Genomic DNA, 112,894 nt, shown 5'->3' with positions numbered 1-112,894 from the left:
CAGCGCCACCGGGCTTTTTGCCCATGCAGGCCAGCGCATTTGCCTTTGGAACCTCTGTAGGCCCGGTAAGCGTCAGCGCCACCGGGCTTTTTGCCGGGTGGCACTACGTTTACCCGGCCTACATTGTGCCTACGGCCTGTACGGCAGTGAACCGTGGCTAAAGGCATGAGCAAATCAGGCAAGATTTCTAAGCTGCCTGCCCGGCAGTGAACAAAACACGCTGGCGCGTGTCGGTGTCGCCGTATTTCTAAGCTGCCTGCCCGGCAGTGAACTGAAGCAATCTACATCTATCCCTTTGTCTGATAAACCAATACCTCAAAAACTCCCTCCAACCCCTTTTTTATTCCCCTTCAGCCTAACCATATAAAATCAACAACTTATGCACCATCAGGAAAAAAGGGTCTGCAAACCCGCTTCCTCCCGCCCCAACCTCAGCCCGCTGGCGGCGCGTCGCGCAGAAAAACCATCTGGACTTAAAGAATACTGAGCAGGCAATACAGCGACTTTCTTCTAAGCTTGTAAGCGATATCACAAAAAGGAGACGGACAACCATGAAACAAACTGTGGCTGCATACATAGCGAAAACCCTTGAGCAGGCTGGCGTAAAGCGTATCTGGGGCGTCACTGGCGATTCTCTGAACGGACTCAGCGATAGCCTTAACAAGATGAAAACTATTGAGTGGATGCCCACCCGCCATGAAGAAGTCGCCGCCTTTGCCGCCGGTGCCGAAGCGCAGCTTACGGGTGAACTCGCCGTCTGTGCAGGTTCCTGCGGACCGGGAAACCTGCACCTCATCAACGGTCTGTTCGACTGTCACCGCAACCATGTTCCGGTGCTGGCGATTGCGGCTCACATTCCGTCATCTGAAATCGGTAGCGGCTATTTTCAGGAGACGCATCCGCAGGAGCTGTTCCGTGAATGCAGCCACTATTGCGAGCTGGTCTCATCGCCGGAGCAGATCCCACAGGTGCTGGCGATAGCCATGCGTAAGGCGATCCTGAATCGCGGGGTTTCGGTGGTTGTGCTGCCGGGGGACGTGGCGCTGAAGGCCGCACCTGAAACCGCCACCACCCACTGGTACTCTGCGCCCCAGCCAACCATTACCCCTGCCGATGAAGAGCTGAAAAAGCTGGCGCAGCTGCTGCGATACTCCAGCAATATCGCCCTGATGTGCGGCAGCGGCTGCGCCGGCGCGCATAAAGAGCTGGTGGAATTTGCCGGTAAGCTGAAGGCGCCAGTTGTGCACGCCCTGCGCGGGAAAGAGCACGTTGAATACGATAACCCGTACGATGTCGGCATGACCGGGCTGATCGGTTTTTCCAGCGGCTTCCACACCATGATGAACGCCGACACGCTGATCCTGCTCGGCACCCAGTTCCCGTACCGCGCGTTCTACCCGACGGATGCCAAAATTATCCAGATCGACATTAATCCCGGCAGCATCGGCGCGCACAGCAAGGTGGATATGGCGCTTATCGGCGATATCAAATCCACCCTCGCCGCCCTGCTGCCGCTACTGGAAGAAAAAACGGACCGCAAATTCCTCGATAAAGCCCTGAGCGATTATCGCGATGCGCGCAAGGGGCTGGACGATCTCGCCAAACCGAGCGAAAAAGCGATCCACCCGCAGTATCTGGCGCAGCAGATCAGCCACTTCGCCGACGACGATGCCATCTTCACCTGCGACGTAGGAACGCCCACCGTCTGGGCCGCGCGCTATCTGAAAATGAACGGCAAACGTCGCCTGCTTGGGTCGTTCAACCATGGATCAATGGCCAACGCCATGCCGCAGGCGCTGGGCGCAAAGGCGACGGCACCGGAACGTCAGGTGGTGGCGATGTGCGGCGACGGCGGGTTCAGTATGCTGATGGGGGATTTCCTGTCGGTGGCGCAGATGAAGCTTCCGCTGAAAATCGTGGTCTTTAACAACAGCGTTCTGGGCTTCGTGGCGATGGAGATGAAGGCCGGAGGCTACCTCACGGACGGCACCGAACTGCACGACACCAACTTCGCCCGCATCGCCGAAGCCTGCGGTATCACCGGTATCCGGGTGGAGAAAGCCTCAGAGGTGGACGACGCCCTGCAACGCGCCTTCGCCATCGACGGCCCGGTGCTGGTGGATGTGGTGGTCGCCAAAGAAGAGCTGGCGATCCCGCCTCAAATCAAGCTGGAACAGGCCAAAGGTTTTAGCCTCTACATGCTGCGCGCCATCATCAGCGGGCGCGGTGACGAAGTGATCGAACTGGCAAAAACCAACTGGCTCAGGTAAAACATTTCACAAGACCTCTTAAATTAAAGGGATGTGAAATGATTGATTTACGTAGTGATACCGTTACCCGTCCGGGCCGCGCCATGCTCGAAGAGATGATGGCCGCCCCGGTCGGGGACGACGTCTACGGCGATGACCCGACGGTCAACGAACTCCAGCGCTATGCGGCAGAGCTGAGCGGTAAAGAGGCTGCCCTGTTCCTGCCCACCGGCACGCAGGCTAACCTGGTGGCGCTGCTCAGCCACTGCGAGCGCGGCGAAGAGTATATCGTCGGCCAGGGGGCGCATAACTACCTGTACGAAGCCGGCGGTGCGGCGGTGCTTGGCAGCATCCAGCCGCAGCCGATCGATGCCGCGCCGGACGGTACGCTGCCGCTGGACAAAGTCGCGGCCAAAATCAAAGCCGACGATATTCACTTCGCCCGCACTAAACTGCTGAGCCTCGAAAACACCCATAACGGTAAAGTCCTGCCGCGCGAATACCTGAAAGCGGCATGGGACTTTACCCGCGAGCGTAAGCTCGGCCTGCACGTTGACGGCGCACGTATCTTCAACGCCGTGGTGGAGTACGGCTGCGAGCTGAAAGCGATCACCCAATATTGCGACTCGTTCACCATTTGCCTCTCTAAAGGGCTGGGTACGCCGGTAGGTTCTCTGCTGGTTGGCAGCGCGGACTACATCAGGCGCGCCAACCGCTGGCGCAAAATGACCGGCGGCGGGATGCGTCAGGCGGGTATTCTGGCGGCTGCCGGACTGTACGCCCTGAAAAATAACGTGTCACGCCTGAAAGACGATCACGACAATGCGGCGTGGATGGCAGCGCAGCTGCGTGAAATCGGCGCTGATGTCATGCGTCACGACACTAACATGCTGTTTGTCCGCGTCGGCGATGAGCATGCTGCCGCGCTGGGCGACTTTATGAAAGCCCGAGGCGTGCTGATTAACGCCTCCCCGGTCGTACGGCTGGTGATGCACCTTGACGTTAACCGCGAGCAGCTGACCGAGGTGGTGAAACACTGGCAGGCGTTTTTACAGCGTTAAGGAGCATACCGTGCCGCAACGTATTCTGGTGCTCGGCGCCAGCGGGTATATCGGTCAGCATCTGACCACTGCGTTAAGCCAGCAGGGGCACCAGGTGCTGGCAGCGGCACGCAACACGGAACGTCTGCAAAAGCTACATTTGCCTGGCGTGACGTGTCACAACGTTGACCTTAGCTGGCCGAAAGCGCTTCCTGCGCTGCTGGAAGGGGTCGATACGCTTTACTACCTTGTCCACAGCATGGGCGAAGGCGGCGATTTTATCGCCCACGAGCGTCAGGTGGCGATGAACGTTCGTGATGCGCTGCTGCAAACGCCGGTGAAGCAGGTGATTTTTTTAAGCTCGCTCCAGGCGCCTGAGCACGAGCAGTCAGACCATCTGCGCGCCCGACAGCTGACGGCAGAAATGCTGCGGAGCGCCCGTATCCCCGTTACCGAACTGCGGGCAGGGATCATCGTCGGCGCGGGTTCCGCCGCGTTCGAAGTGATGCGCGATATGGTCTACAACCTGCCTGTGCTGACGCCGCCGCGCTGGGTACGCTCGCGCACCACGCCCATTGCGCTGGAGAATTTACTCCATTATCTGGTGGCATTGCTGGCTCACCCGGCGGAGCAGCATCGCGTGCTGGAGGCGGCAGGTCCGGAAGTGCTGAGCTATCAGGCGCAGTTCGAACATTTTATGCGGGTGAGTGGCCGCCACCGCTGGCTGATCCCCATCCCCTTCCCGACCCGCTGGATATCGGTGTGGTTTTTGAATGTGATCACCTCCGTGCCGCCGACGACCGCCAAAGCGCTTATCCAGGGGTTGAAGCACGATCTGCTGGCGGACGATCGCGCGCTGCGCGCCTTAATTCCCCAGGAACTCATCCGCTTTGACGACGCGGTGCGCAACACGCTGAAAGAGGAAGAGAAGCTGGTGAACTCCAGCGACTGGGGTTATGACGCGCAGGCGTTTGCCCGCTGGCGGCCCGAGTACGGCTATTATCCGAAACAGGCGGGCTGTACGGTAAAAACCACGGCCAGCCTGGCAGCGCTGTGGGAAGTTGTGAACCAGATCGGCGGCAAAGAGCGCTATTTCTTCGGCAATATTCTGTGGCAAACGCGCGGCGCGCTGGATCTGCTGGTCGGTCACCGGCTGGCAAAAGGCCGCCCTGCCCATCCCTGGCTGAAGGTGGGCGATACCGTCGACAGCTGGAAAGTGATTATTGTTGAGCCGGAAAAACAGCTGGCGCTGCTGTTTGGCATGAAGGCGCCGGGGCTGGGGCGGCTCTGCTTCACCCTCAAGGACAACGGCGACCATCGTGAACTGGACGTTCGGGCATGGTGGCATCCGCACGGAATGCCGGGTCTGTTTTACTGGTTGCTGATGATCCCGGCACACCTGTTTATCTTCCGCGGAATGGCGAAACGGATTGCGCAACTGGCAGAAGAAAAGCGGGAAAATAACTAAATAAAACTCTTAATCTTTCACCTTTCCCATTGCAACACATCGTAATTCACGAAAGAATGCGCACGAAATTCTTTTCAACACAGTGGATTGTTATGAAGGTACTGGTTACCGGGGCGACCAGCGGCTTAGGCCGAAATGCGGTCGAGTTTCTGCGCAACAAAGGCATCAGCGTGAGGGCCACCGGTCGCAACGAGGCGATGGGTAAGCTCCTGCAAAAAATGGGCGCTGAATTTGTCCATGCCGATCTGACGGAGCTGGTCTCCTCTCAGGCCAAGGTGATGCTCGCCGGTATCGATACGCTGTGGCACTGCTCCAGTTTTACCTCTCCGTGGGGTACCCAGGAAGCCTTTGATCTCGCCAACGTGCGCGCCACGCGTCGTCTGGGCGAATGGGCCGTCGCCTGGGGCGTGCGTAACTTTATTCATATCTCCTCCCCGTCGCTCTATTTCGACTATCACCACCATCGTGATATTCAGGAAGATTTCCGCCCGGCGCGCTTCGCCTGTGAGTTTGCCCGCAGTAAAGCGGCGGGCGAAGAGGTGATCGACCTGCTGGCCCAGTCAAACCCGCACACCCGCTTTACCGTGCTGCGTCCGCAGAGCCTGTTTGGGCCGCACGACAAAGTCTTTATCCCGCGACTGGCCCAGATGATGCACCACTACGGCAGCGTGCTGTTACCGCGCGGCGGCGATGCGCTGGTGGACATGACCTATTACGAAAATGCCGTTCACGCCATGTGGCTGGCGAGCCAGCCGGAATGCGATAAGCTGGTGTCGGGCCGCGCGTACAACATCACCAACGGCGAACCCTGTACCTTGCGCAGCATTGTGCAAAGGCTGATTGACGAGTTAAAGATCGACTGCCGGATCCGTTCCGTTCCCTACCCGATGCTGGACATGATCGCCCGCAGCATGGAACGCTTTGGCAGTAAATCGGCGAAAGAGCCTGCGCTGACGCATTACGGTGTGTCGAAGCTCAACTTTGATTTTACGCTGGATATTTCGCGGGCGGAGAACGAGCTGGGATATAAACCGATTGTATCGCTGGATGAAGGGATAGTGCGTACGGCGGCGTGGTTACGGGATCACGGGAAACTTCATCGTTAGCCTTTTGCCCGGTGGCGGCTGCGCCTTACCGGGCCTACAACTGCACCGTACTGTCCCCTCGCCCCCCTGGGGAGAGGGTTAGGGTGAGGGGAAAGAGCAGACACTAAAACGGCAACCCTGGGGGTTGCCGTTTGCTGTTTATAATGCCGTCCAGGCTTCAGCCCATGCCAGACCTGCGCCAGGTTCATAGTACGTCGGCGCATTGTTACACCAGCCGCTGTACGGGAACGGTTTGCACTGGAACAGTTTACCGTGGTTGTTCACGATATCACCGGCGTTGTACTTGCTGTTCGCGCTCCATGCCGGGTAAGACGTATCTTCTCCGGATGGCGTTGCCGCTTTCGCTTTCACGTTCAGCAGGTAAGACGTGGTGCTGCTCAGTTCGCCATCGCTGACGGTCAGGCTCACTTCATACTGCTGCGCCGTCGCAGACTCTGGCGCTGTAAAGGTCACAACCGCTTTGTCCTGACCGGTAACAGTCTGACCATCCTGGGAACGCCAGGTATACGTCAGCGTGTTACCATCTGGATCGGTAGAGCCTTCGGCGCTCAGAGAAACCTGCGCACCCGCTTCCACTGCACCGATCGGACCGGCAATCTGCGCAACCGGCGCGTGGTTCACCACAACCGGCGTTTCATCCGGCGTTGGGGTTGGTGCCGGCGTTTCATCGTCGGATGGCGTCGGTGTTGGCGTGACCGGCGTTTCGTCCGGGGTCTCGGAAGAACCCTCGTCGTTAACAATTTTCACGTTAAAGAAGTGCTGCACGCACTTGCTGTAGTCACCGTCTTTAAATGCGCTGAACGGGGTCTGGTAACCCACCAGCTGGCAAGAGTAGGTTTTGCCGTCCGGAGTATCCGCGCTCCATCCCCAGTCCTGTTCCCAGTAAATCTTCAGGGCGCCTGCGCCACCTTCGTCGAACTGCTTCATGTTGGCGCAACCCAACACTTCGTTCGCCGGAACAGGCACTTTCAGGTAGTTCGCGAACTCTTTGTAGTACTTGATACGGTTTTGAGACTGCGCAATTTCAGTCGGGCCGCCGCACTCAACGCCGCCGTTGATGATTTGGGTGGTCACACCAAAGCCCGGAACCAGACCGTTGGCTTTATCGTGATCGTTCGGCTGCCATGTACCGTCGATCACCTGCAACATGCTTGGTTTTGGCGGCTGCGGATAGGCGAAGAAGAAGATCGCACTCGCCAGGTTCAGCCAGGTGTCCGCCACCAGCTCAGGTTTGTCGAGCAGCGTACGCACGTCGCCGTACATCGCTTCAGAGAATGGACCGTAGTTGTAATTGTAGGACAACTGTTTCGCACCACGACCGAAGTAGCTCAGGAAATCGCCGTCTTTATCTTTACCGCAAGGCCAGGTCTGCCCCTGCCAGACGTCCGGGTTACATTCGCCGTTATAACCGCCCTTCTGCCCTTCGCTCCAGCCCATTTCACGTACGTGGACCAGCGCCTGACGCCATTCGGCTTCCGGACGCCAGCTTTCGTGGCCGCCGGTCTCCTGGGCAAAGTGGGCAAACATGGTGGCCAGCTCTTTGCGGCAGATGGCGTCGCTGTCACGACCGTCATTGTAGGTCTTACACAGCGCCGGGAATTTACCCACGGCTTTCAGGAAGTTGCTGTAGGTATAGGCCTGCGCGCGCAGCGGGAAGAGATATTCCCAGTCGCTGGCTTTCACAATCCCTTCAACGCGCTTAACGTTGTCCGGGTTCGCCGCCCGGCCTGGCTCAATCAGTTCGACCTGCGCGTTATCCAGCGTCTGGATGGTTTCTTTAACCGAAGCCATCAGCGGGAAGTCCGTCAGTTCCTTCTCTTTCTTCGCCAGATCGCTGGCTTTGATGGTGTACGGCTCACTGCTGGTCTCCTTCAGGTTAGCAGCCTGAGCCATGAGTGGCGCCACGCAGGCTCCCGCAATGAGTACACTCAGTAACGTCCTTTTGTTCATTTCAGTTTTCCTGTTCGTTTAAAATTAAATGTTAAAATCCCGGCTTAGGTATTACTCCGTTAATACATAAACCACATTCAGCTGTTTTCACTTTTCGAAGAACACCTTCAGGAATTCTTCAAAAATAAAAAACGTTAATAACGTGCTGCTAATTTCAGTTGCTGATATTTGGCCCAGACCTTATGGGCATATTTCATCCTCTGCGGATAATTTTCTTTTTTCAGTCCGGCGTTATACGCGCCAACGGCTTCCCAGTTATAGCCATACACCCTGATCATCCCGGCAAGGATAGAAGCCCCGACCATGATCGAGGTACACGGCTCCGTGATTAACCGGTATTCGTCGATTCCTCTGCTTTCCAGCGCGGTAAAATGCGAACTGTTGATTTGCATCAGCCCGACATCCCGCGTGCCATCGCGGTTTTGCCCAACCGCATACGGGTTCATTCCGGATTCCACATTCGCTATCGCGTACAGTAAATAAGGGTCGACATGATAATAATGCGCCGCTTTATTCCAACAGTTTGCCAGAGCGCTTTGGCTTATTATCAATAACAACAAAATCAACTTTTTCATTTTTACCTGCTGACAGTTTCGGTTATTTCTCCTTACCAACATCCTGTAAAATGAATTTTGAATCACTCCCCCTCTAAAAGGGGGAGTCATTAATGGGTTAGATTATTTGCAGTCTGTTGATGCGCCTTCTTTTACCCATACGTCGCTGTTGGCTGGATTATCACCACGGGTCCACCATTTCGCACGGTAAACGTTTCCTTCATAGGTGGTGGTGTCGCCGCCGTTGTAGACCAGGTCAGAACGCCAGTTCATCTTCACGTTGCTTACCAGCTCCCATGCATCCACACCGAAGCCAGGCTGATTGCCCTGAGTCCAGTACTTCGCTTTCCACACCAGATGGTCGAAGCTTACGGTATCGCCACCGTTGTAGATTTTGCTGGATTCCCACGCCGCATATTTGCTGGCGTTAGCATCCACAGGTGCATCGCAGCTCCCTTTGTCAGACGGTGGAGTCACATCATCAGCCGGAGGGGTAACGTCATCCGCCGGGTTAGTGTCTTCGTCATCTGGCACAGGTGCAGGCGCCGCTTTCGGATTCACGGTGACCTGGACGTTAGACTGCACGCTGGTCTTACCGTCGCTCACCACCACGCTCAGGGTGTAGGTAGACGTCGAGCTCACTTCCGGCGCAGTGATGTTCACGTTCGCGGAGTCAGTCCCGGTAGCGTGCATATCTGCTGGTACACTCCAGGCGTAGGTCAACGCATCTCCGTCTGGATCCGCGGCCTGGGCATGCAGCGCATAGGTTTCACCTGATTCAAGCGTGATCGCTTCCATTGGGTTTAAAACCGGTGCCTGGTTAGCTTTCGGCGCCTTGTTCACCACCTGGACATCAATCGCGTTGCTCAGGCCTTTTGCATCGGTCACCGTCAGGCGGAACACCATGGTCTGGGCGGACGTCGCGGCGGCAACGTTAAAGGTCGCTTTCGCTTTGGTGCTATTGGTGATGGTGACCGACGGACCAGAGACCTGAGTCCATTTGTAGGTAATCGCATCGCCATCAGGATCGCTTGAAGCAGAGCCATCGAGCGTGACGGTTATCGGGCCAGACACGTTCTGGTCGGCAGAGGACGCGATTGGCGCGTGGTTGGTGACCACCGGATCAACCGGCGTAGCGTCGCCGCCCAGCAGGCTTTCGTTCATCGCGTTCAGGATGTCACCGGTGTCAGAGTCGATAGACCATGCGAACAGGCCACCCAGTTTATTCGCCAGAACATACTTACCTTTCGCCGTAGTTGAACGCGCATCTTCATACGTGATCAGGTCGCCGGTAGTTTTGTTGAAGACGTAAGGGGCTTCCGCATCAGCGTCGTAGCCGTATTCCCAGCCTGGTTTGCCTTTGTATTCGTTAACGATCTGACGATAGTCAACCACGCCGGGTTCCCAGGTCCCTTTCACCATACCTGTAGCGGTGCCGGTGAATGGATTGTTGCCGGTGTAGCCATGCACGCCGGTCCAGCCGCGGCCATACATGCCCGCACCCACCACGATCTTGCCTGGTTGTACGCCCTGGGAAAGCAGCGCGTTAACGCCATTTTCAGTGGTGTAGTCAGTGTCCGGACGCCATGCTGGCGCGCGCAGCGCCGCCTGGTGGCCGAGAACGGTGTTGCTCCAGCCGCCGTAGAAGTCATAGCTCATCAGGAAGATGTGGTCGAGGTACTGCTGAGCGGCAGTGTAATCCACGTCTTCGATCTTATCGCGGCCTGCACCGATGGCGCTGGTCAGTTCATAGGTACGGCCCGTCTGTGCAGACAGCTCGTTCAGCATGGTGCGCAGGTCGTGCATCAGCGCGGTATAGGTCGCTTTATCCTGCTGCGGATTGCCCAGGTTTTCGCTCACACCGCCGCCGCCAGGGAATTCCCAGTCGATATCCACGCCGTCAAAGAATTTCCAGGTCTGGAGGAACTCTTTCACAGAAGAGACAAAGCGTGCGCGGATAGCCGGGTCACCCATGTGGAAGAAGGGATCGGAGAGCGTCCAGCCGCCGATAGATGGCAGCACTTTCAGGTCCGGATGCGCTTTTTTCAGCGCCATCAGCTGGCCAAAGTTACCTTTATACGGGTCGTCCCAGCCGGAGACGCCAGCCTGTGGTTTTTGCAGCGCAGCCCATGGGTCGTGGATCGCCACGGTATAGTCAGGTCGGCCCTTACAGTCGTTCTGGAGCACGCGGAAGCTGTTGCCGCCTTCAATGGTTTTCAGGCCGTCGTTGATGCCGTCACCGCCACAGATTGGAATGAAGCCGTACAGAATGTGGTTGAGGTTTGCCGCAGGGATCTTATCAACCGGGAAGTTACGGTCATAAACGCCCCACTCCGGGAAGTAGGCCGCAACCACTTTATCGGTATGCTTCGCAAACGCTTTGTTATTCTCTTTGAGAGACGTATTCAGCGGCAGCAGGTGGCTACCGTCGGTGTCTGCCACAATAATCAGCTTGCTGGCGCTTTTCGCACAGCCGCTGGCGTTACAGACTTCAACCTGCTCCTGATAACGCCCGCCTTTTTTCACTTTAAATGTTGCAGAGCCCGTCGCGCCGGCTGCGCCGGTCCATACGGTCTGTCCGTCCAGCAGAACTTTCGCAGAAGTTGGCGCATCACCACTCCAGACGTTCCACTCAACTTTTACATCCACGCCATCGTTATGCACTTTGACAAGATTGTTATAATCCTGGGCAGCCTGATCCACTTCCACCAGGGCAAATTTGTCATTGCCATAGCCGATCGTCGGTGCACCTGGCGCTGCTGCAAATGCGGAGCTGGTTGCCGCCGCAATAAAGAGCGCCAGATATTTTGGCTTCATAAATTTCATTTTTATTTCCTGATAAATTTATTCGTAACGTAATAACCCATGTCTTCCGTGAGATCATGGATGCGTTTCGCGTAATGCGTATTTAACCAACGTGAGTGTCGTGAACAAGAAAAATTGTTGCTGCGTTGTATTCCTCCATTAAAAGATACAAGCCCAAATTCCTTGTAGCTTATATCTCTTACGATACACTGAGCGTAAAGGGTCGTCCTTCCCTTCCTCCATCAAAAAGATTTATAAAAAATCTTGACCTGTATATTTAAAATGTGAAAGCAAATTGCTGGCTCATAAACACCCCTATTCCAGCAAAGGCGAGATAAGGACCAAAAGAAATAGTGAGGTTATTTTTATTTAAATTATTTACGGCGAAATAACCGACAATACCGCTTAACGCTGCCGCCAGTTCAATGGAGGGCAACGCCTGCCAGCCGCACCAGGCGCCCAGCGCCGCCAGTAGCTTAAAATCCCCGTAACCCAGACCTTCTCGTCCCGTGATCAGACGAAAAGCCCAGTAGAGCAGCCAGAGCGACAGATAGCCCGCCACTGCGCCGAACAGCGCATCGCGTAGCGGCAACGTGTGGTCAAACGCATGGAGCACTAACCCCGCCCACAGCAGCGGCTGGGTCAGGCAGTCCGGAAGCAGCTGATGCTGCCAGTCGATCATGGCCAGCGGCAGTAAAAAAGCCGCCAGTAACCACAAAGAGAACAGCGCCTGAACGTCCGGCATGCACCAGGCCGTGATGCCAAAAAGCAAGGCGGAGATCAGTTCGACCAGAAAGAGTCGCAGCGGGATCGCGCTGCCGCACTGGTGGCAGCGTCCCCGTAATAACAGCCAGCTGAGCAGCGGGATGTTTTCCCACGCGGCAAGTGCGTGCTGGCACACCGGACAGTGCGAGGCCGGAAAGAGCAGATTGCCACTCCCCTCCTCATCCATCACCATCCCCGGTACGCGCTCGGCGACAACGCCAAGAAAACTGCCCACAATGCCGCCCAGGATCGCACTCATTATCGGGAACCCTACCGGAAAGGCGTCCCGCATCAGCGAAAAGGTATTCATGCGTTTTTTGACCAGGTGAGCTGCACCTGCGCTTTCACGTCGCTGAGGTGGTCCACCGGCGTGAGGTTTATTTTTTGCAGTCTCACGCCGGAGGTCTGATTAATTTCACGCAGCCAGCTTCTTAATTCATACACATTCACCCGATTCAACACGAACGATAAAGTTTGCCCCTCCTGGCGCATATCCGTCAGTGAAAGGTTAATCTCATGGGCGCTATTCTCGACCACCGTACGCGGATTATTCGTTTTGACTATCTGGACCTGAAGATGATTTTTATCAATTTCACTGCGCATCCAGTTAAGGGTCTCTTTTTGTCTTTTAAGCGTCGATTTACTATTTTGAATCATATTATCCAGGGGGATCACTCCTGTGTAATACACCGCTGCCCCCACAATAGCAACGGCACATATTTTTAAAATAATTTTTTCCCGGGTGCTGTAATTCTGATAGCGTGACTTCAGCTGCGCGATTCGCTCTTTCATTTATGTTTCCCTGCGATCATGGCGGTATACGGTTCGGTTGTTGAAACAGGCTGTAAGGTAAAATCAAAATTCTCACTGGTCTGGTTAACAAACGCCTGCAACGAGGGCTGGTTTTGCGCGCTGACGCTCAGCGTCAGGGTGTTTTGCTGCGCATCGTATTCCAGCAGCTCGATCTCCATCGCAGGGACTGACTGCCGGGCTTTCTCCAGCTCATCAAGCTGAAGAAAGAATCCCTTGCTCTGTTTTTTCAGGCTTTGACCAAAGTGATATTTGATATTGGTCTGCTGGCGCATGCTGGGGAAATGGTGCTGATAAACCTGGACGATCTCCTCCTGCACCCGATTTTCCTGCTGCACAAGCATCCAGGCCATTGCAATGCGTGGCCCCAGCAGCAGAGCAACAGACAGCACGCCCGCCGCCACCATCGCGGCTTTCATACTTTTCGCCGCCCGCCCATTACCGGCCTTAAGGCTGAATTCACCGTGAAGCAGGTTAACGCGGCAGGTTTGCCACTGCGGCTGGATCAGCGCCAGCGGATGCTGCCAGGCATGCTGCACGTCAACGTGCACCTTCGCAGGCGCATCGCCGTAACACCACACTTCCCCGACCCCGGCTTTCTGCATTAACAGCGGCAACAGGGTTGCCTCCATTTCACCCGCCACATGGGGCGATAAACGCAGCCAGTAGCTATCATCCTGTGCGACCAGCGTGCTGCCCCCTGTCGTCACGGGCAGCAGCCAGGCATCAGGCAGGGCCTGAATCACGTTTAATCCGGCCTCCTGACAGCGGGTTAATGCCGCGCGCAGGCGGTCGGCGTCAATGGCCACGGCGTCGACGTCGGCCCCTTTTTTGTGGAGTACCGTCCAGTGGAGGTTGTCCACGTCGCCAATCAGCGTCTCTTCCGCCATCCACGAGAAGGCCATCGCCTGAGAAGCCACCTTTTTCGGCAGCGTAAAATGGCGGAAAATCATGTCGCTGGCGGGCAACAGGAGACAAACGCGCGTAGCCAGGGGGTGTTCGGCCAGCATCTCCAGGCTGTCGACCACCTCGACGCGCTCGCTGCCGGACTCACACCACATTATTTTTCCGCCCTCGCGGCTGTCGGGACGAACAAAAAGTACCTGTTTCATAACGTTCTGCTTTGCTTATTCAATCATTCGGTAACGACGCTGCCACGTCACGATCTCACCGGCTTCGTTATTCACCTGAAGCTGGCTGACCACGCGAAGCGTTAATTCATCGGTATTGCCGGTGTAATTCACGCGGAAGTACCGGCTGTTTATAGAAAATTGATCCGCCACCTGCGGGAGATCGTCTTTTAACTGCGGGAAGGCCTGCTCCAGCGCTTTGCTGAACGCTTCCATATTTTCCCAGCCCGATTCCGGACGCGCATCCAGCAGGCGAACGGCGTCATCCCGCGTCAGTTTTCCGGGGAACATGGCCGCCAGCACGGCGGCCTGTTCCGGTTGCAGGGTGTTGACATCGACCTTGCTGGCAGCGTCCGGCAGCGCGCATAACAGCTTGCTCACCTTCGGATACGCCGTAACAGGGAACGCCGGCAGCAGTTTGATTTCCGCGATGCTGCGCATCATCTGATTTGCCGGTTGCCGCGCGGGCACGACGCCAGCCCACGCATCGCTTTCGGCCCCCTCCTTCGCCGTGGTGCTGTCACCATCGAGATAATCCACCAGCTGGAAATAGACCGCCTCCGCCGTGCCCGGGCTGAGGCCGCTTTCCGTCAGAAGTTGTTCAACAATCCGCGCTTTACGCGGTGTTTCCGCCACCGCGGGAGCGCTTTGCCCCTGGGGTGCGATGTCGGCGGCCAACAGGTTATTGACGTTAAAGCAGTCCTGCGCATCTTCCACCTGGCTCACGACCGTATAGTCTTCACCCTGCGTCTCCAGCGGCTGATGCCAGTCGCCGTCCAGGGCCAGCGGCTTGCTCTCGCCGCTGGCGTCGGTCTGTAACCGGTCCTTCACCACTTTTTCCTGGGTCTGCATCGCCCAGCGCAGCTGCTGCTGGCTTACCTGATAATGCGTTTTCTGCAAATTACGGCAGAACTGCTGGCTGATTTTGGCGGCCAGCGCCGACATCATCACCAGCAAAATCAGCACCACCAGCAGGGCGACGCCCTGTTGTTGACGGATCCGTTTCATGGTCTGGTCTCCGGCGAAGGCGCTGGCGCAGGGGCTGCGTCCGGGGTCGGCGCAGGCGCGTCGGCGGCTTTCTCTGGCGCTGCGGCAGCGGCCACCTCCGGCATATCACCCGGTGTAGTGAACACCCAGCGCCAGGTATCCCCGCTTTCCATCGTCAACGTAACCTCCACGCCGTCCGGCAGATGGGCGGCGTCGTGCCAGGCGGTCAGCCAGCCCTGACGATAAAACCGCCACTGCAATGATTTTACGCCGCTGACAATCGGCACCTCGTCAGGCTTAACGTCCGCCGGGCCGTCAATGACCGGCCAGACGTCGCGATACAAACGCCCCTCTTCCAGCCGCCAGCGCACGCGCTCCAGCTGGACCGTTCCGCTCACGCCATTCAGGGTGGTCAGTTCAAGAGCATCGCCCTCCTGACGAAACAGCTCCGGCTCATTACGCGGGGCGCGCGCCTGAAGCTGGAAAAAATCACGCTCCATCAGACTCCAGGCGCGCTGAAGCTGGTTGAGCTTTGCGGCGCTGGCATCGGTGGCCGAGCTGGTACGCATCGCGCCGTCCAGAATTTGCCAGGCCAGGGTGCTGATCACCGCGAAGATAGTCAGCGCAATCATGATCTCCAGCAGGGTAAATCCGCGCTGGCGTCGCGTTTTCTTCACTTGCTCTCTCCCGGCGGAATGATGCGCAGGGAGATAACCGGCTGGCTCTCATCGCTTTCCGCATATACGCGTAGGGTATTCGCCCAGACGTTGTCGGCGGTTTTCACCCGCTGCTTACGCCAGTTCCAGCTGCGCCCGCCCATGATTTCCGTCCCCTGCTGTTCAGCATCCGGGAAGTCGGTTCGGGTGAGCTGTGCTTCCGCCAGCTGATTTTCCGCCACCCAACTGGCCTGCAAGGTATCGGCCAGGCCATGGGTAAAACGCACGTTCAGGGAGACCGAGTTCATCAGTGCCAGCGCGGCGGTGGAGAAAATCACCAGAGCGACCATCACCTCCAGCAGCGTCATCCCCTTTTGCTTTTTGTTGCCGTTAGCCATCGTTTTCTACCGATACCGGCGCCGCACCGTGCGACACCACGCGGAAATGGTGCTGTTTGTCGTAACTTTGCAGCGTCAGCGTAAAGCGGCTGATTTCACCGTCCGGTAGAAAGATCACCTGCGGCTCGGACGCCACCGTCGCGGCCAGGCGCTGCGGCGAAAGCGACACGTGCATCTCTTCCGGAAAATCACCTTTGGTGGTAATACGTCCGGCAGATAATGGCATCCAGTGCCGCTCGCCATTTTTATCGGCGATCGTCACCAGCTGATATTTATCGGTGGCGATCACCAGCCCGACAATATTTCCGTCCATCACCGCACGGTCTGAACCATAATCAACGAGCGCTTTTAATTGCTGGCCAAATATATCCGCGCCGCTGCGCGAAGGAATGGTGGACACCACCATCATGGCGCAGCTGGCAAATATCACCAGCGCCAGAATAATTTCCAGCAACGTAAAGCCGCGTTGATTTTTCATTATTTCTCTTTCTTATCGAGAGACCAGTTGGTAATGTCATCGGCGGTATTGGCTTCGCCGTCCGGACCGGCTGAGAAGACGTCCACCGCGCCGTGTTCACCCGGGCTCACCAGAAGATAATCATTGCCCCAGGGGTCCTGCGGCAGGCGACGGATATAGCCGTCCGTGCGGTAGCCGTTCGGGATTGGCGCGATTTCAGGTTTGGTCACCAGCGCCTGCAAACCCTGCTCTGTGGTCGGGTAGCGGTGGTTATCCAGCTTGTACATATCCAGCGAGCCTTCGAGCGCGACAATATCGCTGGTTGCTTTTTGCGTATCGGCTTTTTCCTTATTGCCCATTAAATTTGGCACCACCATACTCGCCAGTACGCCGAGAATAACAATGACCACCATTAATTCGAGCAATGTAAAGCCCGCCTGGCGAGCCAGGTTTTTACGTTTTAAAGCCATGATTTAACCTACCATATTATTAAGTTGCAGAAGCGGTTGTAATATTGACAGCACGATGAATAAAACAATCGTCGCCATGGATACCACCAGCGCCGGTTCAAAGACCGACAGCGTTAATGTAATTCGATGTTGTAAGGCCGATTCCTGATTTTCCGCCGCGCGATCCATTAAATTACCTAATTCTCCGCTCTCTTCACCGGAGGCAATCATATACAGCATGGTGGGCGGGAATAATTTCGCCTGTTCCAGCGCCGCATACAGCGACGCCCCCTGGCGCACGGTGTCGGCGGCCTGCTCCAGCACCTGCCGGGCATAGCGGTTTTCAATACCGTCCATCGCGATATACATTCCCTCCAGCAGCGGCACGCTACTGGCCTGCAAAATGCTCAGGGTACGGATATAGCGGGCACTGTTGATGGCGCAGACCAGCTTTTTAATCGGCGAGCCGTTCACCAGCCAGCTGTGCCAGCGAAAACGGTTTTTGGCATTCCTCAGCCAGGTTTTGAAGCCGATAAAGCCGCCCCCCAGAATGCCCACAATATAAATGCCCCAGGCTTGCAGGAAATCACTTACCGCAATCAGCGTCCGGGTGGTGATCGGCAGCTGCTGCTTCATGTGGGTAAACTGCTCGATCACCTGCGGCACCACCGCCACCAGCAGGATGCTGATGACCGCGATGGCGACCACGGTGAGGGTTATCGGGTAGACCATTGCCTGCGTCAGCTTGCTTTTCATCTTCTGGCGCTGCTCGTTGTACTCCGCCAGCTTTTCCAGCACGTCGCCCAGGTGACCGGTTTTCTCCCCGGCCATCACCAGCGTGCAGTAAAGCTTGTCGAAGGTGCGCGGAAACTGGCTGAAGGCATCGAACAGGGTGTGGCCTTCCACCACCTTCTCGCGGATCTCCACCACCATCGCCGCCAGCTTTTTGTCTTCCGTCTGCTTCGAGATCGCTTTCAGCGCGCTCTCCAGCGGCAGCGCGGCGTTGACCAGCGTCGAAAGCTGACGGGTAAACATCGACAGCACCGGAGTAGAGAGCTTCACCCCGGTTTTCGCTTTCCCGCCAGCCGCCGTTTCGCGGGTTTCGGTGATGCTGACGGGCATCAGCTTTTGCTCGCGAAGCCACTGGCGAACCTGCTTCTGCCCCTCGGTCTGTAACGTCCCGCGCTGTGTTTTCCCCGCGGCATCCGTTGCCGTCCAGGCGTAGAAAGCCATTACGCATCCCCCCCACGTTCGGCGGTGACGCGCATGACCTCTTCCAGAGACGTCACGCCGCCGATCACCTTCAGCAGCCCGTTTTCACGCAGGCTGTAGGCATGCTTAAAAAGCTGCGTTTCGAGGGACATTTCGTCCTTATCTTCATGGATGGCGCGACGCATGGCGCTGTCCACCACCAGGAATTCATGGATACCGGCGCGGCCCTGATAGCCGCTCTGACGGCAGTGTTCGCACCCCACCGCGCGGTAAATCGCGTCTGGCGGCGCGGCCATAAAGCTGAACAGCGCTTTTTCATTGGCGTCCAGCGGACTGGTGGTCCGGCAGTGCGTACACAGCCGACGCACCAGACGCTGGGCAATGACACCGAGCAGAGATGAACCGATTAAGAAGGACTCCAGCCCCATATCCCGCAGACGGGTTATCGCCCCTGCGGCACTGTTGGTGTGCAGCGTCGACATCACCAGGTGACCGGTCAGCGACGCCTGCACCGCAATCTGGGCGGTCTCACCGTCGCGAATTTCCCCGATCATCACCACGTCCGGGTCCTGACGCAGAATGGCGCGCAGCCCGCGGGCAAAGGTCATGTCCACGCGCGGGTTAACCTGCGTCTGCCCCACCCCTTCCAGCTCGTACTCAATCGGATCTTCCACGGTCAGAATGTTGCGTTCGTGGCCGTTCAGCGCCGAAAGAATGGCGTACAGCGTGGTACTTTTACCGGAACCCGTCGGGCCGGTAACGAGGATGATCCCGTGCGGGCGGTCGATCAGCCCTTTCAGCTTCTCCAGCTCTTCATCAATCAGCCCCAGCTTGTTGATGTCGGGCTTGAGATTGCTTTTATCGAGCAGGCGCATCACCACGCGCTCGCCGTACTGGGACGGAATGGTCGAGACGCGCACGTCGATGGCCTTGCGACCGATGCGCAGGGAGATACGGCCATCCTGCGGGAGGCGTTTCTCGGCGATGTCGAGTTTCGACATCACCTTGATACGCGACACCAGCAGCGGGGCGAGCTTACGCGCCGGTTGCAGCACCGGGCGCAGCACGCCGTCAACGCGAAAGCGTATGCTCAGGGTGCGCTCGAAGGTTTCGATATGAATATCCGACGCGCCGTCCTTCACCGCCTCGCCGAGAATGGCGTTGATCAGGCGGATCACCGGCGAGTTTTCATCGTTATCGAGCAGATCTTCGTTATCCGGAATCTCCTCGGTTAACGCCATCAGATCGATATCCGCGTCCATGTCGTCCACCAGCTGCTGCGACACGCCGCTGCTCTGCTGCCAGATTTTGGCCAGCATCTCGTCAAACGCTTCCGGCGCCAGGGTAACCGGGACAAACGCGCATCCCAGCACCCGGCGCACCTCCAGCAGCGCTAACGCCGGGGTGTCCTCACGGATATAGACGTCATTGTTGTAAAGCAGAACGCCGTTTTCTTTTGCGTAGTTGCTGCTACACAGGGTTTTAGTCAGTTCGTCCACGTTTCCCCTCCGCCTTACTCTTTAAACGGATTGCGTGCCGCGTGGGTTTTCACGGGTGCAGTGCTGGCGGCAGGAAACGCTGGCAGTACGGCGTTGTCGCTCGGCTCGACAATACCGAGCTTTTTCTCTTCCACGCGCTGCATCTGGCGCACCCGGATCTGATCATATTTCTCTTTCGAGGCTGCGCTGTAGTTGTCGTCGTCACGCAGGACGGTGGTATGAATAAACACCATCAGGTTGCGTTTGGAAGTATCCTGCGAGGTGTAGCGGAACAGCTGCCCGACCAGCGGGATATCGCCGAGCAGCGGCACTTTGGAGACCGACTGTTTGGTCACATTTTCCATCAGGCCGCCGAGCACCACCGTCTGGCCACTGTGGACCATCACTTCGTTATTGATCGTGCGCGTGTTGAAGGTTGGGCCGAGGCTGGAATCTTCCGTTGCGCTGTTGTCGACGCTGGATACTTCCTGCTCAATCTTCAGGTGGATCATGTCGCCATCGTTGATTTGCGGCACAATCTTCAGCTTGGTCCCCACGGTTTTACGCTCAACCGAGTTAAAGACGTTGTCGCCGCTGGTGGTTTGCGAACCGGAAAGCACCGGCACATCCTGACCGACGTTGAACGACGCTTCTTTATTATCCAGCGTGACCACGCTTGGCGTGGAGAGGATGTCGTTTTTACCGTCGGTGGAGAGCGCGGTCACCAGCGCACCGAAATCACCGTTAAAGAAGCCGGTCGCAAGGCCCGTGAAGCTCGCCCCTTTCATGGTGCCATTTTTAATCTGGCTGATTGGCAGGCCGGTAGCGCCAAACTGCACGCCGCCGTGCTTGCTGGTCCACTGCACGCCAAGATCCAGGCCGTTGCCGTCCTGCACTTCGGCAATGATCGCTTCCACCAGCACCTGCGGACGGCGAATATCCAGCTTGTCGATCACCTTCTCCAGGGAGTTCATCACGTTAGGCTGCGCGGTGATCACCAGGGAGTTGGTCGACTCGTCGGCGGTAATATTCAGGTCGGTTGAGGCGCTCGCGGTTTTCGCTTTGGCCGCGCCCGGCTTGTCTTTCAGCTGCTCGCCAATCCCCGTCAGCACCGGTACCACTTTGGTGGCGCTGGCATATTTGAGGTAGAAGACGCGGGTGTTCCCCTCGTTATTCTGCTCGCGATCCAGCTGATGGATAAGGGAACGGGTACGCGCCCGCGCATCTTCCGAGCCGCTGATCACCAGACTATTGGTTTCGTCATCCGCCACCACCTTGGTCGCCAGCTGCGGCGCGTTCTGCCCTTTCTGCTCTTCGTTGTTGAGGTTGTTCAACATATCCGAAAGCTCTTTGGCAGAGGCAAAGCGTAGCGGGACGATTTCGCGGCGCTGAATACCGTCTTTATCGACGCGCTGCACCAGATCCACCAGTCGATTCACCACCGAGGCTTTACCGGTTAACAGCAGGACGTTGGACGGCTCAAAGTGGACCACATTCCCGATGCCGGTGGCATCGTTGAGCTGGCGCAGCAGCGGGGCCAGCTCGCGAACGGGTACGTTTTCCATGCGCACCACGCGGGTGATAATCTCGTCACCTTTGCCCGGGTTTTTGCTGTCTGCCAGCGGCGCACCGGCGGTACGCGCTACGCTTGAGCGCACCACTTTGACCATTCCGTTGTCCATCGGGATCACCGACAGGCCGTAGAGATCCAGCACGCTCAGGAAGAACTGGTAATACTCATCCTCCGTCAGCACGTTGTAGGTTCTGACCGAGACGGTTCCCTGGACGGACGGATCGACCAGAATAGTTTTGTTGAGATTGCGACCTACCGTATCGATAAACTCGCGAATATCAGTATTTTTAAAACTTGCGCTAAAGTTAGCTGCAAGCAGCGAACTGGAATATAACGACAATGCGGTCAGTGCCACGCACGCCCAGGGAAATTTTTTCATGTCTGCACACTTATTAATTGTTTAGAACATTAACCCGAATATTTTCAAGGTGAGCGTGACGTCGTACGATGACCTCCGCTTCTTTCATTTTCGACCAGTTGGCAATAATGCTTTTCGCTTTTGCTTCATCGGTCATATCGACAGAGTTAACCTGAATCGCCACATCGCCTTTTTCCAGACCTGACTGACTGTAAAAGGCGGAGGCATTCCTTGGGTTTATCCAGTAGCCTTCCAGCCGGCCTTTTTCAATGATGGGTTTTAACACCAGATAATCATCAAGATGCACACTCTCTGCGCCAGCATCTTTCGTCGTTTTTGTAACCGGGCCGCTCTCCACGCCCCCCTTAAAATAGTCCGGTTTATTTAACGCCAGTACCTGCGTAGCACCTTCATAATTAACCACCACATTATCTTTGTTTATTTCCTGAATAAATGCGTCGTTAAACCCGGCGAGCGGTTCACCCTCGCGGTAGCTTCGCTGGCCGCCCGGGGTTTTGATGACAGCGAAGGAGAGCCAGGCGTCATCACTGCGCACAATGCCTTCAATCTCCGCCGCCAGCGGGGGTTTTGCCGCAGCCGATAAGTTCTCCTGACGGACGGCAGCCGTAAAAAGCGTGAAGGGTTTGTCTTCGCGCGGTTTTTTCAGCGGCTGTAGGTCAGAATTAGCAAACTTATTCGTAACTTTTTTATAATCTTTAAAGGTGAGATAGCCTTGCTGGCCGCAAAAAATGAGCAGCAAAAACGTAATACAAGGCGTTATCCACCGTGACAGAAATGAGAACCTCATTTTTTATCCGGCCTATAGCAAAGCAAAAATAAGCAGCGTCATACTGCGCCAATATGGAGGAAAATAGTAATAAGCTGCTGCAAACGCGACCACTGACTTCGCCACCAACTTTCATAAAGAAAAATATTGACCGTATAAATTCCAGATGTTAGGCGCAGCCGGCTGGATATTTTTACTCTGTCTGCAAATTGACCGCTCAGGGGCATTACCTTACTTTCTGCTGCTGTTGCTATTCCTAATCAGAGACGGTAAGTCGTTATGTATCAGAGCCACTTTAATTTTAACAATCCGCCATTCAGGACAATCACTCGTTTATCCGGTGATTTTCTGGTGCCTTATCATCAGGACGTGTTCAACCTGCTGAAAGAGAAAACCCAGCTGGCGGGAATTATCGGGCTTTTTTGCGACGACGCTCCGCTTCTGGGTCAGTTCATCGACGCGCTTAAAGCCAGCAACCATACCGTTCTTGCCATCAACGCGTTTCCCAAACTGAGTGCCAGTAGCCTGCTGTACAAACTCAACCCGGGAACGAAAGCGATTAAAGATCGCATGCAGGCGGTGGATGCCGTCCTGCGCCAGTGGCAGGAGGGGAAAGCGAAATCCAGAGTAGTGACGATCGCCCATTCCGAAGCCATGAAGGAGAGCTGCCGTGAAGTCCTGGGAACGCTGCTTACGCGCGCCCAGGAGCTGAACTTCCGGCTAGCCGTGGTACTGACGGGCACTGCGGATCAGGAGATCCTGCTAAAGCAACCTGAACTGCGCGAATATACGCACACGCATCATGCCCTGCGCCCCCTGACCTGCCGTGAATACCTGAGCTATGTTCAGGCCCAGTGCGAAGAACACGGCTGCGAAAACTCGCCGTTGCCGCCTGCCCGCGTGCGCAAAATGCACACGCTAACCAAAGGCAACTTCAGCAAACTGAACGCGCTGGCGCACCTGTCAATGCTCGCCGCCTGGACGGAACGCGTGGCCCAGGTCAGCCCACGTCATTTACGTCTTGCGGCGGGAGAGATCCTGCCCGCCCAAAAACACGGTAAGCGCCTGGCGACCGTGGGGCTGTTTGCGTCCGTGCTGTTTGCCGCCTGCGGCTGGTATTTGACCTCATCGATCGGCGCACGCCTGCCGATCCAGCTGCCGGTGCCCGTCAGCTGGAAACAGCAATCGCTAAAAATCGAAGCGCCCGTAGTGCCGGTTATCGACAACGAAATAGTTAATCAGCCGGATGCGATGCATCAGTTGTATCTCATGTGGGGGTATGACGCCTCGGCCGAAGATGCGCTGTGCCAGAACGCCGCCAAAGTAAACCTGATGTGTAAACAGGGGAACGCGTCGCCGGAGACGCTGGCGCAGGAAGGGTATCCGTGGGTCAGTGAACTGAAAACCAGCGGCCATCTTAACTATGCGGTGGTCGCCAGGGTCGGGGACACGTCCATTGACCTGTTAATGAATAACCGGACCTGGCAGGTGAGCCGCAGCTGGTTTAACCTGCACGCGACCGGCAACTTCACCCAGCTGCACCGCCTGACACCGGAAGGTAAAGACGCGATCGGCGCGGCCAGCGACAGCAAAGATATGGCCTGGCTGGATCAGCAATTAAGCCTGGCGCTGAGCCAGCCCGAAACACATGCCCGGATCTGGACCACAGAGATGATGAAACGCACCCGCGAATTCCAGCAAAAAATGCATCTGCACGTGGATGGTATCCCCGGGGAAGATACGCTGATGCAGCTGATGCGCGTGACCAACAGCACGCCGGGCGTACTGATTCAGGCCACCCGCACCACCCCGGACGCGAAAATGCAGGAGAAGAAAGCCTAATGTCGACCATCTGTCTTGCGGCCCAGCGCAGCTATACAACCGGGGAAGCGGTCTGGTTTTCGTACCGTCTCCCCAGCCTGAAAAACGTATTCGGCAAAACAGCGTTATGGCTGGTCGGGCTTTGCGTCATGCTGGTTGTCGGCCTGTATATGCACGTCTACTGGAACCTGCACCACCCGGCGCCTGAACCGGTCAACGCCAGCGTTGCGAAACCGGAAACGCAGCTTTCGGATATGCATTACGTGTACGTGAGTAAACCGTTCCCGCATCCGCAGCCTAAAGCTGCGCCAGTGCCAGTTGATGTTCCATCGATGCAGGATCTGCCGATCAACAGTGATGACGGCGACTGGCAGCAGGCGCCCGACGGCGCGGTGCCACACGACGCCTCGCGGGATACCTTACCCGGGACCGAAGCGCATGAGCACGATAACGCTCCCGCCAGCACGGGCAGTGAAGAGTCATCATTAACAGAATTATTTAAGCAGGCGCTAAAAGAGCAGGAGCAGGATTATTCTCAAGGAAAAATTCCCGCGCCGCCGGTTGACGAAACGCAGGATAATTCACAAGCCAGTGTAAAAAACAGTGGAAATAGCCGTTCTCCTTTCAGTGAAAAAGGAGACGGCGGGAGCAGGTATTAATATTTTTCAGGCAGTGCGGTAAGGTTAAGCAGTCGACCTTTTTCCACCACAATATATTGACCCTTTTTCAGATCGGAGAGGATTTTAATAATAGTGCTACGTGCCAGGTTAGTGTATTCCTGAATGTAATCATAAACGTTAATATCACGCTGTTGTTGAACAATCAGGTCGTTAATCTCATATAAAAATTCGCGGACAACGGAATACGCACTGCGGGCAACCAGAACATCATCACGTTTGCTCAGCATGCAGATGTACCAGGAAAGGACTTTGGTCAGTTCTGGCCACAGATTTTTTTCGGTCATCAGCTGGGCGAAGACCTCTTTCTTGATCGAGCGAACAACCGTATTCGTCCGAACAAGGCCGTACATATGGGTGGCGTTGTAATACATTGACGACAGGCCGAAAATGCATTGCCCGGTGACGGTGAACATGCACAGTTCGTCAGATTCACGTCGAAATTCGACTTCACCGCTGACGATAATATGAATATAGCCGGAATCAGAGGTGGAAATTTTCTGCCATTTTTTTAACGTTCTTTCTTCAACGCCTGAGGTTGCAGAAATGATCTTTTCCATTTCATGTTGCGGACGTAATTTTTTTCCATAGATGCTTAACATTGTTATACCCGATTTAAGATGTGATTTTTAAAAAGAATGGCCACGGTGTTGTTACCGAGCCATAAATATTTTTCCTGATGAAAACGTCAAGAATAAACAAAAAAAGAGTGAAGCTTTTTATTAATTCGCCAAATTACTTAGCGCGCTATGTGTCCATCTTAAATCCGGATAATTTTAAGTCAATTAACTAAAAATGAAATGAGTTTGTACTTAGGATTAATCTGATAGGAACTTACGAAAATATACTCATTCGGGGGTAGTCCGAAGGTTTACCCCTGCCCGTATTTCTCTAAAAGTGCTTCGGCAATCGCCATGGTTTCCACATCCGCTACGCCATTCCATAACTGCGGACGGAAATGCATCTGGAAAACCATGATGATGCGTTTTTGCTGTTCGGGCGTACTGTTTTCTGGCACCTCGTAACCGTAGCGCGCCAGCAAATCGAGCAGTGCTGCGGTATCAACCTGCTGATAATGCGGTCGCCCGTTGATATAAAAATTCACGCGCCCCGGATCGGGCCAGGCTCCGATACCCTGCTGCGCCAGTTCGCGCCACGGAAACAGCGGGCCAGGATCGTCTTTACGCTGCGGGGCGATATCCGAGTGTGCCACCACGTTCTGCGGTTTAATGTCGTAGCGGGCGATGATATCTCTGGCAAGCGGGATCAGCGCCGCAATTTGCCCCGGTTCGAAGGGGGTAAAGGTTTTCACGCCATCGGTTTTCCGCCAGCCGCGGTTTTCCAGCTCAATGCCGACGGAGGTATCATTTATGCGGTTGGTGCCACGCCAGAAGCTGATGCCCGCATGCCAGGCCAGTTCGCTCTCCGGGACCAGCTGCCAGATACGCGGTTTGCCCTGCGGAGCTGGCGGCTTTGCGGGGATGAGATAGTGAGAGCTGACGTTTTTATCGGTCAGGGTCGCAAGCGAGGTGTCGAAATCATCGGCGGTGTAGTGAATAACCAGCACCTTTATACGCGGGTAGGCCGCCTGCGCCTGATGGCGCGTATCCAGCTCGTACGCGCCTTTATCAACAATGCCCTCTTCCGAGGCGCATCCTGCCAGCAACATCGCCAGCAGGAGGGTTGAGAGCGAACGCTTCATCGACGGGTCTTCACCGCCGTGCCGCTTACGCTCACCATCAGCATGCTGGCATCTTTCCCGACCGTTTCGTAGTCGATATCAATGCCCACCACCGCATCCGCGCCCAGCGCTTTGGCCTGCTCGCCCAGCTCCTTAAAAGCAATCTCGCGCGCCTTACGCAGCTCTTTCTCGTACGCGCCGGAACGACCCCCGACGATATCCCGAATGCCGGCAAAGAAATCGCGGAAAATGTTTGCGCCGAGAATCGCCTCACCGGTGACCACGCCGCAGTACTCGGTAATCGGTTGACCTTCCAGGGTTGGCGTTGTTGAAAATTGCATACTTTCTCTCCTTCTTTAGCGTTCAATGCGTTAGCGACAGCATTATCGGTTCGTTACGCTATGATTGAAAGGATAGTTAATAAATAAGGAAATCAACATGCGCTACTCTGCTTTAACGCTTTTAGTGCCATGCGCGCTGGTGCTCAGCGCCTGCACAACGCCGGTCACGCCAGCCTTTAAGGATATCGGAACCCGCAGCGGCCCTTGTATTGAGGGTGGCCCGGATGCCGTGGCGCAACAATTTTATGATTACCGTATTCAGCATCGCGGTAATGACCTGACCGCCCTGCGCCCGTACCTGAGCGATAATCTGGCGAAACTGCTCACCGACGCTTCGCGCGATCCGCAGCACAACGCCCTGCTGTCATCCGATCCGTTCTCCAGCCGCGCCACGCTGCCGGACAGCGCCGACGTTGCCAGCGCGTCCACCATACCGAATACCGACGCACGCAATATTCCCCTGCGCGTGAAGCTCACCCAGGGGACGCAAACATGGCAGGATGAGGTGCTGATGATCCGTGAAGGCCAGTGCTGGGCAATAGACGATGTGCGCTACATTGGCGGCAGCGTTCATGCCCCGGCGGGCACCCTTCGCCAGTCGATTGAGAACCGCTAACGCCTCCGTTAAATAAACGTTAACCCCGTAAAATGTCCGGCATTTCCTGCGGAATGCCGACATTTATACTCGCCCCCCATTCCCGTCGCTATTTTGTGCTATGTTTAAGAGTAAATACGGGTTATATTTAACTTTTAACGCAGAAATATTGCATAACTATTCTGTCAACGGTACTATCTGCGGCCTCAATTGCTATAGATTGCCTGGATGAGTAAAGACTGCCCCGATGAGTATTAAACTAAACGGCATTAACTGCTTCTACGGCGCACACCAGGCGCTGTTCGACATTACGCTGAGTTGCCCGGAGGGCGAAACGCTGGTTTTGCTCGGCCCAAGCGGCGCGGGAAAAAGCTCCCTTCTGCGTGTTCTTAATCTGCTTGAAATGCCCCGTTCGGGGACGCTGGCCATCGCCGGTAACCATTTTGACTTCGCGAAAACCCCGTCTGATAAAGCGATTCGTGAACTGCGTCAAAACGTGGGCATGGTTTTCCAGCAATACAATCTCTGGCCGCATCTGACGGTGGTGCAAAACCTGATTGAAGCCCCGTGCCGCGTGCTTGGCTTAAGCAAAGACCAGGCGATGGCGCGTGCGGAAAAGCTGCTGGAACGTCTGCGTCTGAAACCGTACAGCGACCGGTATCCTTTACATCTTTCTGGTGGTCAGCAACAGCGTGTGGCGATCGCCCGTGCGCTGATGATGGAGCCTGCGGTGCTGCTGTTTGACGAGCCGACCGCGGCGCTGGACCCGGAAATTACCGCCCAGATCGTGAGCATCATTCGTGAGCTGGCGGAAACTAACATTACCCAGGTCATCGTGACCCACGAGGTGGAAGTGGCGCGCAAAACCGCCAGCCGCGTGGTCTATATGGAAAACGGGTATATCGTTGAGCAGGGTGACGCGAGCTGCTTCACTAACCCGCAAACCGATGCCTTCAAAAACTACTTATCACACTAATGTGTTAGGGAAATTATAATGAAAAAAGTATTGATTGCCGCGCTGCTTGCTAGCGTCAGCCTTTCCGCTACCGCAGCCCAGACCATCCGTTTCGCCACTGAAGCGTCCTACCCTCCGTTTGAATCCATTGATGCGAACAACAAGATTGTTGGCTTCGACGTGGACCTGGCAAACGCCCTGTGTAAAGAAATCGACGCGACCTGTACCTTCAGCAACCAGGCGTTCGACAGCCTGATCCCAAGCCTGAAGTTCCGCCGTATCGACGCCGTAATGGCCGGAATGGACATCACTCCGGAGCGTGAAAAGCAGGTTCTGTTCACCACCCCTTACTATGACAACTCGGCCCTGTTCATCGGTCAGAAAGGTAAATACGCCTCCGTTGACCTGCTGAAAGGCAAGAAAGTCGGCGTGCAGAACGGCACCACGCACCAGAAATTCATCATGGATAAGCATCCGGAAATCACCACCGTGCCGTATGACAGCTACCAGAATGCGAAGCTGGACCTGCAAAACGGTCGTATCGATGCGGTGTTCGGGGACACGGCTGTCGTGACCGAATGGCTGAAAGCGAACGACAAGCTGGCCGCCGTGGGTGACAAGGTGACCGATAAAGACTACTTCGGTACAGGTCTGGGTATTGCCGTACGTCAGGGCAATACCGAGTTGCAGCAGAAATTCAACGCTGCGCTGGAAAAAGTGAAGAAAGACGGCACTTACGAAACCATCTACAAAAAATGGTTCCAGAAGTAATTCCTGATGAATGAAATTTTTCCTTTAGCAAGCGCCGCCGGGATGACCGTCGGCCTTGCCGTTTGTGCACTGATTATCGGCCTCGTACTGGCGATGTTCTTTGCGGTGTGGGAGTCCGTTAAGTGGCGCCCTGTCGCATGGCTCGGTTCAGCGCTGGTGACTGTGCTGCGTGGACTGCCGGAAATTCTGGTGGTCCTGTTTATCTATTTCGGCTCCTCACAGCTGCTGTTAACGCTGTCGGACGGCTTCACGATTAATCTCGGCTTTGCGCAGATCCCGGTGCAGATGCAGATTGAGAACTTCGACGTCAGCCCGTTCCTGTGCGGCGTGATTGCGCTCTCCCTGCTCTATTCGGCCTATGCGTCACAAACGCTGCGCGGCGCGCTGAAAGCGGTACCGCAGGGTCAATGGGAATCCGGCCAGGCGCTGGGTCTGTCGAAAGCGGCGATCTTCTTCCGCCTGGTGATGCCGCAGATGTGGCGTCATGCCCTGCCAGGGCTGGGTAACCAGTGGCTGGTACTGCTGAAAGATACCGCGCTGGTGAGCCTGATCAGCGTGAACGATTTGATGTTGCAAACCAAAAGTATCGCCACCCGTACGCAGGAGCCGTTTACCTGGTACATCGTCGCGGCGGCTATCTACCTGGTGATCACGTTGCTGAGCCAGTACGTTCTGAAGCGTATTGATCTGCGCGCAACGCGTTTTGAACGGAGACCAGGCTGATGCTGGATTATTTACCCGAACTGATGAAAGGGCTGCACACCAGCCTGACGCTGACCGTCGCGTCTATCATCGTGGCGCTGATCCTGGCGCTGATCTTCACCATCGTCCTGACGCTGAAAACGCCGGTGCTGGTGTGGATTGTACGTGGCTACATTACGCTCTTCACCGGAACGCCGCTGCTGGTGCAGATCTTCCTGATTTACTACGGCCCGGGCCAGTTCCCGTCGTTACAGGAATATCCGGTTATCTGGCATCTGCTCTCTGAGCCATGGCTCTGCGCCCTGATTGCCCTCTCCCTGAACAGCGCGGCCTATACCACGCAGCTGTTCTACGGCGCCATTCGCGCGATCCCGGAAGGCCAGTGGCAGTCCTGCGGGGCGCTGGGCATGAGCAAGAAGGATACGCTGGCGATCCTGCTGCCTTATGCCTTTAAGCGCGCCCTCTCTTCCTATTCCAACGAAGTCGTGCTGGTGTTCAAAAGTACCTCTCTGGCCTACACCATCACCCTGATGGAAGTGATGGGCCACGGGCAGCTGCTGTACGGACGCACCTACGACGTGATGGTGTTCGGTGCGGCGGGTCTGGTCTATCTGGTGGTCAACGGTCTGCTGACCCTGATGATGCGTCTTATCGAGCGTAAGGCGCTGGCGTTTGAGCGCAGAAATTAATCGACTTAATGCATAAAGCTGTTTTCGTAGTGCGGGTAACCTGATGGGTTACCCGCATTTTTTTATGCATTAAATAATATTTAATCATATTTATTGCATATAAATTCATTGAGTGGCATTGTACATCCATGCCGCAGACACGGCGCATAATGACAAGATTGACAGACGGGAGCATTACAATGAAAAAGTTAGTTCTGGCCGCATTACTCGCAACCTTCGCCGCTGGCGCATCCGCCGCCGATAAAATCAATTTCGGCGTTTCTGCCACCTATCCGCCGTTTGAATCGCTGGATGCCAGCAACCAGATCGTCGGCTTCGACATCGACCTGGCGAAAGCGCTGTGCAAGCAGATGCAGGCCGACTGCACCTTTACTAACCACGCATTTGACAGCCTGATCCCGTCCCTGAAATTTAAAAAGTACGACGCGGTGATCTCCGGCATGGACATCACGCCAGAGCGCAGCAAGCAGGTCGCGTTCACCGACCCGTACTACGCGAACTCTGCGGTGGTGATTGCGAAGAAAGGGGCTTATAAATCTTTCGACGAGCTGCAAGGCAAGCGCATCGGCATGGAGAACGGCACCACGCACCAGAAATACCTCCAGGACAAGCATCCTGAAGTGAAAACCGTGGCCTACGACAGCTACCAGAACGCCATTATCGACCTGAAAAATGGCCGTATTGATGGCGTATTTGGCGACACCGCGGTCGTGAATGAGTGGCTGAAAACCAACCCGCAGCTGGGTACAGCGACGGAGAAAGTGACCGATCCGCAGTATTTCGGCACTGGCCTCGGTATTGCCGTGCGTCCGGATAACAAGGCTCTGCTTGAGAAACTGAACGGCGCGCTGAAAGCGATCAAAGCTGACGGCACATACCAGAAAATCAGCGAGCAGTGGTTCCCGCAATAACCTTTTTTGCCGGGTGACCTGGCCTACGGGGGTGGTCTGTAGGCCGGGTAAGGCGAAGCCGCCACCCGGCAATTTCTTAAAGCGGCACAAAGAACCTGAACCGTGCCCCGCTCACGGACTCCATCAGCCTGATCCCCCCGCCGTGCAGCTCCAGCATTCTTTTCACGATTAACAGCCCTAACCCGCCCCGGTGCTCCCGCGAGGCCTGTGGATTTAACGCTGACGGACGCTGGAACAGATCGTCCCGTAATGCGGCATCAACACCCGTTCCGCTGTCGGCCACTTCAACCTGTAACCGGTCGTTCTCCTGCCACACCGCCAGACGAATGTCTCCACCTGCTGGGGTATGGCGTATCGCATTATCCAGCAGATTCGTCACCACCCGTTCAATCATGGAAACATCGGCCAACACCTGCGGCAGCGGACCCGGGACGTCAATGTGCAGATTTAACTCACGCGTGCGGGCAGCGAGTTCAAACTTTTGCGCCACGTCGGAAATCAGTTCAGCCATGGCAAAACGCTCGCGCTGGGGCTTGATGCCGCCGTGCTCAAGACGCGCCAGCTCGAACAGCTGCTGCGACAGATGGCGTACCTTTTGCCCCTGACGCAGCGCGGTAGCGAGGTACTGCTGATGCTCCTGCGGCGACAGCGTTGCGGATTTCAGCGACAGCGTTTCCAGATAACCCAGCAGCGACGTCAGCGGGGTGCGTAAGTCGTGCGAAATGTTGGCGATAAACTCCCGGCGCTGGCGGTCGCTGTCGGCCAGCCGATCCCACTGAGAGGTGATTTTGCGCGCCAGCTCGATAAAGGTATTGCGCAGGATCGCCACTTCATCCTGGCCGGCAGGCTCAAGCGGCTGGGCCGCCAGCTGCTTAATCGCGCTGATGCTGTCCTGCTCCAGCCCGGCCACGTCCAGCGTGAGCTCTTTAACCGGGCGCGTCACCCAGTACCAGAGCAGCAACCCCGCCAGCAGACCAAACAGCGCCACCAGCAGCATCGACCACAGCGCCGTACTCCAGAGCGCTTTGTGCCAGGCCATATCCGCCAGCGCGTTGGACTCCTCCCCCTGCAAAATAATGTACAGATACCCCTTCAGCTCACCGTCCTGCCGCAGCGGGGTGGCGCTGAAGACTTTCTTATTATGGCTTCGGGGATCGTCGCCAAACACCGGCATCACCGTCCCGCTGAGGAAATTCTGTATCGGCGCAAGGTCAATTTTTTGCCGCTGAATGTGCCCCGGCGGGGCGGCATCGGCCAGGATATCGCCATCTGGCGAGACAACATACAGCTCGACGCTCGGATTAAAGGTCATCAGCCGGTCGAACAGCGGTTTTAAGGCGCTGCGATCCACCCTGCCCTGCGCATCCAGAATCGCTTCCCGCTGCACAATCTGCTGCGCCAGCCCGCCGGAGAGCCGCTGCACCATCGCATTGCCGTACTGCATGCTACTGTAGAGCTGCACCGCACAGGCGACGGTGGCGCAGAGCAGCAGTAACGCCGTAAACAGCAGCGTCAGGCGCTGGCTCAGGCTAAAGCGACGCATCATGATTCTGCTCCGCAAATTTGTAGCCTTTGCCCCAGACGGTGCGAACGATCTCCGGCTCGGCGGCATCTTTCTCTATTTTAATGCGCAGGCGGTTAATGTGGGTATTGACGGTGTGTTCGTAGCCTTCGTGCTGATACCCCCATACCTGCTCCAGCAGTGCCAGCCGCGAAAAGACCTCTCCGGGATGGCGGGCAAAGAAATAGAGCAGTTCAAATTCGCGCGGGGTGAGATCGACGTGTTGGCCGTTAAGGCGCACGGTGCGCGCCAGCGGATCGATAGTCAGTCCGTGCGCCTGAATAATGCCGTCCGTCTGCGCCTGGCCCATCGCCTGCTGACGGCGAAACAGCGCCTTAATGCGGGCAATCAGCTCCTGCACCGAGAAAGGTTTTGCCAGATAATCATCCGCCCCTGTTTCCAGGCCAGTAATACGGTCAGTTTCACTGCTGCGGGCGCTAATGATGATAATGGGCAGGTAGCGGGTCATCTGGCGGATACGGCGGCAAATCTCCAGACCATCAACATTCGGCAGCATCAGATCGAGGATCACCGCGTCCCACGGCTGTGTTTCAAGACGCTGTAAGGCGTTGCCCCCGTCGGGCTCGTGGGTAATGGCGTAGCCTTCATCTTCCAGATTAAGACGCAGGAGTGCCGCGATATCGTGGTCGTCTTCTACCAGCAGGATCTGCTTCATGGGTAAGCCTTCAATCATTTGTTATGACGTAAGCTTACCTGATTTCGAGCGGGGGAAGAGTTCACATTTTGTTGAACATTGTGCGGGGTTTATGCCGGGTGGCGGCTTCGCCTTACCTGGCCTGCGCTTTGGTTAACAACGTCAACACTTCATAATGGGCGGTATGCGGGAACATATCGAAAAGCTGCACGCGTTCAATGCGGTAGCCCGGTAGATGAGCGATATCCTTCGCCATGGTCTGCGCGTTACAGCTGGAGTAGACAATGTACTCCGGCGCCATCTGGCTCAGGTAGTCGCAGAGCGCCTGGCCGATACCCCGGCGCGGCGGGTTCACCAGCACCAGCTCCGGCACGTTGCCCTGTCCGGTGGCGAACCGGGTCGAGTCCAGCGCCTGGAAGTGCAGATTCGTCAGCCCCAGCTCCGCGGCGGACTGCTTCGCGCAGGCAATCGCTTCGGCGGAGATCTCAATGCCGGTGAGCTGCATGTCTGGCGTGGCACAGTGCAGGCCAAAGCCGCCGACGCCGCAGAACAGATCCCACATGTGATGAACCTGTAACGCACGCACCCAGTCGCGCGCGGTGGCGTACAGCGCGCTGGCGACGGTGGGGTTAGTCTGAAAGAAGCTTTGCGGACGGATCCACAGCGGCACGCCGTTAAAGCTCTCCGCCAGCGCATGCTGTTCGGTGAAGAAAATCTCTTTCTCCCCTTCCATGATCGCCATATGCACCGGCTGAATATTCGCGGTGATAACCTTGAGCTGCGGAAGCTGTTCCTGCAACCCCGGAAGCGCCGCGCGCAGCTGCTCCAGCTTGTTTTCCGAACGCAGCACAAAGCGCAGCATCATCCCGCCGTCGATCTGGCTTTCGGTCAGCAAAAGGTATTTCAGCTCGCCGCGCCTGCGGGCAACGTTATAGGGCGTTAACCCCGCCCGGGCGATAAACGGTTTCAGCGCGCTAAACACCGGCTCAAACGAGGCGGGATATAGCGGGCAGTCGGTTAAATCTTCCGGGGTGCCGTCGCGGTGCAGCATCCCCAGCAGCGGCTTTTCAACGCTGCCGCTGACCACCATTTTGGCTTTATTGCGAAAGCCCTGTTCCGGGCCACTGACGGGTGCGCACCACTCGCCCACCGCATGTGCTGTCAGCAGCTGTTGCAGGTCGGCCATTTTGGCGGTGAGTTGTTGAGAGACCGGCTGTTCTATCCACTGACAGGAGCGGCAGCGTCCGGCGTCATAGAGTGCGCACTGCATATGAAAACCTTAAGAAACACGAGGGCTGCGATTATACACATTATTGCAGGCGGAAGAACCGCCGACTGGAAGCCGGGAGATAAAGCAGGCAGAGCACCAGCATATCCGGCAGTTTTTGCATCACCAGTGAATGGAAAATCTCGCGTCGCGACTCACCGGGTATGCTGAACAGCTCCGGATAGCCATAGCCCAGCGAGGCGGCCCACAGGTAGCCTGCGGCGGTGATCTGCGTAAGCAGATACACCCAGCGCGCCCAGTTACGTCCTTTCACCAGCGAGAACGCACAGTAGATCTCAATAAACACCAGCATCAGGCTGCTGAGAAACACCAGCGTCAGATTCCACGTCTGCGCGCTGCGGTGAATAAATTCCCCCATTCCGCGCGGACCCAGCGTGTTCATTATCATCAGCACATCCAGGCAGCGGATCATAATAATGGCGAGCGCCGCCACCTGCACCAGTGCAGGGACGTTCGGACGAGCGTGCGAATGACGTGTTTTTTGTAAGAATCCCAATGTTTTTACTTCCCTGAAAAACAGTGCCGCGTCATACGCGGCACATCACTGGAAATAGTAATTCCTTCAGCCGCGTCTTGCACGCTGGATATCGCGCACACGCTGTTTTTCCGCGCGCGCCATCAAATACCAGGCGATAAATCCGACAATTCCGACCACGCCAAGGATGATGGACGCCAGGGCGTTGATCTCCGGATTCACCCCCATCCGCACGCTGGAGAAGACCAGCATCGGCAGCGTCGTCGCGCCCGGTCCCGACACAAAGCTGGCGATAACCAGATCGTCGAGCGAGAGCGTGAACGCCAGCAGCCAGCCGGAGATCACCGCCGGCATAATCATCGGCAGCGTGATGATGAAAAAGACCTTCAGCGGCGTTGCGCCGAGATCCATCGCCGCCTCTTCAATGGAGCGATCCAGCTCGCGCAGCCGCGAGGAGATCACCACCGCCACATACGCCGTACAGAAGGTGACATGTGCCAGCCAGATGGTGAGCATCCCGCGATCCGCTGGCCAGCCGATGGCGTGCGCCAGCGCGACAAACAGCAGCAGTAGCGACAGGCCGGTGATGACGTCCGGCATAACCAGCGGGGCGGTGATCATAAACGCGAAACCATTCGCCCCGCGGAAACGGCCAAAGCGCACCATCACCAGCGCGGCGATAGTGCCCAGCACGCAGGCCATCGTCGCCGCCAGCGCCGCAATGGTCAGGCTCAGCCCCACCGCGCTCATCATCGCATCATCGTGGAACAGCTCGCTGTACCAGCGCGTGGACCAGCCCGCCCAGACGGTGACCAGCTTAGAGCTGTTGAACGAGTAGATCACCAGCATCAGCATTGGCGCATACAGGAAGGTAAAGCCGATAATCAGGATCGCAATTCGCCACGGGGAGCGTACTACCGGTAAGTTGTTCATCCGTGGTCTCCCATCTGTTTCTGCTGATGTTTGTGGAACCACATGATCGGCACGATCAGCAGCAGTAACATGACGATCGCCACCGCCGAGGCCACCGGCCAGTCGCGGTTATTGAAGAACTCCTGCCACAGCACGCGGCCAATCATGATGCTGTCCGGGCCGCCGAGCAGCTCCGGGATCACAAACTCCCCGACCGCCGGGATAAACACCAGCATCGATCCGGCGATGATCCCGCCTTTGGTGAGCGGCACAATGACGCTGAAGAAAGTCTTCAACGGGCGTGCGCCGAGATCCAGCGAGGCTTCCACCAGCGAGTAATCGATTCGCGTCAGCGCCGTATAGATTGGCAGCACCATAAACGGCAGATAGGCATAGACAATCCCGATATACACCGCAAGGTTGGTGTGCAGGATCGTCAGCGGCTGGTCGATGACCCCAAGCCACAGCAGGAAGTTATTCAGTATGCCGTTATTCTTCAGGATCCCCATCCACGCGTACACGCGGATCAGGAACGACGTCCACGACGGTAAAATGACCAACAGCAGTAAAATATTTCGCGTCGACGGCTTGCTGTGCGCCACTGCCCACGCCAGCGGGTAGCCCATCAACAAGCAGCAAATCGTAGAAATAGCCGCAACCTGTAACGACTGCAAATAGGCTTCGAAATAGAGCGGATCGTCGGTCAGTTGCAGGAAATTACCGAGGTTTAAGGTCAGCGTCAGCTGCCCGTCGGCCCACTCCCACAGATCGGTATACGGTGGGATCGCCCGCGCCATCTCCGCCAGGCTGATCTTAAAGACGATCAGGAACGGCAGCAGAAACAGCAGGATCAGCCAGATATAGGGCATGGCGATGACCAGCTTGCGGCCATGCGCCATCTGCATGCGCGCCAGCCAGAGCGCGAAACCGCCCGGTTTTTTGACGCGGGCTGGAGGTTCAAGTGTGCTCATGACCGCTCCTTATACCGTCAGGACTACGCAACTGTCCGCATCCCAGCAGAGGCTCACTTCGTCGCCCCAGGTTGGCTGCCCCTTGCGATACCGGTGTTCGTTCTGTAACTGGGCGCTGAGCATCTGGCCGCTTTTCAGGCGCACATGGTAAATCGACAGATCGCCGAGATAGGCAATGTGCACCACTTCGCCCACGGCAAAGTTATAGCCATCGGCGGGCGGCTCATCGCAAAGCATGATTTTTTCCGGGCGCAGGGCAACGTAAACCGGCACGTTGTCCACCACGGAGTTATCAGAATCAACCTTCAGCGGGTGCACCAGCCCCGGCGATTCAATCACCAGACCGTCGTCCTGGCGTTCCTTCAGTAGCCCTTCGAAGACGTTTACCGAGCCGATGAACTCCGCGCTGTAGCGGGTTGTCGGGTGTTCATAGATCTCTTCCGGCTCGCCGATCTGCACGAACTTACCGCGATTCATGATCGCAATGCGCCCGGCCATGGTCATCGCCTCTTCCTGGTCATGAGTCACCATCACGCAGGTCACCCCCACGCGCTCGAGGATATCCACCACTTCCAGCTGCATCCGGTCGCGCAGCTTTTTATCCAGCGCGCCCATCGGCTCGTCGAGCAGTAATAATTTTGGACGCTTCGCCAGACTTCTTGCCAGCGCCACGCGCTGACGCTGGCCGCCGGAAAGCTGATGCGGCTTACGCTTCGCAAACTCCTGCATATGCACCAGGCTCAGCATCTCTGCCACGCGCGCGGTGATTTCGGCTTTCGGCAGTTTGTCCTGCTTCAGGCCGAAGGCGATGTTCTGCTCAACGGTCATGTGCGGGAACAGGGCATAGGACTGGAACATCATGTTTATGGGCCGCTGGTACGGCGGCACGCTGGAGAGGTCTACCCCATCCAGCACGATCTGCCCGGCGGTAGGCTGTTCAAAGCCTGCCAGCATACGCAGCAGTGTGGATTTGCCGCAGCCAGATGCACCGAGCAAAGCAAAAATTTCACCTTTGTAGATCGTCAGGCTGACATCGTCCACGGCATGCTGGCCGTCGAAGGATTTGGTGAGGTTACGAATTTCAAGAAGCGGGGTCAGCGCTTTACGGACTTTCGCCTGCGGGCGGGGGATCGCGTCATTCACGGGGTGTTCTCCGGCATAGATCAACACTGGTGCAAACGCACCGTCAGGGTGCGCATCGCCGGGCGGCGCTAACGCTTGCCCGGCCTACGGGATTTGTCGGCCCGGTAAGCGACAGCGCTACCGGGCAACGATATCAAACGCCGTTACTTACCGCTTTTCACCTTGGTCCACGCGCGGGTACGCACACGGTCAATTTTCGGTTCCTGCACTTTCAGGGTGAAGAGCTTGGCAAACACATCGGCTGGCGGATAGATCGCCGGATTATTGCGGATTTCTTCGCTCACCAGCGGCACGGAGGCCTTGTTACCGTTGGCGTAGTAGACATGGTCGCTGATGTGGGCAATCACCTCCGGACGCATCAGGTAGTTGAGGAACTGATACGCTTCCTCTTTATTTTTCGCATCAGCCGGCATCGCGAAGACGTCGAAGAACGCCAGCGCCCCCTCCTTCGGAATGAAGTAGGAAACATTCACACCGTTTTTGGCCTCTTTCGCGCGGTTCGCCGCCTGCCAGACATCGCCCGCCCAGCCGATGGCCACGCAGATATCCCCGTTAGCCAGGTCGTTGATGTACTGAGAGGAGTGGAAGTAGCGAATATTCGGACGCAGCTTCAGTAGCAGGTCGGTCGCCGGACCGGTGTAGTCGTCGGCCTTGCTGCTGTTTGGATCTTTGCCTAGATAGTTAAGCACGGTGGCGAAAATCTCTTCCGGCGCATCGAGGAAAGAGACGCCGCAGCTTTTCAGCTTCTCGAGGTTTTCCGGCTTCAGCACCACGTCCCAGCTGTCCAGCTTGACGTCCGGGCCCAGCGCCGCTTTGACTTTATCCACGTTATAGCCAATACCGGTGGTCGCCCACAGGTAAGGCATCGCGTATTTATTCTCCGGATCGTGCTTCGCCACCAGCTTCAGCACGTCCGGATCGAGGTTTTTCCAGTTCGGTAATTTGCTCTTGTCCAGCGGCTGGAAGACACCGGCGGTCAGCTGACGCTCCAGGAAGCTTGCCGACGGCACCACCAGATCGAAACCGGTGCTGCCCGCCATCAGTTTGCCTTCCAGCACTTCGTTGGAATCGAATACGTCGTAGACAACCTTAATGCCGGTCTCTTTTTCAAAATTCGCGACGGTGTCCGGCGCAATATAGTCAGACCAGTTAAGACGTGCAGCGTTTTTTGTTCCGCAGCGAGCGTGCCGGCAGAGACGGCCATCAGAGCACCCGCAACCAGACCCGATAACCATTTTTTATTCAAGGCGATCATATTGTTATTCCTTCTGAAAGTTCGTTAACAAACGAACCAAAACTGTGCAGCCTGAAGATATGCAATAATCATGCATAGTTTGTCGCTCTGCCCGAAATAAAATACCCCCCTCTTCCCGGCAGGTTCCGCTCGCTTTTTTAAGCACCGCAAGAATAACTGTAGCCCGTGTCTCCGGCTATAGCCCAGACGAAAAAACGCCTTTTATCAATTTTTTATGCAGATTATGTCTACGTGATAAGCCGAAACGGCCGGAGAGGAGGTGAAAAACTCTTTAAAGAAAGGTTAAAAGCAGCAGAAAAAATGGTGTTATGCAGCCGCTCTGGCAGCGACTGCGCAAAAGTCAGACAGGCTTAGTGGAGAAAATTGGGAGATGCATCATTATTCTCGGCATCATCTTCCGCGCTATACAGCAGGTGATGTGCGTTGGCTTCCATCATTACCATGGAAATTTGCTCTTCGCTCAGGCGCATAAACCAGGCGAACTGCTTGAAGGAGAGCCCCGCGCCGGAGAATAAAGACTGGCAAACCACCAGCTTTGGCAGATTATCATCCTGTATGTCGAGAAACGCTTTCACCGTCAAAGAACTGGCGTTGATCGCTGACAGATCAGACGCCAGCGCCAGCAGCGCAGAAGGCTTTACTTCAGCCAGCGCCGAGAACAGGATCACGTCGTTGATCAAATCGATTTTGGCATCGAAAATGCCATCGAAATTTTGCATGTGAGGCAGATGCAGCGCCTGGCAGGAGTCGCATTCGAAGAAAGTAATACCGGCATCATCGAGCCATTGACGTAACGTATCCAGTGTAGGTACGACCTGTAAATCCATCGCTGTGCAGCCTCTTAAATAAAAACGTTGTCCAGATTACGCAAAAAGTGCGCGCCGATCCATTTAACCGCCCGTTTTCAGGCAAAATCCCGGCGTCGCATGGCGTTCAATCCATGCGATCATTTTACCTGCAATATCGACGCCTGTGGTTTTTTCCACCCCTTCCAGCCCCGGCGAGGCGTTGACTTCCATCACCAGCGGCCCGCGCCCGGCACGCAGCAGATCGACCCCCGCCACGTCCAGGCCCAGCGTCTGCGCTGCTTTCACAGCAATCTCGCGCTCGCGCTCGCTAATAAGGGCCACCCGCGCGATACCGCCGCGGTGTAGGTTAGAGCGGAAGTCGCCCTCTTTTGCCTGCCGCTCTATGGCGGCCACCACCTCATCGCCCACCACAAAGCAGCGGATGTCGCACCCGTTGGCCTCTTTAATATACTCCTGCACCAGAATATGGGCATTCAGACCGCGAAACGCGTCGATCACGCTTTCCGCCGCCTGACGCGTCTCCGCCAGTACCACCCCAATACCCTGCGTACCTTCCACCAGCTTAATAACCAGCGGCGCACCGCCCACCATGTCGATTAAATCGCTGGTGTCGTCCGGGGAGTGGGCAATCCCGGTGACGGGCAGATCGATCCCCTGGCGCGCCAGCAGTTGCAGCGAGCGCAGCTTATCGCGGGCGCGGGAGATCGCCACGGACTCGTTGAGCGGATAGCTTCCCAGCATTTCAAACTGGCGCAGCGCAGCCGTGCCGTAATAGGTTATCTGGGAGCCAATGCGGGGGATCACCGCATCAAAATGCGGGAGTTTGCGGCCTTTGTAATGAATCGACGACGCCGCAGGGTCGATGTTCATATAGCAGGACATCGGATCGAGGATTTCAATCTGATGTCCGCGTTTCGCCGCCGCTTCTCGCAGGCGTTTACATGAATAGAGCGTTCCATCCCGGGACAATATGGCAATTTTCACCCTGCACCTCTCTAAAGACATGGTAAAAGCCTGCCTATCATACACGAGGCGCAGGAGGAATGGACTACCGCGTTGCCCAGCCCTGTTTGTGCAGGTAATCAAGAATGAACGGGCGGTTCTCCTTGATGATGGTGCGACGAATATGGTCGCTCCAGGTGTCGCGGCGGTTGTTGCTGTCGCGCGTCAGATAGTAGTTCGCCAGCTCTTCATCGTATTGATGCAGAACGTCCTGGTCGACCGGCTGGTAGTGGTTTTCATGCACCAGCATCGCAGCAGGAATGCGCGGCTTCAGATCCGGGTTATCTGCCGGCCAGCCGAGGCACAGACCAAACAGCGGCAGCACGTGTTTCGGCAGCTTCAGCAGTTCCGTCACGCTTTCGATGTTGTTACGCAGCCCGCCAATATAGACGCCGCCAAGCCCCAGCGATTCCGCCGCCGTGAACGCGTTTTGCGCCATCAGCGCCGTATCCACCACGCCCAGCAGCAGCTGTTCCGCCAGCCCCAGCTCGGCCTCGGGGCAGATTTGCAGATGACGGTTAAAATCGGCGCAGAACACCCAGAACTCAGCCGCCTGGGCAACGTGCTTTTGTCCGCCCGTCAGCGTTACCAGCTGCTCACGCATCGCCGGATCGGTGATGCGGATAATGGAGCTGCACTGCAAAAAGCTGGAGCTGGAGGTGCCTCTTGCGCTGTCGATGATCGCTTCCCGCTGCGCCTGGGTAATCGGCTCATCGGTGAAATGGCGAATGGAACGGTGGGAACGAAGCAGGTCAATGGTTGGCGTCATTTTGTCTCTCTTTGTGTTGCGTAAAACGTATGGCAGCCAGTATAGGCAATGATCCACCTGATGTAATTGGCGAAACATAGCCTGACTGTATCAAAGTGACAGGTGAAACCTTCTTTCCATGACGGCAGGTTATCGTGCACTATAGGCGCCATTCGCCGTCAGGCTTGTTTTTTGAGGAGAGAGAAATGTTTGCAGTAATTTTTGGTCGTCCAGGATGCCCTTACTGTGTACGCGCGAAAGAGCTGGCAGAGAAACTGACTGAAGAACGTGATGATTTCAACTTCCGTTACGTGGATATCCACGCGGAAGGCATCACTAAAGCCGATCTGGAAAAAACCGTGGGTAAACCGGTTGAAACCGTGCCGCAGATCTTCCTCGATCAGAAACACATCGGCGGCTGCACCGATTTTGAGGCCTACGCCAAAGAACACCTGGGCCTGTTTGCGGCTCAGTAATGCGAAGACGCCCTCACCCTGAGGGCGTTTTTATTTACGGTGCTTCCGCTGTTGCAGCAGGCTGCGCGTAAATAAGAAACAGAGCGCGCCCAGCGCACACCAGAAAACGCCACTCAGTAGCCACGCCACTTCCTGCCAGACGCTTCTCGACGAGAGAAACAGCACGCGCATCAGAAGCAGGCAGAGCGGGGCCGCAAGCATTGCCCCAATAAGCGGCATCACCACCTCGCCTTTACGCGAGAGAAAACCAGCGACTACCCCCGGCAGGATGAAGAACAACAGGCCCAGCTCGGGATGACCGGACGCTCTGAAGGCGCCTTTCACGTTAAAAGCGAGCGACATGCAAACGACCGTAAACAGCAAAAAACAGCTGATTACGCCAGCCCAGTTTCGTTTAAAGTTCAAACTATCCTCCTGACTTATCTCTATCAAATACAAAAATCGTCCGGTGGACGCCCAGTCAGATAAAGCAATGCGGCAATCCTTGCCAAAGCACGCACAGAAGTCGTGCGATAATAGGTGGCTGTCGGTAGCTATTACGATTAAACTAACCGACTGCTAGTGTTTAGGGTATTTATCAGGAAGCAGGGAGATGCAAAGTGATTCCCTGACTCTGAAAACAGTAGCCCAAATAGTCCTTTCATTCAACAACTTACTGGTAAACAAGAAGTTAGCCTCCGTGAATATAAACGTCGCAGACTTGTTAAATGGGAATTACATCCTGTTATTATTTGTGGTACTGGCGCTGGGCCTTTGTCTGGGTAAATTACGCCTGGGTTCAGTTCAACTTGGTAATTCCATTGGCGTTTTAGTCGTCTCCCTGTTATTAGGTCAACAACATTTCAGTATTAACACGGACGCGCTTAACTTAGGTTTCATGCTGTTTATTTTTTGCGTAGGCGTGGAAGCCGGTCCGAACTTTTTTTCCATTTTCTTCCGAGACGGCAAAAATTACCTGATGCTGGCGCTGGTGATGGTCGGCAGCGCCCTGCTGATTGCGTTAGGGCTGGGCAAACTGTTTGGCTGGGACATCGGCTTAACGGCCGGTATGCTGGCAGGCTCGATGACCTCCACGCCGGTGCTTGTTGGCGCGGGGGATACGCTTCGTCATTCTGGCATGGCAGGCACGCAGCTTTCCTCCGCGCTGGACAACCTGAGTCTGGGCTATGCCCTGACCTATCTGATTGGTCTGGTGAGCCTGATTGTTGGCGCGCGCTATCTGCCAAAACTTCAGCATCAGGATCTCCAGACCAGCGCCCAGACCATCGCCCGCGAGCGCGGCCTGGACACGGACTCCAAACGTAAAGTTTACCTGCCGGTGATCCGCGCCTACCGCGTCGGGCCGGAGCTGGTTGCCTGGACCGACGGGAAAAACCTGCGCGAGCTGGGGATCTACCGTCAGACCGGCTGCTACATCGAACGTATCCGTCGTAACGGCATTCTTGCAAACCCGGACGGTGACGCGGTGCTCCAGATGGGCGATGACATCGCCCTTGTTGGCTACCCGGACGCCCACGCGCGTCTCGATCCGAGCTTCCGCAACGGGAAAGAGGTGTTTGACCGCGACCTGCTGGACATGCGTATCGTCACCGAAGAGATTGTGGTGAAAAACCACAACGCCGTGGGCCGCCGTCTGGCACAGCTGAAGCTGACCGACCACGGTTGTTTCCTCAACCGCGTGATCCGCAGCCAGATTGAAATGCCTATCGACGATAACGTGGTGCTCAATAAAGGCGATGTGTTGCAGGTCAGCGGCGATGCCCGACGGGTTAAAACCGTTGCCGACCGTATCGGCTTTATCTCGATCCACAGCCAGGTGACGGACCTGTTAGCCTTCTGCGCCTTCTTCATTGTCGGCCTGATGATCGGGATGATAACCTTCCAGTTCAGCAACTTTAGCTTCGGCATTGGTAACGCAGCCGGTCTGCTGTTCGCCGGGATCATGCTGGGCTTCCTGCGAGCGAACCATCCCACCTTCGGCTATATCCCTCAGGGGGCGCTGAACATGGTGAAAGAGTTCGGTCTGATGGTCTTTATGGCGGGTGTCGGCTTAAGCGCCGGGAGCGGCATTGGCAACGGCCTGGGCGCGGTCGGCTGGCAAATGTTGGTTTCCGGACTTATCGTCAGCCTGGTACCGGTGGTGATCTGTTTCCTGTTCGGTGCCTACGTGCTGCGCATGAACCGTGCCCTGCTCTTCGGCGCGATGATGGGCGCGCGCACCTGCGCACCGGCGATGGAGATCATCAGCGACACTGCGCGCAGCAATATCCCGGCGCTGGGCTATGCAGGCACGTACGCAATCGCCAACGTGCTGCTGACGCTGGCGGGTACGCTGATCATCATTATCTGGCCAGGACTCGGATAAATCTCAAGTTTGCGTGTGGCTGAAAAAATTTTCGTTACGCGCAGAACTTTTTACGCAGGGTGCAGTCATAACTAGTGCCACTGCTTTTCTTTGATGTCCCCAATTTGTGGAGCCCATCAACCCCGCCGTTTTGGTTCAAGGTTGATGGGTTTTTTGTTGCCTGAAACTTGCTCATTTTGCCATTTTCGCTTTCTCCTCGCTCTGCAAACATATATGATTTAACACATATGAATGTACGCAGGATCATCCGATGCTTCACCCCGTTCAGCTCTTCAAAACCCTCTCCGACGAAACGCGCCTCTCCATCGTCATGCTTCTGCGTGAAGCGGGCGAGCTGTGCGTCTGCGATCTCTGCTCCGCTACCAACGAGCCGCAGCCGAAAGTCTCCCGCCACATGGCCTTACTGCGCGAGGCCGGGCTGGCCATCGACCGTCGCGAGGGTAAGTGGATCTACTACCGTCTCTCTCCCAACATGCCTGCATGGGCGGCAACCGTTATCGACACCAGCTGGAACTGCCTGCGGGAAGAGACGCGTATGAAGCTGAAAAACCGACTTCCGGGCTCGTGCTGACCAAAACATATTCACAATAACAGATATAATGGAGTAAAAGATGTTTCTGGCAGGAGGGATTTTTTTATTCACACTGGTGCTGGTCATCTGGCAACCCAGAGGGCTCAGCATCGGCTGGAGCGCTACCATTGGCGCCGCGCTGGCGCTGATGAGCGGCGTTATCCACATTAACGATATCCCTGTGGTGTGGAATATCGTCTGGAATGCGACGGCAACGTTTATCGCGGTTATCGTTATCAGCCTGCTGCTGGATGAGTCCGGCTTTTTCGAGTGGGCCGCGCTGCACGTTGCCCGCTGGGGAAACGGTCGCGGGCGATTGCTGTTTACCTGGATCGTGCTGCTGGGCGCAGCCGTGGCGGCGCTGTTTGCCAATGACGGCGCGGCGCTGATCCTCACCCCTATCGTCATCGCTATGCTGCTGGCGCTGGGGTTCAGCAAGCAGGCTACGCTGGCGTTCGTGATGGCGGCGGGATTTATCGCCGATACCGCCAGCCTGCCGCTGATTGTCTCCAACCTGGTCAACATTGTGTCGGCGGACTTCTTTAAGCTGGGCTTCAGCGAATACGCCTCGGTGATGATCCCGGTTGATATCGCTGCGATTGCCGCAACGCTGGTGATGCTGCATCTGTTCTTCCGAAAAGAAATTCCCCCCGAATATGACCAGGCAAAACTCCGCGAGCCCGCACGGGCCATTCACGACCTGCCAACGTTCAGAACGGGCTGGATCGTGCTGCTGCTACTGCTTGTCGGTTTCTTTGTGCTTGAACCTCTGGGTATCCCGGTCAGCGCTATCGCAACAACTGGCGCGCTGATTTTGTTTGCCGTTGCTAAACGCGGGCACGCCATTAACACCGGAAAAGTGCTGCGCGGCGCGCCGTGGCAAATTGTTATCTTCTCGCTGGGGATGTATCTGGTGGTGTATGGCCTGCGCAACGCCGGGCTGACGGAGTCTCTTTCAGGCGTTCTTGATTACTTAGCCGGATACGGACTCTGGGTCACCACTCTGGGAACCGGATTTATCACCGCCTTCCTGTCATCCATAATGAACAATATGCCAACGGTGCTGATTGGCGCGCTCTCCATTGAGGGTAGTGCTGCAACAGGGTTAGTTAAAGAGGCGATGATTTACGCTAACGTGATTGGCTGCGATTTGGGGCCGAAAATTACCCCCATCGGAAGTCTGGCTACCCTGCTCTGGCTTCATGTGCTGGCACAGAAAAACATGACTATTACCTGGGGCTACTATTTCAGGACGGGCGTCATAATGACGCTGCCAGTTCTCTTTGTGACGCTCGCCGCGCTGGCGCTACGTCTCTCCTTCACACTGTAATGAGTAACGGATATGAGCCATATCATCCTCTACCACAACCCGGCCTGCGGCACGTCGCGCAATACGCTGGAGATGATCCGCAACAGCGGTACGGAACCAGAGATTGTCCTCTATCTGGAAAACCCGCCGTCACGCGATCAACTGACCAGGCTGATTGCAGACATGGGGATTTCCGTGTGCGATCTGCTGCGCAAAAACGTCGAGCCTTATGAGCAACTGGGCCTTGCCGGGGGAAATTTCACCGATGACCAGCTTATCGATTTCATGCTGCAATACCCCATCCTGATTAACCGTCCGATTGTGGTGACACCGCTGGGCACCCGTCTGTGCCGTCCTTCTGAAGTCGTTCTCGACATCCTTCCGGACGCGCAAAAAGGGGCATTTACAAAGGAAGATGGCGAAGTCGTCGTTGACGCCAGCGGGAAAAAAATCTCCCGACAGTAAGCGTAGCCGGGGCGAGTGCTATCAGACGGTATCCTCGCCTGCAATCCGCCCCACCATCACCCGGATCTCCTCCCGGGTTAACGGCGACCGATCGGTCACAAAATGCAGCGTCATCCCCTCGATAAACGCATCCAGCGCGCGGGCGGTGGCCGGATCAAACCACTGCTCCAGCGTAGCCTGGCTCATCTTCATCCAGTCCTGCATCACCGTTTTCAGCGCGGCGCTGCGGTGCATAAACGCGTATAACTGATACATCAGCGCCATATTGTGTGGCGTGGTCACGGCTGAACTGTGGATCAGCGTGGTAATCGCCTCGCACGCCCCGTAACCCCCGCGAAGAAATCCCGGTACTGCTGAGACATCTGCTGCGTAAACCACGTGAATGCCTCCTCCAGAAGCGACTCCATCCCGTCGAAATAGTAGGTCATCGACCCCAGCGGCACACCTGCGCAGGTGGCAATTTTGCGGTGCGTGACGGCATGAATACCGTGCTCAACAATGGTGTCCAGCGTCGCCTGGAGTATCTTCTCGCGGCGGTTAGGGTCGTTCGGTGGTCTGCTCATAAAATCCTCATCCGGTTTATGTACAAATGTACACAAAGTTGCTAGTGTTGTCGCTATTGTTGTACTTCTGGTGCTGATCCCAATGACGCTAACTTCTCCTCGCAAAGCCCTGCATCTGCGCATGTGGGCGCTATTTATGTTCTTCTTCATCCCCGGGCTGCTGATGGCTTCCTGGGCAACGCGCACCCCGGCAATCCGCGATACGCTATCCGTTTCGACGGCGGAGATGGGGATCGTGCTGTTTGGCCTGTCGATTGGCTCGATGAGCGGCATCCTCTGCTCGGCCTGGCTGGTGAAACGCTTTGGCACGCGCGCGGTGATCCGCACCACCATGTGCTGCGCAGTGGTAGGTATGCTCGGTCTGAGCGTGGCGCTGTGGTTCGCCTCGCCGCTGATGTTTGCCCTTGGCCTGATGGTATTTGGCGGCAGCTTTGGTGCGGCGGAAGTGGCCATTAACGTCGAGGGGGCCTCCGTTGAACAGGCGATGAACAAAACGGTGCTGCCGATGATGCATGGCTTTTACAGCCTCGGCACGCTGGCGGGTGCGGGCGTGGGGATGGCGCTGACGGCGCTGGGCATTGCGGCCAATGTGCACATTTTACTCGCGGCGCTCGTCTGTATTATCCCGATCCTCACCGGCATCAGGGCTATTCCCGCTGGCACAGGACAAAATTCCTCGGACGAACAGAAGTCTGCGGCAAAAGGGTTGCCCTTCTATCGCGATTTCCAGCTGATGCTGATTGGCGTGGTGGTACTGGCGATGGCGTTTGCTGAAGGCTCCGCCAACGACTGGCTACCGTTGCTGATGGTGGACGGGCACGGATTTAGCCCCACCTCCGGCTCGCTGATTTACGCCGGGTTTACGCTCGGCATGACCGTCGGACGCTTTACCGGGGGCTGGTTTATCGACCGTTACAGCCGCGTGGCTGTCGTCCGTGCCAGCGCCCTGCTGGGTGGGCTGGGCATCGCGATGATTATCTTTGTGGATGTGGACTGGATTGCCGGCGTGTCGGTGATCCTGTGGGGACTGGGCGCCTCCCTTGGCTTCCCGCTGACCATTTCCGCTGCCAGCGATACCGGCCCCGACGCGCCGACGCGCGTGAGCGTCGTGGCGACCACGGGCTACCTCGCTTTCCTGGTGGGCCCGCCGCTGCTTGGATTCCTCGGTGAGCACTACGGGTTACGCAGCGCGATGCTGGTGGTATTAGGGTTAGTCATTATTGCCGCCCTGGTGGCGCGAGCGGTGGCAAAACCGGAAGCAGAAACAACGTCAATGGAGAAGGGATATGAGCGTTAAACTGATTGCAGTCGACATGGATGGCTCCTTCCTGAGCGATGCGAAAACCTATAACCGCGCGCGTTTTCTGGCGCAGTACGCGCGCATGAAAGCGCAAGGCATCCGTTTTGTGGTCGCCAGCGGAAACCAGTACTACCAGCTGATCTCATTTTTCCCGGAGATCGCCCATGAAATTGCCTTCGTCGCCGAAAACGGCGGCTGGGTGGTGGATGCGGGCGAAGACGTGTTTAACGGCGAACTGTCGAAAGAGCATTTTCTGACCGTCGCCACCCTGTTAAACGACGTGCCCGGCATTGAGATAATTGCCTGCGGAAAAAACAGCGCCTACACGCTGAAAACGTATAACGACCTCTTCAAAGAGATTGCTGCGAAATACTATCACCGCCTTGAAAGCGTCAGCAGCTTTGACAACCTCAACGATATTTTCTTCAAATTCGGGCTAAACGTCTCTGACGACGAAATTCCGCGCATTCAGGCGCTGCTGCATGAGAAGCTTGGCGACATCATGGTGCCGGTGACCACGGGACACGGTAGTATCGACCTGATTATCCCCGGCGTACACAAAGCTAACGGCCTGCGGATCCTGCAAGCGCGCTGGGGCATTGAGGACAGTGAAGTGGTGGCCTTTGGCGACAGCGGTAACGACGTGGAGATGTTGCGCCAGGCTGGGTTTGGCTTCGCGATGGCCAATGCCAGACCGCACATTAAGGCGGTGGCCCGCTATGAAGCACCGAACAATAATGACGAAGGGGTGCTGGACGTAATTGATAGGGTGCTGGACGGGGAGGCGCCGTTTAATTGATTCCGTGCGCTCTGGTGCCCTCACCCTAACCCTCTCCCACAGGGAGAGGGGACTGTCCCGAGCTCGCCCACGGGGGAGAGGGAATAAGAATTACGGTTGCAGGGCGTTTCCGACGCGTTTGTCTTTCAGGAATACCACCATCAGGGCAATCCACAGCACGCCGTTGGCGAGGTTAAACAGGCTGAACAGTCCGTTACCGCCGAAAGCATAGGCATGCTTGCTCACCTCAATACCGACGGTGAAAATCAGCATTTGCAGCATCCCCATCGCGGCAGACACCGTGCCTTTACTCATTTCACTGGCGAACAGCGTCAGGCGCACCAGGCCGGCATTCGCCACGCCAATACCAAACGCATAAACGCTCAGCCCCGCCGTCATCCACAGGTACGCATGGGACGAGACTACGGTCGCCACCGCCGCGATAATCAGCCCTGCCGCTATGGGCCAGCCACCCATAATAATCAGCGAACGCACGGTACGGCGCGACGTCAGACGCGCCAGCACCAGGTTACCGATAATCAGCGCGCCAAAAATCGGCACCTGTAACAGGCCATACTCATAGCTGCTAAGCTGTTCGCCGCTGATGATAATGACCGGCGACTGGGCAATCCACGCCAGCAGCGGTAGGCTGACAAAGCCCGTCGCCAGCGCGCCCGCGACAAAACGACCGTTTTGCAGCACCGCCTTATAGTCACGCCCCAGCTCTTTAAGCGAGAGCTTTTCGCCCAGGCGGGTGGCGGTCTCCGGCATCGCACGGTGCAGCCCAAAGAAAGAGATGGCCGCAAGCGCGGCAAAGAGGACGAACATCCCTTCCCACGGCGCAACGTGGACCCATGCGGCTCCCACCAGCGGCCCCAGAAGCGGCGCAATCAGCGCCACGTTCGCCATCAGCGCGGTTATTTTGATACATACCGCCTCCTCAAACGACTCCTGAATAGCGGCGTAGCCCACGGCGCCAATAAAGCACAGGCTCACGCCCTGAAGGAAACGCAGCAGCGTGAATTGCTCAATGTTCTGCGCCAGCAGCGTGGCGAGACAGGTGACGATAAACCACACCACGCCCGTCAGCATCACCGGGCGGCGGCCAATACGATCCGACAGCGGCCCTAAAAGCCACTGTAAAAACATGCCGCCCGCCAGATAGGCGGTCATGGATGTAGGTACCCACTCAATACCTGCGTTGTACTGCTCAACCACAGCCAGCATGCCTGGCTGGATCATGTCGTTGCCGATGTAGGTAGAGAATTCGTAAAGCACCAGACACAGAGGAAAAAGTAACGCCTGACGACCCAGACGATTACCGGAAGAAGAACGGTTTATCATGCAATCTCTTTAGTATGAAAAAATCGCGATGAGTGTAATGAATTGCCGCTGTCTGAGATAGCATAATCACGTGAAAACACAGAAATAAGGCACTTATCGTTGTTGTTTAAGGTTTCCTTAAGTTGCCCTCCCTATGATAGTGCTATTTCACGTTATTGACCGAAACTATGACACACGCCGTCAGCCCTTCAGAATTATCTAAGTTACCGACAAATAAGACAAAAAGCCTTTACCGTTTTTCTGCCCGCTTTTATGGTTATCAGCTTTTCGGGCTGATCGTCCTTGCGCTGCTTTTTACCTGGCTTTCGCGCGATGAATCGCTTGACCGATGGATAACCGGCTTCTGGTATGACGCGGCGACGCACCATTTCCCGCTACAGCAAAACCCGCTGCTGGATCTGCTGAACCATCGGCTGGCGAAATATGTGACCATTGCGCTGGCTGCCGCATCGCTGATTTACGGCGCTTACAAACGCAATGCCCGGCTGGTGACGGCCGCGCTTCTGATGGGGCTGGGGGCGCTGGTAGTTGGGGTGCTGAAAAGCATAAGCCACCACAGCTGTCCGTGGGATCTGGTGGAGTATGGCGGCAAAGCCGTCTCGTATCCCCTGTTCAGCGCCGTTCCGGCAGACAGCGGACCGGGACGCTGCTTTCCCGGCGGACACGCCTCAAGCGGGTTTATGGTGATGGGGTTGTTTTTTGCCTTCTGGCGTGAACGTCCGCGCCTGGCATGGTCCTTTGTCGCGTTAGGCGTTGTTATGGGGCTGCTGATGGGATTCGGCCAGGTCATGCGCGGCGCGCATTTTTTCTCTCACAACCTGTGGGCCGGGTGGTGGGTCTGGTTTTCCCAGGTGCTGGTTTACGGGCTGGTTTCCACCTGGTTTGCTAAAGAGTAACGAGATTATGTTAGAAAATCTGAACTACGAACTGTTTTACCTGCTCAACGCCACGCCAGCATCACCGGAATGGATGATCGATCTCGCCACCTTCATTGCGAAAGATGTGATCAGCATTGTACCGGCGATGGCGGTGATCCTCTGGTTATGGGGACCTCGTACACAGGTCACCGCCCAGCGCCATCTGGTGATCAAAATGGCGATGGCGATCGGCGTGAGCGTGCTGGCAAGCTACGTGCTGGGCCACGCCTTTCCGCACGATCGTCCGTTTGTCGATCGCGTCGGCTACAACTTCCTGCACCATGCGCCGGATGACTCGTTCCCGAGCGATCACGGCACGGTGATCTTCACCTTTGCGCTGGCCTTCCTGTTCTGGCATCGCCTGTGGTCTGGCATGGTGCTGATGGGGGTGGCGGTCGCCATCGCCTGGTCCCGCGTCTACCTGGGCGTGCACTGGCCGCTGGATATGGTCGGCGGTTTCCTGGTGGGGCTGATGGGCTGCGTCAGCGCAGCCATCCTGTGGAGCCTCTTTGGTCCGGCGCTTTATCGTGGATTATCACAGGCCTATCGCGTTCTGTTTGCCCTTCCGATCCGCAAAGGCTGGATACGTGACTAACCCCGGTCCGTCAGGTTACACTTGAGCCCCCGCCCTGCGGGGGCTCACTTTTTTAGCCCGAGGATCTATGGAAACACGTCGCGATGACCGCATTGCTCAGCTACTTCAGGCGCTGAAGCGCAGCGATAAGCTGCATCTTAAGGAAGCCGCTACCCTGCTTGGCGTGTCTGAAATGACCATTCGTCGCGATCTGAACAGCGACAGCGCCCCCGTTGTGCTGCTTGGCGGGTATATTGTTCTGGAGCCGCGTAGCGCCAGCCATTATCTGTTAAGCGATCAAAAAACACGCCTGGTGGAAGAGAAGCGCAAAGCCGCGCGGCTCGCCGCCTCGCTGGTGCAGCCGCATCAAACGCTGTTTTTTGACTGCGGTACGACAACCCCGTGGATCATCGAGGCCATCGACAGCACCGTTCCCTTTACCGCCGTCTGTTATTCGCTAAACACCTTCCTGGCCTTGCAGGAGAAACCGGCGTGCCGGGTGATTTTGTGCGGCGGCGAGTTTCATGCCAGCAACGCCATCTTCAAACCGCTGAATATTCAGGACACGCTGAGCAATGTATGTCCGGATATCGCCTTTTACTCTGCGGCGGGTGTGAATGTGAAACAGGGGGCAACCTGTTTTAATCTTGAAGAGTTACCGGTGAAACAGTGGGCGCTCAACGCCGCACAGCAGCATGTGCTGGTGGTTGATCACAGTAAATTTGGCAAGGTTCGTCCGGCAAGGATGGGGGAACTGTCGCGCTTTGACGCCATCGTCAGTGATTGCCGCCCGGATGACGAGCTGGTGTCGTATGCAAAGGCGCAGCAGGTGAAGTTGATGTATTGAGGTTGTGCCGGGTGGCGGCTTCGCCTTACCCGGCCTACAACGGCTCAAACGAAGGCCGGGTAAGCGCAGCGCCACCCGGCAAAAACCTAGCTAAACCAGCTGCCAAACCAGCCGTGGAACTTCATTAATACAAAGTCCCACATCCGGCTGAAGAAGCCGCCCTCTTCCACCGCTTCCATCACCACCAGCGGACGCTGCTCAATGGATTTGCCGTTAAGCTGGAAATCTATCGTCCCGACCACCTGGCCTTTTTTCAACGGCGCGGTCAGCTGTGGCTCGGTCAGGGTATAGCTGGCTTTCAGGTTTTTCAGCTGACCGCGTGGAATGGTGACGGAACCCGCTTCACCTGCCCCCAGGTTCACTTCACTTTTATCCCCAAACCAGACGCGCTGGCTGACGAAGGTGGCGTCCGGCTTAATCGGCGTGACGGTTTCAAAGAAGCGGAAACCCCAGGTCAGCAGTTTTTCGGATTCATTAAAACGAATGCGGTCGGTTTTCGTCCCCAGCACCACCGAGATCAGGCGCATGTCGCCCTGCGTCGCAGAAGCCACCAGGTTGTATCCGGCCCCGGCGGTCGTCCCCGTTTTCATGCCGTCCACGTTAACGTTACTGCTCCAGAGCAGACGATTACGGTTAGGCTGGCGGATATTGTTGAAGGTAAACTCTTTCTCTTTATGGATGGCGTACTCATCCGGCACGTCATGGATCAGCGCTTTGCCCAGCAGCGCCATATCGCGCGCGGTACTGAACTGACCGGGCGCATCCAGGCCGTGAACGGTTTTAAAGGTGGTGTTGGTCAGACCCAGTTTTTGCGCGTAGCCATTCATCAACCCAATGAATGAGTCCTGACTGCCTGCGACGTAATCGGCCAGCGCAATACAGGCATCATTTCCCGACTGAATAATGACCCCTTTATTCAGATCGGAAACGGAGACCTGATCGCCGGGCTTCAGGAACATGACGGACGAGCCGCGCAGCGCCGGGTTACCCGTCGCCCAGGCATCTTTGCCGACGGTGACCATGTCATCCAGCTTGATCTTGCCCGCTTTCAACGCCTGGCCCACAACATAGCTGGTCATAATTTTCGTCAGGCTCGCCGGGTCGAGTTTTTCGTCGGCGTTACCTTCCGCCAGCACTTTCCCGCTGGCGTAATCCATCAGGATCCAGGCGCGCGCATCGACAGGCGGCGCTTCGGGCGCCGTCTGTTCCGCCGCATGGAGCGTTGGGGCAAAAAGGAAAAGCAGCGCCGATCCTGCCGCCAGGCTGCGCAGAGAAGAAGTTTTTTGCGTCATAAATGCCACCCGAGTGTCCATTCTAAAAATCACGTCACAATCACCGTGTCGCAAGAAGCGATGAGTAATAGCGCACTACAGCGTTCAAAGAAACCTGTTCCAGGTAAAGTTTTTAAAGTTTATGCAATAACATTCAGATACGCTTTGATTGCGGCGTTTTTTTTAGCATCTGTTGCGTAATTGTTAGGTTTATCTCACCATGGCGAAAAGCTGACTCGGATTCACATCTCATCGGGAGTAAATATGATTACGCTGTGGGGCAGGAACAATTCGACTAACGTGAAGAAAGTGCTCTGGACGCTGGAGGAGCTGGATTTACCGTTCAACCAAATCATGGCTGGCATGGCGTTCGGGGTGAATAAAGACGCCGACTATCTGGCGATGAACCCAAACGGACTGGTGCCGTTGCTGCGCGATGACGAGACAGACGCCACGCTGTGGGAGTCCAACACCATCGTGCGTTATCTCGCCGCGCAGTACGGCCAGGGTCGGCTGTGGGTTGAAAATCCAGCCCGCCGCGCGCAGGGCGAAAAATGGATGGACTGGGCAAACCAGACGCTTTCCCCCACGCACCGGGTGATCCTGATGGGGCTTGTCCGCACGCCGGAAGCCGAACGTGATTATCCCGCCATTCATGCCGCCCAGGACGCCTGCGAATCCCTGTTCGCGATGATGGACGACGAACTGGCGAAGCACGCCTGGTTCTCCGGCGACACCTTCGGCGTGGGCGATATCGCCGTCGCCCCCTTCGTCTGGAACCTCACTAACATGGGTCTTAGCTGGAGCCCGCGCCCTCACCTGGAGCGCTGGATCCAGCAGCTTAGCGAGCGCCCGGCGTATCGCAACGTGGTGATGATCCCGGTGACCTGATTACGACCTGGACGGGCTGACTTTCAGCAGTTGCCCGTCCGTCTCGTCAGTCAGCACGTACAGATAGCCATCCGGCCCGACGCGCACATCGCGAATACGCTGATCTTTATCGCCCAGAATGCGTCCGTCCTCCGTCACGCTATTGCCCTTCACGCTCAGCACGATGACGTCTTTCTCCTTCAGCGCGCCGATAAACAGCTTGTTTTTCCACTGCGGGAAGACGTCGCTGTTGTAGAACGCCATGCCGCTGACGGCGGGCGATACTTTCCAGACAAACAGCGGCTTTTCGGTGCCCTCAACGTGCTCGCCTTTCGCTTCCGGGATTTTCAGGCCGCTGTAATTGATCCCGTGCGTCGCCAGGGGCCAGCCGTAGTTTTTGCCCTTCTCAGGAATGTTAATCTCATCCCCACCGCGTGGTCCGTGTTCGTTGAGCCACAGCGTGTCGCTCCACGGATTCATCGCCATCCCCTGCGGGTTGCGAATGCCATAGGACCAGATTTCAGGGCGCGCACCGGCGGTGTTCACAAACGGATTATCCGGCGGCACTTTTCCGTCCTCCGTCAGGCGCACCACCTTGCCCTGAAGCTTGTCCAGCTCCTGCGCCGTCGGGCGCTGGTTGTTTTCACCCAGGCCAATAAAGAGATAGCCTTTGCCGTCGAACACCAGCCGTCCGCCAAAGTGGTTGCCGGTAGAGAGCTTCGGCATCTGTCGGAACACCACCTGGAAGCCCTCAATGCGCGAAAGGTCATCGCTCAACCGCCCGTAGCCCACGGCGGTACCCGCTTTGCCATCATTACCTGCCTCGGCGAAGCTGAGCCAGACCCGCCGTGACTGTGCAAAATCCGGGGCCAGCGCGACGTCCAGCAGTCCGCCCTGGCCGCTCGCCCACACTTTCGGCACGCCGACAATCGGATCGGAGAGCCCTTTTCCTGCCTGCCAGTGCTTAAGCTGCCCGTCTTTGAGCGTGATGAGCAGCCCCTTGTTATCTGGCAAAAACGCCAGCGACCAGGGGTGATCCAGTTTTGTCTGTAGCACGTCGACCTTAACCGTCTCAGGCGCTGCAAGCAGTGAAAGCGGGAATAACAAGACTGGAAGGAAAATCAGCGAGGATCGAGGCATAACGCACTCCTTTATCGACATATGGCTTAAAGATTAGCCACTGTTCCCGGGTGCGTTACCACTTTTACAAAAGCTTAATCAGAAGGGGGAGTCGCCTCCCCCGGGTTCAGTGCCGGGCAAGCGTTTCCGGCTTGTTCAGACACATGATGCAAAGCGCGAGCGTGGTCAGGCAGTTTTCAAGCTTCTCCGCGTTAACGGCAATAAAATTCGGGCAGTCGTGACGTCCGTTCATCAAACAGACCCCGGCGATGGAGAGCACCTCGGCGGCGCGGCGCAGCGCCACTAATTCGCTTTCAGCGTAGTGCGCTTTCAGGATGGGTGCTTTTTCACGCATGAAATTGCAAAGTTCAAAGAAGTTATCACGCAGATTTTCGCTTTCGCTGACTGACATATACCCTTTCGCCTTGCGGAGTTGCAGATATGCGGCCAGGTCGATTCGGGCGTTGATCAGCTTGTTAAGCAGATCGCGTTTCAGTCTGTCAACGGACATGCTACTTCCTCCCCTGTCAGCCATGTTACCTTATTAAGGATAAGGTCATTTTTTGTACAATGTAATGCCTGAGATCAATAAACGATAACTGATTAACATTCTTTACAATGTTACAACGATTGCCCGCCTCAACTGCGCCATCAAGAGTGTATAAATCCCCCGCGATACGCTGTAAAATCCCGCCCTGATAACTCCATAATTGATGAATTTTTAACCTATGAGCAATGTTACGCACCCGCCGAAAATCGGCTTTGTCTCCCTCGGCTGCCCGAAGAACCTGGTGGACTCCGAACGCATCCTGACTGAACTTCGCACTGAAGGCTATGACGTGGTGCCAAGCTACGACAACGCCGACATGGTGATCGTCAACACCTGCGGGTTCATTGACAGCGCGGTCCAGGAGTCACTGGAAGCCATTGGTGAAGCCCTGACGGAAAACGGCAAAGTGATTGTCACCGGCTGCCTGGGCGCGAAGGTGGATCAGATCCGCGAAGTGCACCCGAAAGTGCTGGAGATCACCGGCCCGCACAGCTACGAGCAGGTGCTGGAACATGTTCATCACTACGTCCCCAAACCAAAGCACAACCCGTTCCTGAGCCTGGTGCCGGAACAGGGCGTGAAGCTGACGCCGCGCCACTACGCCTACCTGAAAATTTCCGAAGGCTGCAACCATCGCTGTACCTTCTGCATCATACCGTCGATGCGTGGCGATCTGGTGAGCCGTCCGATTGGCGAGGTGCTGGCAGAAGCCAAACGCCTGGCCGACGCGGGCGTGAAGGAGCTGCTGGTCATCTCCCAGGACACCTCCGCCTACGGTGTGGACGTCAAACACCGCTCCGGTTTCCACAACGGCGAGCCGGTGAAAACCAGCATGGTCGGCCTGTGCGAGCAGCTGGCTAAGCTCGGGATCTGGACGCGCCTGCACTACGTCTACCCTTATCCGCACGTTGACGATGTGATCCCGCTGATGGCGGAAGGCAAAATCCTGCCGTATCTGGATATCCCGCTACAGCACGCCAGCCCGCGCATTCTGAAGCTGATGAAACGTCCTGGCTCCGTGGATCGCCAACTGGCGCGCATCAAGCAGTGGCGTGAGATCTGCCCGGATCTGACCCTGCGCTCCACCTTTATTGTCGGCTTCCCGGGTGAAACCGAAGAAGATTTCCAGATGCTGCTCGACTTCCTGAAAGAGGCGCGTCTGGATCGCGTCGGCTGCTTCAAGTACAGCCCGGTTGAAGGCGCAACGGCCAACGAGCTGGCGGACCAGGTACCGGAAGAGGTAAAAGAGGAGCGCTGGAACCGCTTTATGCAGCTGCAACAGCAGATCTCTGCTGAACGCTTGCAGGAGAAAGTGGGCCGCGAAATTCTGGTGATTATCGACGAAGTGGACGAAGAAGGCGCGATTGGCCGCAGCATGGCGGATGCACCGGAAATCGATGGCGCGGTGTACCTGAACGGCGAAACACAGGTTAAGCCGGGTGATATTATTCGCGTGAAGGTTGAAAACGCGGATGAGTATGACCTGTGGGGTAGCCGGGTTTAAACACCCTGCTTCCCTTTTGTAGGCCGGGTAAGGCGTAGCCGCCACCCGGCACATTCCACAGCACTACCCTTTTATCCGCGGATCCAGCGCGTCGCGCAGCCCATCCCCCAGCAGGTTAAACGCCAGCACGGTCAGGAAAATCGCCAGGCTCGGGAAGATCGCCACGTGTGGCGCAATCACCATATCCGCCCGCGCCTCGTTCAGCATCGCGCCCCACTCCGGCGTCGGCGGCTGTGCCCCTAACCCCAGAAACGACAGGCTGGCCGCCGAGATAATCGACACGCCTATGCGCATGGTGAAATAGACCACGATAGACGAGACCGTTCCCGGCAGAATATGGCTGAACAGGATGGTGGCATCGCTGGCTCCCATGCTGCGCGCCGACTCGATAAAGGTCTGCTGCTTCAGCACCAGCGTGTTGCCACGTACCAGACGCGCGAAAGCGGGAATCGAGAATACCGCCACGGCGATAATGACGTTCGCCATGCCGCTGCCCATCACCGCCACCACGGCAATCGCCAGCAGAATACCGGGAAAGGCAAACAGCACGTCGCAGATACGCATGATGATGCGGTCCCACCAGCCTTCGTAGTACCCGGCCACCAGCCCCAGCACGGTGCCAATTGCTGCGCCCATCAGCACCGCGAAGACCCCGGCCGCCAGTGAGATCTGCGCCCCTACCAGCACGCGGCTGAATATATCGCGCCCGAGCGAGTCCACGCCAAACCAGCGCATCATCGACGGACCATCGTTCAGCCGGTCGTAGTCGAAGTAGTTTTCCGCATCAAACGGGGCTATCCAGGGGGCGATAATCGCCACCAGGATCAGCAGTAACACAAACAACCCGGCGACCATAGCGACGGGCTGACGACGGAATCGACGCCAGAACTCAACCCACGGGGTGCGAATATGGTCCGGCCTGATCCCCGGCATAGCGTTTAAAATGGCCTGGCGACGCCAGTTCAGTAATCGCATCTTACTTATACCTGATGGCCGGGTTAATGGCGGCGTAAAGCACATCCACCACTAAGTTGATAAGAATAAACTCCAGCGAGAAAAGCAGGACTTCAGCCTGAATAACCGGATAGTCACGCATATCGACCGAGTCGACCAGCAGGCGCCCCAGCCCCGGCCAGTTAAAGACCTTCTCAACCACGATAGAGCCCCCCAGCAGGAAGCCGAACTGTAGCCCCATCATCGTGACCACCGGGATCATCGCATTACGAAAACCATGCTTCAGAATGACCCATTTCTCACTCACCCCTTTTGCCCGCGCGGTGCGAATGTAATCTTCGCTCAGCACGTCGACAAACGAGGCGCGGGTAAACCGGGCCATAACCGCCGCAACGGCCGCGCCTAGCGTCATAGAGGGCAGAATGTAGTGCTTCCAGGTGTCGGCCCCGACGGTCGGCAACCAGCCCAGCTCGACGGAGAAAATCTGCATCAGCAGCATGCCCAGCGCAAACGCCGGGAAAGAGATGCCGGTGACCGCCAGCGCCATACCGAGCTTATCCGGCCAGCGGTTGCGCCAGACGGCGGCGACAATCCCCGCCCCCAGGCCAAAGACAACCGCCCAGCTCATACTGGCAATCGTTAACCAGAAGGTAGGCATAAAGCGGCTGGCAATCTCCTCCGACACCGGACGACGCGACACCATTGAGATGCCGAAATCGCCCTGAAGGACATTGCCAATGTAACGCAGAAATTGCCTGTACAGCGGTTGGTCAAGACCGAGCTGTTTACGCACCAGTTCAATAACCGTCGCATCCGCTTCCGGTCCGGCAATCAAACGCGCCGGATCGCCGGGCAGCATATGGACAAACAAAAACACCAGCACGGCCACAATCAGCAGCGTCGGGATAAGCCCCAGCAGGCGTTTACACACATAATTCAGCATGAGTTTTATTTCAAATCCGCGTCATCAAAGCTAAAGCCCGTATCCGGCATGATGTAAAAACCGGTCAGCGCTTTGTTGTGGGCTGAGACCAGTTTTTCCACCACCAGCGGCACCCACGGCGACTCTTTCCAGATAATGTCCTGCGCCTCTTTGTACAGGCGTGCTTTCTCTTCCGGTTTGGTGGTTTTTAGGGCATCGGCCAGATCTTTATCCACCTGCGGATTACTGTAGAACGCGGTATTGAACAGCGTTGGCGGCCAGTTCTGGGAAGCAAACAGCGGCGACAGGGACCAGTCCGCTTCTCCGGTTGAAGCCGTCCAGCCGGTGTAGAACATCCGCACTCCGCTCTCTTTCTGTCCTTTGCCTTCCACTTCCGCCGCTCGCTGTCCGGCATCCATCGCCGTAACCCTGGCTTTAATGCCCACCTGCGCCAGCTGCTGCTGGGTAAATTGCAGCACCTTCTGCGCGGTACTGTGGTTATGCGACGACCACAGCGTAGTGCTAAAGCCGTTCGGATAGCCCGCCTCTTTCAGCAGTTCCCGCGCTTTCGCCGGATCGTAAGGCCACGGCTGATAGCTTTGCGCGTACTCAATGGTTGGCGGCATCACGCCCGTCGCCGGGGTGGCGTAGCCGGCAAAGGCCACCTTCACCAGCGCCTGGCGGTTAATGGCGTAGTTGATGGCTTCACGCACCTTCGGGTTATCAAACGGTTTCTGCGTGACGTTCATGCTGATGTAGCGCTGCATAATCGACGGGCTGGCCACCAGTTCCAGCTTGCTGTTTTTCGCCAGCAGCGCCGCCTGTTCGTACGGGATCGGGAAGGCAAACTGCGCTTCGCCGGTTTGCAGCATTGCGGCGCGGGTGTTGTTGTCCACTACCGGCCGCCAGGTGATGGTATCCAGCTTCGGCAGCCCCTGCTGCCAGTATCCGGCGAATTTTTTCACCTTCACAAAATCGGTCTGGTTCCAGGTGAGCAGTTCGTACGGTCCGGTCCCCACCGGGTGGAAGCCAATCTCTTTGCCGTATTTTTTCAGGGCGGCGGGGGAAATCATCGCCGTCGCGGGATGCGCCAGGATATTGATGAACGCCGAGAACGGCTCTTTGAGGGTGATCTTCACCGTCGCCGGATCAACCACCTCGGTTTGGGCGATATTTTTATACAGGTTGTAGCGTTTAAGACCGTTTTCCGGATTGCTGGCACGATCCAGGTTGACCTTAACCGCCTCGGCGTTGAAGTCGGTGCCATCCTGGAACTTCACGCCGGTACGGAGCTTAACGGTATAGACCAGCCCGTCGTCCGACACGGTATAGCCTTCCGCCAGCACGTTTTTCAGCTTCATTTCGCGGTCCAGGCCGAACAGCCCCTGGTAGAAGGATTTTGCCACCGCCTGAGAAAGAGTGTCGTTGGCATCATACGGATCCAGGGTCGTGAAGTTAGACCCCACAGCCACCACCACATCTTTCGCCGCGAACGCGGGGGCGGCGGCCAGCGCAGCCGTCACGCTCGCGGCCAGCAGCCATTTACGAGCAACAAAAGGAACCATTGTGTTCTCCTGCCTGTTGTAAGTTATAACCGCGAGAATGCATTGCCCTGACGCGGTGGTGCGACAAAATGACCGGGTCCCACCTCACGCAGCGCCACGCGCTCCAGGGTTTCGCCCCGTTTACGAATATTGCTCGGCATTTCGTCCTGCAACAGCACGCGCTGGGCGTGACGATGCTCAGGATCGGCAACCGGTACGGCAGCCATCAGCTTGCGGGTGTACGGATGCTGCGGGTTTTCAAACACCGCCCGACGGGGGCCGATTTCAACAATTTGCCCCATGTACATCACTGCCACGCGATGGCTGATCCGCTCCACCACCGCCATATCGTGGGAGATAAACAGAAACGCAATGCCCAAATCCCGCTGTAAATCGAGCAGGAGATTGATGATTTGCGCGCGGATAGAGACATCCAGCGCTGACACGGACTCATCCGCAATCACCACTTTCGGATTGAGGGCCAATGCCCTCGCAATGCAGATACGCTGACGCTGACCGCCAGAAAATTCGTGCGGATAACGCCAGGCATGCTCCGGCTTCAGGCCCACGCGCTCCAGCAGCCATGCGACGCGGCGCTGCGCGGCTTCACCGTCGAGCAGGTTATGCACCCGCAGTGGCTCCATAATCGAGTACCCCACCGTATGGCGCGGATCGAGCGACGCATAAGGATCCTGGAATATAAACTGAATATCCCGGCGCACCGCCTGCAATTTACTGTTAGGGAGCGTGTCGATGCGCTCACCGTTGAAGGTGATGCTCCCCTCCTGCGACGCCACCAGCCTGAGCAGCGCCCGCCCGGTGGTGGATTTACCGCAGCCGGACTCCCCCACCAGCGCCAGCGTTTCGCCCGGCCAGAGATCAAAACTGACGTTTTCAACCGCATGCACTTCGCGCTTCACGCGATTGAGGATCCCGCTACGCAGCGGGAAACGGGTCACCAGGTCACGCACTTCGAGGATTGGCCTGCCGGGAACCACCGTATCCTGCTCGGTTTCGTCTTCCTGCTGGCCCTGTTCGGTCTGTGAGAACAGCGGAAAACGGCGCGGAAAATCACTGCCATTCATGGCCCCCAGACGCGGGACCGCCGCCAGCAGCGCTTTGGTATAAGGATGCACCGGCGCATGAAAGACCTGCTCCACCGTGCCGGTTTCCACGGCATTGCCCTGATGCATAACCAGCACCCGATCGGCAATATCCGCCACCACCCCCATATCGTGGGTGATGAAAATCACCCCCATCTCCATCTCCTGCTGCAATACCTTAATCAGTTGCAGGATCTGGGCCTGAATGGTGACATCCAGCGCCGTGGTGGGTTCGTCCGCAATGAGCACCGCCGGACGGCACGACAGCGCCATCGCAATCATCACCCGCTGGCGCATGCCGCCGGAAAGCTGATGCGGATAGCGGGACAAAATCGCGTGCGCCTCAGGGATACGCACCAGCTCCAGCATCCGTTTTGCTTCGTTGAGCGCCTCATCACCGCTCAGTCCCTGATGCAGGCGGATAGATTCGGCAATCTGCTCACCCACCGGAAAAACCGGGTTCAGGGAGGTCATCGGCTCCTGAAAAATCATCGCAATATCTGCCCCGCGCACCCCCTGCATCTGGGACGCACTCAGCTCGTTGAGATCGATAACCTGACGGTTGCGACGGCGCAACAGCATCCGCTCGCTGGTGACCTGCCCGCCCGTCTGCTCAAGCAGACGCATCAGCGCCAGCGCGGTAACGGATTTACCGGAACCTGATTCGCCAACAATCGCCAGCGTCTCGCCGCGCCTGAGCGAAAACGATAAATTCTGTACTGCGGGGATGAACTGCCGCTCTTCCTGAAACGCAATATTCAGTTGGTGGACAGCCAGCACTTCGCAGTTGTCCAGCTCTTCACGGTGCGGCACGCAATGCCCCCTTATTCACGATAAATGCCTGTGCTGGGCGCATCGCCGGCATACCCCCACGCCCGGTACATCCCTTCACTGTTGAACGGCAGAGCCACGTTGCCCTCCCGATCCACCGCAATTAAGCCGCCAATCCCGCCCAGCGCCGGCAGTTTCTCCATCACTACCCGCTCGCAGGCCTCACTCAGGCTTAATCCGCCGTAATCCATTAGCGCGGTAATGTCGTAGGCCGCCAGCGCGCGGATAAACACTTCGCCGGTGCCGGTGCATGACACCGCCGCGGTGGCGTTATTGGCGTAACACCCGGCCCCCGGCAGCGGGCTGTCGCCGACGCGACCGGGAAGTTTGTTGGTCATACCGCCTGTCGACGTCGCGGCGGCGAGGTTACCGGCTTTATCCAGCGCCACCGCGCCTACCGTGCCCATTTTGCTGCGTTCATCGAGCGGCGCGGCATGGTCCAGCTGCGTCATCCCCGCTGTACGGGCGTCCACCAGTTGCCGGTAACGCTCCTCGGTGGAGAAAAGATCGGGCGAGATCGTGTCCATCCCGTGCTCGACGGCAAATTTTTCCGCCCCCGCCCCGGCCAGCAGCACATGCGGGCTTTGTTCCATCACCAGACGCGCGGCCAGCACCGGATTACGCAGACGGCTGACGCCTGCTACCGCGCCCGCCTTCAGGGTGACGCCGTCCATCACGCAGGCATCCAGCTCGTGCGTTTCATCGCGCGTAAAGACCGAGCCAATACCGGCATTAAACAGCGGGCACTCCTCCAGCAGACGTACTGCTTCGGTCACCACGTCCAGCGCGCTGTCGCCCACTTCCAGCATCCGCTGGCCTGTTTCCACAATGGCGTTCAGCGCATCAATATAACGCTTCTCCTGCTCGGGACTGAGCTGTGCACGGGTGATTGCCCCGGCACCGCCATGAATTGCGATAACCGCTTTACTCATTTCGCATCACCCATCAGCCTGGCTGGCTGCTTTTTCTATAAATATCATTATCGTCGACGAATCTTCAGATGATTTTTGAATATAGAAAGACGCAACTGTGATGTAAAGCGTACACCCATCGGGTCATACAGTTAGCCGCACTTTTCTGCCATAATGAGCGCTTTCGTTGTTACTCCGCAGGAGCCCACCATGGATTTTACCGCCGGACTGATGCCGCTTGAGACGGCACTCTCGCAGATGCTTGACCGCATTACTCCACTGCACGACGTTGAGACACTGCCGCTTGTGCGCTGTTTTGGCCGTATTGCCGCGCGCGATATCGTCTCGCCGCTGAACGTGCCGGGGTTCGATAACGCGGCGATGGACGGCTATGCCGTACGTCTGGCGGATCTGCAAACGGGTCAGCCGCTGCCGGTGGCAGGTAAAGCGTTTGCCGGGCAGCCGTTCAACGGTGAGTGGCCAGCGGGCACCTGCGTGCGCATTATGACCGGCGCACCGGTGCCAAAGGGCTGTGAAGCCGTGGTGATGCAGGAAGAGACCGAACAAACGGACGAAGGCGTGCGCTTTACCGCCAGCGTCAAAGCGGGACAAAATATCCGCCACATCGGGGAAGACATTACCCTGGGCGCAACGGTCTTTGCCGCCGGGCAAAAGCTGACGGTCGCCGAACTGCCGGTGCTGGCATCGCTTGGCATCGCGGAGATTGACGTGGTCCGCAAAGTGCGCGTGGCGGTGTTCTCCACGGGAGACGAGCTACAGCTTCCGGGTCAGCCGCTGAACGAGGGGCAGATTTACGACACCAACCGTCTGGCGGTGCACCTGATGCTTGAGCAGCTGGGCTGTGAGGTGATTAACCTCGGTATCATTCCTGACGATCCGCAAAAACTGCGCGCGGCGTTTATCGACGCTGACGCCTCTGCCGACGTGGTGATCAGCTCCGGCGGCGTATCGGTTGGCGAAGCGGATTACACCAAAACCCTGCTTGAAGAGCTGGGCGAAATCGCCTTCTGGAAACTGGCGATTAAACCGGGCAAACCGTTCGCGTTTGGCAAACTTCCGCACAGCTGGTTCTGTGGCCTGCCGGGTAACCCGGTCTCTGCCGCGCTGACCTTCTACCAGCTGGTGATCCCGCTGCTGGCGAAGCTTTCAGGCAACAATGCCAGCCCGCTGCCGGAGCGTGTGCGCGTGCGGGCGGCAACGCGCCTCAAAAAATCACCGGGCCGTCTCGATTTCCAGCGCGGCATTCTGGCGCGCAACGCCGACGGCGAGCTGGAGGTGAGCACCACCGGGCATCAGGGTTCGCACATCTTTAGCTCCTTCAGTCAGGGGAACTGCTTTATCGTACTGGAGCGCGATCGCGGCCACGTTGAGGCGGGCGAATGGGTTGAAGTGGAACGCTTTAACCACCTGTTCGGAGGCTGACATGACGGTGGAACTGAGCGACCCGGAGATGATGCGCTATAACCGCCAGATCGTGCTGCGCGGGTTTGATTTCGAGGGCCAGGAAGCGCTCAAGGCGGCCAGCGTGCTGGTTGTGGGCCTGGGCGGGCTGGGCTGCGCGGCGGCGCAATACCTGGCTGCGGCGGGCGTCGGCAGCATGACGCTGCTGGATTTCGACACCGTGTCGGTGTCCAACCTGCAACGCCAGACGCTGCACAGCGACGCGACGGTCGGTCAGCCTAAAGTGGAATCAGCACGCACGGCGCTGGCGCGCATTAACCCCAACGTTCAGTTCACCCTGATTGACGCGATGCTGGATGACGACGCGCTGTTTGCGCAGATTGCACGGCATGACCTGGTGCTGGACTGCACCGATAACGTCGCCATTCGCAACCAGCTCAATGCGGGTTGCTTTGCCCATAAAACGCCGCTGATTTCCGGCGCGGCCATCCGCATGGAGGGGCAAATCACCGTCTTCACCTACGCTGAAGGAGAGCCCTGCTACCGCTGCCTGAGCCGTCTGTTTGGCGAGAATGCGCTGACCTGCGTCGAGGCGGGCGTGATGGCGCCACTGGTTGGCGTTATCGGTTCCTTGCAGGCGATGGAGGCGATCAAAGTGCTGGCACACTACGGCACGCCCGCAGCGGGTAAAATCGTGATGTATGACGCGATGACCTGCCAGTTCCGCGAGATGAAGCTGATGCGTAACCCGGGGTGTGAGGTGTGCAGCAAGTAAAAAAGTCGGGTGGCGGCTTCGCCTTACCCGACCTACAACGGCTCAAACGGCGCCACCCGGCAACAGCGATGCAAACGTAGGCCGGGTAAGCGTTAGCGCCACCCGGCAACCGCATCAGACAGACGTCCGCCCAAACGCCCCCTGCCAGTCCTGCTCAAACTTCACAATTGCCGCATCCACGGCCGGAGAGGTAATAAACTGCTGCGCCACGTCCAGCGGCAGCGTGATGGACTCGCACCCTGCCAGCAGGCAGTCCAGCGCCTGGCGCGGGGTTTTAAAGCTCGCCGCCAGCACTTTTGACTGCGGGGCATGCAGGGTCAGCAGCTGTTGCAGTTCAACCACCGTCTGGATCCCGTCCCCGCCCTGTGCGTCCACGCGATTTACATAAGGAGCCACATACTCAGCCCCCGCCAGTGCGGAGAGCATCCCCTGTGCTGCGCCATACACCGCCGTACCCAGCGTCGGGATCCCTTCTGCTTTCAGCATTTTGATCGCCGCCAGTCCTTCAGCGGTCACGGGCACTTTCACCACCAGGTCATTGATTATCGCGCGCAGCTTACGTGCGTCTTCCACCATTCCCTCGGCGGTCTTCGCCATCACCTGAGCGAACAGCCGGCCCTTGCCGCCCAGCGCGTCGTGCAGCGCGGGCAGCAGCTCTTCCAGAGGCGTTTTACCCGCCGCCACAATGCTTGGGTTAGTGGTCACGCCCGCCAGCGGGAAGATACGCGCCAGCTTTTTGACTGCCGCAACGTCAGATGTGTCGAGATAAAGTTCCATGATGTCACCCTCAAAATTAGCCTGCACTTACCCTATCACAGCAAAACCTGCTCAGGAATTGACCCATATCAAGATAACTTTCATTCGAAAGTAATTTAATCTTCATATGTAATTCGAGGGCAAGAAAATGATCTTCAATATACAGCGTTACTCCACCCACGACGGTCCCGGTATTCGAACCGTGGTATTCCTGAAAGGCTGCTCGCTGGGCTGTCGCTGGTGTCAGAACCCGGAAAGCCGCTCCCGCACGCGGGACGTCCTGTTTGATGCCCGCCTGTGCCTGGACGGCTGTGACCTGTGTCAGCAGGCCGCGCCGGGGTGTGTTGAACGCGCGCTGAACGGGCTGGTCATTCATCGTGAGAAGCTTAACGACGAGACGCTCACTGCCCTTACCGACTGTTGCCCGACCCAGGCGCTTACCGTCTGCGGTGAAGAGAAGCAGGTGGAGGAGATTATGGCCACCGTGCTGCGCGACAAGCCCTTCTACGACCGCAGCGGCGGCGGGATCACCCTCTCCGGCGGCGAGCCGTTCATGAACCCGGCGCTGGCACACGCCCTGTTTAAAGCCAGCCATGAACAAGGCATTCATACCGCCGTTGAAACCTGCCTTCACGTCCCCTGGCATTATATCGAGCCGTCACTGCCGTATGTCGATCTGTTCCTGGCGGACCTGAAGCATGTGGACAGTGACGTATTCAAACAGTGGACCGATGGCTCAGCCAGACGGATCCTGGACAACCTGAAGCGCCTGGCTGCCGCCGGGAAAAAAATCACCATTCGCGTGCCGCTGATCCAGGGCTTTAACGCCGATGAAGCGTCGGTTACCGCCATTACCAATTTCGCCGCCGACGAACTCGGCGTTCACGATATTCATTTTCTGCCGTATCACACGCTGGGCATGAACAAATACACCCTGCTCGGCCAACCCTACTCTGCCCCTGACAAACCGCTGGATAACCCTGCCCTGCTGGACTTCGCACAGCAGTATGCCTGCCAGAAAGGGTTAACCGCGACCTTACGAGGATAAACTTATGACCACCCTGAATCTCAACACCCTCAGCGAGCGCATCAAGGCGCACAAAACGGCGCTGGTACATATCGTTAAGCCGCCGGTCTGTACCGAGCGCGCGCAGCACTATACCGAAATGTATCAGCAGCATCTGGACAAGCCGATCCCGGTACGTCGCGCGCTGGCGCTGGCGCATCACCTGGCAAAACGCACCATCTGGATCAAACACGACGAGCTGATTATCGGTAACCAGGCAAGCGAAGTGCGCGCCGCGCCGATTTTCCCGGAATATACCGTCTCCTGGATTGAGAAAGAGATTGACGATCTGGCGGACCGTCCGGGCGCGGGCTTTGCGGTGAGCGAAGAGAACAAGCGCGTCCTGCATGCGATCTGCCCGTGGTGGCGCGGCCAGACGGTGCAGGATCGCTGCTACGGCATGTTTACCGACGAGCAGAAAGGCCTGCTGGAAACCGGCATCATCAAAGCGGAAGGCAACATGACCTCCGGTGACGCACACCTGGCGGTGAATTTCCCGCTGGTGCTGGAGAAAGGTCTCGACGGCCTGCGCGCGAAAGTGGCCGAGCGCCGGTCGCGCATCAACCTGACGGTGCTGGACGATCTGCACGGCGACCAGTTCCTGAAAGCCATTGATATCGTGCTGGAAGCCGTAAGCCTGCACATCAAACGCTTTGCCGACCTGGCGCGTGAAATGGCCGCGACAGAAACCCGCGACAGCCGCCGCGACGAGCTGCTGGCCATGGCGGAAAACTGCGACATCATCGCCCACCAACCGCCAAAAACCTTCTGGCAGGCGCTACAGCTGTGCTACTTCATTCAGCTGATCCTGCAAATTGAGTCCAACGGTCACTCCGTCTCCTTTGCCCGTATGGACCAGTACCTTTACCCGTACTACCGCCGCGACGTGGAGCTGGACCAGAGTCTGGATCGCGAGCACGCCATTGAGCTGCTGCACAGCTGCTGGCTGAAGCTGCTGGAAGTGAACAAAATCCGCTCCGGCTCGCACTCCAAAGCCTCTGCGGGCAGCCCGCTGTATCAGAACGTTACCATCGGCGGCCAGAAGCTGGTCAACGGTGAGCCGATGGACGCGGTCAACCCGCTCTCGTACGCGATTCTGGAGTCCTGCGGTCGCCTGCGCTCCACCCAACCGAACCTGAGCGTGCGTTACCATGCGGGAATGAGCAACGACTTCCTCGACGCCTGCGTGCAGGTGATCCGCTGCGGCTTCGGGATGCCGGCGTTTAACAACGATGAAATCGTCATCCCGGAATTTATCAAGCTCGGCGTGGAACGCGACGATGCCTATGACTATGCGGCGATTGGCTGCATCGAAACCGCCGTCGGCGGCAAGTGGGGCTATCGCTGCACCGGAATGAGCTTCATCAACTTCGCCCGCGTAATGCTGGCGGCGCTGGAAGGTGGTCGCGACGCCACCAGCGGCCAGGTGTTCCTGCCGCAGGAAAAAGCGCTTTCTGCCGGTAACTTCGGCAATTTCGATGAGGTCATGGCGGCGTGGGATAACCAGATCCGCTACTACACCCGCAAATCCATTGAGATCGAGTACGTGGTGGACACCATGCTGGAAGAGAACGTCCACGATATTCTCTGCTCGGCGCTGGTGGACGACTGTATCGAACGCGCGAAAAGCATTAAGCAGGGCGGCGCGAAGTATGACTGGGTTTCCGGCCTACAGGTGGGGATCGCCAACCTCGGCAACAGCCTGGCAGCGGTGAAGAAGCTGGTGTTTGACCAGGGCGTTATCGGTCAGCAACAGCTGGCGGCGGCGCTGGCGGATGACTTCGAGGGGCTGACCCACGAGCAGCTGCGCCAGCGCCTGATCAACGGCGCGCCGAAGTACGGCAACGACGACGACAGCGTGGACCTGCTGCTTACCCGTGCCTACGAAACCTACATTGAAGAGCTGAAGCAGTACCATAACCCACGCTACGGCCGCGGCCCGATTGGGGGTAACTACTATGCGGGCACGTCGTCTATCTCCGCAAACGTGCCGTTTGGCGCAGCAACCATGGCAACGCCGGACGGCCGTAAAGCCCACACCCCGCTGGCGGAAGGGGCAAGCCCGGCCTCCGGTACCGACCACCTCGGCCCGACGGCGGTGATTGGCTCCGTGGGTAAACTGCCGACGGAAGCGATTCTCGGCGGCGTGCTGCTAAACCAGAAGCTGAACCCGTCGACGCTGGAAAACGACAGCGATCGCCAGAAGCTGATGGTGCTGCTGCGCACCTTCTTCGAGGTGCATAAAGGCTGGCACATTCAGTACAACATCGTCTCGCGCGAAACGCTGCTGGAAGCGAAGAAACACCCGGATCAGTATCGTGACCTGGTGGTGCGCGTCGCGGGTTACTCGGCGTTCTTCACCGCCCTGTCGCCGGATGCGCAGGACGATATTATTGCCCGTACTGAGCATATGCTGTAACGGTTTATCCCCTCTCCCTTGAGGGAGAGGGTTAGGGTGAGGGGGAAATGCGCACGCTGATGCCCTCACCCCGGCCCTCTCCCACGGGGAGAGGGAGAAAACACTAAAAACGGCAACTTCGGTTGCCGTTTTGCTTTGACTTTCGAATGAAATTAAATTTGTGCTCCCCGTCACCTTGTTATTAGAATGTTTCAAACGCAGTGACCCAGGAGCACAGTATGACCGTAAAAGTTATCGTCACCGATATGGACGGAACTTTCCTTGATGATGCCAAGCAGTACGATCGTGACCGCTTCCAGGCACAGTTTGAGCAGCTTAAAGCCCGCGACATTGAATTTGTTGTCGCCAGCGGCAACCAGTATTACCAGCTCATCTCCTTCTTCCCGGAGCTGAAAGATCAGATCTCCTTCGTCGCGGAAAACGGCGCGCTGGTCTTCGATCACGGCGAACAGATTTTCCACGGCGAACTGACGCGTCATGAGTCGCAAATCGTCATTGGCGAGTTGCTGAAAGACAAAGGGCTGAACTTTGTGGCCTGCGGGCTGGAGAGCGCGTACGTCAGCGATAAAGCACCAGAAGCGTTCGTGAAGCTGATGTCGAAACACTACCATCGCTTAAAACCCATCAGCGATTACCGCGAAATTGACGACGTGCTGTTTAAATTCTCCCTGAACCTGCCGGACAGCGATATCCCGAATCTGGTTGATAAACTGCATGTCTCCCTGGACGGCATCATGAAGCCGGTCACCAGCGGCTTCGGTTTTGTCGATTTGATTATCCCCGGCCTGCACAAGGCCAACGGCATCAGCCGCCTGCTTAAACGCTGGAAAGTCTCACCTCAGGCGTGCGTCGGCATTGGCGACAGCGGCAACGATGCGGAAATGCTGAAGCTGGTGAAATACTCCTTTGCGATGGGCAACGCGGCGGACAGCATTAAAGAGGTCAGCCGTTACACTACCGACGATAACAACCATCAGGGCGCGCTGAATGTGATTCAGGCCGTGCTCGACGCGCACTCCCTGTTCGACGCCTGATCCCCCTACCTGCCGGAGCCTCGCTCCGGCCTCTCACTCTTTTCCCATCCTGTGGCACCCGTCAAGGTTTTAAACTTGCATTAACTTTTTTTTAACTTAAAGTATCACTTGTAGACACTTTTACTTTCGAATGAAAGATACGAGGCAGTTATGACCTTTACCAGCGAAACGTTGCCAGCGGACCATAAAGCGGCAATCCGTCAGATGAAACGTGAATTACGCGCGCAGATCGGCGACGTGCAGGCGATGTTCGACCGGCTCAGCGATAAAATCGCCACCCGCGTGGCGGAAATCAACGCTCTCAAAAACAAAGGCGAAACCGTCTGGCCAGTGATCCCTTTTGCCGACGTGAAAAACGGCACGATCACCGCCGAACAGCGCGAAGCCGTTAAACGTCGCGGCTGCGCGGTGATCAAAGGCCACTTCCCGCGCGAGCAGGCGCTGGCGTGGGATCAGTCGATGCTCGACTACCTCGATCTGAACAAATTTGACGAGGTGTACAAAGGACCCGGCGATAACTTCTTCGGCACCTTAACGGCCTCTCGTCCGGAGATTTATCCGATCTACTGGTCTCAGGCGCAAATGCAGGCGCGCCAGAGTGAAGAGATGGCGCAGGTACAGTCATTCCTGAACCGTTTATGGACATTTGAGAGCAACGGTAAACAGTGGTTCGACCCGGACGTGAGCGTGATTTATCCTGACCGCATCCGCCGCCGCCCGCCGGGAACCACCTCGAAAGGACTTGGCGCACACACCGATTCTGGCGCGCTGGAGCGCTGGCTGCTGCCCGCTTATCAGCAGGTCTTTGCCCGCGTGTTTGACGGCAACGTCGAGAAATACGATCCGTGGAATGCCGCGCATCGTACCGAAGTGGAAGAGTACACCGTCGATAACACCACCAAATGCTCGGTGTTCCGCACCTTCCAGGGCTGGACGGCGCTGTCGGACATGATCCCCGGACAGGGCTTGCTGCACGTGGTGCCGATCCCGGAGGCAATGGCCTATATTCTGCTGCGTCCGCTGCTGGACGACGTGCCGGAAGACGAGCTGTGCGGCGTGGCGCCGGGACGCGTGCTGCCGATTTCTGAGAAGTGGCATCCGCTGCTGATCGAAGCGTTAACCAGCATTCCGGCGCTGGAAGCCGGTGATTCCGTGTGGTGGCACTGCGATGTGATCCACTCCGTCGCGCCGGTGGAAAATCAGCAGGGCTGGGGCAACGTGATGTATATTCCTGCCGCGCCAATGTGCGAGAAGAATCTCGCCTATGCGAAAAAGGTCAAGGAAGCGCTGGAAACCGGCGCGTCACCGGGCGATTTCCCACGCGAGGATTATGAGAAAAGCTGGCAGGGCCGCTTTACCGTGGCCGATCTCAACATCCACGGCAGGCGCGCGCTGGGCATGGCTTAACCGTCGTATAGCCCTTCCCGCTCTACGGCGGTACGTCGTTTCCCCTGACGTATCCGCCGGACCGACTCCCGCACGGTCAGCGTGCCGTTTAGCAGCAATGTTCCTACCGGCGCATCCGGGCGCATCAGCCGCTGCTGGAGCATATGCACCGCTTCCGTTCCCAGCTCATCGCGCGGGACATGCACCGCCGTTAAGGGCACATCCTGAATCGCGGCCAGATTAAACCCGTCGATGCTCATCACCGAGACATCATGCGGCACGCGCAGACCGTGGTTTTGCAGCGCGCTGATGGTCCCCGCCGCCATAAAATCGCCACCAACCAGGAACGCCGTCGGCAGGTCCTTCCCTTTCTGCTGGTGAAGCCACTCGCTCACCAGCTGCTCCGTCTCTCTGGCGCTGAAGCTGGACACCATCAGCAGGTCGCGCCTGTCGCTGAACCTGAGGTTATGACCGTGCCACGCGTCGCGGATCCCGGACAGGCGCAGCTCCATGGTGTAGCGACGCAGGCACAGCACGTTCATCACCTCCCGGTGCCCCATCTCGAACAGGTACTCTGCCGCCCGCTCGCCAATCGCGCGATGATCCGGCGCGACGGCGGGCAGGCGCATGTGGCGGTCCCGGCAGTTAATCAGCATACAGGGTTTGCCCACGTCTACCGCCAGATCGTGGATATGCGGATCGTCGATACCAAGGAGGATCGCCGCCTGAGTGTCCGCTTCGTTCATGCGGGCCAGAAACAGCTGGGCATCGCTGTCGTTCTCCTCCAGCGCACAGTAACGCAGGCGAACCTCGTGCGAGGCCAGCCCTTTGCTCACGCTCTGGATGACGCGGTAGTAAAAGATGTCGGACCGCTCGTCAAACGCCCGCTGCGGGGCAAACACCACCAGGCTGTTAAGCAGCAGACGCCCCGCCGCCATGCCGTCCATTACCCCCAGCTCCCGCGCGCACGCCAGCACCTTTGCCCGTGCTTTTTCGCTGGTGTTTGCCTTCCCCGCCAGCACGCGAGAAACGGTGCTGATGGAGAGCTGCGTCCGGGCGGCGATTTCGGTGATTTTAAGCCTTTTGTCCATTTTGTGATCTGGCTCCGGATGTGAAATGAAAAAATTTTCACAACTTGTTTATCAGGTAATAACTTGCAAGAAGGCCATAATGCCGAAAATTAAACCTCGGTTATGAAAAGTTTGCACAAAATACACTATTCCCTGCCCAATTTCTTTCTTAAGGTGAACCTGTCACACAACTTCCATACTAGTTGTATAGCAGCTTAGCGCTCTAAAACAGATAACTTTCAAACGCCTGACGCTGTGTGACACCTGAACCTTTGTCCCCTTACCGTCCGTCTTGTGGAGAAGAAAATGAGTCAGGACATCAATAACACCGTAGCGACAAGCAAAACACGTCGCGTCATCAGGAACCTGCGCTGGTACGTACTGGTGCTGTTTCTTCTCGGCGTGACCGTTAACTACATCACCCGTAACTCGTTAGGTATTCTCGCCCCTGAACTAAAAGAGAGCCTCGGGATCACCACCGAGCAGTACTCCTGGATCGTCGGCGCGTTCCAGATCGCCTACACCATTTTCCAGCCCCTGTGCGGCTGGCTGATTGACGTTATCGGCCTGAAAATCGGCTTTATGGTCTGCGCCGGGATCTGGGCGCTGATGTGTATCTTCCACGCGGGTGCCGGAAGCTGGCTGCACCTGGCGATTCTGCGCTTCTTTATGGGTGCGTCCGAAGCCGCCGCCACGCCAGCGAACGCCAAAACCATCGGTGAATGGTTCCCGAAATCAGAGCGCCCTGTTGCCGCAGGCTGGGCGGGGGTAGGCTTCTCCATTGGGGCCATGCTGGCCCCGCCTATCATCTACTTTGCTCACGCGTCGTTCGGCTGGCAGGGTGCGTTTATGTTTACCGGCGTGCTGGCGCTGCTGTGGGTGATCCTGTGGTGGGCGTTTTATCACAACCCGGAACAGCACCCAAACCTGAGCCGCGATGAGCTGGCGTTTATCAAGCAGGATAACGAACCTGCACCGGTCAAACTGCCCTTCCTGACCGCGCTGAAAACCGTCTCGAAGAACAAACGGTTCTACGGTATCGCCATCCCGGCCTTTATGGCGGAACCGGCCTGGGCCGTGCTGAGCTTCTGGGTGCCGCTGTACCTCGCCAAAGAGCACGGTATGGATTTGAAACAGATCGCGATGTTCGCCTGGCTGCCGTTCCTGGCCGCCGACCTCGGCAGCGTGGCGAGCGGCTACCTGACCCGGCTCTACACCCGCTGGTTTGGCTGCACCCGCGTTAACTCGGTGGTAGCCAGCTCCGTCACCGGCGCGTTTCTGATGATTTCTCTGGCCGTCGTGGCCGTGACCCGCGACCCGTATATCACCATCGTGCTGATCTCCATCGGCGGCTTCGGGCACCAGATCATCTCCTGCATGCTTAGCGCGCTGGTCGTGGAGTCGTTCGACAAAGGCCAGATGGCGACGGTCAACGGCATGCGCGGCTCGGCGGCGTGGATCGCCAGCTTCCTGTTCTCCCTTTTGATTGGGGTGACCGCCGACAAAATCGGCTTCAACCCGCTCTTTATCGCCATGGGCTTCTTTGACCTGCTTGGCGCTGTTTTCCTGGTGGCATTTATTGCTGAACGTCGCGCCAAGCGCGCCTGATTGTGGATGTATTGCATATGAAAACCCTGAAAAACTGGACCGTCGGTACGCAGTCGGCGAATCATCTGGAACTGCTGATCGATAACCAGCACCGCCTGTGCCTGTATGTGCTGGAAGAGAATCTGTTCCGCGTGCTGATCAAACGTAAAGGCGAGCTGGCGCTGAACCGCACCTGGAGCATCGCGCCGGAACAAGATGTGCCGTGGGAAGGCCGCCGTCGTGACGATGTCAGCGGCTTCACCTGCCCTGCCTGGACGCTGACGCAGCAGGACGACACGTTAACCGTAGCGACTGAACAGCTGCGCGTCACCGTCCACCAGCCGCTGTGGCTGGAGTGGCACTACCGCAATGAGGCGGGCGAGTGGCAGCCGCTGGTCAATGACCGCCCGACCAGCGCCTACCTGCTGAACGCCCACGGTGACGGCGCGGCGCACTATCTTAGCCGTCGTAAGGATGAACGTTTTTACGGTCTGGGTGAGAAAGCGGGTGATTTACAGCGCAACGGCAAACGCTATGAGATGCGTAACCTGGATGCGATGGGCTATAACGCGGCCAGCACCGACCCGCTTTACAAGCACATCCCGTTCACCCTCACCCGCCGCGATGACGTGAGCTACGGTCTGTTCTACGATAACCTGAGCAGTTGCTGGCTGGATCTGGGTAACGAGATCGACAACTATCACACTGCCTACCGCCGCTGGCAGGCGGAAGCGGGCGATATTGACTACTACCTCTTCACCGGCAAGCGCGTGCTGGACGTGACCAAAGCCTTCGTGCGCCTGACGGGAAAAACGCTGTTCGGACCGAAATGGAGCCTGGGCTACAGCGGCTCGACCATGCACTACACCGACGCGCCGGACGCGCAAAACCAGCTGATGAACTTCATCCGCCTGTGCGATGAGCATGCCATTCCGTGCGACTCGTTCCAGCTCTCCTCCGGCTATACCTCGATTAACGGCAAGCGCTACGTCTTTAACTGGAACTACGACAAAGTGCCGCAGCCGAAGGTGATGAGCCAGGCGTTCCACGACGCGGGGCTGCGGCTTGCGGCCAACATCAAGCCGTGTCTGTTGCAGGATCATCCCCGCTACAGCGAAGTGGCGGAACGCGGCCTGTTCATTCGTGATTCAGAAACCGATGCGCCTGAACGTTCCAGCTTCTGGGATGACGAAGGATCGCATCTCGACTTCACCAACCCGCAGACGGTGCAGTGGTGGCAGAACGGCGTGACCACGCAGCTGCTGGAGATGGGCATCGACTCCACCTGGAACGACAACAACGAGTATGAAGTGTGGGACGGGGAAGCGCGCTGCTATGGCTTCGGTCAGGAGATCGCCATCAAGCACATTCGCCCGGTGATGCCGCTGCTGATGATGCGCGCCTCGCTGGAAGCGCAGCAGCGCTTTGCGCCGGAAAAGCGTCCGTATCTCATCTCCCGCTCCGGCTGCGCCGGGATGCAGCGCTACGTCCAGACCTGGAGCGGCGATAACCGCACCAACTGGGACACCCTGCGCTATAACATCCGCATGGGGTTAGGCATGAGCCTGTCCGGACTGTTCAACGTCGGTCACGACGTCGGCGGTTTCTCCGGCGACAAGCCGGATGCCGAGCTGTTCGTGCGCTGGGTACAGAACGGCGTGATGCACCCGCGCTTTACCATCCATTCGTGGAACGATGATCACACGGTGAACGAGCCGTGGATGTACCCGGGCGTCACGCCTGCGATTCGCAGCGCCATTGAACTGCGCTACCGCCTGCTGCCGTATCTCTACACCCTGCTCTGGCAGGCGCACGCCGACGACGAGCCGATGCTGCGCCCGACCTTCCTCGATCATGAGCACGATGCGCAGACGTTTGAAGAGTGCGACGACTTCCTGCTGGGCCGTGACCTGCTGGTGGCCAGCGTCGTCGAAGCCGGGCAGCGCGAGCGCCGCGTCTGGCTGCCGGATAACGAAACCGGCTGGTACGATTTTTACACTCACGCGTGGTATGCGGGCGGCCAGGCGATCGTCCGTGATGCGCCGCTGGAAAAGCTGCCGCTGCTGGTACGCGCCGGGGCCGGTTTGCCGCTCAGCGAACGCATCCGTCACGTGAGCGCCGATAAAGACGATACCCGTGAGCTGAAACTGTTCCCGGTGAAAGGCGTCGGCACCACCGCCGGGCTGCTGTTTGAGGATGACGGCGAAAGCTGGGGCTACCAGAACGGCAATGCGCTGTGGGTGGAATGGGAGATGGAGTGCGACGGCGCAAGTATCAACCTGAAGGTGAATGCGCGCGGCGACTATCGTCCGGCATGGAAGGCGCTGAAGGTGTCATTACCGGCGGGGGAAAAACGTACGCTGCGGGTGAACGGAGTTGAAGGGGGCGAGTGGGTGCTCTGAACAATGCCGGGTGGCGGCTTCGCCTTACCCGGCCTACAAACTGATCCGTAGGCCCGGTAAGCGAAGCGCCACCGGGCTTTTTTTTAGCCGTCGATACCTTTACTGCGCAGGTAATCTTCGTAGTTACCGGTGAAGTCCACCACGCGCTCTGGCGTAATTTCGATCACGCGGGTCGCCAGCGAGCTAACGAACTCCCGGTCGTGAGAGACGAAGATCAGGGTGCCCTGATACATCTCCAGCGCCATGTTCAGCGACTCAATAGATTCCATATCCAGGTGGTTGGTCGGTTCGTCCATCACCAGAATATTCGGTTTTTCCATCATCAGCTTGCCGAACAGCATACGGCCCTTTTCACCACCGGAGAGCACTTTGGCGGGCTTTTTGATATCGTCCTGGCTGAACAGCAGACGCCCCAGAATGCTGCGTACCGCCTGCTCGTCGTCGCCTTCCTGCTTCCACTGGCTCATCCAGTCGAAGACGGTCAGATCGTTTTCAAACTCATATTCATGGTCCTGCGCGTAGTAACCAATCTGCGCGTTTTCAGACCATTTCACGGTACCGTTATCCGGTTGCAGTTCACCCACCAGGGTTTTCAGCATAGTGGATTTACCCACGCCGTTGGCGCCGAGGATGGCAATCTTCTCGCCCACTTCCAGCAGCAGGTTGAAGTTTTTGAACAGCGGGCCTTCATCGAAGCCTTTGGTGAGGGCTTCCACTTCCAGCGCGTTACGGAACAGCTTCTTGTCCTGCTCGAAGCGGATGAACGGGTTCTGACGGCTGGAGGCTTTAACCTCTTCCAGCTTGATTTTGTCGATCTGACGTGCACGCGACGTTGCCTGGCGCGATTTAGAGGCGTTGGCGCTGAAGCGGCTGACGAAGGATTGCAGGTCAGCAATCTGCGCTTTCTTCTTGGCGTTGTCGGCCAGCAGACGCTCGCGCGCCTGGGTGGCAGCCGTCATGTATTCGTCGTAGTTGCCCGGGTAAACGCGCAGCTCGCCGTAGTCCAGATCCGCCATGTGGGTACACACCATGTTCAGGAAGTGACGGTCGTGCGAGATGATGATCATGGTGCTGTCGCGATCGTTCAGCGTCTGCTCCAGCCAGCGGATGGTGTCGATGTCCAGGTTGTTCGTCGGTTCGTCGAGCAGCAGGATGTCCGGGTTAGAGAACAGCGCCTGTGCCAGCAGCACACGCAGCTTCCAGCCTGGCGCGACTTCGCTCATCGGGCCGTAATGCTGTTCAACCGGAATACCGACGCCCAGCAGCAGTTCGCCCGCACGCGCTTCCGCAGAGTAGCCGTCCATTTCGCCGTATTGCGTTTCCAGGTCGGCCACTTTGTAACCATCTTCTTCGCTCATCTCAGCGAGACCGTAGATACGATCGCGCTCCTGCTTCACTTCCCACAGCTCCGCGTGCCCCATGATCACGGTGTCGAGCACGGTGAACTCTTCGAAGGCGAACTGATCCTGACGCAGCTTACCGATGCGCTCGTTAGGGTCGAGCGACACGTTACCGAGCGTTGGCTCCAGGTCACCGCCGAGGATCTTCATAAAGGTGGATTTTCCGCTACCGTTGGCACCAATCAGGCCGTAACGGTTGCCGCCGCCAAATTTGACGGAAATGTTTTCGAACAGCGGCTTACTGCCAAACTGCATAGTGACGTTGCTGGTAACTAACACGGAGAGATTCCTGCGAAAAGTGTGATAAACGCGGCATTATGCCACAATTCCGAATTGAGATCCCGTGTTGCGGTAATCCACTAAACTTTAACAAAATCGAAAAAAATGTGATTTCGTACACATCTGAATTCCCAGTTAACGGGAATGCACATATAATGCGCTCCCATTACCGATTCAGACTTATCAACTCATCGCCAGAATGGCTTAGATACCTCGCATAACATGAACATGAAATTAACAACGCTTTTTGCGGCGGCGTTAGCCGTAGTAGGTTTTTGTAAGACCGCGTCTGCGGTGACGTATCCCCTGCCGACAGACGGAAGCCGTCTGGTGGGTGAAAACCAGGTGGTGACGGTGCCGGAAGGTAACACGCAGCCGCTGGAATACTTCGCGGCGCAGTATCAGCTCGGCCTGTCGAACATGCTGGAAGCGAACCCGGGCGTTGACCCTTATCTGCCGAAAGCGGGTACCGTACTCAACATTCCACAGCAGCTGATCCTGCCGGATACCGTGCACGAAGGTATCGTGATTAACAGCGCCGAAATGCGTCTGTATTACTACCCGAAAGGCACCAACACCGTGATCGTGCTGCCTATCGGTATCGGTCAGTTGGGTAAAGACACCCCGCTGAACTGGACCACCAAAGTGGAGCGTAAGAAAGCGGGCCCAACCTGGACGCCGACCGCCAAAATGCACGCTGAGTACATTGCTGCCGGCGAACCGCTGCCGGCCGTTGTGCCTGCTGGCCCGGATAACCCGATGGGTCTGTACGCGCTGTACATTGGTCGTCTGTATGCCATCCACGGTACTAACGCCAACTTCGGTATCGGCCTGCGCGTAAGCCACGGCTGCGTGCGTCTGCGTAATGAAGACATCAAATTCCTGTTCGATAACGTGCCGGTCGGTACGCGCGTGCAGTTCATTAACGAACCGGTGAAAGCGACGTCAGAGCCGGACGGCAGCCGTTACATTGAAGTGCATAACCCGCTGTCCACCAGCGAAGATCAGATCAACAACAACGAAATCGTACCGATTAAGCTGACCAGCGCGGTGCAGTCCGTCACCTCTCAGGCGGATGTTGACACGACCATCGTTGACCAGGCGATTCAGAACCGTTCCGGTATGCCGGTGCGTCTGAACTAATCGTGAGAATTAAAAAAGCGGGCCGCGGGGCCCGCTTTTTTTATCCGTTATTCACGATAACGATGCCGCCATGGTCATAGCGATAGTGACAATGGGCGTACTCCAGCGGCGTACCATCTTCAAGATAGATCACCTGCTCTACCTCCAGCACCGGGTCGGTTGGCTCGCAGACAAGGTGTTGCATATCCAGCGCACTGGGCTTCAGCGCCCTCACCACCCGATACGATCCCATGATCTTCAGCCCCAGCGTCTCCTGTACATACCGGAATACCGAACTTTCAAGATGGGTTTTGTTCAGACCGGGCACCAGATTGAGCGGCATTACCGTGGCGTCCAGAGACATCGGCTCACCGTTCAGTAAACGCAGACGGATAAAGTCATAGATCGGCGTATCCGGATTTATCATCAGCGATGCCTGCTCTTTCTCGTTCGGGAAGCGCAGTTCGAAGTGCACCACCTGGCTCGTCACCGTGCCTAAATGTTCCCAGGTTTTGGTCGCCCCGAAGTAGTCGCTGCCGGAGAGATCCCACTGGGAAAGCTGGAGGAAATTTTTGCGGATGAACGTGCCCTGCCCCTGTCGGGTATAGACCAGCCCTTCTACGATCAGCTGACGCATCGCCTGCTGAATGGTCATCCGGCTGGTGCTGAACTCCGCCGCCAGCGCGAACTGGTCCGGCAGAGGTTCATTGGCGGCGTACTGCTGGGTGATAATGCGTTTCTTAATTTCCCGCGCTATGGTGATGTACTTCGCCGCCATCGTCCTTCCTTAAATTAGTGTTCTGTCCCGCTGTTTTTCAACGCCACTCGCTCGGCAACTTTGAGGAAAGGCAGGTAGAAGAATACACCAAATACGATGATTGCCAACTGCACCACCACCGCCCGCCAGTCCCCCGCCGTCGCCAGCCAGGCGCTGAGGATCGGCGGGGTCGTCCACGGGATCATCACCACGCAGCGCGACATGAGCCCCAGCGTGGTACAGAGCCACGCAAAGTAAATCCCGATAGCGGGCAGCAGCACAAACGGGATCATCAGCGGCAGGTTAAAGACTATCGGCAGGCCGAAAATCACCGGCTCGTTGATGTTAAACAGACCCGGCGCCAGCGACAGACGCGCCACCTGCTTCGCTGATTTCTGTCTTGAGAAGATGAAGATAGCAATCAGCAATGAGATTGTGCTGCCCGTCCCGCCCACCATGCCAAAGGTCGGCACAAAGATGTTGTTGATGATGTGCGGGATCGGCTGGCCGTTGGCAAAGGCCAGCATATTCTCATTGGTATTGATCAGCAGGAATGGCTCCAGCACCACGCTGTTGACCACCGACTGATGAATACCGAGCGTGAACAGGAAGTTACCGAAGCTGTAAATGAAGATCGTCCCGGGCAGGCTGGTGTTGATCAGCCGCAGCGGCTGCTGAATAAATGTCGTAATGAGATGGATCAGATCCGTGTGCAGCACGTTCGCCAGTATAGCCGCCAGCACCGCAAACAGGGAGAGCGTGAGGATCGTCGGGATCAGCGCGGTAAAGGATTTGCTCACCGCTGGCGGTACGTTCTCTCCCAGCGAAATGTGCAGCGCCTTCAGCCGTGAAATGGCGATAAACAGCTCGCTTGAGAGCAGCCCAATCAGCACCCCGGCGAAAATCCCGGTGGAGCCGATATTGGCGAACGTCAGCACCTGGGTAACGTTTACCGTGGCGTCGCTGCCGACGGGAGTAATCTGTAAGCGCATCGGCATCATGATGATGAAACTGCTGACGGCGATAACCACTGCCGAGACCGGATTGTCGAAATCTTTGTTGCGCGCCAGCGACCAGGCGATCATCGGCGCCAGCAGCAGCGCGGCGATGTTCAGCGTGCCGTTGATGATCGCCTCGCCCCACACCTTAAACTGCGTGAGCGTGTCGCCCTCTAAGATCCAGGGGAACACCACGTTGTTCACCAGCACCGCCAGACCGGCAAGGATGAAAATCGGCATTACCGTGGCGAAGGCATCGCGCAGGGAGCGAAGATGCACCTGGTTTGCCAGGCGCGCCGAGAACTCAACAAATTTATCGACAAAAGACTGCATGTGCGGTGTTATTTTTGTTTCAGACATAGCGGATAGTTCCCATCAATCAGTCACAAAAACGGCCCGGCAGCGTACGGCTTACATCTCGCGTCCGTTGGTATGGATAACCTGTTTTAACCACGCATAGCTCTTCTTCGGCACGCGCTTCAGGTCTTTCAGGTCGTGATTTTCACGGTTGACGTAGACCACGCCGTAGCGCTTGCGCATGTCACCCTGCGAGCTGAGAATGTCAATCAACCCCCAGCCGAGATAGCCCAATACCTCTGCCCCGTCCTCGAACATCGCCTCTTTCATGGCCTCGATATGCGCCCGGTGGTAGTCGATGCGGTAGGTATCCTCTATGGGGTTTACGCCATCCCAGGACTCAATCACCCCAATGCCGTTCTCAATCGGGAATACTGGCATCCGCCAGTCGTTGGCATAGCGGGTGATGATGGTGCGAAAGCCCAGCGGATCGATCTGCCAGTTCCACTCGGTGGCCTTCAGGTACGGATTGTTTTTCTCGCCGTGCAGCAGGTAATAGTTCACCGGCGTGCCTTCCGGGATGGCATCGCTGTCCAGCGTTTTGCTGGCGTAGTAGCTGAAGGCCATAAAGTCGTTCTTCGTGCGCGCAAACAGCGCGAGATCGTCTGCGCGGTAGATATCGCCGAAGCCTTCCTGCTCCACCACCGCCATCACCGCCGGGCTGTAGCCCTGGCCCGCGAAGACGCGCAGCAGGTTCTGGTTGAGGAATTCGTCGTACTGCTGGGCGCAGAAGATGTCACGCGGTTTGCAGGTGGCCGGATAAATCAGCTGGTGCGCCAGCATGCCGCCCATCAGCTTGCCCGGCTTAGTCTGGTGCAGGTACTCGGTCAGCGCCATGTGCGCCACCATGGTGTGATGCTGCACTTCGTACAGCTCGCGCAGGGTTTCCTCCCCCTTCATATAGCCGGAGATGCGAAAGGCTATCGGCATGTGGAAAATATTCTGCTCGTTAAAGGTCAGCCAGTACTTCACCCGGTCACCAAAGCAGTCGATCATCTTTTTGCCGTAGCGGATAAACGCCTCCACCACGCGACGATCGTTAAATCCGTTGTACTCCTGTGCCAGCGCCAGCGGCATATCGAAGTGGTAGAGGCAGACCATCGGCTCGATACCGCGGGCGATCAGATCGTCGATAAAACGGTCATAAAACGCGATGCCTTCGGCGTTGAACTCGCCGTCACCCTGCGGGCAGACGCGGCTCCAGGAGATCTGGAAGCGGTAGCAGTTCATGCCCAGATCCTGCATCAGGTCGAAATCTTCCCGGTAGCGGTGGTAGGAGTCGGTGGCCACTTTCCAGTCAGAGATATTTTCACCGGCTTCGCGAATGTCATACACCGACATCCCCTTTCCGCCCTCATTCCAGGCCCCTTCCGTCTGCATGCTCGACACCGAGTTGCCCCATAAGAAGTTGGCTGGCAGTGATTGATTCATGGTTGCCTCCTATATGACTAGTCATTTAAATGATATGACTAGTCATATAGCCGGAGATGAAATTTCGATCAAAGGGGAGGAACGATTTTTGTGAGATGGGTTTGAATAATGACGAGGGATGTCTTGCGAACTGCGCCCTGGCAGCAAGTCATATTGCTGCCAGACGTAAATGAGTCTGCGCAATTCAGGGGAAAGATACCGAACCGCCGAACTCCATATAGATTTTTGCCAGATTATTTAACTGGTTAAAGCGATTTTCATACAGTGCCAGTTCGGCCTGTCGGCGTTTCTCCTGAGCATCAAGCCAGAAAGAAATTCGCACCGCGCCCTGGCGATAGCGAACTTCGTTTAACCTCTCTGATTTTTTCGCCAGTTCCAGGCCTTCACGTAGAAGCGTCTCCTGCTCCAGGAGTTGATGACGCAAAGCAAGCGCATCTTCTATGCTACTCATCGCCTTGTAAAGTTCCTGTTTAAACTCCAGAACCCGTTGCTCGTAGTCGTTGCGGGCAATCTTCACGTCCATGCCCCTTTCTCTCCATTCCAGGAACGGCAGGGTCAGGTTTGCTCCAACAGAGCCTACAGGATTTTCCATGAAGGCCATAAGGCTGCTGCTGCTGGTGCCAAGCGAGCCGGTCAGACTAAACGCTGGATAAAATGCAGTACGCTGGACATCAACGGTGGCCAATGCTTCCCGTACCCGCCACTCTTTAGCGCTGATATCGGGTCGATGCCGCAGCACGTTGACCGGGATCTTTCCACTGACCTGCGGCAGTGGTCCCATTGGTAACGTTTTCGGCTCGACTATCGCGCTGCCCGGCGCGGTTCCAAGCAAAACGGCTTGCTGATTGAGCGCCTGTAAACGTTCATTCTTCAACGCCGCCAGCCTGTTTTCCTGCGAAAGCACGCCCTGCTGAGCATCCACAACATCCAGAGAGGAGGCACCGCCCGCGGCATAGCGCGCGTTAGCCAGGCGCAGCGTCTCTTTTGCATAGTTGATGCTTTGTTGCAGGACAGACAGCTGCTGGTTAATAAAGCCTAAGCGCCAGTAATTATTACTGGCATTTGAAAGCAGCGTCAGGCGTGCAGAACGCAGATCCTCTTCCGAGGCAAAACGTGCCCACGCCTTCGCATCGCGCTGCCGCGCTATTTTGCCCCACAGATCCAGCTCATAGCTGGTATTAATACTGGCAACGCTGCCCCTGCTCCAGTGGGCTGAGCTGTTCAGCTGTTTTTTACCGTCAAGCGCGAGCGAACCTTTTAGTCCCGGATCGTTTGTGATGCCAATCCGCTCTTCTTCCAGGCGGGCGCGATAAACACGCAATACCGCTCCAGCGACATCGTTATTGCGCACCATCACCTGCCGCAGCCAGCCGTCGAGGTCTGGATCGTTAAAGGCCTGCCAGTCGAACGGCATCCTCTCCTCCGCAGCATCCGCCTGATACCAGTTGGCAGGGTATTTCACCTCAGGAGGCTGATAGTCGCTTTTCAGAGAGTCGGCGCAGCCAGCACTAAGCAGGACAGCAAGGCATACCGTTAAAGGGGATAATATTTTCATGGGTTACTCGCTGGCCAGTGAAACGACCGGATCCATCCTTGCTGCCTTGCGGGCAGGGAGATAACCAAAGATCATGCCGATTAAAGTTGAGCAGAAGAATGCGGCAGCAGCGGCCTGCCACGAATAAATGGCGGTGAAAATGCCCCCTGCCAGCGCGGTGAACAGCGCTCCGGCGGCATACGACAGTGCAATACCTAACACTCCGCCTATTAGACATACCAGCACAGCCTCAATCATAAACTGCTGCATGATATCGCCCTGACGCGCACCGACCGCCATTCGTACGCCAATCTCATGGGTCCGTTCCGTGACCGACACCAGCATGATATTCATCACCCCAATGCTGCCGATCATCAGCGAGATGCAGGCCACCATCAGAATCAGGATGCTAAAGGTCATTGAGGTCCGTTCGATTGATTGTCGAATCTGCTCGAAATTATAAAGCTGGAAGTCTTTCACGCCGTGGCGTTGAGTGAGAAGCTGAGAAATAGCGCTGACCGCTGCCTCGTTGGCAACATCATCCTTAAGCCTTACGCTGATGCTGGTCAACACCGGTTTTCCTGTCATTCGATACATCACCGTGCTGTAAGGCATCCAGACGTTAATGCGATTAGGCGCATAGCTTCGGCTGTTCCCTTTGGCGATGCCGACAACCCGTGCAGGCACGGAACCCAGAAAAACGATTTGCCCAAGTGCCTTGAGTCCCGCATCGTCAAATAACGCCTTGCGGGCGTTTTCATCAATGATGACTTCCTGCGAGGCATTTCGATCGTCCTGGAAAGTTGATCCCTGCAACAGTTCAATACCGTTTACGCGAAAATGATCGCGCCCAACGCCATTGATCGTGGCGGTAGCGGATTTACCCAGAAAGCGAATGTTGTCGGAAGCGTTAACTTCGGGGCTGACGCTGTCAACAAACCCCTGCTTTGCTAATGCTTCGGCGTCTGCCGGGACCAGTGTACGAATGGCTTCAGTGCTGTCGTCAAAGAAATCCCTTCCCGGGTAGATGCTCACCACGTTGGTTCCAAGCTCCTTGATATTATCAAGGGTTCGCTGTTTCGCGCCTTCTCCCAGTGCCACCACCGTAACAACCGCGGCGATACCAAAAATAATGCCCGTCATGGTTAACGTCGTGCGCAGGCGATGCGCATTCATCGCTTTTAACGCCATGTGCAGGGATTCACGGGTACGGTCAACAATACTTTGCCACCAGCTTTGCTGAACGCTGTCAGGTCGTTTAAGGGCAACCCCGGAGGTAACACGACTGCCGGTATCAGAAATAATTTCACCGTCACGCAGCTCAATAATACGGTTAGCATGCTGCGCTACCTTCATATCATGTGTCACCATAACCACGGTATGGCCACGCTGATTCAGTTCACTGAGTATTGACAGTACCTCCTGACCGGACTGCGTATCCAGCGCGCCGGTGGGTTCATCCGCCAGAATGATTTCACCGCCGTTAATCAGCGAGCGGGCAATACTCACACGCTGCTGCTGGCCGCCTGAAAGCTCTCCCGGCTTATGATGTTCACGACCTTCCAGCCCGAGTCTTCCAAGCAATGTCGCCGCGCGCAGACGGCGCTTTTCGCGCTCACTATTGGCATAAATCGCCGGAATTTCAACGTTACTTAACGCGCTCAGGTCGGGCATTAAATGATAACGCTGGAAGATAAAACCGATGTGCTCACGGCGGATCCTTGCCAGATCGTCAGGTGAAAGCTGGGCGGCATTTTGACCGCTGATAAAGTAATCGCCACAATCAGGGACATCGAGACAGCCCATAATATTCATCAGGGTTGACTTACCGGAACCGGAGGCGCCGATGATCGCGACCATCTCCCCAGCAGCGATAGTCAAATCAATCCCTTTAAGCACGGTGAGATCCTGTCCACCGTTCCTGTAGGTGCGGCTGATGCCCTTGAGTTCTATGATATTACTCAAGATACAAACCCTTCCCCGGGCGCTTTTTCACCCGGCTGCGATAACACAACATGTTCCCCGACTTTTACACCGTCCAGGATCTGGATATCCACACTGTTAGTAATGCCGGTTTTGACCTCACGGGTTTCCAGCCGGTTATCACTGGTCAATATCTGCACCTGCTGTTTGTTGCCACTCACCTTGTGCACAGCCTGAATCGGCACCAGTAACGTATTTTTAGCTTCTCCAGCCAGCAAGGTCACCTGTGCTGTCATGGCAATTCGCAGCCGATTTTCTGGATTGGGGACATCCAGCAGCGCGTTGTAGTACACCGAAGCATTTGACGTGCCTGACCCTGAGGCTGAGCTACTGCTGGCAAGGCTATCATCTTTCATAACCGACTCAGGTGCCAGTTCAACGGTACGTAACGTGGCGTCATAATGCTTATCCGGCTCAGAGAAAATGGTGAATCTGGCTTTCTGTCCCGGTGAAATTCGCGTGATATCCGCCTCAGAGATCTGGGCTTTAATTGTCATCACGTCCAGACGTGCGAGTTTGATAATGGTCGGCGCACTTTGGCTGGAGTTAACCGTTTGGCCCTGTTGGGTGACAACGGCAATAACAATGCCGTCCATGGGAGCAACAACTTTTGTATAACCCAAATCGACCTTTTTCTTGTCGACATCAATTTGCGCCTGGACGAGTTTGGCGTTCAGTGCCGATAGCTCAGCGCGGGTACTGGCCAGCGTGGTTTCAGCCGTTTCGAAATCTTCTCTCGAGCTGGCATCCTCATTTAACATCTGGCGCTGGCGCTTAAAACGCAATGAGGCTTGCTTCAACTGCGCCTGCTTAGCCTGAAGGTCCGCTTTTACCACGTTGAGAGCAGCTTCTGCGTTGCGTAAATCATTCCGCTGCGGCACGTCATCAATTTCAGCGATGAGCTGTCCTTTAGTGACACGATCGCCTAACTTCACCTTCAGCGACTTAACCTGGCCAGAAACCTGTGCCCCAACGTTGACCCGCTCAATCGCATCAATTCGACCGGTAGCAAGTACGGCGTTTTCAATATCGCCGATGCGTACTGGAGCGGTAACATACTCAGGAACCTCGGGGCTTCTCAGGAAGAAGAACAAGGCGATGCTAAAAATAATTAGCAGAGCCGCAGAACAGGTCATTACGCGTCGGGGAGGGAATTTTGTTAACATTACGCAGGTTTTCCATAACGATAAACAGCAGTGAATCAGGCATCATAGTAACATCGCCAGTATTTACGGGAGGTAAACCCGCGCTATTTGGTGAAGTAGCGTCATCGTAGACCCCCGCCATCAATTACACAGAATCACCAGGTCCGCCTGTAAACCGCCGCAAGCGTGGGATTTTGTGCCTAAATCCACAGAGTCCCCTTTTGCTGAGCCCCACCTGCGATTTTTCCCATAATCGATTCATTGTGCATTAAGTGCTTAATTATAGTTGCAACCCACACATGATAATAGTAATTATTATCATTAGCATTTGCACTGATGGTTTATCTGGCAAGGTATACAGAGGTATCAGGAAACAAGCCTCTCCAGGTTTGTTGAACGGTCTCACACTCAACAAATGCATCTGAACACCGCGGCGTGGCAGCACGACGCCGCCTGGGCTGTTCAAAAGGACAACGGCGCGTAAGCGTTAATGGAAGCCGGGACAAGGAATTCCCGATTCACCAGCCTACGTCACGGAATAGTCAGCGACAGGACCGTTCGTAAGGCTGGTGAAACTCAAAAAGGACGCAGCGTCTGTCAAAGCAGGCTTAACGAAAATTAACGTCCTGCTGCTGGCATATGACTGCGTCGACTTCCTGATTTAGTTCGTCAAGCGGAGAGGGATTTTCTCATGCGTATTTTGTTTGTAGGCCCGCCTCTCTATGGGCTGCTGTATCCTGTGCTGTCTCTGGCACAGGCGTTTCGCGTTAACGGCCATGAAGTGCTGATCGCCAGCGGAGGAAAATTCGCCCAAAAAGCGGCAGAAGCAGGGCTGGTGGTATTTGACGCCGCACCCGGTTTTGATTCTGAAGCTGACTATCGCCGCCGCGAGGCACAGCGAAAAGAAAGCAACATCGGCACAAAAATGGGCAACTTCTCATTCTTCAGCGAAGAGATGGCCGACCACCTGGTGGAGTTTGCCGGACACTGGCGGCCCGATCTCATCATCTACCCGCCGCTCGGGGTCATCGGGCCTCTGATTGCCGCCAAATACGATATACCGGTCGTAATGCAAACCGTCGGCTTCGGCCATACGCCCTGGCATATCAAAGGCGTAACGCGTTCGCTCGCGGACGCCTATCATCGCCACGGCGTTGGGGCCGCACCGCGCGATATGGCCTGGATCGACGTAACACCACCGAGCATGAGCATTCTTGAAAACGACGGAGAACCCATTATTCCCATGCAGTACGTCCCGTACAACGGCGGCGCGGTGTGGGAACCGTGGTGGGAGAGGACGCCCGACCGTAAACGTCTGCTGGTGAGTCTCGGTACCGTCAAACCGATGGTCGACGGCCTTGACCTGATCGCCTGGGTGATGGATTCCGCCAGTGAAGTCGATGCCGAGATCATCCTGCATCTTTCGGCCAATGCGCGGTCGGATCTGCGCTCACTGCCCTCAAATGTTCGCCTGGTCGACTGGATACCCATGGGAGCCTTCCTGAACGGCGCAGATGGCTTCATTCATCATGGTGGCGCGGGCAATACCCTGACGGCGCTGCACGCCGGTATTCCACAGATCGTCTTCGGCCAGGGTGCCGATCGCCCGGTAAATGCCCGCGCTGTTGTCGAACGCGGCTGCGGGATCATCCCCGGCGACAACGGCCTGTCGAGCAGCATGATCAATGCTTTCCTCGACAATCGCGCGCTTCGCGACGCCTCTGAAGAGGTAGCGGCGGAAATGGCAGCGCAACCCTGTCCGAGCGAGGTGGCGAAAAGCCTGATCGCGAGGGTACAGAAAGGGTAGCCACTACGCTGTCATGACGATCATACGCCAGCACGCATCCAGGAGATACGCCCGTAACAATGCGGGACCGGATCGGGCTGGCGCTTTTTTTTGCACAGCGATCCGACTTGGATCCTATTGTTTACAGACGGAGGAGGCTTAATGCCTGCGACTCACTCTCCCACTCCTGCGCGGTCCTGGATAGTTCGACTGGCACGCGTGTGCTGGGAACGTAAGAAACTTAGCATCATCGTAGTGGTAGCGTCGGTCTCGACCATTCTGCTGGCCGCGCTGACGCCGTTGCTGACAAGGCAAGCGGTGAACGACGCGCTGGCGGGCAATCCGACTCGTCTGCCGTGGCTGGCCTGCGGGCTATTGCTGATTGCCTTTTTTGATTTCATCGGTAACTACGTGCGCCGCGGTTATGCCGGGGAGCTCTCGCTATGGGTGCAGCACACCCTGCGAGGACGGGCATTCGACAGTATTCAAAAACTTGACGGCGCAGGCCAGGACGCACTGCGCACCGGGCAGGTGATTTCACGGACCAACAGCGATCTGCAGCAGGTACATACCCTGCTACAGATGTGCCCGGTGCCGCTGGCGGTGTTCACTTATTACATTGCCGGCATTGCCGTGATGCTGTGGATGTCACCCGCCATGACGCTCATCGTCGTGTGCGTACTGGCATGCCTGGCTATCACTGCGCTGCGTGCTCGTCGCCGGGTCTTCGCGCAAACCGGGCTGGCCTCGGACCGACTGGCAAATCTCACCGAACATATGCGCGAGGTGCTGGCGCAGATCTCAGTGGTAAAATCCTGCGTGGCGGAGCTGCGTGAAACGCGCTGGCTGGATCGCCAGTCGCGGCAGATGGTGCGGGTACGCATCGGCGCGGCCATCTCGCAGGCGATGCCAGGCGCCACCATGCTGGCGCTACCGGTGCTCGGGCAAATCGTCCTGCTGTGCTACGGCGGCTGGTCGGTTATGCACGGGCGCATCGATCTCGGCACCTTCGTGGCGTTTGCCAGCTTCCTCGCGATGCTGACCGGGCCAACCCGTGTACTGGCATCGTTTCTGGTTATCGCCCAGCGCACCCAGGCGTCCGTGGAGCGAGTGTTTGCTCTGATCGACACCCGTTCGCAGATGGAAGACGGGACGGAGGCGGTTAACGGTCAGGTTATCGGGCTGCAACTGGAGAATGTGAGCTTCGAGTACCGTGGCGGCAGACGCATCCTCAGCGATGTCTCCTTTTCCCTGCACGCCGGTGAAACGGTGGCGGTAGTGGGCGCATCGGGTTCCGGGAAATCCACGCTGCTGATGCTGCTGGCGCGTTTTTACGATCCCAGCGCCGGAGAGATATGGCTCAACACCAGCGCAGGCCGACAGAACCTCCGCGATCTCAGGCTGGAGGCGCTTCGTCGTCGGGTAGGCGTTGTGTTTGAGGATGCTTTTCTGTTTGCCGGTACGGTGGCGGAAAATATCGCCTACGGGCACCCTCAGGCAACGGCGGACGACATTCGCCTCGCGGCGAGGGCAGCAGGAGCCAGCGATTTTATCAACGCCCTGCCGAAAGGTTTCGATACCCAATTAACCGAACGCGGTACGAATCTTTCCGGCGGACAGAGGCAGCGAATCGCGCTGGCACGGGCGCTCATTACCGCGCCGGAAGTGTTGATCCTCGATGACACCACCTCGGCGGTCGATGCCGGTACTGAAGCGGAGATCAACACCGCGCTGAGTCGCTATGCTGACGAAAAGCATATGCTGCTGGTGATTGCCCGACGCCGTTCGACGCTTCAGTTAGCCAGCCGGATTGTGGTGCTGGATAAGGGCCGGGTGGTGGACACCGGAACCCAGGCAGAACTTGAAGCGCGCTGTCCGGCGTTCCGCGCGCTGATGACCGGCGACGGCGATTTCCTCGCGCCTTCCCACAGTGGGCCTAACGGATTGTGGCCGACCGTACCAGCGGCACAAGACGATGCGGCGCAGACGGGGGATAAAGGCTTTGTCGCCCGTATGACGCGCGTGCCGGAAAATGCAGTACAGCAGGCGCTGGCTGGTAAAGGCCGCAAAGTCACGTCGCTGCTGAAGCCCGTGGCGTGGATGTTCGTCATCGCCGCCCTGCTGATCGCCCTCGATTCGGCGGCAGGCGTCGGGGTACTTATACTGCTGCAGCGCGGCATTGACTCCGGCGTTGCCACAGGCGATATGTCGACTATCGGCCTCTGTGCCCTATTCGCCCTGTGCCTGGTGGCCGTGAGCTGGTGCTGTTATTCACTACAGACTGTCTTCGCCGCCAGAGCGGCAGAGTCAGTCCAGCATACGGTGCGCTTGCGCAGCTTCGGCCATATGCTGCGTCTTGGTCTCCCCTGGCATGAAAAGCATGTCGATTCACGTCTGACCCGCATGACCGTAGATGTGGACTCTCTCGCCCGCTTTCTGCAAAACGGCCTTGCCGGTGCAGCCACCAGCCTGGTGACAATGTTCGCCATCGCCGCCGCCATGTTCTGGCTCGACCCGCTCCTGGCGCTGACGGCATTAAGCGCGGTGCCAGTGGTCGCACTGGCAACCTGGATTTATCGCCGCCTCAGCTCCCCTGCTTATGCGCAGGCGCGGCTGGAAATAGGCAAAGTCAACAGCACCCTGCAGGAGAAAGTCTCCGGCTTGCGCGTTGTGCAATCGCATGGCCAGCAGGAACAGGAAGCCGCCCGGCTGCGCGCGTTATCGGATCGGTTCCGTGCGACCCGCGTACGTGCGCAAAAATACCTTGCCGTCTATTTCCCGTTCCTGACCTTCTGCACCGAGGCCTCCTATGCCGCCGTTCTTCTGGTGGGTGCATCGCGAGTCGCCGAAGGCGAAATGACCGCCGGGGTGCTGGCGGCTTTCTTCCTGCTGCTGGGGCAATTCTATGGGCCAGTGCAGCAGTTATCAGGAATTGTCGACGCCTGGCAGCAGGCGACGGCCAGCGGCAAACATATCAATGAACTGCTGGCGACCGAAGGCACAGAGAACATCGAGCCCTCTTCCGCACCGCCCGCCACCGGCGCGCTGCATCTTGATGAGGTCACGTTCAGTTATCCCGACAGCCCTGAACCCGCGCTGAACAAACTTACCCTGACAATCTCTGAGGGAAGGGTCGTCGCGGTCGTTGGTCGCAGCGGTGCGGGTAAGTCAACGCTGATTAAGCTGATCGCCGGATTGTATTCCCCCACCCACGGCAGGATCAGCATTGGCGATCGGATAATTGATGATGCCTCGCTTGCCGATTACCGTCGCCAGATTGGGCTGGTCGATCAGGATGTGGCGTTGTTTAGTGGTGATATCGCGGAAAACATTCGTTATTCACGGCCATCCAGTACCAATGACGACGTTGAGATTGCCTCTCAACAGGCAGGGCTGTATGAGACGGTGCGCAATCTGCCGCAGGGATTCCGCACACCGGTGAATAACGGCGGTGCCGATCTGTCCGCAGGTCAGCGCCAGCTGATTGCGCTGGCCCGCGCACAACTGGCGAATGCTCACATCCTGCTGCTCGATGAAGCCACGTCACGCCTGGATCGCACATCCGAAGAGCGATTGATGTCATCGTTAACAGACGTCGCGCACGCCGGGAAGCACCTGGCGCTGATTGTGGCGCACCGTCTGACCACCGCGCAGCGCTGCGATCTGATTGCCGTTATCGATAAGGGGCAGCTTGCGGAATACGGCACCCACGAACAGCTGTTAGCGGCCGGCGGCCTCTACACCCGCTTGTGGCATGACAGCGTCGGCAGCTCTGTTCCCCATCGCCAGCACGACATCACGGGGGAAATCGTGGAAGAGTAATTGCGCACGTAAGACATTACAAAACACGCGCTAAAGCGGCTGTTCCCGGAATAGCCGCTTTAGCTATTTATACTGACACCCTTCATATTCAAAGAGAGTGAATGCTGAACATGCAACAACATCCCTCTGCTATCGCCAGGCTGCGCAGCCAGCTGGCAGCAGGCCACATTGCTAACCTTTCTGACTTCTGGCGAGACGCTGAGTCGCTAAATGTACCGCTGGTGACGCCAGTCGACGGAGCGAAAGACGAGCGTGATGTGACATTTCTGTGGCGCGCCAGGCACCCTCTACAGGGCGTTTATCTGCGTCTGAATCGGGTGACGGATAAAGAGCACGTGGCGAAAGGGATGATGACCGCCCTTCCCGCGACGGATATCTGGACTCTGACACTGCGTTTACCCGCAAGCTACTGCGGCTCCTATTCGCTGGTGGAAATCCCCCCCGGCACCCCGGCCGAGACGATTGCACAGTCCGGAGGCCGCTTTGCTACCCTCGTCGGGCACGTCGATCCGCTAAACAAAACGCCGGGGATCAACGTTCGGGGAAGCACACAGGAGTCGGTGCTGGCGCTTGATAAAGCCCCCGCCCAGTCCGAATGGCGCGGCGGGTCACCCAGCGGGCAATTGCTTACCTCGGCGCGCACTCTCGCCGGGGAATCGCGCCGGGTTCGGCTCTATCTGCCGGACGTTGATGTTTCGCAGCCCCTCGGCCTGGTGGTACTGCCCGATGGTGAAACCTGGTTCGATCACCTTGGCGTATGCGCGGCAATTGACGCCGCCATAAACAACGGACGCATCGTGCCTGTGGCTGTACTTGGCATCGACAATATCGATGAACACGAGCGAACTGCGATACTCGGCGGGCGCAGCGAGCTGATAAAGGATATCGCCGACCAGTTGTTGCCGACGATCCGCGCCGAACACCCGCAGCGGCGGTGGGCAGACCGTTCGCGCACCGTGCTGGCCGGACAGAGCCTCGGCGGGGTCAGCGCGCTCATGGCCGCTCGTTACGCACCGGAAACGTTCGGGCTGGCGCTCAGCCACTCCCCTTCGATGTGGTGGACGCCAGAGGGTGCCAGCCGGCCAAACGTGTTCAGCGAAACCGATACGTCATGGGTGAGCGAACATCTGCTTTCTGCCCCGCCGCAGGGTGTGCGCATCCGCCTGTGCGTGGGATCGCTGGAAGGTTCGACGGTACCCCACGTTCAGCGGCTGCATCAGCAGTTGCTTACCGCTGGCGTCGACAGCCATTGCGCAATGTACACCGGGGGTCACGATTACGCATGGTGGCGCGGCGCACTGATTGACGGGCTTGGTTTACTCCAGGGTTGACTTGACCCGCGAACACTTTCAGGCAACTGTACAGGCTTCCTGAATAAAGAAAATGTCACCTGCGGAAAAGGAATAAACATCAGATGTATGCCCGCGAGTATCGCCCAACACACTCACGCAAGGCGCTTGTCACTCTTCTTTCTGGTCTCACCCTTATCTGGAATGCGCACGCTTTCGCAAAGCCGGATATGCAGCCACTGGGGCCGAATATCGCCGATAAAGGCTCTGCGTTTTACCATTTCAGCGTCAACTCGTTCGACTCCGACGATGGCAGCCGCCATTATCGGGTATGGACGGCCGTGCCAAATAAATCCGCACCGGCGTCGGGCTACCCGATTTTATATATGCTCGACGGCAACGCAGTTATGGACCGCCTGAACGACGACCTGCTCAAACAGCTGGCAGAAAAATCACCGCCGGTGATTGTGGCTGTCGGGTATCAGACCAACCTCCCCTTCGATCTCAACGGCAGGGCCTACGACTATACGCCAGCAGCAGAAAGCGGCAAAACGGATACCCGCAACGGGCGTTTTAGCCGTAAGAGTGGGGGTAGCAACGACTTCCGCCAGTTACTGGAAACGCGTATAGCGCCAAAGGTGGAACAGGGATTGAATATCGATCGGCAGCGTCGCGGCCTGTGGGGGCACTCCTACGGCGGCCTGTTCGTGCTGGATGCATGGCTGTCTTCCCCTTATTTCCGGACGTATTACAGCGCCAGCCCGTCGTTGGGCAGAGGCCATGATGCGCTACTGAGCCGCATCACGGCGGTTGAGCCGTCGCAATACTGCGCCAGGCGCCTGATGATAATGGAAGGTTCGGCGACACCGGGCGATAACCGGGAAACGCATGCTGCCGGAGTGCTGACGAAAATTCATGCCACCCTCGCCACGCTGGAAGATAAAGGCGTCAATGCCGCCTTTTGGGATTTCCCAAACCTGGGACACGGGCCGATGTTCAACGCCTCCTTCCGCGGAGCGCTGTTAGATATCAGTGGTGAAAACGCAGGTAACACAGCAGGCTGTCATTCATTAAGCCGCTAAACACTGCCCGCCTTGACGCGGGCAGTACACCTGTAACACTACGATCAAAATGACGCGGTAACACCGGCATAATAAGCCCGGCCAGGCTCGTTATAGGTATTCGCCCCTTCGGAAGATCGGTAAATCTGTTTATCTAAGATATTGCTGACACCAACGTTAAGACGCAGATTTTTATTAATATCGTAATTGAAGTTCGTCCCCACCAGCGAATAAGCGCCCAGCTCTTTACCTGACAGACCGCCAGTATCTTCACTACGAGTTTCCGAATGAGTACGCGGTTTTTGTCTGCCGTATAACGTCCAGTTGACGCTGGCAGAGAACGCCTGGGTGATGGTCCAGTCAAGCGAGTTATTAATGGTGTATTTCGGGATGATCGACAGCGGATTACCGGTGTCTTTTTGCTCCGAGGTGATCATCCAGGTGGCATTGGTATTCCAGTTCAGACGATCTTTCACCAGCGGGAACGCCATGCTGGCTTCGATACCGTCCACCAGCGCTTTCCCGCCGTTCTGCCACTGGAGAATATATGCGCCGGAAGCGGTTTGCCCGATAACATTATCGCCGGCCACGATCTTATTCTGGTAGTCATTGCGGAAGTAGGTCACGCTGGCATGGTAATCTTCCCAGGCGAACTCCAGCCCAATTTCTTTATTGATGCTAATTTCCGGATCGAGATCTTTATTACCGATCAGGTAGCAGCCGCCCGATGTAATATCTTTTGGACAACCGTTGCCTTTCGAGTAGAGCAGATAACCTTCGCTGGATTGATACAGGTTTGGTGCTTTAAAGGTTCGGGCAATCCCCGCTTTGACTTTGAAGTAATCCCCCAATTCCTGCGAGAGGTTCAGGCTGGGGCTGAAGTTACCGCCGGACTCGTTGAGATAATCAAAGCGCAGGCCGGGAATGATATTCGTGCCGGGAACCGGCTCAATATTATCTTCAATATACAGCGCACTGATTTGGGAATGGTTTTTACTGCTGCGATCCGCAGCCGAGCCAGAAATGCCGCCGATATCACTGTCATCCACGGTCAGGCTGGTAGAGGAAGGATCGTCGAGCTCATCGCGGCTCCACTCCGCACCCACGGTCAGCGTTTGATCGACCAGCGCATTCAGCGGAATATTAAGCTCGCCGCTGGTTCGCCAGGAGCTCAGGCGATTGGTCGTGAACTTTTCATCCGCCGAAATACGCCCTTCACCGCCTCCGGATAATCCTTCATTCATGCGGGTGTTATTGGTTTTCTCGTAATAGACACCAAAACGGCTTTGACCCCAGTCCCAGATACCATTATGTGTAATGCCATAATTCTGCCGGTACAGGCGGTTCGTCTCTTCGCCGGATTTCGCCAGGCTTTCAGTGACGGCACTGGAAGAACTGTTTTGCGTATCGCCCGCATAGATATTCCCCTGGCGGCTATATCCGGCTTCGAAATCGATAATTTGCTGCGGATTTAATTTCCACGAGACAACGCCGTTAATATCTTTGTTGCGCACCCCTTCATGCCCGGCCGCGTTTTTCGTACCGGCCGAGGAGTTAATATCCCAGCTGTCGGCATCGGTTTTATTCAGGTTTCCGTACAGGCGCATGGTCAGCGCATCGCCAGCCAGCGGCCCGCTAAGGCTGAAGTTGGCGCGACGCGTAGCGCCTTCGTCGCTGCTTTCCGGCTGGTTGGTGTATAACGACAGCGAACCGTGCCAGTCGTTGGTAGGGCGTTTGGTAATGATGTTCACCACCCCGCCCGCTGCGCCCGAACCGTAGCGTGCCGCCGCAGGGCCGCGGATCACTTCAATACGCTCAACCTGTTCCGGTGGCACCCAGTTGGTGTCGCCGCGGGTATCACGCTCTCCACGCCAGCTATAACGCACGGCGTTGCGCGACGTCACCGGCACACCATCAATTAAAATTAAGGTGTTCTCCGGCCCCATGCCGCGAATGTCGATCTGGCGGTTATTACCACGTGTACCCGAGGCGCTGTTGCCGGTCAGATTGACACCGGGCATTTTGCGAATAATATCGGAGAGATCGTTGACCGGAGGGTTCTTTTTAATATCTTCGCTGGTAATAATCGACACGCCCGGCTGCTGTTTGAGTACCTGCTCAGCGGTGGCTTCCACCACCAGGGTCTCGTCGTTATCATCGGAGGATTTTGCCAGTGATACCTGACTGTTCAACCCTGCCAGGAGCGCAGTGAGCGGCCAGAAGATCTTGATAATTCTCATACCCATTCCCTAATACATGCCTAACGCAAAAGTGATCGATCGTTAAGCTCACATCCTTGCCAGATATTTTAAACTGCCATTATTTTTATAATAAGAATGATAACTAATATCATTTGGAGAGGATTAAGGCAATCCTTAATACACGGATGCGCGCATTAATGAAACGCACGCATTGGCCCGGAGTGATTCTTCCCGGGTACCGCCCTGTGCGTTCGTAAAGCTGGCATACTGAAACAGCGGAAGAAGAGAACAGCCCATTGGTATTTCGTGTAGTGACATAACGTTAATATGTCATTACAAGGGAACGCAGCCCCGGTAAGCGCAAGCGCCACCGGGGAAAGAAAGGTTATTGTTGCGCTAACTGATTGCGACGGTACTCGCCCTGGCGCTCCAGCATCCAGCCAGGATACTCGCGCGGCAGCGCGCTGACCGCATCCAGCTGTTTCAGCTCATCATCGCTCAGCTGAATGCCGGTTGCGGCAATGTTGTCATCCAACTGATCGACCCGTTTCGCCCCGATGATGACGCTGGTCACCGCCTTCTGGTGCAGCAGCCACGCCAGCGCGATTTGCGCCACGGAAACGCCTTTACTTTCAGCGATGGTACGCATCACGTCCACGCAGTCGAAGGCGCGATCTTTATTCACTGGCGGGAAGTCGAACGCCAGGCGACGACTACCGGCCGCGCTCTGCCCGTCGCGATCGTATTTTCCGCTCAGCAGACCACCCGCCAGCGGGCTCCATACCATCAACCCGACGCCTTCGCTCTGCATCATCGGCACCAGTTCGCGCTCAAGGTCGCGCCCGGCGATGGTGTAGTACGCCTGCAATGAGGCAAAACGCGCCAGCCCCAGACGCTCAGAGATGCCGAGCGCTTTGGCAATCTGCCATGCCGCCCAGTTCGAGACGCCGATATAGCGTACGTGACCGTGCTGCACAAGATTATCCAGCGCGTAAAGCGTCTCCTCGATGGGGGTCGCGGGGTCGAAACCGTGTAGCTGATAGAGATCGATATGATCCAGCTGCAAGCGACGCAGGCTCTCCTTCACGCCGCTGATGATGTGATAGCGCGAGCTACCGCGCGAGTTCACCCCCGCTGTGCCGGTTTCACCGAACACCTTGGTGGCAACGACCACGTTTTCGCGCGGAATTTTCAGGTTCTTCAGCGCCTGCCCGGTGATCTCCTCTGAACGCCCTTCCGAGTAGACATCTGCCGTGTCGATAAAATTGATCCCGGCGTCCAGCGCGCGGCCCACCAGCTGCTCGGCGTCGCTTTGCTGAAGCTGACCAATTTTGCCCCACATGCCGCCTTCACCGCCGAAGGTCATGGTGCCGAGGCAGAGTTCAGAAACAAACAGTCCGGTATTGCCCAGTTTTTGATAACGCATAACGCTTTCCTCGCATGTCGATTGGGTGTCTGTTAGTTATACCCGCCCCCCAGCCATCGCGAATGTGGCGTTCCTGTCCGTTTCTTGCCCAATCCTCTGAATCTATCCGCGCGGGGCGTCGCCAAAGACGCTGTAGTCTGGCAGCCGTACCTGCTGATACGGCTCCCAGCCGCCGCCGAGGGCTTTGTAGAGCGCCACCAGGTCAAGCGCGCTCTGCACCTGCGCCTGCGCCCGCTGCTGTTCGGCCTGAGCGAGCTGACGCTGGGCGTCCAGCACGTCAATAAAGCTGGCGATCCCCTGCCGGTAGCTGTCGCTGGCGAGATCAAAGGCGTTTTGCAGCGCGTCGATGGTTTTCGCCAGGCCCGCTTCACGCTGCTGGTCGGTGCGATAGCTCACCAGCGCGTTTTCAACGTCGCCGAGCGCCGTCAGTACCGTCTGGCGATAGTCCAGCACTGCCGCCCCCTGCTGCGCGCGCGCCACCTTGACGCTGGAGACCAGCCGACCGCCCTGGAAAATCGGTATGGAAACCTGCGGGCCAAAGCTGTAGAAGTGGCTGCTCCAGTCGGTCAGCCAGTTAGATTCACTGTTGCGCAGGCCAAACTGTCCGGAGAGGGTAAAGCTCGGGAACAGTTCTGCCACCGAGACGCCAATCTGCGCCGTGGCGGCATGGAGATTCGCCTCGGCTTCGCGCACGTCCGGGCGGCGGCGGGCCAGCGTCGACGGAATACCGGTCTGCACAATATCCGGCAGCGCGGGCATCGGCTGCACGGATTGCAGTTCGGCATCCAGCGCGCCCGGCGGCTTACCAAGGAGGATCGCCAGCCCGTTCATCGCCTGGCGTTCCTGCGCCTGATACTGCGGCAGCTGCGCTTCAAGATTGCCCAGCTGCGCCCGGGCATTTTCCACGTCCATCTGCGGCGACAGCCCGCCCCGCTGGCGGCTTTCGGTCAGATCCAGCGTCTGCTGTGCGCTTTCAATTTGCGTATTAAGCGTGGCAATGATGATCTGCGCCCCACGCAGCTGTAGCCACGCCCGCGCCACTTCGGCTTCCAGCGAGACCAGCGCATCGTTACGCTGCTCGATCGCCGCCCGCTGCTGCGCCTCAGCCGCTTCTACCTGACGGCGCACCTTGCCCCACAGGTCGATTTCCCACTGGGCGTCGAAGCTGCCCTGATAGAGGTTTATCGGCTGCGTCAGCGGGCCTAACGCGCCCCGCAGTTCAGGATCGACATTTTTCAACTGGTCATACACGCCGTGGGATTTCAGCTCCCCTTCCAGCCCAAGCTGCTGGCGCGTCGCCTGCACATTGCCATTCACCGACGGGAAAAACGCCCCGCCGGCCTGGTTAATCTGTTCGCGCGCGCCGGCAATGCGTAATACCGTTTGCTGTAGCGTCAGATTCCCGGCGATGGCGCGTTCAATCAGGCTGTCGAGCTGCGGCGAGCCGAAGGTTTTCCACCAGCGCGGGTTAGTGGCCGCGGAGGAAGTTTGCGATTTCACCGCGCTGTCGCCCTTATCGTTCCAGTGCGTGGTGGCGGGCGGTGCTGGCTGTTGGTAGTCCGGCCCGACGGCGCAGCCCACCAGCAGCATCATTATCATCAGGGGGTGTAAACGTCTGTGTATCATCAGTGTGCTCCTGCACTCCCCTCGCTCTTAACCGGCGAGAGCAACAAACAAAACGGAATCAGTAATAGGGCCACCGCGCTCAGAATGGTGAAGACGTCGATGTAGGCCAGAAAGCGCGACTGCTCGATCATCGTCTGGTACATCCGCCCGGTGGCAATGCCGGTCGGATCGCCCACCTGAGTGGTGAAGTTCTGGATCGCCTGGGCGCTTTCGCGAATCGCCAGCTGGAACTGCTCGTTAAACGGCGAAGCGTGGTAAGCCAGATGCGCGCTGTGCGCCTGCGAGCGCTCGGTGATCGCCGCCGTCGAGAGAGAAATCCCAATCGAGCCGGCCACGTTGCGGAACATGGTAAACAGCGCCGCCGCGTCGGCGTTAAGCCGCCTCGGGATCGAGATAAAGGCGATGGTGGTCAGCGGCACAAACAGGAACCCCAGCCCTATCGACTGCGCGCTGCGGAACAGCACCAGCGTTTCGAAGTCGATATCCGGCGTCAGCGTGCGGGACCAGAAGAACGACACCGCCAGGCAGGTAAAGCCGAAGGCGATGATCCAGCGCGTCTGCACCACCGGCATCAGCTTCAGCACCAGCGGGATGGTCAGCACAATCAGCACCGCGCCGGGCGAGAGCACCAGCCCGGACCAGGTGGCGGTATAGCCCAAATCCTGCTGCGCCAGCTGCGGAATAACCACCGAACTGCCGTACAGGATCATCGCCATCCCCGCCATCAGCAGGCTGGAGATCGCAAAGTTGCGGTCCTTCATACAGTGCAGATCCACCACCGGCTTTCTGGCATACATCAGCCAGTAGATCGCGCCGATAATGCCGACCAGCGTCAGTACTGCGAAGGTGCGGATAAAGTTCGAATAGAACCAGTCATCATCTTCGCCCCGGTCGAGCATCACCTGCAAACAGCCAAGACCGAGGGCGATCAGGCCGATCCCCGTCCAGTCGACGGTGAGCTTCTCTTCCGACTTTTTCTCCCACGGCGGATCTTCCAGCAGCTGATAGATGGCCAGCACCGTCACAATCCCTACCGGGATATTGATAAAGAACACCCAGCGCCAGGAGTAGTTATCGGTGATCCACCCCCCCAGCGTGGGGCCGAGTACCGGCGCGACGATAATGGCAATGGATGAAAGGCCAAAGGCTTTGCCCCTGTCCTCCGGCTTAAAGTAGTCGAGTAGCACCGACTGCTGGGTAGGCTGCAACCCGCCGCCAAAGAACCCCTGCATCACGCGGAAGAGGATGATTTGCCATAGCTCGGTGGCGATGCCGCACAGGAACGAGCAGATGGTGAACATCACAATGCAGATCAGGAAGAACTGCTTGCGACCAAACAGGCGGCTCAGAAAGGCCGAAATCGGCAGCACGATGCCGTTCGCCACCAGGTAGCTGGTGAGCACCCAGGTGGATTCGTCATAGCTGGCCGAGAGCGACCCCGCGACGTGGGGCAACGCCACGTTGACGATGGTGGTGTCCAGAATTTCCATAAACACCGCCAGGGTGACCACAATCGCCACCGCCCACGGGTTACTGGCGGGCTTCCAGTTATCGTGGCTGTGATCCGTCATTCCACGGTGACCTTCGGTTCAACCGACAGCCCCAGCGGCAGCGGCTTGTTCGGATCCAGCCCTTTATCAATGACGATTTTCACCGGCACGCGCTGAACGATCTTCACAAAGTTACCGGTGGCGTTTTCCGACGGGAAGGCGGAGAAGCGCGAGCCGCTGCCCTGCTGGATGCTGTCGATATGGCCTTCCAGCTCCATATCCGGCCAGGCATCGACGGACACGGTCACTTTGTCGCCCGGCTTCATGCGCTCAAGCTGCGACTCCTTGAAGTTCGCCACCACCCACACGTTCGGGGAAACCAGCGAGAACAGCGCCGTACCTGCCTGCACCAGCGTACCGGGCTGGACGTTGCGTTTGGTGACAAAACCGTCGAACGGGGCGCGGACTTCGGTATAAGAGAGGTTCAGGTTGGCGGTTTCCAGCTGCGCTCTGGCCTGATCGACCTGCCGTTCGCGGGCTTCGACGTTGGTCTCCTGCTGGCGGATTTGCAGCTGCACCTGCTCCGCCACTTCCAGCTGCGCCTGCGCGCTGGCCAGACCCGCCTGGGCACTCCGCAGTTGAGCGTTCGCGGCATCGATACTTTGTTGCGTGGTCGCGCGCGGGTCAACGCCGCGCTGACGGCGGTACTCCGCCTGCGCGTTGGCCATATCCGCCTGGGCTTTCAGTACCTGGGCTTTGGCTTCATCGCGCTGAGCGGGATATTGCACCTTCGAGAGCGCCAGCTGCGCCTGCGCCTGATGCAACTGCGCAATCGCCAGCCCAAGCTGGGCCTGGGCCTGATCGCGCTGGGCGGTGGTATCACGCGGATCGATCACCACCAGCACATCCCCTTTCTTCACGCGCTGGTTATCCCGCACGCGAAGTTCGGTGACGTAGCCTGCCGTTTTTGGGGCAATGGTCACTACGTCGCCGTCGGTGAAGGCGTCGTCGGTGGTCTCTTCGTTACGGGTTAAAAACCACCAGACCAGCGCCACAATCACCATCACGATGACCACGATGCCAAGGATAATTAACGGTTTTTTCCCCGGGCGCTTGCGCTCGTTATTGTTTTGATCCTGCTCGTCAGCAGGTGGGTTTTGATCTTCTGCCATAGTTCAGCAACAGTCCTGTCAGTGAGCGGCATCACACTATGCCGTTCACTAAAGCTAGGACGTTGCTATACATTTGCCAGGAAAAACTGACAAATTGCGCACTATATGAGAAGGAATAGTCCGAAACCGACCGCCGCTGACCAGAGCAGCATCGGGATTGACCATAAATGGAAGCGCCACCAGATGCGGCGATCGTTGGCCATCCGCAGGGCGATGAGGTTGGCCAGCGAGCCAGGCAGCAGCCCAAAGCCGCCGACGTTGACCGCCCACGCCAGCAGTACCGTTGGGGGAACATAGTTAAGCAGCAAAATGGTGGACGGCACGTTACTGATCACCTGCGAAAGACCAATCGCCGTCAGCCATAATCCCGGCTGTGACAGACCGCTGACGCTATGGAGAACGTTCTGCAATACAGGCAGCTGGATCAGGAGATGGACGTCAATAAACATCGCCATAAACACCAGCAGCAGCGTCCAGTCAACGCTCACCAGCACCCGCCGGGCGAGGAACAGGAAGCCGCACGCCACCAGCAGCGCGCCCGCCAGCGCCTGGTTTAACTCCAGCGCGATAAGGAAAACGATATACAGCCCCAGGCAGCTCCAGACGAGACGCGGCTGCCACTGGGGGCCGGTTGTACCGCTGTGGTACTGCAACGATTTATTCGGGAAAGCAAACCAGCCCACCGCCAGCAGCGACGCCACGATCGCCAGCGCCAGCGGCGCCATCTGCCCGGTAAACGCGGTAAACGACAGGCCGGAGCGTCCCCACAGCAGAATGTTCTGCGGGTTACCGATAGGCGTGAGCAGCGAGCCCGCATTGACGGCCAGCGCTTCAAAGATAATCAGACGGGTAACCGGTATTTCGCACAGCTTACGCAGCGTGAGCGTAAGCGGCACCACGATAAAAAGCGCCACGTCATTAGTGAGAAACGTCGACAACAGCGCCGCCGAAAAGACCATAAACAGGGCCAGCTTGCGCTCGGTGGCGAAGCGGCGCACCATTTTGCGCCCCAGCACGTCAAAATAGCCGCTCAGCTCCACGCCTTTGGTGAGCATCATCAAACCGCTCAGAGTAATAATGGTGCGCCAGTCTATGGCCGCCGGCCAGGTGTGCGGCGTGAAGGGCACAAAGACGCTGAGCCCAACGCCAGTGATCAGTAAAAGATGGAAAAAGCGATCGCGTTTCAGGGCCTGCAAGCCGGGGATGTTCATTCAGCGGAGGGACCGTATTTGAGCGTAAACTCGCGGAACTTCAACAGCGTCTCTTCACTGACGTGGTGTTCCATACCTTCGGCATCCCGACGGGCAATTTCCGGGCTGACGCCCAGCACCAGTAAAAAATTCTCGACGATCTGGTGGCGCTCGCGGCTCTCCTGCGCCAGCTTTTCGCCCTCAGCGGTGAGAAACACCCCGCGCCAGGGGATCATCTCGATCAGCCCGACCGACGCCAGACGTTTTAACATTTTTGCAACGGTTGGCTGCGACACCCCAAGGCGTGCGGCCATATCCACCTGGCGCGCTTCTCCAACCTCACGGATCAGATCAGAGATCAGTTCGACATAATCATCAATCAGCTCCCGGCGGTGCGCCTCACGCACCTGGCGGAAGCCTTCCACATGCTCTTCAACGTTCACCAGTTGCGTCGTTTTTTTTGTTGTTGGCTTACCTGCGCGACGGTTCATTGTGCTTCCTCAATGGGGTTGACGCTTCCAGCGCCCTGTAACGGAGCGCACATTGTAAACCATAGCTCTACAAGCACAAAAAATTAACGAATTAGCCATAGCTATACAATATAGCCTGTGCTATATCTGTATGTAATGCAGTCACCCTTCACGGATCGAAGGGATCATGAATCAGGAGGTCTTATGAATGAATTCAAGAGGTGTATGAACGTGTTTACCCACTCTCCTTTTAAAGTGCGCCTGATGCTGTTGAACATGCTGTGCGATATGTTTAACGCCAAACCGCAGCAGGACGACAATTCTTCCCACTAAGCGGCGTCGCGGTACGCCGCTTCATTTTCCCGTCACACTTACGTTGTAAACTGGCCTGTTCCCGATTATTTTTGCGGATTTGCAGCCCCCTTCGCAAAACATCTGTTTAGCAACTGTTGACCTTAATTCACGCTCGCACTATCTTCTTGCAGCCCTGCACAATTTGCGGCTCGCTGAAGCGGACCTCTCATTCCCTTTCCACGCACTGTCCGGCAGGCTTTGACCCTTGACGCCAGGGTGAGCACATGGCGTTTTCGTGATAGTGATCTATGAACGTAACCCTGATTGATACACTTGTTACCCGCAGCCGGGCCTTAAGCCCGTGGACGGGATTCTATTTTTTGCAATCGCTGTTGATTAACTTTGCTCTTGGCTACCCCTTTAGCCTGCTTTATGCCGTCGGATTCACCTGTATTCTTCACCTGCTCTGGCGAAGCGCACCGCGCGTGCAGAAAGTGCTTATCGGGATCTGTTCTCTGATTGCTGCCGCCTATTTCCCGTTTGGCCAGGCCTATGGCGCGCCGAACTTTAATACTCTGCTGGCGCTCCACTCCACCAATATGGAAGAGTCCACAGAGATCCTGACGATCTTTCCGTGGTACAACTACGTGGTTGGCCTTTTCATTTTTGCCCTCGGCGTGATTGCGGTTCGTCGTAAGCCCGTCGGGAAAAAGGCATGGGGTAAAATTGAAAGCCTGTGCCTGGCCTTTAGCGTGGTGACGTTTTTTGTTGCACCGGTACAAAATCTGGCCTGGGGCGGCGTGTTTAAGCTTAAAGATACCGGGTATCCGGTGTTTCGCTTCGTCAAAGACGTGGTGGTGAATAACGAGGAAGTGCTCGACGAGCAGGCGCGTATGGCCGAGCTTTCCACCATGAAAGATACCTGGAACGTGCTGGCGGTGAAACCGAAGTATCACACTTACGTGGTGGTGATCGGGGAAAGCGCGCGTCGCGATGCGCTCGGCGCGTTTGGCGGTCACTGGGATAACACGCCGTTTGCCAGCTCCGTTAACGGTACGCTGTTTACCGACTACGTGGCGGCCAGCGGCTCGACGCAGAAATCACTCGGTCTGACGCTCAACCGCGTGGTGGATGGAAAACCGCAGTTTCAGGATAATTTTGTCACCCTGGCCAACCGGGCAGGTTTTCAGACATGGTGGTTCTCTAACCAGGGACAGATCGGCGAGTATGATACCGCCATCGCCAGCATCGCGAAGCGTGCCGACGAGGTACAGTTCCTGAAAAGCGGTGATTTCGAAGCCGATAAAAACACAAAAGATGAAGCGTTGCTAAAAATGACGGCGCAGGTCTTTGCTACTCAGCGCACCCAGCCGCAGCTGATTGTCCTGCACCTGATGGGGTCACACCCGCAGGCATGCGATCGTACCGGGGGAAAATATGCGGAGTTTGTGCAATCCAAAGAGACCTCGTGTTATCTCTACACCATGACGCAAACCGACGATCTGCTCAGCAAGCTGTACGCACAGCTGCGCAACAGCGGCGACAGCTTCTCGATGGTCTATTTCTCTGACCACGGTCTGGCATTTAAGGAGCGCGGTAAACAGGTGCAGTATCTGGCACACGATGACAAGTTCCAGCAAAACTTCCAGGTACCGTTTATGGTGCTGTCGAGTGATGACAAAACGCATCGCATCATCAAAGCGCGCCGTTCCGCGAACGATTTCCTGAAATTCTTCTCACAATGGACGGGGATTAAGGCGAAAGAGATAAAAAATGATTACCCGTTTATCTCCGGGAAGAAGGGCCCGCCAGTTTACATTACCAACTTTAAGTTACAGAAAGTCGACTATAACCATCTTGGGACGGATATTTTCGATATTAAGAGTAAGTAATTTCTGCCGTTTCGTGCGGGCTGATGCCCTCACCGGCCCTCTCCCACGGGGAGAGGGTACAAACAAAAAAAATCCGCCACATTGGGCGGATTTTTTACTGGCTCACCGAAGTGATTAGAAGCGGTAACCTACGCCCGCGATCCAGGTGCCAACGTCAACGTTGCGGATACGGCTCTGCTCATAGGAGAAGTCCAGAGCAACGTTTTCGATTGGGTTGAACTGCATACCTGCGCCATAGGAGAAACCATAGTCGCTGTTGCTTGCAGTACGGTTCAGACCCTGGTTTTCGGTCTGCTGGAATTTACCGTAGCCAACACCTACAACACCGTAGATGCTTGCCCAGTCATTCAGGCGGTAAGCAGGACCCGCGGTGATGCCGTAGTACTGACCTTTATTGTAAGAGCCATTTTCAGTACGATCTTTCTCGGTGTAAGTGAAAGAACCGATCACACCCAGCGGGTTGTTGTCTTGCTCGTAACGGTACTTCAGGTTGAAACCGTTGGTTTTGTTCATCACGCCCTGCATATCGCTCTGAGCGTAACCACCGGTTACAGTAGAAGTTGCCGCTACAGCGGTACCTGCGGAAACAGCCAGAACAGCTGCCAGTGCTGAAAGACATGCAATTTTTTTCATAACCACCTCAAATGTGCTTCAAGTAAGTCCGTAAGTTTTAAATATATCAAAAAATTCTGTGAAACTCTTTGTCATTCACGATGTCTAATGCGACCTTTCCTGTAACAGAACATTTCCAGCACCAGCTATCTCGTTCAAATAACTCCAGATTTTCACCTGTAAATGCTAATAGTGCGCGTCATCGCCATTTAGTTCATCCAGATTATTCCTAATCTTTCAGGCGATAAAATCATCAACGTTTTCTCATTTTACGGATTTTCCCTGGATTTTTTTCAACAGTAGCTCAACCGTTGCAGCTTATTTCCATTACACTGCGACTTTTACCTCATTTGACATAAATTGACAGGAGAAAGGATGCCAGGTTTACCTCGTAAATCGTCGGTCTGGATGCCGGTGGCAGTCATACTTATCGCGATGATGTCCATACAAAGCGGCGCGTCGCTGGCAAAATCGCTGTTTCCGCTGGTTGGTGCGCCCGGCGTCACGGCGCTGCGTATCGCATTAGGCACCCTGATCCTCGTGGTTGTTTTTAAACCCTGGCGGCTACGGTTTAAAAAGGAGCAGCGACTGCCACTGCTTTTTTATGGGCTGGCGCTGGGAGGGATGAACTACATGTTCTATCTCTCTATTCAGACGATCCCGCTGGGGATCGCGGTCGCGCTTGAATTTACCGGCCCGCTGGCGGTTGCCCTCTTCTCTTCTCGTCGTCCGGTAGACTTTATCTGGGTCGTACTGGCCGTGCTGGGGCTATGGTTCCTGCTGCCGCTCGGGCAAAGCGTTTCACAAATCGATCTGACAGGGGCAGCTCTGGCGCTGGGCGCGGGGGCATGCTGGGCGGTGTATATTCTCACTGGCCAGCGTGCGGGGGAAGAGCACGGCCCCGCGACGGTCGCCTTAGGCTCGCTGATTGCCGCCGTTATCTTTGTCCCGATTGGAATGGCACAAGCGACAGACTCAATATGGCAATGGTCAATCCTGCCGGTTGGGCTGGCGGTTGCCATTCTCTCCACGGCGCTGCCCTACTCTCTGGAGATGATCGCCCTGACGCGCCTGCCCACACGCATTTTTGGTACGCTCATGAGCATGGAGCCCGCGCTGGCCGCCATCTCAGGAATGATTTTCCTCGGTGAAACCCTGACCCTGGTACAAACGCTGGCGCTCTGTTCCATTATCGCGGCGTCAATGGGCTCCACCCTGACCATGCGTCCGGAACCTAAAGTGGAAAAAATAGACCTCAACTAAGCCTTAAATTCTGCATGGCTAACCCGCCATGCAGAATATACGCCACGTCAGTAGCTCAAATAATTTCTTACAAACTCTCTCATATTGCCAAAATATTTCACCTGCTCGCCTTCCTGGAGAGTGGATTAAGATTGATCTGTATCAATTTAAATAAACTAATTATTTTTCAAATAGTTGATAATACAACCTTCCTTTCGCTATTAAACCGATAGGCAGAGCCAAACCGCAGAGAAAAAATCCGGTGCTATACTTAGTCCCGTAATTACCTGGGACACAAACATCAAGAGGATATGAGATTATGAGTACCGCTAAACTGGTGAAAACGAAAGCGTCTAATCTGCTTTATACCCGTAACGATGTATCGGATAGCGATAAAAAAGCGACCATCGAGTTGCTGAATCGCCAGGTGGTCCAGTTCATCGATCTTTCGCTGATCACCAAACAGGCCCACTGGAATATGCGCGGTGCAAACTTTATTGCCGTTCATGAGATGCTGGATGGCTTCCGCACAGCACTGGTGACTCACCTGGATACCATGGCCGAACGCGCCGTACAGCTGGGTGGCGTGGCACTGGGTACCACACAGGTGATCAACAGCAAAACGCCACTGAAAAGCTATCCGCTGGATATCCATACCGTTCAGGATCACCTGAAAGAGCTGGCGGATCGTTATGCGATTGTGGCGAATGATGTTCGTAAAGCGATTGGCGAAGCCAAAGATGAAGATACCGCTGATATCTTCACTGCCGCATCACGCGACCTGGATCAGTTCCTGTGGTTCATTGAGTCCAACATCGAATAATCCCTGCGGATTGTCCGAATAACCCTCGCCCCTGGCGGGGGTTTTGCACATTTATGGTGCGCACTTTTGCCCGCAATGGCCGCAAAAGTGAATAAAATGTAATAATCACCTCACACAACCGTTAACGGAAGATTGTTTTTTCGTCAGATTCTGCGCTAAATATCCCCTTGTCATAAGACCTTAACGAAGCGCACCAAAACGGTGCTCCATTCTGGTGCAACCTGGCAAAATTGCCACGCTTTTTGTGCAATGCGTGACATCATCCCCTTTGCAAAACAACAGCTTGTAAAATT

General features: G+C 56.8%; 96 protein-coding genes and 2 pseudogenes. 41 read left to right on the top strand and 57 right to left on the bottom strand.

Annotated features, from left to right (window positions below; translation table 11 throughout):
• Positions 1-551: 551 nt before the first annotated feature.
• The 4 genes from poxB to L379_RS15055 all read left to right on the top strand — a co-directional run bounded on the left by poxB (position 552) and on the right by L379_RS15055 (position 5,863).
• On the top strand, positions 552-2,270 hold the full coding sequence (gene poxB / locus L379_RS15040; protein WP_032653119.1) for a ubiquinone-dependent pyruvate dehydrogenase: 1,719 nt from the start codon (positions 552-554) through the stop codon (positions 2,268-2,270).
• Between the two features lie 38 nt (positions 2,271-2,308).
• A complete protein-coding gene (ltaE, locus tag L379_RS15045; RefSeq protein WP_015570991.1) occupies positions 2,309-3,310 on the top strand; it encodes a low-specificity L-threonine aldolase in 1,002 nt (333 codons plus the stop codon).
• 10 nt (positions 3,311-3,320) lie between these two features.
• The gene (locus tag L379_RS15050) at positions 3,321-4,757 is read left to right on the top strand and encodes an SDR family oxidoreductase (RefSeq protein WP_032653116.1); all 1,437 of its coding nucleotides are present in this window, start codon (positions 3,321-3,323) and stop codon (positions 4,755-4,757) included.
• A gap of 92 nt (positions 4,758-4,849) precedes the next feature.
• Entirely contained in the window at positions 4,850-5,863 is a 1,014-nt protein-coding gene (locus L379_RS15055) for an NAD-dependent epimerase/dehydratase family protein (protein WP_017384852.1), read from the top strand.
• 138 nt (positions 5,864-6,001) lie between these two features.
• Here L379_RS15055 and L379_RS15060 read toward each other — a convergent pair whose 3' ends face one another.
• From L379_RS15060 to gspC, 15 genes are all read right to left on the bottom strand, one after another.
• A complete protein-coding gene (locus L379_RS15060; protein ID WP_017693713.1) occupies positions 6,002-7,813 on the bottom strand; it encodes a glycoside hydrolase family 19 protein in 1,812 nt (603 codons plus the stop codon).
• Between the two features lie 134 nt (positions 7,814-7,947).
• On the bottom strand, positions 7,948-8,388 hold the full coding sequence (gene iagB / locus L379_RS15065; protein ID WP_017384854.1) for a type III secretion system invasion protein IagB: 441 nt from the start codon (positions 8,386-8,388) through the stop codon (positions 7,948-7,950).
• Positions 8,389-8,490: 102 nt separating this feature from the next.
• Positions 8,491-11,193: a glycosyl hydrolase family 18 protein gene (locus L379_RS15070; protein ID WP_032653114.1), complete on the bottom strand. Its 2,703-nt coding sequence runs from the start codon at positions 11,191-11,193 to the stop codon at positions 8,491-8,493.
• Between the two features lie 256 nt (positions 11,194-11,449).
• On the bottom strand, positions 11,450-12,247 hold the full coding sequence (locus L379_RS15075; protein WP_032653111.1) for a prepilin peptidase: 798 nt from the start codon (positions 12,245-12,247) through the stop codon (positions 11,450-11,452).
• Positions 12,244-12,729, bottom strand: a complete 486-nt coding sequence (gspM, locus tag L379_RS15080) for a type II secretion system protein GspM (protein ID WP_017693716.1) — start codon at positions 12,727-12,729, stop codon at positions 12,244-12,246. Before gspM ends, L379_RS15075 begins: the two co-directional genes overlap by 4 nt.
• The gene (gene gspL / locus L379_RS15085; RefSeq protein ID WP_032653108.1) at positions 12,726-13,859 is read right to left on the bottom strand and encodes a type II secretion system protein GspL; all 1,134 of its coding nucleotides are present in this window, start codon (positions 13,857-13,859) and stop codon (positions 12,726-12,728) included. Before gspL ends, gspM begins: the two co-directional genes overlap by 4 nt.
• 15 nt (positions 13,860-13,874) lie before the next feature.
• Complete coding sequence (gene gspK / locus L379_RS15090) at positions 13,875-14,885, bottom strand: type II secretion system minor pseudopilin GspK (protein WP_032653106.1); 1,011 nt, start codon at positions 14,883-14,885, stop codon at positions 13,875-13,877.
• A complete protein-coding gene (gene gspJ / locus L379_RS15095) occupies positions 14,882-15,541 on the bottom strand; it encodes a type II secretion system minor pseudopilin GspJ (protein WP_032653104.1) in 660 nt (219 codons plus the stop codon). Before gspJ ends, gspK begins: the two co-directional genes overlap by 4 nt.
• Complete coding sequence (gene gspI / locus L379_RS15100) at positions 15,538-15,918, bottom strand: type II secretion system minor pseudopilin GspI (protein WP_015571001.1); 381 nt, start codon at positions 15,916-15,918, stop codon at positions 15,538-15,540. Before gspI ends, gspJ begins: the two co-directional genes overlap by 4 nt.
• Complete coding sequence (gspH, locus tag L379_RS15105; RefSeq protein ID WP_032653102.1) at positions 15,911-16,396, bottom strand: type II secretion system minor pseudopilin GspH; 486 nt, start codon at positions 16,394-16,396, stop codon at positions 15,911-15,913. The genes gspI and gspH overlap by 8 nt, the downstream gene beginning before the upstream one ends.
• Entirely contained in the window at positions 16,396-16,845 is a 450-nt protein-coding gene (gspG, locus tag L379_RS15110) for a type II secretion system major pseudopilin GspG (RefSeq protein WP_003858352.1), read from the bottom strand. Before gspG ends, gspH begins: the two co-directional genes overlap by 1 nt.
• 3 nt (positions 16,846-16,848) lie before the next feature.
• Complete coding sequence (gene gspF, locus L379_RS15115) at positions 16,849-18,057, bottom strand: type II secretion system inner membrane protein GspF (protein WP_032653100.1); 1,209 nt, start codon at positions 18,055-18,057, stop codon at positions 16,849-16,851.
• Positions 18,057-19,535 (bottom strand): type II secretion system ATPase GspE, encoded by a 1,479-nt coding sequence (gene gspE, locus L379_RS15120; protein ID WP_032653098.1) that lies wholly within the window; start codon positions 19,533-19,535, stop codon positions 18,057-18,059. Before gspE ends, gspF begins: the two co-directional genes overlap by 1 nt.
• A gap of 14 nt (positions 19,536-19,549) precedes the next feature.
• Positions 19,550-21,466 carry a type II secretion system secretin GspD gene (gene gspD, locus L379_RS15125; protein ID WP_032653096.1) on the bottom strand — a complete coding sequence of 639 codons (1,917 nt, stop codon included), beginning with the start codon at positions 21,464-21,466 and terminating at the stop codon, positions 19,550-19,552.
• 13 nt (positions 21,467-21,479) lie between these two features.
• A complete protein-coding gene (gene gspC, locus L379_RS15130) occupies positions 21,480-22,253 on the bottom strand; it encodes a type II secretion system protein GspC (RefSeq protein WP_050515863.1) in 774 nt (257 codons plus the stop codon).
• Positions 22,254-22,511: 258 nt separating this feature from the next.
• Between gspC and L379_RS15135 the strand changes: the two genes are divergently transcribed.
• On the top strand, positions 22,512-24,074 hold the full coding sequence (locus L379_RS15135; RefSeq protein ID WP_032653094.1) for an ExeA family protein: 1,563 nt from the start codon (positions 22,512-22,514) through the stop codon (positions 24,072-24,074).
• A complete protein-coding gene (locus tag L379_RS15140) occupies positions 24,074-24,712 on the top strand; it encodes a hypothetical protein (RefSeq protein ID WP_032653093.1) in 639 nt (212 codons plus the stop codon). The genes L379_RS15135 and L379_RS15140 overlap by 1 nt, the downstream gene beginning before the upstream one ends.
• On the opposite strand, the gene L379_RS15145 is transcribed toward L379_RS15140, so the two are convergent.
• The 3 genes from L379_RS15145 to L379_RS15155 form a co-directional block, all read right to left on the bottom strand.
• A complete protein-coding gene (locus L379_RS15145) occupies positions 24,709-25,332 on the bottom strand; it encodes a helix-turn-helix domain-containing protein (RefSeq protein WP_017693726.1) in 624 nt (207 codons plus the stop codon). The two genes, L379_RS15140 and L379_RS15145, sit on opposite strands and share 4 nt — an antisense overlap.
• 269 nt (positions 25,333-25,601) lie before the next feature.
• The gene (locus L379_RS15150) at positions 25,602-26,432 is read right to left on the bottom strand and encodes an N-acetylmuramoyl-L-alanine amidase (protein WP_023303370.1); all 831 of its coding nucleotides are present in this window, start codon (positions 26,430-26,432) and stop codon (positions 25,602-25,604) included.
• Positions 26,429-26,752 carry a heavy metal-binding domain-containing protein gene (locus L379_RS15155; protein ID WP_006174327.1) on the bottom strand — a complete coding sequence of 108 codons (324 nt, stop codon included), beginning with the start codon at positions 26,750-26,752 and terminating at the stop codon, positions 26,429-26,431. The genes L379_RS15150 and L379_RS15155 overlap by 4 nt, the downstream gene beginning before the upstream one ends.
• 97 nt (positions 26,753-26,849) lie before the next feature.
• Here L379_RS15155 and L379_RS15160 point away from each other — a divergent pair, with 97 nt between their 5' ends.
• From L379_RS15160 to artJ, 6 genes are all read left to right on the top strand, one after another.
• Positions 26,850-27,368, top strand: coding sequence for a lipoprotein (locus L379_RS15160; RefSeq protein WP_015571007.1), 519 nt, complete (start codon positions 26,850-26,852; stop codon positions 27,366-27,368).
• A 226-nt stretch (positions 27,369-27,594) separates the two neighbouring features.
• The gene (gene artP, locus L379_RS15165) at positions 27,595-28,323 is read left to right on the top strand and encodes an arginine ABC transporter ATP-binding protein ArtP (protein WP_006809439.1); all 729 of its coding nucleotides are present in this window, start codon (positions 27,595-27,597) and stop codon (positions 28,321-28,323) included.
• Positions 28,324-28,341: 18 nt separating this feature from the next.
• Entirely contained in the window at positions 28,342-29,073 is a 732-nt protein-coding gene (artI, locus tag L379_RS15170; RefSeq protein WP_006174322.1) for an arginine ABC transporter substrate-binding protein ArtI, read from the top strand.
• A 6-nt stretch (positions 29,074-29,079) separates the two neighbouring features.
• Positions 29,080-29,796 (top strand): arginine ABC transporter permease ArtQ, encoded by a 717-nt coding sequence (gene artQ, locus L379_RS15175; RefSeq protein WP_003858367.1) that lies wholly within the window; start codon positions 29,080-29,082, stop codon positions 29,794-29,796.
• Positions 29,796-30,464: an arginine ABC transporter permease ArtM gene (artM, locus tag L379_RS15180; protein ID WP_003858369.1), complete on the top strand. Its 669-nt coding sequence runs from the start codon at positions 29,796-29,798 to the stop codon at positions 30,462-30,464. The genes artQ and artM overlap by 1 nt, the downstream gene beginning before the upstream one ends.
• Positions 30,465-30,643: 179 nt before the next feature.
• On the top strand, positions 30,644-31,375 hold the full coding sequence (artJ, locus tag L379_RS15185; protein WP_032653090.1) for an arginine ABC transporter substrate-binding protein ArtJ: 732 nt from the start codon (positions 30,644-30,646) through the stop codon (positions 31,373-31,375).
• Positions 31,376-31,451: 76 nt separating this feature from the next.
• Here the strand turns inward: artJ and L379_RS15190 are convergent, their stop codons facing one another.
• From L379_RS15190 to nfsA, 11 genes and pseudogenes are all read right to left on the bottom strand, one after another.
• On the bottom strand, positions 31,452-32,921 hold the full coding sequence (locus L379_RS15190; RefSeq protein ID WP_032653088.1) for a sensor histidine kinase: 1,470 nt from the start codon (positions 32,919-32,921) through the stop codon (positions 31,452-31,454).
• Positions 32,905-33,612, bottom strand: a complete 708-nt coding sequence (locus L379_RS15195; protein WP_022650690.1) for a response regulator transcription factor — start codon at positions 33,610-33,612, stop codon at positions 32,905-32,907. The genes L379_RS15190 and L379_RS15195 overlap by 17 nt, the downstream gene beginning before the upstream one ends.
• Before the next feature lie 112 nt (positions 33,613-33,724).
• Complete coding sequence (gene rlmC, locus L379_RS15200) at positions 33,725-34,861, bottom strand: 23S rRNA (uracil(747)-C(5))-methyltransferase RlmC (RefSeq protein ID WP_032653087.1); 1,137 nt, start codon at positions 34,859-34,861, stop codon at positions 33,725-33,727.
• Positions 34,862-34,901: 40 nt separating this feature from the next.
• Positions 34,902-35,399, bottom strand: a complete 498-nt coding sequence (locus L379_RS15205) for a YbjO family protein (RefSeq protein ID WP_085929694.1) — start codon at positions 35,397-35,399, stop codon at positions 34,902-34,904.
• A 42-nt stretch (positions 35,400-35,441) separates the two neighbouring features.
• On the bottom strand, positions 35,442-36,287 hold the full coding sequence (potI, locus tag L379_RS15210) for a putrescine ABC transporter permease PotI (RefSeq protein ID WP_003858378.1): 846 nt from the start codon (positions 36,285-36,287) through the stop codon (positions 35,442-35,444).
• Complete coding sequence (gene potH, locus L379_RS15215; RefSeq protein WP_017693731.1) at positions 36,284-37,237, bottom strand: putrescine ABC transporter permease PotH; 954 nt, start codon at positions 37,235-37,237, stop codon at positions 36,284-36,286. The genes potI and potH overlap by 4 nt, the downstream gene beginning before the upstream one ends.
• 9 nt (positions 37,238-37,246) lie before the next feature.
• The gene (gene potG / locus L379_RS15220; protein WP_017693732.1) at positions 37,247-38,380 is read right to left on the bottom strand and encodes a putrescine ABC transporter ATP-binding subunit PotG; all 1,134 of its coding nucleotides are present in this window, start codon (positions 38,378-38,380) and stop codon (positions 37,247-37,249) included.
• Between the two features lie 143 nt (positions 38,381-38,523).
• A pseudogene (potF, locus tag L379_RS15225) lies at positions 38,524-39,635 on the bottom strand (spermidine/putrescine ABC transporter substrate-binding protein PotF).
• 350 nt (positions 39,636-39,985) lie between these two features.
• Positions 39,986-40,462, bottom strand: coding sequence for a YbjN domain-containing protein (locus tag L379_RS15230; protein WP_003858385.1), 477 nt, complete (start codon positions 40,460-40,462; stop codon positions 39,986-39,988).
• 63 nt (positions 40,463-40,525) lie between these two features.
• Positions 40,526-41,428, bottom strand: a complete 903-nt coding sequence (rimK, locus tag L379_RS15235) for a 30S ribosomal protein S6--L-glutamate ligase (protein ID WP_017693733.1) — start codon at positions 41,426-41,428, stop codon at positions 40,526-40,528.
• Between the two features lie 64 nt (positions 41,429-41,492).
• Positions 41,493-42,215 carry a nitroreductase NfsA gene (nfsA, locus tag L379_RS15240; RefSeq protein ID WP_015571015.1) on the bottom strand — a complete coding sequence of 241 codons (723 nt, stop codon included), beginning with the start codon at positions 42,213-42,215 and terminating at the stop codon, positions 41,493-41,495.
• Positions 42,216-42,400: 185 nt separating this feature from the next.
• On the opposite strand from nfsA, the gene L379_RS15245 reads away from it, so the two are divergent.
• Positions 42,401-42,670: a GrxA family glutaredoxin gene (locus tag L379_RS15245; RefSeq protein ID WP_006809455.1), complete on the top strand. Its 270-nt coding sequence runs from the start codon at positions 42,401-42,403 to the stop codon at positions 42,668-42,670.
• A gap of 30 nt (positions 42,671-42,700) precedes the next feature.
• Here the strand turns inward: L379_RS15245 and L379_RS15250 are convergent, their stop codons facing one another.
• Positions 42,701-43,075 carry an inner membrane protein YbjM gene (locus tag L379_RS15250; protein WP_017384878.1) on the bottom strand — a complete coding sequence of 125 codons (375 nt, stop codon included), beginning with the start codon at positions 43,073-43,075 and terminating at the stop codon, positions 42,701-42,703.
• Positions 43,076-43,349: 274 nt separating this feature from the next.
• Between L379_RS15250 and L379_RS15255 the strand changes: the two genes are divergently transcribed.
• The 4 genes from L379_RS15255 (at position 43,350) to arsC (ending at position 47,380) form a co-directional block, all read left to right on the top strand.
• Positions 43,350-45,035, top strand: coding sequence for an aspartate:alanine antiporter (locus L379_RS15255; protein ID WP_026080732.1), 1,686 nt, complete (start codon positions 43,350-43,352; stop codon positions 45,033-45,035).
• 250 nt (positions 45,036-45,285) lie between these two features.
• Positions 45,286-45,606, top strand: a complete 321-nt coding sequence (locus L379_RS15260) for a metalloregulator ArsR/SmtB family transcription factor (RefSeq protein ID WP_015571018.1) — start codon at positions 45,286-45,288, stop codon at positions 45,604-45,606.
• A 40-nt stretch (positions 45,607-45,646) separates the two neighbouring features.
• The gene (locus tag L379_RS15265; protein WP_032653085.1) at positions 45,647-46,936 is read left to right on the top strand and encodes an arsenic transporter; all 1,290 of its coding nucleotides are present in this window, start codon (positions 45,647-45,649) and stop codon (positions 46,934-46,936) included.
• A gap of 12 nt (positions 46,937-46,948) precedes the next feature.
• Positions 46,949-47,380, top strand: coding sequence for a glutaredoxin-dependent arsenate reductase (gene arsC / locus L379_RS15270; protein WP_032653083.1), 432 nt, complete (start codon positions 46,949-46,951; stop codon positions 47,378-47,380).
• A gap of 21 nt (positions 47,381-47,401) precedes the next feature.
• On the opposite strand, the pseudogene L379_RS0123960 reads toward arsC, so the two are convergent.
• A pseudogene (locus tag L379_RS0123960) lies at positions 47,402-47,943 on the bottom strand (TetR/AcrR family transcriptional regulator).
• Between the two features lie 82 nt (positions 47,944-48,025).
• On the opposite strand from L379_RS0123960, the gene L379_RS15275 reads away from it, so the two are divergent.
• Together L379_RS15275 and L379_RS15280 are read left to right on the top strand one after the other, a co-directional pair.
• On the top strand, positions 48,026-49,240 hold the full coding sequence (locus L379_RS15275) for an MFS transporter (protein WP_032653081.1): 1,215 nt from the start codon (positions 48,026-48,028) through the stop codon (positions 49,238-49,240).
• Positions 49,230-50,042, top strand: a complete 813-nt coding sequence (locus tag L379_RS15280; RefSeq protein WP_022650681.1) for a Cof-type HAD-IIB family hydrolase — start codon at positions 49,230-49,232, stop codon at positions 50,040-50,042. Before L379_RS15275 ends, L379_RS15280 begins: the two co-directional genes overlap by 11 nt.
• Positions 50,043-50,132: 90 nt before the next feature.
• Here the strand turns inward: L379_RS15280 and L379_RS15285 are convergent, their stop codons facing one another.
• Positions 50,133-51,365: an MFS transporter gene (locus L379_RS15285; RefSeq protein ID WP_023303359.1), complete on the bottom strand. Its 1,233-nt coding sequence runs from the start codon at positions 51,363-51,365 to the stop codon at positions 50,133-50,135.
• Between the two features lie 167 nt (positions 51,366-51,532).
• On the opposite strand from L379_RS15285, the gene L379_RS15290 reads away from it, so the two are divergent.
• The 3 genes from L379_RS15290 (at position 51,533) to deoR (ending at position 53,703) form a co-directional block, all read left to right on the top strand.
• A complete protein-coding gene (locus L379_RS15290; RefSeq protein ID WP_032653080.1) occupies positions 51,533-52,261 on the top strand; it encodes a phosphatase PAP2 family protein in 729 nt (242 codons plus the stop codon).
• Positions 52,262-52,268: 7 nt separating this feature from the next.
• Entirely contained in the window at positions 52,269-52,877 is a 609-nt protein-coding gene (ybjG, locus tag L379_RS15295) for an undecaprenyl-diphosphate phosphatase (protein WP_032653078.1), read from the top strand.
• A gap of 67 nt (positions 52,878-52,944) precedes the next feature.
• Positions 52,945-53,703: a DNA-binding transcriptional repressor DeoR gene (gene deoR / locus L379_RS15300; protein WP_017384886.1), complete on the top strand. Its 759-nt coding sequence runs from the start codon at positions 52,945-52,947 to the stop codon at positions 53,701-53,703.
• Positions 53,704-53,789: 86 nt separating this feature from the next.
• Here the strand turns inward: deoR and dacC are convergent, their stop codons facing one another.
• Positions 53,790-54,995 (bottom strand): serine-type D-Ala-D-Ala carboxypeptidase, encoded by a 1,206-nt coding sequence (gene dacC, locus L379_RS15305; RefSeq protein WP_023296184.1) that lies wholly within the window; start codon positions 54,993-54,995, stop codon positions 53,790-53,792.
• 243 nt (positions 54,996-55,238) lie between these two features.
• Here dacC and L379_RS15310 point away from each other — a divergent pair, with 243 nt between their 5' ends.
• Positions 55,239-55,865 (top strand): glutathione S-transferase family protein, encoded by a 627-nt coding sequence (locus L379_RS15310; protein ID WP_017384888.1) that lies wholly within the window; start codon positions 55,239-55,241, stop codon positions 55,863-55,865.
• On the opposite strand, the gene L379_RS15315 is transcribed toward L379_RS15310, so the two are convergent.
• Positions 55,866-56,984, bottom strand: coding sequence for a PQQ-dependent sugar dehydrogenase (locus L379_RS15315; RefSeq protein WP_017384889.1), 1,119 nt, complete (start codon positions 56,982-56,984; stop codon positions 55,866-55,868).
• Positions 56,985-57,090: 106 nt separating this feature from the next.
• The gene (bssR, locus tag L379_RS15320; RefSeq protein ID WP_003858412.1) at positions 57,091-57,474 is read right to left on the bottom strand and encodes a biofilm formation regulator BssR; all 384 of its coding nucleotides are present in this window, start codon (positions 57,472-57,474) and stop codon (positions 57,091-57,093) included.
• Between the two features lie 217 nt (positions 57,475-57,691).
• On the opposite strand from bssR, the gene rimO reads away from it, so the two are divergent.
• Positions 57,692-59,017 carry a 30S ribosomal protein S12 methylthiotransferase RimO gene (rimO, locus tag L379_RS15325; RefSeq protein ID WP_017693743.1) on the top strand — a complete coding sequence of 442 codons (1,326 nt, stop codon included), beginning with the start codon at positions 57,692-57,694 and terminating at the stop codon, positions 59,015-59,017.
• A gap of 63 nt (positions 59,018-59,080) precedes the next feature.
• Here rimO and gsiD read toward each other — a convergent pair whose 3' ends face one another.
• Genes gsiD through iaaA form a run of 5 tightly spaced genes read right to left on the bottom strand, consistent with a single transcriptional unit; the run spans position 59,081 to position 65,303 of the window.
• Complete coding sequence (gsiD, locus tag L379_RS15330; RefSeq protein ID WP_032653075.1) at positions 59,081-59,992, bottom strand: glutathione ABC transporter permease GsiD; 912 nt, start codon at positions 59,990-59,992, stop codon at positions 59,081-59,083.
• 1 nt (position 59,993) lies between these two features.
• Positions 59,994-60,914 (bottom strand): glutathione ABC transporter permease GsiC, encoded by a 921-nt coding sequence (gene gsiC, locus L379_RS15335; RefSeq protein WP_006809475.1) that lies wholly within the window; start codon positions 60,912-60,914, stop codon positions 59,994-59,996.
• A gap of 5 nt (positions 60,915-60,919) precedes the next feature.
• The gene (gene gsiB, locus L379_RS15340; protein ID WP_015571028.1) at positions 60,920-62,458 is read right to left on the bottom strand and encodes a glutathione ABC transporter substrate-binding protein GsiB; all 1,539 of its coding nucleotides are present in this window, start codon (positions 62,456-62,458) and stop codon (positions 60,920-60,922) included.
• A gap of 23 nt (positions 62,459-62,481) precedes the next feature.
• Positions 62,482-64,353, bottom strand: a complete 1,872-nt coding sequence (gsiA, locus tag L379_RS15345) for a glutathione ABC transporter ATP-binding protein GsiA (protein WP_023296179.1) — start codon at positions 64,351-64,353, stop codon at positions 62,482-62,484.
• An 11-nt stretch (positions 64,354-64,364) separates the two neighbouring features.
• A complete protein-coding gene (gene iaaA, locus L379_RS15350) occupies positions 64,365-65,303 on the bottom strand; it encodes a beta-aspartyl-peptidase (RefSeq protein WP_032653073.1) in 939 nt (312 codons plus the stop codon).
• A gap of 189 nt (positions 65,304-65,492) precedes the next feature.
• On the opposite strand from iaaA, the gene moeA reads away from it, so the two are divergent.
• Both moeA and moeB read left to right on the top strand, forming a co-directional pair.
• Positions 65,493-66,725 (top strand): molybdopterin molybdotransferase MoeA, encoded by a 1,233-nt coding sequence (gene moeA / locus L379_RS15355; protein ID WP_032653071.1) that lies wholly within the window; start codon positions 65,493-65,495, stop codon positions 66,723-66,725.
• A 1-nt stretch (position 66,726) separates the two neighbouring features.
• Positions 66,727-67,479, top strand: a complete 753-nt coding sequence (gene moeB, locus L379_RS15360; protein ID WP_017693746.1) for a molybdopterin-synthase adenylyltransferase MoeB — start codon at positions 66,727-66,729, stop codon at positions 67,477-67,479.
• A 114-nt stretch (positions 67,480-67,593) separates the two neighbouring features.
• Here the strand turns inward: moeB and fsa are convergent, their stop codons facing one another.
• Positions 67,594-68,256, bottom strand: coding sequence for a fructose-6-phosphate aldolase (gene fsa / locus L379_RS15365; RefSeq protein ID WP_017693747.1), 663 nt, complete (start codon positions 68,254-68,256; stop codon positions 67,594-67,596).
• A gap of 127 nt (positions 68,257-68,383) precedes the next feature.
• Between fsa and L379_RS15370 the strand changes: the two genes are divergently transcribed.
• The 4 genes from L379_RS15370 to L379_RS15385 all read left to right on the top strand — a co-directional run bounded on the left by L379_RS15370 (position 68,384) and on the right by L379_RS15385 (position 74,161).
• Positions 68,384-69,283: a glycyl-radical enzyme activating protein gene (locus tag L379_RS15370; RefSeq protein WP_015571034.1), complete on the top strand. Its 900-nt coding sequence runs from the start codon at positions 68,384-68,386 to the stop codon at positions 69,281-69,283.
• A 4-nt stretch (positions 69,284-69,287) separates the two neighbouring features.
• Positions 69,288-71,720, top strand: coding sequence for a formate C-acetyltransferase/glycerol dehydratase family glycyl radical enzyme (locus tag L379_RS15375; RefSeq protein WP_032653068.1), 2,433 nt, complete (start codon positions 69,288-69,290; stop codon positions 71,718-71,720).
• Positions 71,721-71,938: 218 nt separating this feature from the next.
• Positions 71,939-72,754, top strand: a complete 816-nt coding sequence (locus L379_RS15380; protein ID WP_017384898.1) for a Cof-type HAD-IIB family hydrolase — start codon at positions 71,939-71,941, stop codon at positions 72,752-72,754.
• Positions 72,755-72,904: 150 nt separating this feature from the next.
• Positions 72,905-74,161, top strand: a complete 1,257-nt coding sequence (locus L379_RS15385) for a DUF1479 domain-containing protein (RefSeq protein WP_032653066.1) — start codon at positions 72,905-72,907, stop codon at positions 74,159-74,161.
• Here the strand turns inward: L379_RS15385 and L379_RS15390 are convergent.
• Entirely contained in the window at positions 74,158-75,231 is a 1,074-nt protein-coding gene (locus L379_RS15390) for a LacI family DNA-binding transcriptional regulator (protein ID WP_032653065.1), read from the bottom strand. The two genes, L379_RS15385 and L379_RS15390, sit on opposite strands and share 4 nt — an antisense overlap.
• A 285-nt stretch (positions 75,232-75,516) precedes the next feature.
• Between L379_RS15390 and L379_RS15395 the strand changes: the two genes are divergently transcribed.
• Complete coding sequence (locus L379_RS15395; protein ID WP_017384901.1) at positions 75,517-76,818, top strand: MFS transporter; 1,302 nt, start codon at positions 75,517-75,519, stop codon at positions 76,816-76,818.
• 17 nt (positions 76,819-76,835) lie between these two features.
• The gene (locus L379_RS15400; RefSeq protein WP_032653063.1) at positions 76,836-79,199 is read left to right on the top strand and encodes a glycoside hydrolase family 31 protein; all 2,364 of its coding nucleotides are present in this window, start codon (positions 76,836-76,838) and stop codon (positions 79,197-79,199) included.
• Positions 79,200-79,282: 83 nt separating this feature from the next.
• Here the strand turns inward: L379_RS15400 and L379_RS15405 are convergent, their stop codons facing one another.
• Positions 79,283-80,878, bottom strand: a complete 1,596-nt coding sequence (locus L379_RS15405; RefSeq protein ID WP_023296172.1) for an ABC-F family ATPase — start codon at positions 80,876-80,878, stop codon at positions 79,283-79,285.
• Between the two features lie 222 nt (positions 80,879-81,100).
• Between L379_RS15405 and ldtB the strand changes: the two genes are divergently transcribed.
• Positions 81,101-82,021 (top strand): L,D-transpeptidase, encoded by a 921-nt coding sequence (gene ldtB / locus L379_RS15410; protein WP_003858435.1) that lies wholly within the window; start codon positions 81,101-81,103, stop codon positions 82,019-82,021.
• A gap of 40 nt (positions 82,022-82,061) precedes the next feature.
• Here ldtB and L379_RS15415 read toward each other — a convergent pair whose 3' ends face one another.
• The 6 genes from L379_RS15415 to L379_RS15440 form a co-directional block, all read right to left on the bottom strand.
• Complete coding sequence (locus L379_RS15415) at positions 82,062-82,778, bottom strand: GntR family transcriptional regulator (protein ID WP_015571043.1); 717 nt, start codon at positions 82,776-82,778, stop codon at positions 82,062-82,064.
• 14 nt (positions 82,779-82,792) lie between these two features.
• A complete protein-coding gene (locus L379_RS15420; RefSeq protein WP_032653061.1) occupies positions 82,793-84,115 on the bottom strand; it encodes a PTS sugar transporter subunit IIC in 1,323 nt (440 codons plus the stop codon).
• 51 nt (positions 84,116-84,166) lie between these two features.
• Entirely contained in the window at positions 84,167-85,543 is a 1,377-nt protein-coding gene (locus tag L379_RS15425) for a glycoside hydrolase family 1 protein (RefSeq protein WP_017384904.1), read from the bottom strand.
• A gap of 184 nt (positions 85,544-85,727) precedes the next feature.
• Complete coding sequence (locus tag L379_RS15430; RefSeq protein WP_032653059.1) at positions 85,728-87,098, bottom strand: macrolide efflux RND transporter outer membrane subunit EtsC; 1,371 nt, start codon at positions 87,096-87,098, stop codon at positions 85,728-85,730.
• Between the two features lie 3 nt (positions 87,099-87,101).
• Positions 87,102-89,042, bottom strand: coding sequence for a MacB family efflux pump subunit (locus tag L379_RS15435; protein WP_023296167.1), 1,941 nt, complete (start codon positions 89,040-89,042; stop codon positions 87,102-87,104).
• Positions 89,039-90,226, bottom strand: coding sequence for a macrolide efflux RND transporter periplasmic adaptor subunit EtsA (locus L379_RS15440; RefSeq protein WP_050597033.1), 1,188 nt, complete (start codon positions 90,224-90,226; stop codon positions 89,039-89,041). Before L379_RS15440 ends, L379_RS15435 begins: the two co-directional genes overlap by 4 nt.
• Before the next feature lie 670 nt (positions 90,227-90,896).
• On the opposite strand from L379_RS15440, the gene iroB reads away from it, so the two are divergent.
• The 4 genes from iroB (at position 90,897) to L379_RS15460 (ending at position 98,184) form a co-directional block, all read left to right on the top strand.
• Complete coding sequence (gene iroB, locus L379_RS15445) at positions 90,897-92,012, top strand: salmochelin biosynthesis C-glycosyltransferase IroB (RefSeq protein WP_032653054.1); 1,116 nt, start codon at positions 90,897-90,899, stop codon at positions 92,010-92,012.
• Between the two features lie 141 nt (positions 92,013-92,153).
• The gene (gene iroC / locus L379_RS15450; RefSeq protein WP_050597032.1) at positions 92,154-95,813 is read left to right on the top strand and encodes a salmochelin/enterobactin export ABC transporter IroC; all 3,660 of its coding nucleotides are present in this window, start codon (positions 92,154-92,156) and stop codon (positions 95,811-95,813) included.
• A 101-nt stretch (positions 95,814-95,914) separates the two neighbouring features.
• The gene (locus L379_RS15455) at positions 95,915-97,144 is read left to right on the top strand and encodes an esterase family protein (RefSeq protein ID WP_015571051.1); all 1,230 of its coding nucleotides are present in this window, start codon (positions 95,915-95,917) and stop codon (positions 97,142-97,144) included.
• Between the two features lie 83 nt (positions 97,145-97,227).
• Positions 97,228-98,184, top strand: a complete 957-nt coding sequence (locus tag L379_RS15460) for an alpha/beta hydrolase (protein WP_032102659.1) — start codon at positions 97,228-97,230, stop codon at positions 98,182-98,184.
• A gap of 44 nt (positions 98,185-98,228) precedes the next feature.
• Here L379_RS15460 and iroN read toward each other — a convergent pair whose 3' ends face one another.
• The 7 genes from iroN to mntR form a co-directional block, all read right to left on the bottom strand.
• Positions 98,229-100,403: a siderophore salmochelin receptor IroN gene (iroN, locus tag L379_RS15465; RefSeq protein ID WP_023303341.1), complete on the bottom strand. Its 2,175-nt coding sequence runs from the start codon at positions 100,401-100,403 to the stop codon at positions 98,229-98,231.
• Between the two features lie 346 nt (positions 100,404-100,749).
• The gene (locus L379_RS15470) at positions 100,750-101,790 is read right to left on the bottom strand and encodes an aldo/keto reductase (protein ID WP_015571054.1); all 1,041 of its coding nucleotides are present in this window, start codon (positions 101,788-101,790) and stop codon (positions 100,750-100,752) included.
• Positions 101,791-101,892: 102 nt separating this feature from the next.
• Positions 101,893-103,416 (bottom strand): efflux transporter outer membrane subunit, encoded by a 1,524-nt coding sequence (locus tag L379_RS15475; RefSeq protein ID WP_032653050.1) that lies wholly within the window; start codon positions 103,414-103,416, stop codon positions 101,893-101,895.
• Positions 103,416-104,987, bottom strand: coding sequence for a DHA2 family efflux MFS transporter permease subunit (locus L379_RS15480; RefSeq protein ID WP_015571056.1), 1,572 nt, complete (start codon positions 104,985-104,987; stop codon positions 103,416-103,418). Before L379_RS15480 ends, L379_RS15475 begins: the two co-directional genes overlap by 1 nt.
• Positions 104,984-106,078 carry an HlyD family secretion protein gene (locus L379_RS15485; protein WP_032653048.1) on the bottom strand — a complete coding sequence of 365 codons (1,095 nt, stop codon included), beginning with the start codon at positions 106,076-106,078 and terminating at the stop codon, positions 104,984-104,986. Before L379_RS15485 ends, L379_RS15480 begins: the two co-directional genes overlap by 4 nt.
• Before the next feature lie 101 nt (positions 106,079-106,179).
• Positions 106,180-107,289, bottom strand: coding sequence for an anion transporter (locus L379_RS15490; RefSeq protein ID WP_017384914.1), 1,110 nt, complete (start codon positions 107,287-107,289; stop codon positions 106,180-106,182).
• Positions 107,286-107,759, bottom strand: a complete 474-nt coding sequence (gene mntR / locus L379_RS15495; RefSeq protein WP_015571059.1) for a manganese-binding transcriptional regulator MntR — start codon at positions 107,757-107,759, stop codon at positions 107,286-107,288. Before mntR ends, L379_RS15490 begins: the two co-directional genes overlap by 4 nt.
• Before the next feature lie 183 nt (positions 107,760-107,942).
• Here mntR and mntS point away from each other — a divergent pair, with 183 nt between their 5' ends.
• Both mntS and L379_RS15505 read left to right on the top strand, forming a co-directional pair.
• On the top strand, positions 107,943-108,071 hold the full coding sequence (gene mntS, locus L379_RS15500; protein ID WP_017384915.1) for a manganase accumulation protein MntS: 129 nt from the start codon (positions 107,943-107,945) through the stop codon (positions 108,069-108,071).
• Positions 108,072-108,340: 269 nt separating this feature from the next.
• Complete coding sequence (locus tag L379_RS15505) at positions 108,341-109,924, top strand: phosphoethanolamine transferase (RefSeq protein ID WP_032653046.1); 1,584 nt, start codon at positions 108,341-108,343, stop codon at positions 109,922-109,924.
• A 114-nt stretch (positions 109,925-110,038) separates the two neighbouring features.
• Here the strand turns inward: L379_RS15505 and ompX are convergent, their stop codons facing one another.
• Positions 110,039-110,557 (bottom strand): outer membrane protein OmpX, encoded by a 519-nt coding sequence (gene ompX / locus L379_RS15510; protein WP_003858450.1) that lies wholly within the window; start codon positions 110,555-110,557, stop codon positions 110,039-110,041.
• Between the two features lie 354 nt (positions 110,558-110,911).
• Here ompX and rhtA point away from each other — a divergent pair, with 354 nt between their 5' ends.
• The gene (gene rhtA / locus L379_RS15515) at positions 110,912-111,799 is read left to right on the top strand and encodes a threonine/homoserine exporter RhtA (protein ID WP_017384917.1); all 888 of its coding nucleotides are present in this window, start codon (positions 110,912-110,914) and stop codon (positions 111,797-111,799) included.
• Positions 111,800-112,097: 298 nt separating this feature from the next.
• Positions 112,098-112,601 carry a DNA starvation/stationary phase protection protein Dps gene (gene dps, locus L379_RS15520; RefSeq protein WP_000100801.1) on the top strand — a complete coding sequence of 168 codons (504 nt, stop codon included), beginning with the start codon at positions 112,098-112,100 and terminating at the stop codon, positions 112,599-112,601.
• The last annotated feature ends 293 nt before the right edge of the window (positions 112,602-112,894 follow it).

The organism is Enterobacter sp. MGH 33, from assembly GCF_000534535.1.
Taxonomy (GTDB): Bacteria; Pseudomonadota; Gammaproteobacteria; order Enterobacterales; family Enterobacteriaceae; genus Enterobacter; species Enterobacter hormaechei_C.
The sequence above is the reverse complement of the archived record's forward strand: the minus strand, read 5'-3'. Positions and strand labels throughout refer to the sequence as shown.

What these genes read in the sequence shown, in the direction of transcription:
- poxB (WP_032653119.1), top strand. Translation starts at nt 552, where the DNA reads ATGAAACAAACTGTGGCTGCATACATAGCGAAAACCCTTGAGCAGGCT.
- ltaE (WP_015570991.1), top strand. Translation starts at nt 2,309, where the DNA reads ATGATTGATTTACGTAGTGATACCGTTACCCGTCCGGGCCGCGCCATG.
- L379_RS15055 (WP_017384852.1), top strand. Translation starts at nt 4,850, where the DNA reads ATGAAGGTACTGGTTACCGGGGCGACCAGCGGCTTAGGCCGAAATGCG.
- L379_RS15060 (WP_017693713.1), bottom strand. Translation starts at nt 7,813, where the DNA reads ATGAACAAAAGGACGTTACTGAGTGTACTCATTGCGGGAGCCTGCGTG.
- iagB (WP_017384854.1), bottom strand. Translation starts at nt 8,388, where the DNA reads ATGAAAAAGTTGATTTTGTTGTTATTGATAATAAGCCAAAGCGCTCTG.
- L379_RS15070 (WP_032653114.1), bottom strand. Translation starts at nt 11,193, where the DNA reads ATGAAATTTATGAAGCCAAAATATCTGGCGCTCTTTATTGCGGCGGCA.
- L379_RS15075 (WP_032653111.1), bottom strand. Translation starts at nt 12,247, where the DNA reads ATGAATACCTTTTCGCTGATGCGGGACGCCTTTCCGGTAGGGTTCCCG.
- gspM (WP_017693716.1), bottom strand. Translation starts at nt 12,729, where the DNA reads ATGAAAGAGCGAATCGCGCAGCTGAAGTCACGCTATCAGAATTACAGC.
- gspL (WP_032653108.1), bottom strand. Translation starts at nt 13,859, where the DNA reads ATGAAACAGGTACTTTTTGTTCGTCCCGACAGCCGCGAGGGCGGAAAA.
- gspK (WP_032653106.1), bottom strand. Translation starts at nt 14,885, where the DNA reads ATGAAACGGATCCGTCAACAACAGGGCGTCGCCCTGCTGGTGGTGCTG.
- gspI (WP_015571001.1), bottom strand. Translation starts at nt 15,918, where the DNA reads ATGGCTAACGGCAACAAAAAGCAAAAGGGGATGACGCTGCTGGAGGTG.
- gspH (WP_032653102.1), bottom strand. Translation starts at nt 16,396, where the DNA reads ATGAAAAATCAACGCGGCTTTACGTTGCTGGAAATTATTCTGGCGCTG.
- gspG (WP_003858352.1), bottom strand. Translation starts at nt 16,845, where the DNA reads ATGGCTTTAAAACGTAAAAACCTGGCTCGCCAGGCGGGCTTTACATTG.
- gspF (WP_032653100.1), bottom strand. Translation starts at nt 18,057, where the DNA reads ATGGCTTTCTACGCCTGGACGGCAACGGATGCCGCGGGGAAAACACAG.
- gspD (WP_032653096.1), bottom strand. Translation starts at nt 21,466, where the DNA reads ATGAAAAAATTTCCCTGGGCGTGCGTGGCACTGACCGCATTGTCGTTA.
- gspC (WP_050515863.1), bottom strand. Translation starts at nt 22,253, where the DNA reads ATGAGGTTCTCATTTCTGTCACGGTGGATAACGCCTTGTATTACGTTT.
- L379_RS15135 (WP_032653094.1), top strand. Translation starts at nt 22,512, where the DNA reads ATGTATCAGAGCCACTTTAATTTTAACAATCCGCCATTCAGGACAATC.
- L379_RS15140 (WP_032653093.1), top strand. Translation starts at nt 24,074, where the DNA reads ATGTCGACCATCTGTCTTGCGGCCCAGCGCAGCTATACAACCGGGGAA.
- L379_RS15145 (WP_017693726.1), bottom strand. Translation starts at nt 25,332, where the DNA reads ATGTTAAGCATCTATGGAAAAAAATTACGTCCGCAACATGAAATGGAA.
- L379_RS15150 (WP_023303370.1), bottom strand. Translation starts at nt 26,432, where the DNA reads ATGAAGCGTTCGCTCTCAACCCTCCTGCTGGCGATGTTGCTGGCAGGA.
- L379_RS15155 (WP_006174327.1), bottom strand. Translation starts at nt 26,752, where the DNA reads ATGCAATTTTCAACAACGCCAACCCTGGAAGGTCAACCGATTACCGAG.
- L379_RS15160 (WP_015571007.1), top strand. Translation starts at nt 26,850, where the DNA reads ATGCGCTACTCTGCTTTAACGCTTTTAGTGCCATGCGCGCTGGTGCTC.
- artP (WP_006809439.1), top strand. Translation starts at nt 27,595, where the DNA reads ATGAGTATTAAACTAAACGGCATTAACTGCTTCTACGGCGCACACCAG.
- artI (WP_006174322.1), top strand. Translation starts at nt 28,342, where the DNA reads ATGAAAAAAGTATTGATTGCCGCGCTGCTTGCTAGCGTCAGCCTTTCC.
- artQ (WP_003858367.1), top strand. Translation starts at nt 29,080, where the DNA reads ATGAATGAAATTTTTCCTTTAGCAAGCGCCGCCGGGATGACCGTCGGC.
- artM (WP_003858369.1), top strand. Translation starts at nt 29,796, where the DNA reads ATGCTGGATTATTTACCCGAACTGATGAAAGGGCTGCACACCAGCCTG.
- artJ (WP_032653090.1), top strand. Translation starts at nt 30,644, where the DNA reads ATGAAAAAGTTAGTTCTGGCCGCATTACTCGCAACCTTCGCCGCTGGC.
- L379_RS15190 (WP_032653088.1), bottom strand. Translation starts at nt 32,921, where the DNA reads ATGATGCGTCGCTTTAGCCTGAGCCAGCGCCTGACGCTGCTGTTTACG.
- L379_RS15195 (WP_022650690.1), bottom strand. Translation starts at nt 33,612, where the DNA reads ATGAAGCAGATCCTGCTGGTAGAAGACGACCACGATATCGCGGCACTC.
- rlmC (WP_032653087.1), bottom strand. Translation starts at nt 34,861, where the DNA reads ATGCAGTGCGCACTCTATGACGCCGGACGCTGCCGCTCCTGTCAGTGG.
- potI (WP_003858378.1), bottom strand. Translation starts at nt 36,287, where the DNA reads ATGAACAACTTACCGGTAGTACGCTCCCCGTGGCGAATTGCGATCCTG.
- potH (WP_017693731.1), bottom strand. Translation starts at nt 37,237, where the DNA reads ATGAGCACACTTGAACCTCCAGCCCGCGTCAAAAAACCGGGCGGTTTC.
- L379_RS15230 (WP_003858385.1), bottom strand. Translation starts at nt 40,462, where the DNA reads ATGGATTTACAGGTCGTACCTACACTGGATACGTTACGTCAATGGCTC.
- nfsA (WP_015571015.1), bottom strand. Translation starts at nt 42,215, where the DNA reads ATGACGCCAACCATTGACCTGCTTCGTTCCCACCGTTCCATTCGCCAT.
- L379_RS15245 (WP_006809455.1), top strand. Translation starts at nt 42,401, where the DNA reads ATGTTTGCAGTAATTTTTGGTCGTCCAGGATGCCCTTACTGTGTACGC.
- L379_RS15260 (WP_015571018.1), top strand. Translation starts at nt 45,286, where the DNA reads ATGCTTCACCCCGTTCAGCTCTTCAAAACCCTCTCCGACGAAACGCGC.
- L379_RS15265 (WP_032653085.1), top strand. Translation starts at nt 45,647, where the DNA reads ATGTTTCTGGCAGGAGGGATTTTTTTATTCACACTGGTGCTGGTCATC.
- arsC (WP_032653083.1), top strand. Translation starts at nt 46,949, where the DNA reads ATGAGCCATATCATCCTCTACCACAACCCGGCCTGCGGCACGTCGCGC.
- L379_RS15275 (WP_032653081.1), top strand. Translation starts at nt 48,026, where the DNA reads ATGACGCTAACTTCTCCTCGCAAAGCCCTGCATCTGCGCATGTGGGCG.
- L379_RS15280 (WP_022650681.1), top strand. Translation starts at nt 49,230, where the DNA reads ATGAGCGTTAAACTGATTGCAGTCGACATGGATGGCTCCTTCCTGAGC.
- L379_RS15285 (WP_023303359.1), bottom strand. Translation starts at nt 51,365, where the DNA reads ATGATAAACCGTTCTTCTTCCGGTAATCGTCTGGGTCGTCAGGCGTTA.
- L379_RS15290 (WP_032653080.1), top strand. Translation starts at nt 51,533, where the DNA reads ATGACACACGCCGTCAGCCCTTCAGAATTATCTAAGTTACCGACAAAT.
- ybjG (WP_032653078.1), top strand. Translation starts at nt 52,269, where the DNA reads ATGTTAGAAAATCTGAACTACGAACTGTTTTACCTGCTCAACGCCACG.
- deoR (WP_017384886.1), top strand. Translation starts at nt 52,945, where the DNA reads ATGGAAACACGTCGCGATGACCGCATTGCTCAGCTACTTCAGGCGCTG.
- dacC (WP_023296184.1), bottom strand. Translation starts at nt 54,995, where the DNA reads ATGACGCAAAAAACTTCTTCTCTGCGCAGCCTGGCGGCAGGATCGGCG.
- L379_RS15310 (WP_017384888.1), top strand. Translation starts at nt 55,239, where the DNA reads ATGATTACGCTGTGGGGCAGGAACAATTCGACTAACGTGAAGAAAGTG.
- L379_RS15315 (WP_017384889.1), bottom strand. Translation starts at nt 56,984, where the DNA reads ATGCCTCGATCCTCGCTGATTTTCCTTCCAGTCTTGTTATTCCCGCTT.
- bssR (WP_003858412.1), bottom strand. Translation starts at nt 57,474, where the DNA reads ATGTCCGTTGACAGACTGAAACGCGATCTGCTTAACAAGCTGATCAAC.
- rimO (WP_017693743.1), top strand. Translation starts at nt 57,692, where the DNA reads ATGAGCAATGTTACGCACCCGCCGAAAATCGGCTTTGTCTCCCTCGGC.
- gsiD (WP_032653075.1), bottom strand. Translation starts at nt 59,992, where the DNA reads ATGCGATTACTGAACTGGCGTCGCCAGGCCATTTTAAACGCTATGCCG.
- gsiC (WP_006809475.1), bottom strand. Translation starts at nt 60,914, where the DNA reads ATGCTGAATTATGTGTGTAAACGCCTGCTGGGGCTTATCCCGACGCTG.
- gsiB (WP_015571028.1), bottom strand. Translation starts at nt 62,458, where the DNA reads ATGGTTCCTTTTGTTGCTCGTAAATGGCTGCTGGCCGCGAGCGTGACG.
- iaaA (WP_032653073.1), bottom strand. Translation starts at nt 65,303, where the DNA reads ATGAGTAAAGCGGTTATCGCAATTCATGGCGGTGCCGGGGCAATCACC.
- moeA (WP_032653071.1), top strand. Translation starts at nt 65,493, where the DNA reads ATGGATTTTACCGCCGGACTGATGCCGCTTGAGACGGCACTCTCGCAG.
- moeB (WP_017693746.1), top strand. Translation starts at nt 66,727, where the DNA reads ATGACGGTGGAACTGAGCGACCCGGAGATGATGCGCTATAACCGCCAG.
- fsa (WP_017693747.1), bottom strand. Translation starts at nt 68,256, where the DNA reads ATGGAACTTTATCTCGACACATCTGACGTTGCGGCAGTCAAAAAGCTG.
- L379_RS15370 (WP_015571034.1), top strand. Translation starts at nt 68,384, where the DNA reads ATGATCTTCAATATACAGCGTTACTCCACCCACGACGGTCCCGGTATT.
- L379_RS15375 (WP_032653068.1), top strand. Translation starts at nt 69,288, where the DNA reads ATGACCACCCTGAATCTCAACACCCTCAGCGAGCGCATCAAGGCGCAC.
- L379_RS15380 (WP_017384898.1), top strand. Translation starts at nt 71,939, where the DNA reads ATGACCGTAAAAGTTATCGTCACCGATATGGACGGAACTTTCCTTGAT.
- L379_RS15385 (WP_032653066.1), top strand. Translation starts at nt 72,905, where the DNA reads ATGACCTTTACCAGCGAAACGTTGCCAGCGGACCATAAAGCGGCAATC.
- L379_RS15390 (WP_032653065.1), bottom strand. Translation starts at nt 75,231, where the DNA reads ATGGACAAAAGGCTTAAAATCACCGAAATCGCCGCCCGGACGCAGCTC.
- L379_RS15395 (WP_017384901.1), top strand. Translation starts at nt 75,517, where the DNA reads ATGAGTCAGGACATCAATAACACCGTAGCGACAAGCAAAACACGTCGC.
- L379_RS15400 (WP_032653063.1), top strand. Translation starts at nt 76,836, where the DNA reads ATGAAAACCCTGAAAAACTGGACCGTCGGTACGCAGTCGGCGAATCAT.
- ldtB (WP_003858435.1), top strand. Translation starts at nt 81,101, where the DNA reads ATGAACATGAAATTAACAACGCTTTTTGCGGCGGCGTTAGCCGTAGTA.
- L379_RS15415 (WP_015571043.1), bottom strand. Translation starts at nt 82,778, where the DNA reads ATGGCGGCGAAGTACATCACCATAGCGCGGGAAATTAAGAAACGCATT.
- L379_RS15420 (WP_032653061.1), bottom strand. Translation starts at nt 84,115, where the DNA reads ATGTCTGAAACAAAAATAACACCGCACATGCAGTCTTTTGTCGATAAA.
- L379_RS15425 (WP_017384904.1), bottom strand. Translation starts at nt 85,543, where the DNA reads ATGAATCAATCACTGCCAGCCAACTTCTTATGGGGCAACTCGGTGTCG.
- L379_RS15430 (WP_032653059.1), bottom strand. Translation starts at nt 87,098, where the DNA reads ATGAAAATATTATCCCCTTTAACGGTATGCCTTGCTGTCCTGCTTAGT.
- L379_RS15440 (WP_050597033.1), bottom strand. Translation starts at nt 90,226, where the DNA reads ATGTTAACAAAATTCCCTCCCCGACGCGTAATGACCTGTTCTGCGGCT.
- iroB (WP_032653054.1), top strand. Translation starts at nt 90,897, where the DNA reads ATGCGTATTTTGTTTGTAGGCCCGCCTCTCTATGGGCTGCTGTATCCT.
- iroC (WP_050597032.1), top strand. Translation starts at nt 92,154, where the DNA reads ATGCCTGCGACTCACTCTCCCACTCCTGCGCGGTCCTGGATAGTTCGA.
- L379_RS15455 (WP_015571051.1), top strand. Translation starts at nt 95,915, where the DNA reads ATGCTGAACATGCAACAACATCCCTCTGCTATCGCCAGGCTGCGCAGC.
- L379_RS15460 (WP_032102659.1), top strand. Translation starts at nt 97,228, where the DNA reads ATGTATGCCCGCGAGTATCGCCCAACACACTCACGCAAGGCGCTTGTC.
- iroN (WP_023303341.1), bottom strand. Translation starts at nt 100,403, where the DNA reads ATGAGAATTATCAAGATCTTCTGGCCGCTCACTGCGCTCCTGGCAGGG.
- L379_RS15470 (WP_015571054.1), bottom strand. Translation starts at nt 101,790, where the DNA reads ATGCGTTATCAAAAACTGGGCAATACCGGACTGTTTGTTTCTGAACTC.
- L379_RS15475 (WP_032653050.1), bottom strand. Translation starts at nt 103,416, where the DNA reads ATGATACACAGACGTTTACACCCCCTGATGATAATGATGCTGCTGGTG.
- L379_RS15480 (WP_015571056.1), bottom strand. Translation starts at nt 104,987, where the DNA reads ATGACGGATCACAGCCACGATAACTGGAAGCCCGCCAGTAACCCGTGG.
- L379_RS15485 (WP_032653048.1), bottom strand. Translation starts at nt 106,078, where the DNA reads ATGGCAGAAGATCAAAACCCACCTGCTGACGAGCAGGATCAAAACAAT.
- L379_RS15490 (WP_017384914.1), bottom strand. Translation starts at nt 107,289, where the DNA reads ATGAACATCCCCGGCTTGCAGGCCCTGAAACGCGATCGCTTTTTCCAT.
- mntR (WP_015571059.1), bottom strand. Translation starts at nt 107,759, where the DNA reads ATGAACCGTCGCGCAGGTAAGCCAACAACAAAAAAAACGACGCAACTG.
- mntS (WP_017384915.1), top strand. Translation starts at nt 107,943, where the DNA reads ATGAATGAATTCAAGAGGTGTATGAACGTGTTTACCCACTCTCCTTTT.
- L379_RS15505 (WP_032653046.1), top strand. Translation starts at nt 108,341, where the DNA reads ATGAACGTAACCCTGATTGATACACTTGTTACCCGCAGCCGGGCCTTA.
- ompX (WP_003858450.1), bottom strand. Translation starts at nt 110,557, where the DNA reads ATGAAAAAAATTGCATGTCTTTCAGCACTGGCAGCTGTTCTGGCTGTT.
- rhtA (WP_017384917.1), top strand. Translation starts at nt 110,912, where the DNA reads ATGCCAGGTTTACCTCGTAAATCGTCGGTCTGGATGCCGGTGGCAGTC.
- dps (WP_000100801.1), top strand. Translation starts at nt 112,098, where the DNA reads ATGAGTACCGCTAAACTGGTGAAAACGAAAGCGTCTAATCTGCTTTAT.